General features: G+C 69.6%; 107 protein-coding genes, 3 tRNA genes, 1 other RNA gene and 3 pseudogenes (1 of these 114 running past the window's edge). 51 read left to right on the plus strand and 63 right to left on the minus strand.

Annotation, left to right across the window (positions count from 1 at the left end):
- Both eccCb and mycP read left to right on the plus strand, forming a co-directional pair.
- Positions 1-1,095, plus strand: a 1,095-nt coding sequence (eccCb, locus tag ACIA5C_RS42720) for a type VII secretion protein EccCb (protein ID WP_396065887.1), incomplete at its 5' end; no start/stop codon positions are given.
- Between the two features lie 184 nt (positions 1,096-1,279).
- Positions 1,280-2,530, plus strand: coding sequence for a type VII secretion-associated serine protease mycosin (gene mycP / locus ACIA5C_RS42725; RefSeq protein ID WP_396065889.1), 1,251 nt, complete (start codon positions 1,280-1,282; stop codon positions 2,528-2,530).
- Positions 2,531-2,543: 13 nt separating this feature from the next.
- Here the strand turns inward: mycP and ACIA5C_RS42730 are convergent, their stop codons facing one another.
- Genes ACIA5C_RS42730 through nth form a run of 4 tightly spaced genes read right to left on the minus strand, consistent with a single transcriptional unit; the run spans position 2,544 to position 5,881 of the window.
- On the minus strand, positions 2,544-3,722 hold the full coding sequence (locus tag ACIA5C_RS42730) for a MarP family serine protease (RefSeq protein ID WP_396065891.1): 1,179 nt from the start codon (positions 3,720-3,722) through the stop codon (positions 2,544-2,546).
- Positions 3,723-3,756: 34 nt separating this feature from the next.
- Positions 3,757-4,446: an NUDIX hydrolase gene (locus tag ACIA5C_RS42735; protein ID WP_396066165.1), complete on the minus strand. Its 690-nt coding sequence runs from the start codon at positions 4,444-4,446 to the stop codon at positions 3,757-3,759.
- 11 nt (positions 4,447-4,457) lie between these two features.
- Positions 4,458-5,072: a TlpA family protein disulfide reductase gene (locus tag ACIA5C_RS42740; RefSeq protein WP_396065893.1), complete on the minus strand. Its 615-nt coding sequence runs from the start codon at positions 5,070-5,072 to the stop codon at positions 4,458-4,460.
- Positions 5,069-5,881 carry an endonuclease III gene (gene nth / locus ACIA5C_RS42745; RefSeq protein WP_396066167.1) on the minus strand — a complete coding sequence of 271 codons (813 nt, stop codon included), beginning with the start codon at positions 5,879-5,881 and terminating at the stop codon, positions 5,069-5,071. Before nth ends, ACIA5C_RS42740 begins: the two co-directional genes overlap by 4 nt.
- Before the next feature lie 372 nt (positions 5,882-6,253).
- On the opposite strand from nth, the gene ACIA5C_RS42750 reads away from it, so the two are divergent.
- The 3 genes from ACIA5C_RS42750 to ACIA5C_RS42760 all read left to right on the plus strand — a co-directional run bounded on the left by ACIA5C_RS42750 (position 6,254) and on the right by ACIA5C_RS42760 (position 10,494).
- Entirely contained in the window at positions 6,254-6,931 is a 678-nt protein-coding gene (locus tag ACIA5C_RS42750; RefSeq protein WP_203078383.1) for a Crp/Fnr family transcriptional regulator, read from the plus strand.
- A 207-nt stretch (positions 6,932-7,138) separates the two neighbouring features.
- Positions 7,139-8,494, plus strand: coding sequence for a carboxyl transferase domain-containing protein (locus tag ACIA5C_RS42755; RefSeq protein WP_396065895.1), 1,356 nt, complete (start codon positions 7,139-7,141; stop codon positions 8,492-8,494).
- The gene (locus ACIA5C_RS42760) at positions 8,491-10,494 is read left to right on the plus strand and encodes an acetyl/propionyl/methylcrotonyl-CoA carboxylase subunit alpha (protein WP_396065897.1); all 2,004 of its coding nucleotides are present in this window, start codon (positions 8,491-8,493) and stop codon (positions 10,492-10,494) included. The genes ACIA5C_RS42755 and ACIA5C_RS42760 overlap by 4 nt, the downstream gene beginning before the upstream one ends.
- On the opposite strand, the gene ACIA5C_RS42765 is transcribed toward ACIA5C_RS42760, so the two are convergent.
- The 5 genes from ACIA5C_RS42765 to ACIA5C_RS42785 form a co-directional block, all read right to left on the minus strand.
- On the minus strand, positions 10,471-11,457 hold the full coding sequence (locus ACIA5C_RS42765; RefSeq protein WP_396065899.1) for a serine/threonine-protein kinase: 987 nt from the start codon (positions 11,455-11,457) through the stop codon (positions 10,471-10,473). The two genes, ACIA5C_RS42760 and ACIA5C_RS42765, sit on opposite strands and share 24 nt — an antisense overlap.
- A gap of 31 nt (positions 11,458-11,488) precedes the next feature.
- The gene (locus ACIA5C_RS42770; RefSeq protein WP_396065901.1) at positions 11,489-15,136 is read right to left on the minus strand and encodes an adenylate/guanylate cyclase domain-containing protein; all 3,648 of its coding nucleotides are present in this window, start codon (positions 15,134-15,136) and stop codon (positions 11,489-11,491) included.
- On the minus strand, positions 15,133-15,906 hold the full coding sequence (locus tag ACIA5C_RS42775) for an MBL fold metallo-hydrolase (RefSeq protein WP_396065903.1): 774 nt from the start codon (positions 15,904-15,906) through the stop codon (positions 15,133-15,135). Before ACIA5C_RS42775 ends, ACIA5C_RS42770 begins: the two co-directional genes overlap by 4 nt.
- 110 nt (positions 15,907-16,016) lie before the next feature.
- The gene (locus tag ACIA5C_RS42780; RefSeq protein ID WP_396065905.1) at positions 16,017-16,502 is read right to left on the minus strand and encodes a RidA family protein; all 486 of its coding nucleotides are present in this window, start codon (positions 16,500-16,502) and stop codon (positions 16,017-16,019) included.
- A 46-nt stretch (positions 16,503-16,548) separates the two neighbouring features.
- Positions 16,549-16,704 (minus strand): DUF4177 domain-containing protein, encoded by a 156-nt coding sequence (locus ACIA5C_RS42785; RefSeq protein WP_396065907.1) that lies wholly within the window; start codon positions 16,702-16,704, stop codon positions 16,549-16,551.
- Positions 16,705-16,822: 118 nt separating this feature from the next.
- On the opposite strand from ACIA5C_RS42785, the gene ACIA5C_RS42790 reads away from it, so the two are divergent.
- Genes ACIA5C_RS42790 through ACIA5C_RS42800 form a run of 3 tightly spaced genes read left to right on the plus strand, consistent with a single transcriptional unit; the run spans position 16,823 to position 20,019 of the window.
- Positions 16,823-17,857, plus strand: coding sequence for a hypothetical protein (locus ACIA5C_RS42790; RefSeq protein ID WP_396065909.1), 1,035 nt, complete (start codon positions 16,823-16,825; stop codon positions 17,855-17,857).
- Between the two features lie 22 nt (positions 17,858-17,879).
- On the plus strand, positions 17,880-18,833 hold the full coding sequence (locus ACIA5C_RS42795; RefSeq protein WP_396065911.1) for an ArsA-related P-loop ATPase: 954 nt from the start codon (positions 17,880-17,882) through the stop codon (positions 18,831-18,833).
- A gap of 58 nt (positions 18,834-18,891) precedes the next feature.
- Positions 18,892-20,019 carry an ArsA family ATPase gene (locus tag ACIA5C_RS42800; RefSeq protein WP_396066169.1) on the plus strand — a complete coding sequence of 376 codons (1,128 nt, stop codon included), beginning with the start codon at positions 18,892-18,894 and terminating at the stop codon, positions 20,017-20,019.
- 8 nt (positions 20,020-20,027) lie between these two features.
- Here ACIA5C_RS42800 and ACIA5C_RS42805 read toward each other — a convergent pair whose 3' ends face one another.
- Positions 20,028-20,330 (minus strand): WhiB family transcriptional regulator, encoded by a 303-nt coding sequence (locus tag ACIA5C_RS42805; protein WP_203377149.1) that lies wholly within the window; start codon positions 20,328-20,330, stop codon positions 20,028-20,030.
- 329 nt (positions 20,331-20,659) lie between these two features.
- On the opposite strand from ACIA5C_RS42805, the gene ACIA5C_RS42810 reads away from it, so the two are divergent.
- On the plus strand, positions 20,660-23,125 hold the full coding sequence (locus ACIA5C_RS42810; RefSeq protein ID WP_396066171.1) for a transglycosylase domain-containing protein: 2,466 nt from the start codon (positions 20,660-20,662) through the stop codon (positions 23,123-23,125).
- Between the two features lie 132 nt (positions 23,126-23,257).
- Positions 23,258-24,355: a hypothetical protein gene (locus ACIA5C_RS42815; protein WP_396065913.1), complete on the plus strand. Its 1,098-nt coding sequence runs from the start codon at positions 23,258-23,260 to the stop codon at positions 24,353-24,355.
- A 227-nt stretch (positions 24,356-24,582) separates the two neighbouring features.
- Here the strand turns inward: ACIA5C_RS42815 and ACIA5C_RS42820 are convergent.
- Positions 24,583-24,659 (minus strand) — tRNA-Pro (locus tag ACIA5C_RS42820).
- Between the two features lie 73 nt (positions 24,660-24,732).
- The gene (locus ACIA5C_RS42825; RefSeq protein WP_396065915.1) at positions 24,733-25,632 is read right to left on the minus strand and encodes a metallophosphoesterase; all 900 of its coding nucleotides are present in this window, start codon (positions 25,630-25,632) and stop codon (positions 24,733-24,735) included.
- 25 nt (positions 25,633-25,657) lie between these two features.
- On the opposite strand from ACIA5C_RS42825, the gene ACIA5C_RS42830 reads away from it, so the two are divergent.
- Both ACIA5C_RS42830 and ACIA5C_RS42835 read left to right on the plus strand, forming a co-directional pair.
- On the plus strand, positions 25,658-26,110 hold the full coding sequence (locus ACIA5C_RS42830; protein ID WP_396065917.1) for a GatB/YqeY domain-containing protein: 453 nt from the start codon (positions 25,658-25,660) through the stop codon (positions 26,108-26,110).
- Between the two features lie 109 nt (positions 26,111-26,219).
- On the plus strand, positions 26,220-27,008 hold the full coding sequence (locus ACIA5C_RS42835) for a hypothetical protein (protein WP_396065919.1): 789 nt from the start codon (positions 26,220-26,222) through the stop codon (positions 27,006-27,008).
- Between the two features lie 572 nt (positions 27,009-27,580).
- Here ACIA5C_RS42835 and ACIA5C_RS42840 read toward each other — a convergent pair.
- From ACIA5C_RS42840 to ACIA5C_RS42850, 3 genes are all read right to left on the minus strand, one after another.
- Complete coding sequence (locus ACIA5C_RS42840) at positions 27,581-27,877, minus strand: hypothetical protein (protein ID WP_364102675.1); 297 nt, start codon at positions 27,875-27,877, stop codon at positions 27,581-27,583.
- A gap of 78 nt (positions 27,878-27,955) precedes the next feature.
- Entirely contained in the window at positions 27,956-30,142 is a 2,187-nt protein-coding gene (locus tag ACIA5C_RS42845; RefSeq protein ID WP_396065921.1) for a putative bifunctional diguanylate cyclase/phosphodiesterase, read from the minus strand.
- 3 nt (positions 30,143-30,145) lie between these two features.
- Positions 30,146-31,306 carry an FIST signal transduction protein gene (locus ACIA5C_RS42850; RefSeq protein ID WP_396065923.1) on the minus strand — a complete coding sequence of 387 codons (1,161 nt, stop codon included), beginning with the start codon at positions 31,304-31,306 and terminating at the stop codon, positions 30,146-30,148.
- A gap of 91 nt (positions 31,307-31,397) precedes the next feature.
- On the opposite strand from ACIA5C_RS42850, the gene pyrE reads away from it, so the two are divergent.
- The gene (pyrE, locus tag ACIA5C_RS42855) at positions 31,398-31,925 is read left to right on the plus strand and encodes an orotate phosphoribosyltransferase (RefSeq protein WP_396065925.1); all 528 of its coding nucleotides are present in this window, start codon (positions 31,398-31,400) and stop codon (positions 31,923-31,925) included.
- Here the strand turns inward: pyrE and cutA are convergent.
- From cutA to ACIA5C_RS42870, 3 genes are read right to left on the minus strand one after another with little or no spacing between them, the layout of a single operon-like run.
- Positions 31,922-32,248, minus strand: coding sequence for a divalent-cation tolerance protein CutA (gene cutA, locus ACIA5C_RS42860; RefSeq protein ID WP_396065927.1), 327 nt, complete (start codon positions 32,246-32,248; stop codon positions 31,922-31,924). The genes pyrE and cutA overlap by 4 nt on opposite strands.
- Positions 32,245-33,300, minus strand: coding sequence for an aspartate-semialdehyde dehydrogenase (locus ACIA5C_RS42865; protein ID WP_396065929.1), 1,056 nt, complete (start codon positions 33,298-33,300; stop codon positions 32,245-32,247). Before ACIA5C_RS42865 ends, cutA begins: the two co-directional genes overlap by 4 nt.
- Before the next feature lie 8 nt (positions 33,301-33,308).
- Entirely contained in the window at positions 33,309-34,574 is a 1,266-nt protein-coding gene (locus tag ACIA5C_RS42870; protein WP_396065931.1) for an aspartate kinase, read from the minus strand.
- Positions 34,575-34,740: 166 nt separating this feature from the next.
- Between ACIA5C_RS42870 and ACIA5C_RS42875 the strand changes: the two genes are divergently transcribed.
- The 4 genes and pseudogenes from ACIA5C_RS42875 to ACIA5C_RS42890 form a co-directional block, all read left to right on the plus strand.
- A complete protein-coding gene (locus ACIA5C_RS42875) occupies positions 34,741-35,517 on the plus strand; it encodes a hypothetical protein (RefSeq protein WP_396065933.1) in 777 nt (258 codons plus the stop codon).
- Positions 35,518-35,699: 182 nt separating this feature from the next.
- Positions 35,700-37,424, plus strand: a complete 1,725-nt coding sequence (gene leuA, locus ACIA5C_RS42880) for a 2-isopropylmalate synthase (protein WP_396065935.1) — start codon at positions 35,700-35,702, stop codon at positions 37,422-37,424.
- A gap of 94 nt (positions 37,425-37,518) precedes the next feature.
- Positions 37,519-38,181 carry an HNH endonuclease family protein gene (locus tag ACIA5C_RS42885; RefSeq protein ID WP_396065937.1) on the plus strand — a complete coding sequence of 221 codons (663 nt, stop codon included), beginning with the start codon at positions 37,519-37,521 and terminating at the stop codon, positions 38,179-38,181.
- A 5-nt stretch (positions 38,182-38,186) separates the two neighbouring features.
- Positions 38,187-38,429 (plus strand): annotated as a pseudogene (locus ACIA5C_RS42890) (hypothetical protein); the annotation flags it as partial.
- 187 nt (positions 38,430-38,616) lie between these two features.
- Here ACIA5C_RS42890 and ACIA5C_RS42895 read toward each other — a convergent pair.
- The 9 genes and pseudogenes from ACIA5C_RS42895 to ffs form a co-directional block, all read right to left on the minus strand.
- Complete coding sequence (locus tag ACIA5C_RS42895) at positions 38,617-39,654, minus strand: ABC transporter ATP-binding protein (RefSeq protein ID WP_396065939.1); 1,038 nt, start codon at positions 39,652-39,654, stop codon at positions 38,617-38,619.
- Between the two features lie 16 nt (positions 39,655-39,670).
- A complete protein-coding gene (locus tag ACIA5C_RS42900; RefSeq protein WP_396065941.1) occupies positions 39,671-40,738 on the minus strand; it encodes an ABC transporter ATP-binding protein in 1,068 nt (355 codons plus the stop codon).
- A 27-nt stretch (positions 40,739-40,765) separates the two neighbouring features.
- On the minus strand, positions 40,766-41,767 hold the full coding sequence (locus ACIA5C_RS42905) for an ABC transporter permease (RefSeq protein ID WP_396065943.1): 1,002 nt from the start codon (positions 41,765-41,767) through the stop codon (positions 40,766-40,768).
- 117 nt (positions 41,768-41,884) lie between these two features.
- Positions 41,885-43,663 carry an ABC transporter substrate-binding protein gene (locus ACIA5C_RS42910; RefSeq protein ID WP_396065945.1) on the minus strand — a complete coding sequence of 593 codons (1,779 nt, stop codon included), beginning with the start codon at positions 43,661-43,663 and terminating at the stop codon, positions 41,885-41,887.
- A gap of 87 nt (positions 43,664-43,750) precedes the next feature.
- Positions 43,751-44,758, minus strand: a complete 1,008-nt coding sequence (locus ACIA5C_RS42915) for an ABC transporter permease (protein ID WP_396065947.1) — start codon at positions 44,756-44,758, stop codon at positions 43,751-43,753.
- A gap of 407 nt (positions 44,759-45,165) precedes the next feature.
- A complete protein-coding gene (gene recR, locus ACIA5C_RS42920; protein WP_396065949.1) occupies positions 45,166-45,759 on the minus strand; it encodes a recombination mediator RecR in 594 nt (197 codons plus the stop codon).
- Between the two features lie 4 nt (positions 45,760-45,763).
- Complete coding sequence (locus tag ACIA5C_RS42925; RefSeq protein WP_396066173.1) at positions 45,764-46,063, minus strand: YbaB/EbfC family nucleoid-associated protein; 300 nt, start codon at positions 46,061-46,063, stop codon at positions 45,764-45,766.
- A 1,656-nt stretch (positions 46,064-47,719) separates the two neighbouring features.
- Positions 47,720-49,990 (minus strand): annotated as a pseudogene (locus ACIA5C_RS42930) (DNA polymerase III subunit gamma and tau); the annotation flags it as partial.
- 82 nt (positions 49,991-50,072) lie between these two features.
- Positions 50,073-50,169, minus strand: an RNA gene (gene ffs, locus ACIA5C_RS42935) — signal recognition particle sRNA small type.
- Positions 50,170-50,251: 82 nt separating this feature from the next.
- Between ffs and ACIA5C_RS42940 the strand changes: the two genes are divergently transcribed.
- Positions 50,252-50,339, plus strand: a tRNA-Ser gene (locus tag ACIA5C_RS42940).
- 58 nt (positions 50,340-50,397) lie between these two features.
- Here ACIA5C_RS42940 and ACIA5C_RS42945 read toward each other — a convergent pair.
- From ACIA5C_RS42945 to ACIA5C_RS42955, 3 genes are all read right to left on the minus strand, one after another.
- A complete protein-coding gene (locus ACIA5C_RS42945) occupies positions 50,398-50,739 on the minus strand; it encodes an STAS domain-containing protein (protein ID WP_396065951.1) in 342 nt (113 codons plus the stop codon).
- Between the two features lie 165 nt (positions 50,740-50,904).
- Positions 50,905-51,114, minus strand: a complete 210-nt coding sequence (locus ACIA5C_RS42950; protein WP_396065953.1) for a hypothetical protein — start codon at positions 51,112-51,114, stop codon at positions 50,905-50,907.
- A gap of 393 nt (positions 51,115-51,507) precedes the next feature.
- A tRNA-Ser gene (locus ACIA5C_RS42955) sits at positions 51,508-51,594 on the minus strand.
- Positions 51,595-51,743: 149 nt separating this feature from the next.
- Here ACIA5C_RS42955 and deoD point away from each other — a divergent pair.
- Positions 51,744-52,451 carry a purine-nucleoside phosphorylase gene (gene deoD / locus ACIA5C_RS42960; protein WP_396065955.1) on the plus strand — a complete coding sequence of 236 codons (708 nt, stop codon included), beginning with the start codon at positions 51,744-51,746 and terminating at the stop codon, positions 52,449-52,451.
- A gap of 107 nt (positions 52,452-52,558) precedes the next feature.
- Here the strand turns inward: deoD and ACIA5C_RS42965 are convergent, their stop codons facing one another.
- The 4 genes from ACIA5C_RS42965 to ACIA5C_RS42980 all read right to left on the minus strand — a co-directional run bounded on the left by ACIA5C_RS42965 (position 52,559) and on the right by ACIA5C_RS42980 (position 54,253).
- Positions 52,559-53,011 (minus strand): nucleoside deaminase, encoded by a 453-nt coding sequence (locus ACIA5C_RS42965; protein WP_396065957.1) that lies wholly within the window; start codon positions 53,009-53,011, stop codon positions 52,559-52,561.
- Positions 53,008-53,532, minus strand: a complete 525-nt coding sequence (locus ACIA5C_RS42970; RefSeq protein WP_396065959.1) for a tRNA adenosine deaminase-associated protein — start codon at positions 53,530-53,532, stop codon at positions 53,008-53,010. Before ACIA5C_RS42970 ends, ACIA5C_RS42965 begins: the two co-directional genes overlap by 4 nt.
- Positions 53,533-53,623: 91 nt before the next feature.
- A complete protein-coding gene (locus tag ACIA5C_RS42975) occupies positions 53,624-53,797 on the minus strand; it encodes a hypothetical protein (RefSeq protein WP_396065961.1) in 174 nt (57 codons plus the stop codon).
- Positions 53,798-53,899: 102 nt separating this feature from the next.
- Complete coding sequence (locus ACIA5C_RS42980) at positions 53,900-54,253, minus strand: hypothetical protein (protein WP_396065963.1); 354 nt, start codon at positions 54,251-54,253, stop codon at positions 53,900-53,902.
- A 248-nt stretch (positions 54,254-54,501) separates the two neighbouring features.
- Here ACIA5C_RS42980 and ACIA5C_RS42985 point away from each other — a divergent pair, with 248 nt between their 5' ends.
- Both ACIA5C_RS42985 and ACIA5C_RS42990 read left to right on the plus strand, forming a co-directional pair.
- Positions 54,502-55,449, plus strand: coding sequence for a prephenate dehydrogenase (locus ACIA5C_RS42985; protein ID WP_396065965.1), 948 nt, complete (start codon positions 54,502-54,504; stop codon positions 55,447-55,449).
- Positions 55,450-55,489: 40 nt separating this feature from the next.
- Positions 55,490-56,059 carry a DinB family protein gene (locus ACIA5C_RS42990; RefSeq protein ID WP_396065967.1) on the plus strand — a complete coding sequence of 190 codons (570 nt, stop codon included), beginning with the start codon at positions 55,490-55,492 and terminating at the stop codon, positions 56,057-56,059.
- Here the strand turns inward: ACIA5C_RS42990 and mtnA are convergent.
- Positions 56,056-57,018 (minus strand): S-methyl-5-thioribose-1-phosphate isomerase, encoded by a 963-nt coding sequence (gene mtnA, locus ACIA5C_RS42995; protein WP_396065969.1) that lies wholly within the window; start codon positions 57,016-57,018, stop codon positions 56,056-56,058. The two genes, ACIA5C_RS42990 and mtnA, sit on opposite strands and share 4 nt — an antisense overlap.
- Positions 57,019-57,058: 40 nt before the next feature.
- Between mtnA and ACIA5C_RS43000 the strand changes: the two genes are divergently transcribed.
- The 8 genes from ACIA5C_RS43000 to ACIA5C_RS43035 all read left to right on the plus strand — a co-directional run bounded on the left by ACIA5C_RS43000 (position 57,059) and on the right by ACIA5C_RS43035 (position 66,903).
- Positions 57,059-58,123, plus strand: a complete 1,065-nt coding sequence (locus ACIA5C_RS43000) for a PHP domain-containing protein (RefSeq protein WP_396065971.1) — start codon at positions 57,059-57,061, stop codon at positions 58,121-58,123.
- Between the two features lie 39 nt (positions 58,124-58,162).
- On the plus strand, positions 58,163-59,830 hold the full coding sequence (locus ACIA5C_RS43005) for a DUF885 domain-containing protein (RefSeq protein WP_396065973.1): 1,668 nt from the start codon (positions 58,163-58,165) through the stop codon (positions 59,828-59,830).
- Between the two features lie 468 nt (positions 59,831-60,298).
- Positions 60,299-61,426 carry a hypothetical protein gene (locus tag ACIA5C_RS43010; RefSeq protein ID WP_396065975.1) on the plus strand — a complete coding sequence of 376 codons (1,128 nt, stop codon included), beginning with the start codon at positions 60,299-60,301 and terminating at the stop codon, positions 61,424-61,426.
- Complete coding sequence (locus ACIA5C_RS43015) at positions 61,413-64,412, plus strand: nitrate- and nitrite sensing domain-containing protein (RefSeq protein ID WP_396065977.1); 3,000 nt, start codon at positions 61,413-61,415, stop codon at positions 64,410-64,412. Before ACIA5C_RS43010 ends, ACIA5C_RS43015 begins: the two co-directional genes overlap by 14 nt.
- On the plus strand, positions 64,409-64,876 hold the full coding sequence (locus ACIA5C_RS43020) for a roadblock/LC7 domain-containing protein (RefSeq protein ID WP_396065979.1): 468 nt from the start codon (positions 64,409-64,411) through the stop codon (positions 64,874-64,876). Before ACIA5C_RS43015 ends, ACIA5C_RS43020 begins: the two co-directional genes overlap by 4 nt.
- On the plus strand, positions 64,873-65,337 hold the full coding sequence (locus ACIA5C_RS43025) for a DUF742 domain-containing protein (RefSeq protein WP_396065981.1): 465 nt from the start codon (positions 64,873-64,875) through the stop codon (positions 65,335-65,337). Before ACIA5C_RS43020 ends, ACIA5C_RS43025 begins: the two co-directional genes overlap by 4 nt.
- 70 nt (positions 65,338-65,407) lie before the next feature.
- Positions 65,408-65,941 (plus strand): GTP-binding protein, encoded by a 534-nt coding sequence (locus ACIA5C_RS43030; RefSeq protein ID WP_396066175.1) that lies wholly within the window; start codon positions 65,408-65,410, stop codon positions 65,939-65,941.
- A 92-nt stretch (positions 65,942-66,033) separates the two neighbouring features.
- Complete coding sequence (locus tag ACIA5C_RS43035; protein ID WP_396065983.1) at positions 66,034-66,903, plus strand: hypothetical protein; 870 nt, start codon at positions 66,034-66,036, stop codon at positions 66,901-66,903.
- A 65-nt stretch (positions 66,904-66,968) separates the two neighbouring features.
- Here ACIA5C_RS43035 and ACIA5C_RS43040 read toward each other — a convergent pair whose 3' ends face one another.
- A complete protein-coding gene (locus ACIA5C_RS43040; protein ID WP_396065985.1) occupies positions 66,969-67,907 on the minus strand; it encodes an endonuclease/exonuclease/phosphatase family protein in 939 nt (312 codons plus the stop codon).
- A 359-nt stretch (positions 67,908-68,266) separates the two neighbouring features.
- On the opposite strand from ACIA5C_RS43040, the gene ACIA5C_RS43045 reads away from it, so the two are divergent.
- Genes ACIA5C_RS43045 through ACIA5C_RS43055 form a run of 3 tightly spaced genes read left to right on the plus strand, consistent with a single transcriptional unit; the run spans position 68,267 to position 70,213 of the window.
- The gene (locus ACIA5C_RS43045) at positions 68,267-69,385 is read left to right on the plus strand and encodes a UDP-N-acetylglucosamine 2-epimerase (protein WP_396065987.1); all 1,119 of its coding nucleotides are present in this window, start codon (positions 68,267-68,269) and stop codon (positions 69,383-69,385) included.
- A gap of 8 nt (positions 69,386-69,393) precedes the next feature.
- Positions 69,394-69,744 (plus strand): hypothetical protein, encoded by a 351-nt coding sequence (locus ACIA5C_RS43050; protein WP_396065989.1) that lies wholly within the window; start codon positions 69,394-69,396, stop codon positions 69,742-69,744.
- A 31-nt stretch (positions 69,745-69,775) separates the two neighbouring features.
- Positions 69,776-70,213, plus strand: a complete 438-nt coding sequence (locus ACIA5C_RS43055) for a VOC family protein (RefSeq protein WP_396065991.1) — start codon at positions 69,776-69,778, stop codon at positions 70,211-70,213.
- A 35-nt stretch (positions 70,214-70,248) separates the two neighbouring features.
- Here ACIA5C_RS43055 and ACIA5C_RS43060 read toward each other — a convergent pair whose 3' ends face one another.
- A complete protein-coding gene (locus ACIA5C_RS43060) occupies positions 70,249-70,989 on the minus strand; it encodes a dienelactone hydrolase family protein (protein WP_396066177.1) in 741 nt (246 codons plus the stop codon).
- A gap of 101 nt (positions 70,990-71,090) precedes the next feature.
- Between ACIA5C_RS43060 and ACIA5C_RS43065 the strand changes: the two genes are divergently transcribed.
- Both ACIA5C_RS43065 and ACIA5C_RS43070 read left to right on the plus strand, forming a co-directional pair.
- Positions 71,091-71,651 carry a TetR/AcrR family transcriptional regulator gene (locus tag ACIA5C_RS43065; RefSeq protein ID WP_396065993.1) on the plus strand — a complete coding sequence of 187 codons (561 nt, stop codon included), beginning with the start codon at positions 71,091-71,093 and terminating at the stop codon, positions 71,649-71,651.
- 113 nt (positions 71,652-71,764) lie between these two features.
- Positions 71,765-73,213, plus strand: coding sequence for a cellulose binding domain-containing protein (locus tag ACIA5C_RS43070; RefSeq protein ID WP_396065995.1), 1,449 nt, complete (start codon positions 71,765-71,767; stop codon positions 73,211-73,213).
- Between the two features lie 144 nt (positions 73,214-73,357).
- Here the strand turns inward: ACIA5C_RS43070 and ACIA5C_RS43075 are convergent, their stop codons facing one another.
- Positions 73,358-73,957, minus strand: a complete 600-nt coding sequence (locus tag ACIA5C_RS43075) for a TetR/AcrR family transcriptional regulator (protein ID WP_396065997.1) — start codon at positions 73,955-73,957, stop codon at positions 73,358-73,360.
- Positions 73,958-74,267: 310 nt separating this feature from the next.
- Between ACIA5C_RS43075 and ACIA5C_RS43080 the strand changes: the two genes are divergently transcribed.
- Together ACIA5C_RS43080 and ACIA5C_RS43085 are read left to right on the plus strand one after the other, a co-directional pair.
- Positions 74,268-75,872 carry a diguanylate cyclase gene (locus ACIA5C_RS43080; RefSeq protein ID WP_396065999.1) on the plus strand — a complete coding sequence of 535 codons (1,605 nt, stop codon included), beginning with the start codon at positions 74,268-74,270 and terminating at the stop codon, positions 75,870-75,872.
- A 43-nt stretch (positions 75,873-75,915) separates the two neighbouring features.
- Positions 75,916-76,734 carry an SAM-dependent methyltransferase gene (locus ACIA5C_RS43085; RefSeq protein WP_396066001.1) on the plus strand — a complete coding sequence of 273 codons (819 nt, stop codon included), beginning with the start codon at positions 75,916-75,918 and terminating at the stop codon, positions 76,732-76,734.
- Between the two features lie 317 nt (positions 76,735-77,051).
- Here ACIA5C_RS43085 and ACIA5C_RS43090 read toward each other — a convergent pair whose 3' ends face one another.
- The gene (locus ACIA5C_RS43090) at positions 77,052-77,429 is read right to left on the minus strand and encodes a hypothetical protein (protein WP_396066003.1); all 378 of its coding nucleotides are present in this window, start codon (positions 77,427-77,429) and stop codon (positions 77,052-77,054) included.
- Between the two features lie 490 nt (positions 77,430-77,919).
- Here ACIA5C_RS43090 and ACIA5C_RS43095 point away from each other — a divergent pair, with 490 nt between their 5' ends.
- Positions 77,920-78,156, plus strand: coding sequence for a DUF397 domain-containing protein (locus tag ACIA5C_RS43095; RefSeq protein ID WP_396066005.1), 237 nt, complete (start codon positions 77,920-77,922; stop codon positions 78,154-78,156).
- Positions 78,157-78,304: 148 nt separating this feature from the next.
- On the opposite strand, the gene ACIA5C_RS43100 is transcribed toward ACIA5C_RS43095, so the two are convergent.
- Positions 78,305-79,195 (minus strand): helix-turn-helix domain-containing protein, encoded by an 891-nt coding sequence (locus ACIA5C_RS43100; protein ID WP_396066007.1) that lies wholly within the window; start codon positions 79,193-79,195, stop codon positions 78,305-78,307.
- A gap of 297 nt (positions 79,196-79,492) precedes the next feature.
- Between ACIA5C_RS43100 and ACIA5C_RS43105 the strand changes: the two genes are divergently transcribed.
- From ACIA5C_RS43105 to ACIA5C_RS43115, 3 genes are all read left to right on the plus strand, one after another.
- Complete coding sequence (locus tag ACIA5C_RS43105) at positions 79,493-79,822, plus strand: hypothetical protein (protein WP_396066009.1); 330 nt, start codon at positions 79,493-79,495, stop codon at positions 79,820-79,822.
- On the plus strand, positions 79,819-80,007 hold the full coding sequence (locus ACIA5C_RS43110; RefSeq protein WP_396066011.1) for a hypothetical protein: 189 nt from the start codon (positions 79,819-79,821) through the stop codon (positions 80,005-80,007). The genes ACIA5C_RS43105 and ACIA5C_RS43110 overlap by 4 nt, the downstream gene beginning before the upstream one ends.
- A 410-nt stretch (positions 80,008-80,417) precedes the next feature.
- Positions 80,418-81,035, plus strand: coding sequence for a DUF6518 family protein (locus ACIA5C_RS43115; protein ID WP_396066013.1), 618 nt, complete (start codon positions 80,418-80,420; stop codon positions 81,033-81,035).
- On the opposite strand, the gene ACIA5C_RS43120 is transcribed toward ACIA5C_RS43115, so the two are convergent.
- Positions 80,982-81,788 carry a potassium channel family protein gene (locus ACIA5C_RS43120; RefSeq protein WP_396066015.1) on the minus strand — a complete coding sequence of 269 codons (807 nt, stop codon included), beginning with the start codon at positions 81,786-81,788 and terminating at the stop codon, positions 80,982-80,984. The two genes, ACIA5C_RS43115 and ACIA5C_RS43120, sit on opposite strands and share 54 nt — an antisense overlap.
- Positions 81,789-81,988: 200 nt before the next feature.
- On the opposite strand from ACIA5C_RS43120, the gene ACIA5C_RS43125 reads away from it, so the two are divergent.
- Positions 81,989-82,291 carry a DUF3040 domain-containing protein gene (locus ACIA5C_RS43125; protein WP_396066017.1) on the plus strand — a complete coding sequence of 101 codons (303 nt, stop codon included), beginning with the start codon at positions 81,989-81,991 and terminating at the stop codon, positions 82,289-82,291.
- A gap of 4 nt (positions 82,292-82,295) precedes the next feature.
- Here the strand turns inward: ACIA5C_RS43125 and ACIA5C_RS43130 are convergent, their stop codons facing one another.
- Complete coding sequence (locus ACIA5C_RS43130) at positions 82,296-83,174, minus strand: phosphoribosylaminoimidazolesuccinocarboxamide synthase (protein ID WP_396066019.1); 879 nt, start codon at positions 83,172-83,174, stop codon at positions 82,296-82,298.
- A 136-nt stretch (positions 83,175-83,310) separates the two neighbouring features.
- On the opposite strand from ACIA5C_RS43130, the gene ACIA5C_RS43135 reads away from it, so the two are divergent.
- The gene (locus ACIA5C_RS43135; protein WP_396066021.1) at positions 83,311-84,393 is read left to right on the plus strand and encodes a DNA cytosine methyltransferase; all 1,083 of its coding nucleotides are present in this window, start codon (positions 83,311-83,313) and stop codon (positions 84,391-84,393) included.
- Here the strand turns inward: ACIA5C_RS43135 and ACIA5C_RS43140 are convergent.
- The 9 genes from ACIA5C_RS43140 to ACIA5C_RS43180 form a co-directional block, all read right to left on the minus strand.
- Positions 84,390-84,830, minus strand: coding sequence for a very short patch repair endonuclease (locus ACIA5C_RS43140; RefSeq protein WP_396066023.1), 441 nt, complete (start codon positions 84,828-84,830; stop codon positions 84,390-84,392). The two genes, ACIA5C_RS43135 and ACIA5C_RS43140, sit on opposite strands and share 4 nt — an antisense overlap.
- Positions 84,831-84,859: 29 nt before the next feature.
- Positions 84,860-85,585: a hypothetical protein gene (locus tag ACIA5C_RS43145; RefSeq protein WP_396066025.1), complete on the minus strand. Its 726-nt coding sequence runs from the start codon at positions 85,583-85,585 to the stop codon at positions 84,860-84,862.
- Entirely contained in the window at positions 85,582-86,409 is an 828-nt protein-coding gene (locus ACIA5C_RS43150) for a hypothetical protein (protein WP_396066027.1), read from the minus strand. The genes ACIA5C_RS43145 and ACIA5C_RS43150 overlap by 4 nt, the downstream gene beginning before the upstream one ends.
- Before the next feature lie 52 nt (positions 86,410-86,461).
- Complete coding sequence (locus tag ACIA5C_RS43155) at positions 86,462-88,306, minus strand: hypothetical protein (RefSeq protein WP_396066029.1); 1,845 nt, start codon at positions 88,304-88,306, stop codon at positions 86,462-86,464.
- Positions 88,303-89,286, minus strand: coding sequence for a PD-(D/E)XK motif protein (locus tag ACIA5C_RS43160; protein WP_396066031.1), 984 nt, complete (start codon positions 89,284-89,286; stop codon positions 88,303-88,305). The genes ACIA5C_RS43155 and ACIA5C_RS43160 overlap by 4 nt, the downstream gene beginning before the upstream one ends.
- Complete coding sequence (locus ACIA5C_RS43165; protein WP_396066033.1) at positions 89,283-91,850, minus strand: Z1 domain-containing protein; 2,568 nt, start codon at positions 91,848-91,850, stop codon at positions 89,283-89,285. Before ACIA5C_RS43165 ends, ACIA5C_RS43160 begins: the two co-directional genes overlap by 4 nt.
- Positions 91,851-91,977: 127 nt before the next feature.
- Entirely contained in the window at positions 91,978-93,057 is a 1,080-nt protein-coding gene (locus ACIA5C_RS43170; protein ID WP_396066035.1) for a PQQ-binding-like beta-propeller repeat protein, read from the minus strand.
- Between the two features lie 41 nt (positions 93,058-93,098).
- Positions 93,099-94,397 carry a sensor histidine kinase gene (locus tag ACIA5C_RS43175; RefSeq protein ID WP_396066037.1) on the minus strand — a complete coding sequence of 433 codons (1,299 nt, stop codon included), beginning with the start codon at positions 94,395-94,397 and terminating at the stop codon, positions 93,099-93,101.
- Complete coding sequence (locus tag ACIA5C_RS43180; RefSeq protein WP_396066039.1) at positions 94,394-95,080, minus strand: response regulator transcription factor; 687 nt, start codon at positions 95,078-95,080, stop codon at positions 94,394-94,396. Before ACIA5C_RS43180 ends, ACIA5C_RS43175 begins: the two co-directional genes overlap by 4 nt.
- Positions 95,081-95,116: 36 nt before the next feature.
- Between ACIA5C_RS43180 and ACIA5C_RS43185 the strand changes: the two genes are divergently transcribed.
- Positions 95,117-95,686 (plus strand): DNA mismatch repair protein MutL, encoded by a 570-nt coding sequence (locus ACIA5C_RS43185; RefSeq protein ID WP_396066041.1) that lies wholly within the window; start codon positions 95,117-95,119, stop codon positions 95,684-95,686.
- 34 nt (positions 95,687-95,720) lie between these two features.
- On the plus strand, positions 95,721-96,128 hold the full coding sequence (locus ACIA5C_RS43190) for a phage holin family protein (RefSeq protein WP_396066043.1): 408 nt from the start codon (positions 95,721-95,723) through the stop codon (positions 96,126-96,128).
- Positions 96,129-96,432: 304 nt separating this feature from the next.
- Here ACIA5C_RS43190 and ACIA5C_RS43195 read toward each other — a convergent pair whose 3' ends face one another.
- The 4 genes from ACIA5C_RS43195 to ACIA5C_RS43210 form a co-directional block, all read right to left on the minus strand.
- Positions 96,433-97,383, minus strand: a complete 951-nt coding sequence (locus ACIA5C_RS43195) for an SGNH hydrolase domain-containing protein (RefSeq protein ID WP_396066045.1) — start codon at positions 97,381-97,383, stop codon at positions 96,433-96,435.
- Between the two features lie 10 nt (positions 97,384-97,393).
- Positions 97,394-98,248 carry an acyltransferase family protein gene (locus tag ACIA5C_RS43200; protein ID WP_396066047.1) on the minus strand — a complete coding sequence of 285 codons (855 nt, stop codon included), beginning with the start codon at positions 98,246-98,248 and terminating at the stop codon, positions 97,394-97,396.
- A gap of 98 nt (positions 98,249-98,346) precedes the next feature.
- Entirely contained in the window at positions 98,347-100,248 is a 1,902-nt protein-coding gene (locus tag ACIA5C_RS43205; RefSeq protein WP_396066049.1) for a discoidin domain-containing protein, read from the minus strand.
- 8 nt (positions 100,249-100,256) lie between these two features.
- Positions 100,257-102,140 carry an RICIN domain-containing protein gene (locus ACIA5C_RS43210; protein ID WP_396066051.1) on the minus strand — a complete coding sequence of 628 codons (1,884 nt, stop codon included), beginning with the start codon at positions 102,138-102,140 and terminating at the stop codon, positions 100,257-100,259.
- A 107-nt stretch (positions 102,141-102,247) separates the two neighbouring features.
- Here ACIA5C_RS43210 and ACIA5C_RS43215 point away from each other — a divergent pair, with 107 nt between their 5' ends.
- The gene (locus ACIA5C_RS43215; RefSeq protein ID WP_396066053.1) at positions 102,248-103,282 is read left to right on the plus strand and encodes a LacI family DNA-binding transcriptional regulator; all 1,035 of its coding nucleotides are present in this window, start codon (positions 102,248-102,250) and stop codon (positions 103,280-103,282) included.
- Here ACIA5C_RS43215 and ACIA5C_RS43220 read toward each other — a convergent pair.
- The 3 genes from ACIA5C_RS43220 to ACIA5C_RS43230 form a co-directional block, all read right to left on the minus strand.
- A complete protein-coding gene (locus ACIA5C_RS43220) occupies positions 103,267-103,665 on the minus strand; it encodes a PLD nuclease N-terminal domain-containing protein (protein WP_396066055.1) in 399 nt (132 codons plus the stop codon). The genes ACIA5C_RS43215 and ACIA5C_RS43220 overlap by 16 nt on opposite strands.
- Before the next feature lie 45 nt (positions 103,666-103,710).
- Complete coding sequence (gene lysS, locus ACIA5C_RS43225; RefSeq protein ID WP_396066057.1) at positions 103,711-105,414, minus strand: lysine--tRNA ligase; 1,704 nt, start codon at positions 105,412-105,414, stop codon at positions 103,711-103,713.
- A gap of 133 nt (positions 105,415-105,547) precedes the next feature.
- On the minus strand, positions 105,548-106,225 hold the full coding sequence (locus tag ACIA5C_RS43230; RefSeq protein ID WP_396066059.1) for a sensor histidine kinase: 678 nt from the start codon (positions 106,223-106,225) through the stop codon (positions 105,548-105,550).
- A gap of 102 nt (positions 106,226-106,327) precedes the next feature.
- Between ACIA5C_RS43230 and ACIA5C_RS43235 the strand changes: the two genes are divergently transcribed.
- The gene (locus ACIA5C_RS43235; RefSeq protein WP_396066061.1) at positions 106,328-106,867 is read left to right on the plus strand and encodes a hypothetical protein; all 540 of its coding nucleotides are present in this window, start codon (positions 106,328-106,330) and stop codon (positions 106,865-106,867) included.
- 21 nt (positions 106,868-106,888) lie between these two features.
- A pseudogene (locus ACIA5C_RS43240) lies at positions 106,889-107,602 on the plus strand (ABC transporter permease); the annotation flags it as partial.
- A 172-nt stretch (positions 107,603-107,774) separates the two neighbouring features.
- Here the strand turns inward: ACIA5C_RS43240 and ACIA5C_RS43245 are convergent.
- Positions 107,775-108,311, minus strand: coding sequence for a hypothetical protein (locus tag ACIA5C_RS43245; RefSeq protein WP_396066063.1), 537 nt, complete (start codon positions 108,309-108,311; stop codon positions 107,775-107,777).
- Between the two features lie 99 nt (positions 108,312-108,410).
- Here ACIA5C_RS43245 and ACIA5C_RS43250 point away from each other — a divergent pair, with 99 nt between their 5' ends.
- Positions 108,411-109,682 (plus strand): PP2C family protein-serine/threonine phosphatase, encoded by a 1,272-nt coding sequence (locus tag ACIA5C_RS43250; protein WP_396066065.1) that lies wholly within the window; start codon positions 108,411-108,413, stop codon positions 109,680-109,682.
- Here ACIA5C_RS43250 and ACIA5C_RS43255 read toward each other — a convergent pair.
- Positions 109,668-110,021, minus strand: coding sequence for an STAS domain-containing protein (locus tag ACIA5C_RS43255; RefSeq protein WP_396066067.1), 354 nt, complete (start codon positions 110,019-110,021; stop codon positions 109,668-109,670). The two genes, ACIA5C_RS43250 and ACIA5C_RS43255, sit on opposite strands and share 15 nt — an antisense overlap.
- Before the next feature lie 189 nt (positions 110,022-110,210).
- On the opposite strand from ACIA5C_RS43255, the gene ACIA5C_RS43260 reads away from it, so the two are divergent.
- Together ACIA5C_RS43260 and ACIA5C_RS43265 are read left to right on the plus strand one after the other, a co-directional pair.
- Positions 110,211-110,669: an ATP-binding protein gene (locus ACIA5C_RS43260; RefSeq protein ID WP_396066069.1), complete on the plus strand. Its 459-nt coding sequence runs from the start codon at positions 110,211-110,213 to the stop codon at positions 110,667-110,669.
- Positions 110,670-110,673: 4 nt separating this feature from the next.
- Complete coding sequence (locus tag ACIA5C_RS43265) at positions 110,674-111,231, plus strand: AAA family ATPase (RefSeq protein WP_396066071.1); 558 nt, start codon at positions 110,674-110,676, stop codon at positions 111,229-111,231.
- Here the strand turns inward: ACIA5C_RS43265 and ACIA5C_RS43270 are convergent.
- Positions 111,224-111,436 carry a hypothetical protein gene (locus ACIA5C_RS43270; protein ID WP_396066073.1) on the minus strand — a complete coding sequence of 71 codons (213 nt, stop codon included), beginning with the start codon at positions 111,434-111,436 and terminating at the stop codon, positions 111,224-111,226. The two genes, ACIA5C_RS43265 and ACIA5C_RS43270, sit on opposite strands and share 8 nt — an antisense overlap.
- Before the next feature lie 97 nt (positions 111,437-111,533).
- Here ACIA5C_RS43270 and ACIA5C_RS43275 point away from each other — a divergent pair, with 97 nt between their 5' ends.
- The gene (locus ACIA5C_RS43275; protein ID WP_396066075.1) at positions 111,534-111,974 is read left to right on the plus strand and encodes a MarR family winged helix-turn-helix transcriptional regulator; all 441 of its coding nucleotides are present in this window, start codon (positions 111,534-111,536) and stop codon (positions 111,972-111,974) included.
- On the opposite strand, the gene ACIA5C_RS43280 is transcribed toward ACIA5C_RS43275, so the two are convergent.
- Both ACIA5C_RS43280 and ACIA5C_RS43285 read right to left on the minus strand, forming a co-directional pair.
- Positions 111,971-112,405, minus strand: a complete 435-nt coding sequence (locus ACIA5C_RS43280) for an RDD family protein (RefSeq protein WP_396066077.1) — start codon at positions 112,403-112,405, stop codon at positions 111,971-111,973. The genes ACIA5C_RS43275 and ACIA5C_RS43280 overlap by 4 nt on opposite strands.
- Before the next feature lie 9 nt (positions 112,406-112,414).
- On the minus strand, positions 112,415-112,874 hold the 3' portion of the coding sequence (locus ACIA5C_RS43285) for a hypothetical protein (protein ID WP_396066079.1). 380 nt of this gene lie beyond the right edge of the window; only the last 460 of its 840 coding nucleotides appear in the window; its start codon lies off the right edge, out of view — the gene reads right to left on this strand; the stop codon is at positions 112,415-112,417.

Below are 112,874 nucleotides of genomic sequence, written 5' to 3' on the forward strand. Positions count from 1 at the left end.
GAACTCGAGCCGGTCATCACCGACATCGCCACCCGCGGCCTGTCGTACGGCATTCACGTGGTCGCCTCGACCTCGCGCTGGATGGACTTCCGCCCCGCGATCCGCGATCTGTTCGGCTCCCGGCTCGAGCTGCGGCTCGGCGACCCGACCGACTCGCTGATCAACCGGCGGGCCGCGATGACCGTGCCCGAGAAGCCGGGCCGCGGCATCATCGAGCACCCCGCGGACAAGAACAAGAGCCTGCACCTGCTGACCGTGCGACCCGAGCTGAGCACGATGGACGACACCGCGGCGCTGGTCAAGGCCATCGCGACCAGCTGGCACGGCCCGGTCGCGCCGCGGGTGCGGATGCTGCCGTCCCTGGTGCCCTACACCGAGCTCGACGTCGAGCACACGACCGGCCTGCGGCTGCCGATCGGCATCGCCGAGGCCGACCTGAAGCAGGTCGAGATCGACTTCGCTTCCGACCCGCACTTCCTGCTGTTCGGCGACTCCGAGTCGGGCAAGTCGTCGTTCCTGCGCTCGCTGGCCACCACGATCATCCGGAAGTACGCACCGGAGGAGGCCCGGATCATCCTGGTCGACTACCGGCGCAGCCTCATGGACATGCCCGAATCGGAGCACCGCATCGGGTACGGCATCCAGGCCCAGAAGTCGCTCGAGTTGATGGAGTCGGTGGCCGGCTACATGGAACGCCGCCTGCCCGGCCCGGACGTGACCGCCCAGCAGCTGCGCGACCGTTCCTGGTGGACCGGACCCGAACTGTTCGTCCTGGTCGACGACTACGACCTGGTCGTGGCCGGCCCGACCAACCCGCTCACCCCGCTGCTCGAATATCTGCCGCAGGCCCGCGACGTCGGCCTGCACCTGGTGCTGACCCGGCGCTCGGGCGGCGCCGGCCGGGCCCTGTTCGAGCCGGTGATCCAGCGGCTGCGCGAGCTCTCCGCGCCCGGTCTGGTGATGTCGGGGTCCCCCGACGAGGGCGCGCTGATCGGCAACGTCCGGCCGACGCCGATGCCGCCCGGCCGCGGACGACTGATCACCCGCCGCGAGGGTGTCCGATTGGTACAGCTTGCCCATCTACCACCGTTCTAGGACCGCGGAAACCGACGCACTGGCTGTGCGATAACCATCGACCGATAAGGGCGCCGCGGCGCGATTTCGGAGTAATCTGCATCGACCATCCAGGATCAGGATTGGCGATGCGACCCGTGAGTGCTGCGCATTTGACTTGCCGGCCCGGCAGGGCGCGCCGTGTCATACCCGGCGGCGGTGAGCGTTGCTGATCTCCCGTCGATGGGGTTCCGCCGTCACGGCCGGGTTCCTCGCACTCGGCCTCACCGCCGGCCCGGCCAAGGCCGTCCCGTCGCCCGACGTCGACCCCAACCCGCTGGTCGGCGACTCGGTCCGCGAGGAGCAGTGGCACCTCAAGACGCTGAATGTGCCGGGCGCCTGGGTCTATGCCGAAGGCGCGGGCATCACCGTGGCGGTCATCGACTCGGGGGTGGACGCCGACCACCCCGACCTCAAGGGCCAGGTGCTGCCCGGCCTCGACCTGGTCGACCCGAAGGACGACGGCGACACCGACCTGGTCGGCCACGGCACCACGGTCTCGGCGATCATCGCGGGCCGGGGCGACGACAACGCCGGGGTCATCGGCATCGCCCCCAAGGCCAAGATCCTGCCGATCCGCGTGCTCAACGAGGAAAACCGCTACAACGACGCGATCATCGTGGCCAAGGGCGTCCGCTGGGCGGTCGACCACGGCGCCAAGGTCATCAATCTCTCGCTCGGCGGCAACGGCAGCAGTCCGGCGCTGGCCGCGGCCCTCGACTACGCGTTCGCCAAGGACGTCGTGGTGGTCGCCTGCACCGGCAACACGAGCGCCTCCACGAACGACCAGGTGTGGTACCCGGCCCGCGAGCCGGGCGTGATCGCGGTGGCCGGCACCGACCGGGCCGGCAACACCCTCTGGCCGGGCTCGATCACCGGCCCGGAGACGGTGGTGGCGGCGCCCGCGACCGACCTGGTCGGCGCCCGCCCGGGCGGCTACTGGAAGGTGCAGGGCACCAGCTTCGCCGCCCCGATGGTGACCGGCACCGCGGCGCTGATCCGCTCCCGGTGGCCGACGATGCCGGCCGGCGAGGTCATCAACCGCATCACCCGCACGGCGAAGGACCTGGGTCCGGCGGGCCGCGACCCGGTGTACGGCTTCGGCCTGGTCAACCCGACCGGCGCGCTGACCGCCGACGTCCCGGCGGTCATCGACAACCCGCTCGACACGTCACCCCCGCCGGGCATCGCCCGCTTCGGCGCGGCCCCGGTCTCGGGCCAGGCCCAGTCGGCGCCCGACGACGCGGTCGGCAACGTGCGGCGCCCGCCCGCTCTGGCCGACGCCGGCAGCGGCAGCGCCCCGACGATCCGGGCGGCCGGCCCGATCCGGCACGGCTGGTGGGCCGCCGCGATCCTCTTCCTGCTCTCCGCGCTGGCCGCGCTGCTGACGATCCGCCGTTTCTCCAGCGCGACCTGAACTCCGACCCTGGCTAGGCGCAGCCGCCGGTCTGTACGCCCCGGGTGCGCGTGGCGCCCTGCTGGGCGATCGGCGCCGCCTCCCGCGCGGTCAGTGCGAAGCCGGTGTTGCGGTCGTCGGCTGCCGCCGCGAAGATCACGCCCAGCACCTGGCCGCCCGGCGTGATCAGCGGGCCGCCCGAGTTGCCGCTGCGCACCAGCGACCGGATCGTGTAGATGTCGCGGGTGATGTCGTTCTGGTCGTAGATGTCGCGGCCGGGCAGTTCGTTGGCGTCGCGGACCCGGGCCGACTGCGCGTCGTACGGCCCGTCCTGCGGATAGCCGAGCACGATCGCGTTGGCCCCGCTGGCCGCCGCCTTGGGCGCGAACGGCATCACCGGCGCCTTGAGGCCGGGCACGTAGATCACCGCGAGGTCGCGCTCGGGGTCGTACACCACGACCGTGCCGTCGAGCCGGTCGCCGTTGTCCTCGACCACCAGTTCACGCGTGCCGGCGACCACGTGCGCGTTGGTCATGATGCGCTCCGGCGCGTACACGAAGCCGGAACCCTCGATGCGCCGCGAGCAACTCGGTGCCGTGCCCAGCACCTTGAGCACCGACTTCTTGGCCTTCTGCACGACCTCGGAGCCGGCCAGCTTGGGGTCGGGCGCCGCGACCTCCTTGGCGTTGGTCGGGGCGAGGCCGCCGAGCACGTTGGGGAAGCCGCTGGTGTCGAGGGTGTCGCGCAGGGCCGACGAGAGGGCCTGGGCCTGCTCGGGCATCACGCTGTTGATGCCGCCGAGGATCGCGCTGCTGCGCACCGCCTTGTTGAGCCCGGGGAACGGCGTCGACGCGAGCGGCACCGCGATCAGCCAGGCCACCAGCAGCACCGCGACCAGCGAGATGAACGCCCCGCCGAGGTCGTCGACCTTTTGCAGTGGCGGGCTGGAGATGGCACGCCGCAGGTGGGTGCCGAGCCAGCCCGCCAGGGTCTGGCCGAGCACCGCCAGCGCGAAGATCGCCACGAGCGAGACCACCAGGCGGGCGGTGCTGTCGCTGAACCGGTCGGCGAGCAGCGGGCCGACCTGCAGGCCGATGAGCACGCCGCTGAAGAAACCGCCGAACGACAGGGCGCCGATGACGAACCCCTGCCGGTAGCCGCTGATCGCGAAGATCAGCATGAGCAGGATCAGGATGCCATCGACCACGGACACTCACTCAGCGTAGAGACGCGGGACCACCCCGAGATCATGGCAGCACCTCGTCGGGCGCGCCGCCCCGCGTGGCCGGAACCGGGGCGTCCGGCAATTCCACCAAGCGCCCCGGCTGCCAGGGCCGGGACCAGCCACCGATGTCGAGCAATGTCGAGATCACCCCTGCCGTGAAGCCCCAGACGAGCATGCCGCGAACCTGGAACGCCGGTCCGATCCAACCACTGCGGTGCCGCACCCGGATACGGTTCTCCGGGTCGACGAGTTCACTGATCGGCAGCCGGGCGACGTGCGCGACCTCGGCCGGCTGACACGGGTGGACCGGGTGCGGGCGGCGCCACCAGGCCAGCACCGGCGTCACCACGAACGAGCTGACCGGGATGTAGAGCTCGGGCAGCCGGGCGAGCACCTCGACGCTGGCCGGGTCGAGTCCGACCTCTTCGCGGGCCTCGCGCAGCGCGGTGGCGACCGCGTCGGCATCGTCCGGGTCGGTGCCGCCGCCTGGGAACGCGGGCTGGCCGGCGTGGTTGCGCATGGTCGCCGCCCGCTGCAGCACGAGCAGATCGGGGCCGGCCTCGTCGCTTTCGCCGAACAGGACAAGGACCGCGCTGGGCCGGCCGGCGCCGGCCGGCGCCTGCAGGGCGGAGAAGTCTTCGGTACGCAACGACGCGACCCGCCCGAGCAGCGGGTCGAGCCAGTCCGGCAGATCGGCCGGCCGCTCGACCACCTGACCGCCGCTCACCGGGCCACCGTCACTCCGGTGTGGGCGTGCACCTGGTCGGGCAGCGTCTTGTCGGTGAGGGGCGCCCGGTAGATCGTGCGGCGGCCGCTCCGGTCGACGAAGACGGTCATCGGCAGCCCCTGCCCGGCCAGCGCGGCGAACAGCGTCTGGTCGGGGTCGAACAGGTTGGGCATCGTGACCTGCTTGGCGGCGGCGAACGACGCACCGGCCTCGCGCCGGTCGCCGGTGTCGACCCCGAGCACGGTCAGCTTCCCGGCGTTGGAGGTGGCGAGCGCCTGGATGACCGGCAGTTCGGTGCGGCACGGCCCGCACCAGGAGGCCCAGAAGTTGATCACGGCGGGCCCTTTGATCTCGGTGAGCGCGACCTGCTTGCCTCCGGTGAAGCAGGGCAGCCGCAGATCGGGTAGGTCGGTCGGTGCCGCGGCGGGCGCCGCGGACGGCGCGGCCGTGATCGCCGAGCAGTCGGCGAACGGCGAGGGCGTGTCGTCGTCGCCCTTGCCCGAGCAGGCGCCCCCGGCGAGGGCGAGCACCAGGGCGGCCGGCCCGGCGACCCACCGCCGTACGGCAGGTGGCCGCCCCGAGGGCGGCCGGGCCGGGCCCGCTGGCCTCACGGGGCTTCCGGGGCCAGCACGGCCGCGGTCGGCACGAGCTCGGGGTCGACGCCGGCGGCCACCGCCAGTTCGCGCGCCCGCGGGCCCTTGAGCAGCTTGGCCGCGGCGGCCGCCTCGGTCGGGCCGGTGCCGTACGACGGGCAGAGCGCGGCCAGCGTGCACGCGCCGCAGGCGGGCTTGCGGGCGTGGCAGACCCGGCGGCCATGGAAGATCACCCGGTGCGACAGCATCGTCCAGTCGCGCTTCTCGATCAGGTCGGCGACCTGGAACTCGATCTTGACCGGGTCTTCCTCGTGCACCCAGCCGAAGCGGTTGGTGAGCCGGCGGAAGTGGGTGTCGACGGTGATGCCGGGAACGCCGAACGCGTTGCCGAGGATCACGTTGGCCGTCTTGCGGCCGATGCCGGGCAGCTCGACCAGCCGGTCGAGCCGGTCGGGCAGCACCCCGTCGTACTTCTCGACGAGCGCCTGGCCGAGCTTCATCACCGAGTCGGTCTTGGCCCGGAAGAACCCGGTCGGCCGCAGCAGTTCCTCGAGCGCGGTGCGGTCGGCCGCCGCGTAGTCGGCCGCGGTCGGGTAGAGCTTGAACAGCGTCGGGGTGACCTGGTTGACCCGCACGTCGGTGGTCTGCGCGGAGAGGACCGTCGCGACCGCCAGCTCGAGCGGCGTCGTGAAGTCGAGCTCGCAGTGTGCGTCGGGGTGGGTGTCGGTGAGGATGCGCGCCATCTTGCGCGCGCGTCGCTTGCGCCCGATCGGTGTCTCCCCCGCGAATCTCCGGGCCGATTTCTCCAGCGCCGATCGCCCCACCACAGTCACCGGTAAAGAGTACGTCGGACCTACGACAGGAACGATCACCGACCGGGTGCGTCGGTAATCGGACTGAACGCCTTTCACATATCGACGTCGATGCGATGCCCGACCGGAAGCCCGACAGTCGGGACGGCGCGCCCGAAATGGGGCCGGGGCTGGGAATTCATCGACGGTGACGATACCGTCGGGTAGCGATCGCGGACGACCGTCGAATGGCTTGTACGACCCCGCCGAGGGGCCCGATTAATACTGGCCGTCACGACCGAAGCGGTTACCCTCCGGTATCTGGATCAAGGGGTGGCCGCCCGATTCTCGCCCGCGTGCGCCTAGACTGATCGAGCGCAAGCGTTGCGCGTGTTCGGAGGTGCGGGCATGGATGAGGTACTGGCGCGCAGCGGAATCTTCCAGGGTGTCGACCCGGAGGCCGCCGAGGCGCTCGCCAAGGAGATGGACACGGTCGAAGTCCGTAAGGGCGACGTCCTGTTCAACGAGGGCGAGGCCGGAGACAGTCTCTACATCGTCCTCTCAGGCAAGATCAAGCTGGGCCGCCGGGCGGCCGACGGCCGGCAGAACCTCGTTTCGATCATGGGTCCGTCGGACATGGTCGGCGAGCTCTCCCTGTTCGACCCGGGTCCGCGCACGGCGACCGCGACCGCGGTGACCGATGCCCGGATGGCCCGGCTCAAGAAGACGTCGCTCCGGCCCTGGCTCAACAACCGCCCGGAGATCGCCGAGCAGCTGCTGCGGGTGCTGGCCCGCCGGCTTCGGCGCACCAACGACGCGCTGGCCGACCTGATCTTCACCGACGTGCCGGGGCGGGTCGCTAAAAACCTGCTGCAGATGGCGGGCCGGTTCGGCACCCGCGACGGCGGTGTGTTGCGCGTCACCCACGACCTCACCCAGGAGGAGTTGGCCCAGCTGGTGGGCGCCTCCCGCGAGACGGTCAACAAGGCGCTGGCCGACTTCGCCTCGCGCGCCTGGCTCCGACTCGACGGCAAGAGCGTGATCATCCTGGACCCGGAGCGGCTCGCCCGCCGGGCTCGCGTCTGACGTCAGAAGGACCTTCTAGGGGCTGCCCACATGGGCAGCCCCTAGAAGGCGTTCATTACCCCTGAAAAGGCGACAAAGCGCGCGCAACTGAATCCGTGTCGCACCTACTCAGCCGCTCGTTACGGAGGTGGTCGAGAGGCACCGGCGGACACGAGAGGTTGCGGCTTTGAACATGCAGGGGGGCGTACTCCGCATCGGGGTGCCGACGTGACCGTGCTCGACACCGCCCTGGACCCGCGCAACCCCGGTTACCTTCACCGGCGCGGCGCCACGCTCGAGCGGCTGGTCCGGCTCGAGGCGGCCCTCGACCAGGCCCGCGCGGGCGGCGGCGAGAAGGCCGTGACCCGGCACCACGCGCGAGGCAAGCTGCTGCCCCGCGAGCGCGTCGAGATGCTGCTCGACCAGGACAGCCCGTTCCTCGAGCTGTCGCCGGTCGCGGCCTGGGGCACCGAGGTGCCGGCCGGCGCGGGCGTGGTCACCGGCCTCGGCGTGGTCGAGGGCGTCGAGTGCGTGCTGGTCGCCAACGACCCGACGGTCGCCGGGGGCGCGGTCAACGCGTACGCCCTGACCAAGATCCGCCGGGCTGCCCGGATCTCCTCGATCAACCGCCTGCCACTGGTGACCCTGGTCGAATCGGCGGCCGAGGACGCGCCCGAGGCGGCACCCGGCGGCGGCATCGCCCGCGACCTGAGCCGGCTGGCCGCCGAGCGGGTTCCCACCATCTGCGTAGTCTTCGGCGCGACCACCGGTGACGCGGCGTATCTGCCCGCGCTCTCCGACTACACGATCATGGTGCGTGGGCCGGTCCGCACGGTCACCATCGCGCCGCAGCCGACGGGCGAGGAAGCCGACGGTCCGGCCGACCAGCTGGCCGAGGACGAACGGGACGCCCTGCGGCTGGCCCGCCAGTGCGTACGCCGCCTCAACTGGCGCAAGCGCGGACCCGGCCCGCGGAACTTCCCGCCGCCCCGGCCCAAGTACGCCCCCGACGACCTGCTGACCATGGCCGACGTCGACCCGGGAACCCTGTTCGACCCGCGCGAGGTCCTCGCCCGGATCCTCGACGACAGCGACTTCGACGAGTTCAAACCGGCCCAGGGCACCGCGCTGGTGACCGGCTGGGGCGAACTGCACGGCTACCCGGTGGCCGTGCTCGCCAACGTGGGCGCCGAATTCACCCCGGCCGAGACCCAGAAGGCCGTGCATTTCATCCAGCTCGCCAACGCCGCCGACACGTCGCTGCTGTTCCTGCGCCACCCCGGGCCACCGGGCCGCGAGGAGCAGGCCGCCCCGCTGGTGCACGCGCTGGCCAAGTCGACCGTCCCGCACCTGGTGCTGCTCGTCGGCGGCGCCGCGGTGCCGGACGGCGTCGACGAGCCACGCTTCGTCTTCAGCTGGCCGGTCGAGAACGACAACGGCGCCGGCGAGAAGGACGACGACGGCGTCATCGACCCTCGCGACACCCGCACAGTGCTCGGCATCTGCCTGTCCGCCGTGCACAGCGCGGTGGTCGAGGGTGCTCGGCACGTCGGCGTATTCCGACCCGGAAAGGTTGACCAGTGATCCGACGTCTCTTGGTAGCGGACCGAGGCGAGATAGCCCGCCGGGTGTTCGCCACCTGCCGCCTGGTCGGCATCGAGACCGTCGCCGTCTACTCCGACGCCGACGCGGACGCCCCGCACGTTGCCGAGGCCGACTACGCGGTCCGCCTGGACGGTTCGGCGCGCAGCGCGTACGTACGCGGCGATCTGCTGATCGTGGCGGCGCAGCGTTCCGGGGCGAACGCCATCCACCCCGGCATCGGGATGCTGGCCGAGGACCCGGAGTTCGCGGCCGCGGTCGCCGACGCCGGGATGATCTGGGTCGGCGCGCCCGCCAAGACGCTCGGCACGTTGCGCAGCAAGACCGAGACCAAGGACATCGTGGCTGAGGCGCACGTGCCGGTGCTGCCGACGTTCACCGACCCGTCCGAGGTGACCTCGTTCCCGGTGCTGATCAAGCCGGAGGGCGGCACCGGCGGGACCGGCATGCGGGTGGTCCGGGACGCCTCGACGCTGGCCGAGGCGATCGCGCAGACCCGGCGCGAGGTCGGCGACGACGTCTACTGCGAGCCGTACGTCGAGAACGTGCGGCACATCGAGATCCCGATCATCGCCGACGAGCACGGCGCGGTGATCCCGTTCGGCGAACGCGAGTGCTCGATCCAGCGCCGCTACCAGAAGATCATCGAGGAGACGCCGTCCCCGGCCGTCGACCCGATCCTGCGCGAGCAGCTGTGCCGGGCCGCCGTGGTGGCCGTACGGGCGATCGGCTACGTCGGCGCCGGCGCGGTCGAGTTCCTGCTCGACGCGGACGGCGACTTCTGGTTCCTCGAGCTCACGCCGACCCTGCAGGCCGAGCACGCGGTCACCGAGTGCGTCTCCGGCTACGACATGGTCCGTCTCCAGCTGTTGGTGGCGGAGGGCGGCAGCCTGCCGATGCCGGGGCCGCCGCCGATCCGCGGGCACGCCATCGAGGTGCGGATCTGCGCCGAGGATCCGGCGTACGCCTGGCTCCCCGCCACCGGCACCCTGCACCGCTTCCAGGTGCCCGACGTGGCTGGGGCGTTCCGCCCGCTGGCCCAGCCCGGGCTGCGGCTGGACGCCGGGGTGGTGGACGGTTCGACGGTCGGCGTGCACCGCGACTCGACGCTGGCCAAGCTGGTCGCCTGGGCGCCCACGCGGCAGGAAGCGGCCCGGATGCTGGCGTCGGCGCTCACGCGTACCCAATTGCACGGCGTGGTCGCTAACCGCGACCTGCTCGTCCGGGTCCTCCGGCATCACATCTTCCGGACCGGTGACGTGGACACCGGTTTTCTCGACAAGCATCCCGAGGTGTTCGCGCCGCTGCTGAGCACCGTCGACGCCGTACGCATCTCGTGCCTGGCCGCGGCGCTGGCCGGCGCCGCCGGACGGCGCGCGACCGCCCCGGTGCTCGGATCTCTGCCCTCCGGCTGGCGCAACGTGCCGTCGGGCTGGCAGACCGCGGTCTACGACGGCCCGGTCGGGCCGGTCGAGGTCGGCTACCGGATGAACCGGCACGGCGAGCTGTCGGGCTGGTGGATGCGCGCGGTCGACCCGGAGGAGCTCGACCTCGCCGGCCTCGGGCAGGCGCCGGTGGTCGACGACCATCCACGGACCGTGGTCGTGCTCGCCAGCGACGAGAAGGTGGTGCTGGACGTCAACGGCATCCGGCTGACGTTCAACGTGCACCGGGTCGGTGAGGTCTCCTACGTGGACAGCCCGGAGGGTTCGGTCGGGCTGCGCGAGGTGTCCCGTTTCCCGCTGCCCGCCCCCGAGGCGGCCGAGGGTTCGCTGATCGCCCCGCTGCCCGGCGCGGTCCGGCGGGTGCTGGTTGTGCCCGGCCAGCGGGTGCGCGCCGGCGAACTGCTGCTCACGCTGGAGGCGATGAAGCTGGAGCACCCGGTGCACGCGCCGAGCGCCGGAGTGGTGGCGTCGCTGCCCGTGCGTCCGGGCGCCGAGGTCGACACCGGCGAGCTGCTAGCGGTCCTGGACCCCGAATAGGCCGAAGAGCCGCTTGCGGCGCGGCTGCTTGATCGGGGCGTGCACGGTCGGAGTGTTGTCGCCCGTGTCGTACAGCCGCGGCGGCGGGACAAAGGACGATCCCGGGAAGGAACTCGAAGGTCCGGCCGACCGGCCGGGCCCCAGCTGTACGCCGGTGAGCAGTTCCCGCAGCTGCTCGGCCGTCGGCCGGGACCGCGCGTCGTTGGCCATCCCCCACCGCAGCACGTCGAGCAGCGCGCCCGGCACCCCGGGCAGGTCGGGGATCGGCTGGTTGAACAGGTCCATCAGCGTGATCAGGCTGGGGCTGCGGTCGGTGTCCCAGCGGGGCGGCCGCCCGCGCATGACCGCGTAGAGCGTGGCGCACAGCGCGTAGACGTCGGCGGCGCCGGACGGCTCGTCGTGCCGGAACATCTCGGGCGGCGCGTAGGCCGGGGTGAGCACCTCGAGGGTCACCGACGAGTCGCGCATCTCGGCCAGCACGGCCAGCCCGAAGTCGGCCAGCACGGCCGTGTTGAAGTGCGAATAGAGGATGTTGGCCGGTTTCACGTCGCGGTGCAGCACGCCGTTGGCATGCGAGTGGACCAGCGCGTCGGCCAGCTTGATGCCGATGTCGCGGGTCTCGACGGCGTCGAGCGGCTTCACCCTCATCCGATCGAGGTACGACCCGTCGCACAGCTCCATGATCAGGTAGGGGTGCTGGTCGACCGTGACCCCGACGTCGAACAGGTCGACGACGTGCGGGTGCGACGACATGCGCCCGGCCGCCCGCGCCTCACGCAGAAACCGGGCCTGGTCGCGATTGGTCTCCAGGCGGCGGTTTTCCACCTTGATGGCGACCTCGCGGCCGACCGAATCCTGCGTGGCCCGGAAGACGGTGGCGTATCCCCCGCGGGCCATGACCGACAGGCCGGACATGCCCGGCACGTACGGCACGGGCAAGGCTCCGGGCGTGGTCTCCGTCATGAGACAAAAAATACGCCAGGAGAGCGGCTGATCATCCGGGCCGGTCAGACGCGTAGGCGACAGTTTCCGCCGGGCTGGGGTCGATCGCGGCCACCGCCAGGGTGTCGCGCAGTTCCTCCGCCCCGGCCCGTTCGCTCACCTGTTCGGTCCCGTACGCCAGGTGGACCGCCTCCTCGGCCGCCGCGCGGGCCTGGTCGCACATGCCGGCCGCGGCCAGCACCCGCGCCTGGACCATCGCGGCCAGCACCTCACTGCGTACGTCCTCGGCCGGCACCTCACGGGCCCGGCTGATCCAGGTCAGCGCCGACTCGATCCGGTCGTCGGCGAGCAGGGCCGACGCGTACGACGCGAGCGCCTGCCGCCGCGAGAACAGCAGCGAGGGCGCCGTGTCGCCGGCGATCGGCGCGAGCAGCCCGATCGCGGTCGTCGCGTCACCGGCCCGCAGCCGCGCCTCGGCCAGCAGCACCCGGGGCCCGACCTGGGCCGGGGCCAGCGGGTTGTGCGGCTCGACCGAGGTCATCACCCGGCGCGCGTCGGCCTCGGCCCCGGCGAAGTCACCCCGCTGCAGCGCCACGAAGCCGCGCATCGTGCCCGCCATGCCCAGCAGCAGCGGGTGCCCGGTGCGATCGGCGTAGCCGAGCGCGTCGGTGAGCAGGTCATAGGCGTGGTCGAGCTCGCCGAGACCGCGCGCGATCGCACCCCGCACGACCAGCGCGAGCCCGCGGCCCCAGTCGTCGCCGACCGCGTTGAAGTCGCGGTAGGCCCGCCGGGCCTGGCTGTCGGCCTCGCCCAGTTCGCCCAGCTCGGCCGCCGCGTACGCCTCGACCGCGCGCAGCGTGCCGACCGCCCACGCCTCACCGACCCGGTCGCCGAACGGCAAGAACACCCGGGCCAGCCGGCGCGCCTCGGCCAGCCGCCCGGCGAGCAGCCGCGCGAACGCGGTCGTGCCGCGCAGCCACGAGCGCCCGACCGGGTCACCCAGCTCGGCGAAGAGCCGGGCCGCCCGCCCGAGCACCGCGTCGGTGCCGGCGAAGTCGCCTCGGGTGGTGGTCACCCAGGCCAGGTTTTGCAGCGCCCAGGCCTGGCCGTGCCGGTCACCGGCGGCCAGCGTCACCTGGTAGGCCGCGGCGAACCGGCTGCTCGCCTGGCTCAGCCGCCCGCCGAGGAAGTCGGCCATGCCGAGCCGGCGCATCGCGTTGGCCCGCTCCGGCAGCAGTTCGGCCTCGGTCGCCACCTCGAGAGCCTCCTGCCAGGCGGCGGCCGCCTGACCGGGATCGCCGAGCGCCTCCTGGGCCCGCCCGATCACCAGCAGGGCTTCCGCCTTGGCCACCGGATCGTCGTCGGCGTGCAGCGAGATCTTTTCGCCGTAGGCCAGCGCCTCCTCGGTGCGGCCGAGGCGCAGCAGGGCACGCGCGTGCACCAGCTGGTCGGCCAGCGGCAGAGCGTCCTTGGCCAACGCCGAAGCCCGCTCGGCATATTCGATCGAGGCGGTCGGCTCGATGTTGGCCAGTGCCCGCCGGGCCAGGCGGCCCAGCGCGGCGACACCCAGCGGGGCGACATCGCGGACGGCCGCTTCCGGCCTCAGGCGTACGGCGTCGGCCAGCTCGACCGCACATTCGGCATGGGTCGCGACGAAGTTGTCCCGTTCGCTCTCGGTCAGGCTCAGGCGGCTGGCGCCGTCGTAGCCGAGCCGGTCGACGGTTTCCGGGGCGGCCCAGGTCGCCAGGTAGGCGTGCCGGTCGGCCAGGTCGGCCTTGCCGATGCCCGAGTACGCCGCCTCGCGCATGAGAGGTGTCGTGAAGGCATAGCCGCCGCGCATCCGGTGCAGCATGCGGCGCTGGAGCAGCTCGTCGATCGCGCGCTCGAGCTCGACCGCGGCGACCGCACCCGGCCGGGCGTCGCTGGCCGCGCGCCGCTCCCGCAGCGCCTCGATCACCCCGGTCGGCACGGCGTCGCCGACCACGGCCGCGTCCCGCAGCACCGACCGCGGCTCGGCCGGCAGCGCGTCGATGCGCGCGGCGAGCACCGCGGCCAGGTCACGGGAGAGCAGCTGGCTGCCGAGCGATCCGGCGGCGAGCTGCCATTTGCCGGCCGCGTTGGCGCCGACGGCCGGGGTCAGCGCGCCCCGCTCCATCAGCAGCGTGACCATCTCGGCCAGGTAGAACGGGTTGCCCTGGGCGGTCGCCAGCAGCCGGTCGTTGTCCGGCTGCGGCAGTTTGCCGCCGTTGAGATAGGAGGTGAGCAGGCGGGACGCGTCGGCACCCCGCAGCGGGGGCAGCGTGTGCACCTCGGCGTCGGCGAGCCGGGTCAGCGCCCCGGCCGTACGCACCAGCTCGGGGCGTCCGAGCAGCAGCACCACGACCGGTCCTTCGAGGCGTGACAGCGTGCGGCCGAGCGCGTCCACCGTCGACGCGGTCGCATCGTGCAGGTCGTCCACGATGACCACCAGCGGCGCTTCGGCGGCCAGCGCGGTGAGCAGTTCGGCGACCGCGTTGGAGATCGCGTCGGCGTCGGCCCGCTTGGCGGCGGGCTGCCAGTCGGCGGCCGCGGCCGGCCCGACCGGGTTGGCCGGGGCGTCACCGTAGCCGAGCAGTCCGAGCAGGCGGTCGATGTCGATGTGCGGGGTCTCGCCGTCCCGGGACAGCCGGTTGGCCAGCTTGCGCAGCCGCTCCTCGACGACCGTGCGGCCGACCGTGGAGACGACGTCCTTGGGCAGGCCGACCGACTTGCGCACCAGGTCGGCCAGGGGCGCGAACCTTCGCCGCTCACCGAAGGCGCGGCAGCGTACGCGCAGAACCCGGGCACCGGTGTGGTTGGCGTACCGTCCGTTGCCGACGTCGTAGCCGGCGGCGAGCCGCTTGACCTCGCCCGCGAAGCGCGATTTGCCGATGCCGGCCTCCGCGGTCATCACCATGACCCGCGACGTGCCGGCGTCGATCGCCTCGGCGAGCCGCCCGGCGACCCGGCCGAGTTCGGTCTCGCGCCCGACGAACGGCGCCTCGTCGCCCAGGCCCGAGCGGGTGCCCGGGGCGTCGTGCAGCCCGAGCAGTTCGTAGGCCGGCACCGGCTCGCGCTTGCCCTTGAGGCGCAGCGGCCGCAGTTGCCGCCAGGAAGCCACATGCCGGGTGCCGCCGCTGGTGCGCGCACCGGCGTAGACCGCACCGACCGCGGCCGCATCCGCGAACCGCGCGGCCGTGTTGACCGTGTCGCCGATGACCGTGTATTCGATGCCGGCCTGGATGCCGGCCACCACCTCGCCGGTGTTGACGCCGATGCGCAGGCCGAGCGGGGCACCGCCGCCGCGTTCGTCGTCGAGCACCCGGCGCACCGCGCGCTGCATGCTCAGGGCGGCGCGAACCGCGCGCTCGGCATCGTCCTCATGGGCCACCGGGGCGCCGAAGACGGCCATGATGCCGTCGCCGGTCAGCTTGTCGACATGGCCACCGAAGGTCTTCACCGCTCCGGCCAGCGCGGCCAGCACGCGGTCGGTCACCGCGCCGACCCGCTCCGGGTCGAGATCTTCCGACCAGGAGGTGAAATCGGACAGGTCACCGAAGAGCACGGTCACAATTCGTCGCTCGGCCGCCGGCAGAGTGGCAGCGGCCGGCAGGGCGGCACCGCAGTTGTGGCAGAAGCGGGCGCCGGGCACGGCGACGGTTCCACACACGGGACAGGTCACAGCCGATCCAACCCGTCGGGCGGTGTTCCTGATTCCCGATTTTTGTGACGCAGATAATCCAGTTGGGCGGCGGCCGACCACTCGGCCGCGAAACGCAGCCGCGGTTCGATCCCGGGATAGACGAGATCAACCACTTTCTCCGGAGTGTCCGCCCCGGCGGCCATCGCGGCCTCGACCTGCGCCAACCGCTCCCGGCGATGTTCCCGGTATTCGTCGGCGACGGCGGCGACGTCGGTGCGGACCGGGCCATGGCCCGGCAACATCAAAACCTTCCCGTACGCGGCGAGCACGTCGAGGCTACGCAGGTAGTCACCCAGGTCGCCGTCGGGCTTCGCCACGACCGTGGTGCCGCGGCCGAGGAGCGTGTCGCCGGTCAGCATCACCTGCTCGTTCCCGCATTCGACCAGAAAACACACCGAATCGGCGGTATGGCCGGGTGTGTCCAGAACTCGAATGTCGAGCCCGTTCGTCGTCAGCCGGGCCTCGCCGGACCGAACCGGCGTGCCACCCAGCAGCTCGGACAGGCGGGCAACGCCCTCGACGTGGTCGTGGTGACCGTGAGTGACAAGAATGAACTCAAACGGCCCGAGTTCGACGATCCGGGCGAGATGTCCCTCGTCCAGCGGACCCGGATCGACCACCACCGCCCGCTCGTGGCCGGGCGCGCGCAGCACCCAAGTATTTGTGCCGTCCAGGGTCATCGGCCCCGGGTTCGGGGCGCGCACCAGCGTCGCCCAGCCCGATAGGCCGTCCAGCCCAGCACCCCCCATGCGCGAATCGTACGTCGCGCATGGGGTGTGAGCCGAGGACCGGATGTGCGATCTCAGGCCCCACTCAGGTCACGCTGAGCTATCTGTTCGGCCGTTTTCCTATCATTCAGTCACACGATCTCGGCGATGATCTCGACTTCCACCGGGGCGCCCAGCGGGAGTTCGGCCACGCCGACCGCGCTGCGGGCGTGCCGGCCCAGCTCGCCGAGCACGTCACCGAGCAGGTTGGAGGCGCCGTTGATCACCGCGGGCTGCCCGGTGAAACCCGGCGCGGACGCCACGAACCCGGTCACCTTGACGATCTTGGCGATGCGGCCGATGCCGACCAGCGACTCGACCGCGCCGAGGGCGTTCAGCGCGCAGATGCGGGCCAGGTCGGTCGCCTGCTCCGGCGTGACCTCGGCGCCCACCTTGCCGGTCAGTTGCAGCTTGCCCTCGACCATCGGGAGCTGCCCGGACACATAGACATAGTTGCCCGACTGCACCGCCGGCACGTACGCCGCCAGCGGCGGCACCACGTCGGGCAGCGTCAGGCCCAGCTCGGCCAGCCGCTCGTATGCGTCCGCGGACCCCTCGCCCGCCACCGGCGTCGTCATGCTGTGCCCTCCGTCGGCAAGCTCGGCCGGCCCTCGGTCCGGGCGATCATGCCTTGGGCCGCTTCATATAGGCGATCAGCTGCTCCGAGTTGGGTCCCGGCACGACCTGCACGAGCTCCCAGCCGTCCTCGCCCCAGTTGTCGAGGATCTGCTTGGTCGCGTGGACCAGCAGGGGCACGGTCACGTACTCCCACTTCTGCATCGCTCGGTTACTCCCTATCAGTCGGCTACCGCGCCAGCTTAGGGCCCCCGGCCGCCCGGTTTGGCCTAGGCTGAGCGGGTCAACCGACCGACTCGCCGACGCCGTCACGGAGGGCTACATGACGCACCCGCAGGGCGGTCAGCCGGGCCATCCGGAGCCTGTCCCCGGGCCGTCACCCGAGCCCGAGCCGACGCCCCCGTTCCCACCACGCGAGCCGATCCCGCCGCCCGAGCCGCCGCACACCTGGCCTCCTTACGCAGACCCCCACTCGGGCGGCCCGTACTCCCAGCCCGGCCCGCACTCCCAGACCGGCCCGCATTTCCCGGCCGGGGCGGATTTCATCGACGCTCCGCCGGACCAGACCGCCGAGGTTTTTCCGCCGCCCGGCTCTTTTCCCGGTGAAGCCGTCTCGCCCGAGGCTCCTTCCAGCGTCATCCCCAGCGAGACCGCCGAGCAACCCCTCGTCGCGCCGGACCCGACGCAGGTCATCCCGGCGATCGGCGCGAGCGGCGGGCATCAGCCGCCGCCGGCGCCGCCCTGGCACGCCCAGCACGAGGCGCCCGGCCAGTGGCAGACCCAGCCGCCCGAGCATCTGGCCTGGCAGCACAGCCCGCCCGCCGACACGTCCGGCCGTCCCGCGCCGATCTGGTCGGACGCCCAGCAGCAGCCGCAGCCCTGGCAGGTGCCGTTCGCCCCGTCCGCGCCGCCGCGCCGGCGCCGGGGCACGCTCTGGATCTCGCTCGCTCTCGCCGCCACCCTGCTGCTCTGCGGTGGGGGCGCGGTATCGGCGTACTTCCTGTTGCGCGACGCCGACAGCCCGGGTTCGCCCGACCCGGCGACCGCGGTCAACCGCTTCCTGACCGCCGTCTACTCCCAGCAGGACGCCAACTCGGCCGAGCAGTTCGTGTGCCGCGAGTCGCGCGACAAGACGAAGCTTGCCGAGCGGGTCGACCAGATCCGGACGTACGCCGACGGTTACACCGACCCCGTCTTCCGCTGGGCCGACCCGGCCGTCTCCGACCAGACCGGCGACCGTGCGACCGTGGCAGTCCAGCTCACCATGTCGACCAGTGACGAGAAGACGGCCGAGCAGAACCTCCGCTTCACGGTGATCCACAAGACTGGCTGGCTGGTCTGCGAGGTTTCGGGTTAGCTCGGCGCCGTACCGTTGTGGCATGGGTGAGCACGTCAACAGGTGGCCGGCACGACTGCACGTGGTGACCGGCAAGGGTGGCACGGGCAAGACGACCGTGGCCGCCGCCCTGGCTCTGGGTCTGGCTGCGGGCGGCAAACGCACGCTGCTGGTCGAGGTCGAGGGCCGCCAGGGCATCGCCCAGCTGTTCGAGCTCCAGCCGCTCCCCTACAAGGAACTGCGCATCGCCCAGGTGGCGGGCGGCGGCGACGTGCGCGCGCTCGCCGTCGACCCCGAAGAGGCCCTGCTCGAATACCTCGATATGTTCTACAAACTCGGCGCGGCCGGCCGGGCGCTGCGCAAGATCGGCGCCATCGACTTCGCCACCACCATCGCCCCCGGCCTGCGTGACGTGCTCCTCACCGGCAAGGTCAAGGAGGCCACGACCCGGTCCCATGAGGGCCGGCGGGTGTACGACGCGGTCGTGCTCGATGCACCGCCGACCGGCCGGATCGGCCGCTTCCTCAACGTCACCGCCGAGACCGCGCGGCTGGCCAAGATGGGTCCGATCAAGACACAGAGCGAGGGCGTGGCGTCGCTGCTGCGTTCGCCGATCTCCTCCGTGCACGTGGTCACCCTGCTCGAGGAGATGCCGGTGCAGGAGACGCTGGACGCGATCGGCGAGCTGACCAAGCTGCACATCCCGGTCGGGCGGATCATCGTCAACGGCGCCCGTCCGGCACTGCTGACCGGGGGCAAGGTGACCAAGGCCCAGCTCAAGCGAGGACTCGGCGAGGCCGGCCTGCCGGGTGACACAGCCACGGTGACCGGGCTGGCCGCCGAGGCCAAGGCCTACCTGACCCGGCACGACCTGGAGGAGTCGCTGCGCACCGAGCTGGCCGACGCCGGCCATCCGGTGGTCGAGCTGCCGCTGCTGCCCGGCGGGATCGACCGGGCGGCGCTCGACGAGATGGCGTCGATACTCATGCGGGCGTGACCCGTCACAGTCGGCCAGCCTCCGATCAACTACCGATTACTCTGGAGTAGTGGCTGATGTGACCGCGGAGCGCCTCGATGTCGACGGCCTGCTCGCAAATCCGGCCACCCGCATCGTGGTGTGCTGCGGTGCGGGCGGCGTCGGTAAGACGACCACGGCTGCGGCGCTCGGCGTCCGGGCGGCCGAGGTGCACGGGCGGCGCACGGTCGTGCTGACCATCGACCCGGCCCGCCGGCTGGCCCAGTCGATGGGGCTGAGCGAACTCGACAACACCCCGCGCCAGGTCAAGGGCATAGACGGCGGGAACGGCGGCGAGCTGCACGCCATGATGCTCGACATGAAGCGCACGTTCGACGAGGTGGTGCAGCAGCACACCACGCCGCAGCGGGCCGCCGAGATCTTCGCGAACCCCTTCTACCAGGCCATGAGCTCGACCTTCGCCGGCACGCAGGAATACATGGCGATGGAGAAGCTGGGCCAGCTGCGGTCGGCCGACGAGTGGGACCTGATCGTGGTCGACACCCCGCCGTCCCGTTCGGCGCTCGACTTCCTGGACGCACCGGCCCGGCTCTCGCGCTTCCTCGACGGGCGCATGCTGCGGCTGCTGCTCGCGCCCGCCCGGGCCGGCGGTAAGAGCATGTTCAGCCTGGTCACCGCCTCGTTCGGCCTGTTCTCGCGGGCGGTGCAGAAGGTCCTCGGCGCGCAGTTGCTGACCGACCTGTCCGGTTTCGTGGCCGCCCTCGACTCGATGTTCGGCGGCTTCCGGCAGCGGGCCGACGACACGTACCGGATCCTGCAGGACCCCCAGACCGCGTTCCTCCTCGTTGCGGCTCCGGAGCGGGACGCCGTACGGGAAGCGGCCTATTTCGCCGAGCGGCTCGTCGCCGAGCGGATGCCGCTCGCGGGTCTGGTCCTCAACCGGATGCACCACTCGGACGTGGCCGGGCTCTCGGCCGAGCAGAGCGAGGAGGCGGCCGCCGCGCTCGAGGCGACGGGTGACCAGCCGATGACCGCGGATGTGCTGCGCGTGCACGCGGCCCTGATGCGCCAGACCGAGCGTGAGATCGGCGTCGCGGCCACCTTCACCGACGCGTTCCCGCAGGTCCCGTCGGCGGTGGTCACGGCGCAGCCCGCCGACGTGCATGACGTCGACGGGCTGCGGACGATCGGCGCGCTTCTCGCGTGAGCCCCGCCTCAGCGGGTCGGGACGAGCACCTTGTCGGCGCCCTTCTCCTTCATCGCGGCTTCGAACATCTTCCGCCAGCTCGCCACGTGCGGGTGGCGGCGCAGAAGAGCCCGCCTCTCCCGTTCCGTCATGCCTCCCCAGACGCCGAACTCGATCCGGTTGTCCAGGGCATCGGCGAGGCATTCGTAGCGGACCGGGCAGCTGCGGCAGATCCTCTTAGCCACGTTCTGCTCGGCGCCCTGCACGAAAAGCGCGTCAGGGTCGCCACTCTGACACGCCGCCATGCTGGGCCAATCGCTGATCATCCCCATCGGTTTACGTCCCCCCTTGCTTCCCCCTGACGTCTGCGCCCTCATGACCCTCGAGCAGGTTCTGTCCCCAAGCAGCGCAGACGTCGTGCGATGGCTCGCCGGACCATCATGCTCTGTAGTCGGGCGATTACGCAACGTTGTCCCTCAAATACGTATAGCCCGGGAGTTCTGGGCATAGGACACAAACCGCCGGGATCAGCTTTGGTGCAGTTCGGGGAAAACGGACGCGGGTTGGCCCCGAAGAGGCACAATCAGTCCGAGGGAGGGTTGACCTTCTCGACGGGCCGTCGTGTGCGTGCTTCGCGTACGCTGCTTCGGTGACCTCCTGGATGCGCAGACGTGATCACAACATTTTCGCCAACGCGAGTTCGTTGCTGATCTGCGGTTTACTGGCCGGCGTTGTCGTCGCCGCGGCCGCCTTCCCCGCCGCGGCCATGTCCGGTCTGGCCGCCAAGGCCGGTGGCGAAACCTTCGCCAAGCTGCCCAGTGAGCTCAAGGCCTACAGTTCGCCGCAGATCTCCCGGCTCTACGCGTCGGACGGCAAGACCCAGATCTCGCAGTTCTACGACGAGTTCCGCAGCGATGTCCCGCTCAAGGACATCTCGCCCTACATGCAGGGCGCGATCGTCGCCGCCGAGGACCGCGAGTTCTACCACCACAACGGTGTCGACCTGAAAGGCGTCGCCCGCGCCTTCGTCAGCAACAACAACGGCAACTCGAAGCAGGGCGCCTCGACCATCACCATGCAGCTGGTGCGGTTATCGCTGGCCTACTCGGCCACCAACCCGCAGGAGGTCGTGGCCTCGACCGAGGACACGCCCAAGCGCAAGGTCACCGAGATGAAGTACGCGCTGCAGATCGAGAAGGAACTCGGCAAGGCCGCGATCCTCGAGCGCTACCTCAACATCGCGCCCTTCGGCAACCAGGCGTACGGCATCTTCGCCGCCAGCCAGGTCTACTTCAACAAGAAGCCGAAGGACCTGACCGTCGGCCAGGCCTCGATGCTGGCCGGCATGGTCAAGGCCCCGAGCGGCTTCGACCCGACCACCCCGGTGGGCTACAAGCAGATCAAGGACCGCCGCAACAACTACGTCATCCCCGGCATGGTGCAGATGGGCGCCATCACCCAGGCCCAGGCCGACAAGGCGCTCAAGGAGCCGATCCCCACCAAGGTCACGCCGGTCGGCAACGGCTGCGTCTCGGTCGCCAAGAACAGCTGGGGCTTCTTCTGCGACTACTTCTACCGCTGGTGGATGAGTCAGCCACAGTTCGGCGCCACGGCGTACGACCGGGAGCGCCGCCTGAAGAGCGGAGGCTACCGCATCGTGACCTCGCTCGACGTCACCGCGCAGGACTCGGCCCGCAAGGAAATCACCGACGAGATCAAGGACACGAACAAGAACGCGATCCTGCTCGCCGGCATCGAGCCCGGCACGGGCAAGGTACGGGCGCTGGCGGCCAACCGGAAATACAAGCTCGACGACCCGTCGCACCCGGCGAACAAGATCTCGTCCGACCCGGCCAAGGCACGCCACAACCAGCGCGGCTCCTACCCCAACACGACCAACCCGCTGATCACCGGTGGCGGCGACATCGACGGCTACCAGGCCGGCTCGGTGTTCAAGATGTTCACCATGGTGGCCGCGCTCGAACACGGCATACCGCTCAGCCACACGATCAACGCACCGGTCCAGGCCAAGACGCACTACATCGTCGAGCCGAGCAGCCCCTCCGCCTGCGCGGGCACCCACTTCTGGTGCCCACAGAACTCCGACCCCAGCGAGGCCGGCGTCTACGACATGTGGGGCGCCTTCGGTAAGTCGGTGAACACGTACTTCGTGCCCCTGGAGGAACAGGTCGGCGCGCAGAACGCGGTGGCGGTCGCCAAGCGGTTCGGCATCCAGTTCCGCTCCTCGCAGGACGCGCAGTACGCCAACACCACGCAGGCGGCCAGCCAGTGGGGTGCGTTCACCCTCGGCGTCTCGGCGTCGACCCCGCTCGACATCGCCAACGCGTACGCGACCCTGGCCGGCGACGGCATGTACTGCTCGCCGACCCCGATCACGCAGATCACCACCCAGGACAACGAGAAAATCGACATCGGCAAGCCGTCCTGCATCCGGGCGACCAGCTCCGACGTGGCCCGGGCGGCGCTCGACGCGGCCCGCTGCCCGGTCGGCGACTCGGCCCAGCTGGGTCACTGCAGCGGCCGAACCGCGGGCGACGTGCGCGGCGTGGTCGGCCACCCGGTCTTCGGCAAGACCGGCACCACCGACAAGGACAAGACGGCCGCGCTGATCGTCGGCACCACCTCCCTGGTCGTGGCCGGCTACATGGTCAACCCCGACTACCAGAACCACTCCGACCACATGTCCCACCCCATGGTCAACACAGCGGTGATGGACACGCTGCGCGACTACATGAAGGGCAAGCCGAAGACCCAGTTCAAGGTCCCCGGCGACAAGAAGATCAGCGAGGGCGACCAGCGCTCCATCCCCGACGTAACGTGCCAGTCGATGGACGCGGCCAAGTCGGAGATCGAGGGCGCCGGCTTCGACGCCACGGTCGGCAACCCGGTCGACTCCAGCTGCCCGGCCGGCACGGCCGCCGACACCAACCCGAGCGGCCGCACCGAGAAGGGCGGCGTTGTCGTCATCGATCCGAGCAAGGGCGGCGGCGGCAACCAGCCCGGCAACGGCGGCCAGGGCAATGGCGGCCAGGGGAACGGCGGCCCAGGCAACACAGGCCCAGGCAACGGCGGCCCAGGCAACGGCGGCGGCAAGCCAAGGCGCTGACCAACGCAGCTCAACGGGCGGGACACCTCTGGTGTCCCGCCCTTCTGCGTTTCAGACGACCACGGACTACAGGCACAGCGGGCAGGAGCGGTGCAGCCAGGCATTGCTCATTGGACAGAAAAGCATACTGAGATGATCATCGAGCGCCTGAAAGGGCTGCGTAAAAGCCGCCATATTTACCGAGCAGCATCGCTATTTCTGCTGGTCCTGTCAGCAGCATCGCTCGCGCTTCTGGCCGGAGACCGTTGGCTGTTCCAGTCCGATGCACCCAGTCGACTTCCGGATGAAAAATCAAGTGTGGGGTTCGGGCTGCAGGGCGTGGACCGTCTAGAACCGTATAACGCGGTAAATCGACCCTACTTCAACTTCTGCCCGGTGGAAAACGGAAAGTGGCGCATACGGTTCAACTGGCAAATCGATGCGAGCGCGGACCCGCAGAAGTTCATCGAGACAGCCCCCACCGTTGTGCTCACCGTTCCAGACGACGCCACCGGAATAACCCCCGAGAAGACCGTCGCTTCGGACCCAGAGACCGGCGTGGTCCAGCGTGGAGGACACGCTCTGACTTCAGTCACCGAGTCCACGTCTCCACCTGGTGAAAGAAGGCTCAGTCTACGGCCCATAGCTCTGGCTCGCGCGACTGACGGTTCGCCGAGGTCCAACGTCGCCTATTACGGTGCCTATTTCGAGACTTCCTCGATGGATCGAGGTCGCGACGGTCTCGCGAAACGCCATTTCAAACTGTCTCTGGCCCAGCGCCCGACCGGCACGGACGCGGTACCTTCCTCGTACATCCCGAAATACACGGAGCCAGGAACACTGGAGTTCATACTCTGCTCGTCCGACGACGGCCGAAAGGGCGCGGTGGACACGGATTCCCTCTATCCCGCACCAGACCAGACACTTGAGCGCGGGAAACTCACATGGGGAACACTAGACTCCAGCGCATTCTCGATATCGGGGAACGTAAGCGGAGGCATCCTGCCCAAGATTGTCTCGAACGCCGGCTGGTTCGCTGCCAATTCATTTGCAGCCGCCCTCGGAGCCGTTTACGGCGCCGGGCTCGAAAAGCCCTTGCCAGATCCGCCGACTCCAAATACAACCAAAGGTCCGTCGAACCAGGCCGCCAAAGGTCGAACGCCGCCCGGCCGAGCGACCAGCCCGGAAAGATCCGCGGCAGCCCCGGCGCCCGAAACGAAGCGGCGCCGAAAGAAGAGCCGAAGAAAGTGATCACACAGGATCGTGCGATCTATTTTCGGCGACCCGGCGTAGGCCAGCGCCAGCCGGCGGCTCTGCTCGGCTTGACACGGCCCGAGGGAGCAACGCCCTGCCAGCACTCCGGTGGCTGAGGTCCCGCCGGAGACGCGGGCCCGACAAGATCCTCTTCCGATCGGCCTGGAGAAGCAGTCAGGCCCGGCCTCCCTGAGCGGAAGACCGGGCCTGACCTGCACTGCTCTTGGTCGGGGTGGCCGGATTTGAACCGACGGCCTCTTCGTCCCGAACGAAGCGCGCTACCAAGCTGCGCCACACCCCGAGCTGCTCCGAAATACTATCCGACGCCCGGGCCCAAGCGAAATCGGTATCCCCCCAAACCCAAAAACCCCAGGTCAGCGCGGTATCAACGTCAACACCGAAGCCTCCGGCCGGCAGCTGAAGCGGATCGGGGCGGTCGGATGAGTCCCTAACCCTGCCGACACGTGGAGCCACGAGTCGGAGCCGGGCCAGCGGTGCAGGCCCTTCGCCATCGACCTGGGCAGGTCGCAGTTGGTCGTCAGAGCCCCGTACCCCGGCACGCACACCTGCCCACCGTGGGTGTGGCCGGCCAGGAGGAGCTCGAACCCGTCCGCCGCCATCGCGTTCAGGACGCGCGAGGCCGGCGTGTGGGTGACGCCGAGGTGCAGGTCGACGCCGGCCGAGGCCGGGCCGGCCACGGACGCGTAGTCGTCCTTTTCGACGTGCGGGTCGTCGACGCCGACCAGTTCGAGGGTGCGGCCGCCCGCCTTGAGGACCGTGCGCGCGTTGTTGAGGTCGGCCCAGCCGGCGTTGACGAACGCGGCCCGGAGGTCTTCGAACGGCAGCTCGACGCCCTGCACGTACTCGTCTTCGCCGGGCAGCACGTACCGCAGCGGGTTGCGCCACACCGGGCCCTTGTAGTCGTTCGACCCGAAGACGAAGGCGCCGGGCACCGACGACAGGAACGGGTCGAGGGCCCGGAGCACGCCGGGAACGGACAGCGGGGAGGCCATGTTGTCGCCGGTCACGATGACCAGGTCGGGGTCGGTGCCGTACAGCCCGGCCACCCAGTCCTGCTTGCGCTGCTGGTCGGGCATCATGTGCAGGTCCGAGATGTGCAGGATGCGCAGCGGCTCGGCGTCCGGTTCGAGGACCGGCACCTCGAATCGGCGCAGGGTGAAAAGGTTGCGTTCGATCAGCGACGCATAGGCAAGGGTCGCGCCGCCGGCCGCCGTGAGACCGGCAGCCAGCGTGATTAGGGAGCGCTTACGCATGTCGGCAAGAGTAGTTTCTCCTGCCATGGGAACGCTGAAGGACCGCCTGAACGAGGACCTCCGCACCGCGATGAAGGGCCGCGACGAGCTGACCACGTCGACGCTGCGCATGGCGCTGGCCGCCGTCCGTAATGCCGAGGTCGCCGGCAAGGAGGCCCACGAGCTCTCCGACGACCAGGTCATCGACGTGCTGAAGAAGGAGGCGAAGAAGCGCCGCGAGGCGTCGACCGCGTTCGCCGACAACAACCGGCCCGAGCAGGCGGCCCGCGAGACGGCCGAGGGCGAGGTCATCGATCAGTACCTTCCGCGTCAGCTTTCCGACGAGGACCTGACGGCGCTGGTCACGACGGCGCTCGGCGACGGCGGTTTCACCGCCAAGTCGCAGATGGGTCCCGCGATGAAGGCGGCCCAGGCCGCCGTCGCGGGCCGGGCCGAGGGCGGAAGGGTTGCGGCTGAGGTGCGACGCCAGCTTTCCTGATGTACGCACGTCGGCTCCCCCAGATGCACCGACCCGGTCGCGTCCATAAACCTGTCCACGTCGCCTCCGCCCCGGCCGACGCCGACCACCCTTAACCCCGGGAGTGTCAATGAACTGCCCACACTGCGGTTCGCCCGCCGTACAGCCGAACGGCACCTGCTCCGCCTGTGGCCGTTCAGCCGGCACACCGAGCGACACGACAGCCCTGCACTACCCACCGCCGGTAGACCCGTTCGCCACATCGGCCCCGCTGACAGGCATCGACCCGCTGGCCCCCTACACCCCGCCGGCCCCCACGCAGGCGTCCCCGAGCGACCCGACGTCAGCCCAGCCAACCTCGGGCACGCCCGGCACCTACCCAACCTCAGCCGCGCCCTACCCGACGCCAACCCCACCCAACGGCGCCGAGCCAGCGCCCGCCCCAGGCCAGCCCACGCCCGGCCAGCCGACGTCAGCGCAGCCCTACCTCGGCCAGCCCGCGTCAGCACAGCCCTATCCGGGCCAGCCGACGTCGGCACAGCAGCCTTACCCGGGCCAGCCCTACCCAGGCCAGCCGACGTCCGGGCAGCCAGGGCAACCCCTCCCGCCGTACACGGCCCAGCCCTACCCAGCCCCCAACCAGCCCTATCCCGGGCAGCCCTATTCCCCTCAGGCCTACGGCCAGCAGCCGTACCCCTACGCACCCCCGCAGTCGACCAGCCAGGCTTTCAGCATCACCGCGTACGTCCTGGCCGCCATCGCCGTCTTCATCGTCCCCATCGTCTTCGGCCTGGCCGCGATCATCTTCGCCGCGATCGCCCGCCGCCGAGGCGAACGAAATGCCCAGCTCGCCATGCGCCTCGCCGTCGCCGGCATGCTCCTGGGCTTCTTCTTCGGCTACCTGGTCCGCATGCTCTGACCCTCGCCGGGTCGGTAAAGCTCCTGATCAAGCGACTAGCACCTGACGACGGACACCGTGGAACCGCCGCGTTGCCGAAATCAGGCCGACTGGTCGAACAGGCTCGCGCAGGGGGCCGGCAAGGGCGGGCTGTTTCAGCTGACCCAAACCTGTGGTCGAGGCTGGCCCTGGACGACGAGCTCAGCGGCCGTCAGGCAAGAACGGCGGCAACTGGCATAACGGCCGCCGGTCCAAGACGGCGTTGACCCAGGTCGGCCCGGTCGAGCTCGCGAGGCCGCGGCATCACGACCCCAGTCGCCATCGGATGAAGCAAGGTGCCGAAACCGCCGAACTCGCCTGAGCGGGGCGGGAGCTTCGAGCTTCAGGCCCATTCGAAGGAAGAGGCCGTCCGTTCAAATCCGGGCGGTGCGCCGGCCTCTTGTCGTGCCAAGGGCTGTCCAAGCAATGCGCCCCGAAAATCGACATTCCCTGTCCGCCAAGCATTGACCCGCGATAAGCGTCCTTCGGCGACGGGTAGGCGGAAACGAAAAGGGGGTACGGCCTAAATCGCCGTACCCCGGAAGGATTTGGTTTTAGAGCGCAAGCTGCGGCCGAACCGGAACCGCTGTCACCGCCGGCCCGGCGCAGCGGGGCGGCAGTTGCTGGGGCACCGAGTATGGCCCGCTCATCGATTCGACCGCCGGGGCGATGGCTGCGCGGTCGTTGAGCTGGATGAGTCGGGCGGCCCGGGCGAGGGAGCCGGTTTCGCCGTCGCGGAAGCCCTCGCGGTAGCCCTTCTCGTAGCGTTCGCCGCGGCCGAGCGCGCGGCCGAGTGCGAAGCAGGTGGAGCCGGCGAGGGCTAGGAGGAAGAACAGTGCGAAGGGTGTCACGGAACGTTCCTTCCGAGGAAAAGCCACTAATTAGGCGAAAAGTACCCCAAAAGGATCTCGCATGTTGGGGAGCGACGATCAAGTACGCAAACGGGTGACTGCGGCCATGGAGTCGAGCTTCGCCGGAATGTCGGAGGGGTCGGCCGGGCGGCACAGGTGATATCCCTGGCCATAAGCGCAGCCCAGGTTGCGCAGCGACGCCAGCTGGGTCACGTTCTCGATGCCCTCGGCCACCGTGCGCAGCCCGAGGATCTGGGCCAGCTCCACGATCGTGCGGACCAGCGCCAGATCCTCCGCGGTCAGTTCGGCCCGGGCGATGAAGGCGCGGTCGATCTTCAGCTCGTCGACCGGCAGTTCGCGCAGGTAGGCGAGCGACGAATAGCCGGTGCCGAAGTCGTCGATCGAGAGCTGTACACCCAGCGAGCGCAACGAGTGCAACGCCGCCTTGCCCAGGTCGGGCTCGCTCATCAGCACCGACTCGGTCAGCTCGAGGGTGACCGCGCTGGACGGCAACCCGGCGAGCGCCAGGGCCCGCATGACGTTGTCGGCGAACCGCGGATGCACCAGCTGGTGGCCGGACACGTTGACGTTGAGCCCCAGGTCCGGGAAGGTCCGCCGCCACTGCGCGACCTGGGTCGCGCTCGTCTCGAGCACCCACTGGCCGATGTCGATGATCAGCCCGAACTCCTCGGCGATCGGGATGAAGTCGACAGGCGAGACGAAGCCGCGGGCCGGGCTGTGCCAGCGGATCAGAGCTTCCACGCCGGCCGGCGTCCCGTCGGCCAGCCGGATCAGCGGCTGGTACTGCAGGCGGAACTCGCCCTCGCGCAGCGCCCGCTGCAGGTCACCGCGCAGGCTCAGGTGGTCGAGCACCTCGGCGTGCATGTACGACTCGTAGATCAGCACTCGGCCCGGTCCGTCCTTCTTGGCCCGGTACATCGCCAGGTCGGCGTTGTGGAGCAGGGTTTCCGAGCGTTCGGCGACCTCGCGCGAGGTGGCGATCCCGACGCTCGCGCCGATGAAGACCTCGCGGCCCGCCACCCGGAACGGCTCCTTGATCGACGCGACGATCCGTTCCCCGACCACGATCGCCGACTCGACCGGGGAGTCGTGCAGGAGGGCGGCGAACTCGTCACCTCCGAGGCGGGCGGTGGTGTCGCTCGCGCGTACGCAACTTCGCAGGCGCCGCGCGACCAGCGCAAGCAGCTGATCGCCCGCGTCGTGACCGAGGCTGTCGTTGACCACCTTGAACCGGTCCAGGTCGATGAACAGCACGCTGGTCGGATCGGTCTCGGTGCCGCGCGAGGCGAGCACCCGGTTGAGGATCTGCAGAAAAAGGGCCCGGTTGGGCAGTCCGGTGACCGGGTCGTGGTGGGCCTCCCGGACCGCTTCGACCGTGCGGGCGTCGGTCAGCGCCAGGCTCACCTGCTGGGCGAACGCGGCCAGCTGATCACGTTCCTCGGCGTGCGTCTCCACCGTGCCCGGCAGGTGGGCGACCAGACTGCCCGCCATCTCGCCGGTCACCCGCACCGGCGCGGCGATCGTCGTGCCGCTGTCGTCCGGCCGGATCAGCACCGTGGCCTGGCTCATCGCGGCCCGGGCCAGGCCGTCCGGGGGCACGATCTCGTCGCCGTACGTCGAGGCCACGGTCAGCCGGCGGTCCGGACCGCCCTCGGCCAGCATCAGCACCACCGTCGACCCGTCCAGCAGGTCGGCCGCGCCGCTGGTCACCGCGTCGAGGATCTCGGGCAGCGGCCGCCGCCCGGAGATCGCCCGCTGGATGGTCAGCAGCGTCTCGACCAGCCGTTGCCGGGTCTGTGCGCTGGTCGCCTGGCGTTCCTTCTCGGCCCGCAGGTGGCGTTCCGCGGTCAGCACCCGCATGCTGCGCAGGTTGAGCCCGAGCACCTGGGCCATGCCCTGGAGCATCTGCCGCTCCTCGGGCTCGAACGACTCGTCGAGCCGGCCGACGATCAGCGCGTCGCCGGCGGCATCCCCGAGCGGGCAGGCCACCGCGTACAGGTCACCGATGCCGGGTGCGATCAGGCGGCCTTCGCCGGTGGCCACGCCATGGAGCGCCCCTTCCGGGGCCGCACCACCGAAGCCGTACGCGCCGTGCACCCGACCGTCCCGCACGACGGCGCCGACCTCGGCCTCCACCATTTCGACCGCGCGCTCGACCGCGTCGCGGATCGCCTGGTCCTCGTTCTCGGCCGCGTTGACCGCCGCGAAGTATTCGGTGAGCAGGCGGGTTGACCAGTTGAGCATGGGCTACGCCAGGGCGAGGGTGACCAGGGTCAGATGGTGCATGCCGCTGGCGCCGCGCACGCGGGCGATCTCCCCGGTCGTGTAGAAGCCGGCGAACGGCGCGTCTCGCAGACCCTTCCGCAGAATTGCCAGTTCCTCGTCGAGCCCACCCTCGATCAGACCGGCCCGGCGCCCGGCGCAGTTGAACGCCAGCGCACCCAGCGGGGTCAGCCCGTCGAGGTGCGAGAGCGCGTCGGCGCACGACTGGGCGGCGCCGTTGAGCAGGTCGTGCCGGTCCGCCTGCATGATCCAGACGAGTGCGCCCTGGGTCATCTCGGCCGTGCCCCACACCGAACGCTCGTCGTCGTCGCCGGCGTGGATCACCCGGATGTCCTCGCCGTTGCGCCGGGACAGCCCGAGCGGCTGCAACTGGCCGCGCTGCTTGAAGAACTCCTCGGCCGTGCCCTTGAAGTTGTTGCGGTGCAGCAGCACGTCGAGGGCGGGCTTGTCGTCGAGCTTGAAGATGTGCGGGCCCTGACTCTTGCTGACGATCATCGGTTCGCCGACCTTGTGCCAGCCGTGGGCGATCCCGATGCCGATGGGTGCGTCCGAGCCGAGCGCGAGACCGACCACCGAGCCGGTGAGGATGCGGTCGTCGAGGAACTGGAAGTCGCCCTCGAACTGGTTGTCGTCGCCGCCGAAGCCCCCGACCAGCGGGACCGTCGCACCGATCTCCGTGTACGCGCCGCGGACGATCTCGTGCGGGACCGCCGCCAAGCCTTCGACCAGCATGATGAGGACCTTGTAGTCGTCCTTCATGCCCCGCACCGTCTCGGCGATCAGCGCGCCGGTCGCCCGCTGCCCATGCTCCTTGATCTTGGCCGCACGCGTCCGGACGTTGAAACCGTCGCCGCCGAGCGCGGCGATCGCCACACCGCCCAGGGTTGCCGCGTCGCTGCTCAACTCGCCGTGGGTGGTGCTGCCGACGATCGCGGCGTCCGGGCCCGCCTCGGCTCGCACGCCGGCCAGCAGGGCCGGCAGATCGTGGGCGATCGAGCAGAAGACGAAGACGGCTTTGGGCGTACGGCCGCCGATCGCCTCGGCCGCGGCCTGAGCGCCCGCCGTACCGGAGTCGGACACGCTGCTGTGCCCGACGCCGAACCACCGGTGCGGGTTAGTCTGCATGATCTTCTGATCGGCACGGTTTGTCGGTTGCTGAGTGGTTGTCAGTGGGGTGCTGTCTGACGTTCCGGACCGGCCTGCGAGGCTTGCCTGCGTGACTGACTCTGACCTTGCGCGGCAGGTCCGCGCCGTGAGCCGGCTGACCGGTGACTTCGTCCTGCGCTCGGGACGCGTCGCGAACGAATACTTCGACAAATACCAGTTCGAGGCCGACCCGGAGCTGCTCGACCGGCTCGCCGCCGACATGGCTGTGCTCGTCCCCGAGGGCACCGAGGTGCTGGCCGGCCTCGAGATGGGCGGCATCGCGGTGGTGACCGCGGTGGCCCGGCACGCGAAGCTGCCGACCGCATTCGTCCGCAAGGAAGCCAAGAAGTACGGCACCGCCCGTCTCGCCGAGGGCGCCGAGGTGGCCGGCCGCCGGGTGCTGGTCGTCGAGGACGTGGTGACGTCGGGCGGTCAGGTCGTCATCTCGACCAACGAGCTGCGAAAGCTGGGCGCGCACGTCGACCACGCCATCTGCGTGATCGACCGCCAGGAGGGCGGCGCCCAGGCCCTGGCCGCCGACGGCATCAAGCTGCGGGCCTTGCTGACCCGCGCCGACCTCGAAGCGTCAGCCGCCTAGTCGTCCCGCGTTTCCCGGCGTACCCACTCGAGGTATGCCGGGTTGCCGGCCACGATCGGCAGTGCCAGCACGCACGGCACCTCATAAGGGTGTTCGGCGTCGGCCCGCGCGACGATGCGGTCGACCAATGACTGCCGCGTGTGCAGCGCCACCCGCGCCTCCGGGTCGTCGTGCACCGCGCCGTCCCACCGATAGATCGAGCGGATCGCCGCCACCTCCTGCCCGCACGCGGCCAGCCGGTCCTCGACCAGGCGGCGGGTGAACGCGGCCAGCCAGGAAGAGTCGGCCGCGGTGATCACGACCTCGCAGATGTCGTCCGTCATTTCTTGATCTCGGCGCCGAGCAGCTCCGCGATCTGCACCGTGTTGAGCGCGGCTCCCTTGCGCATGTTGTCGCCGGTGACGAAGAGGTCGAGGGCCCGCGGGTCGTCCATCGCCCGCCGGATGCGGCCGACCCAGGACGGATCGGTGCCGACCGCGTCGATCGGCATCGGGAATTCGCCCGAATCGGGGTCGTCGACCAGGATCACCCCGGGGGCGTTGCGCAGCACCTGGCGGGCGCCTTCGGCGTCGACCTCGGAGCCGAAGACGGCGTGCACGGCGATCGAGTGCCCGGTCACGACCGGCACGCGTACGCACGTGGCCGACACCTTGAGAGCCGGGATGCCCAGGATCTTGCGAGACTCGTTGCGCAGCTTGAGTTCCTCGGACGACCAGCCGAGCGCCTCCGGCGCGCCCGACCAGGGCACCACGTTGAGTGCGAGCGGCGCCGGGAACGGACCGAGATCGTCGCCGACCGCCTGGCGCACGTTGCCCGGCCGGGAGCCGAGCAGCCGGTCGCCGGCCACCTTGCTCAGCTGGTCGTGCAGCGTGTCGACGCCGACCTGACCGGCCCCCGACGCGGCCTGGTAGGAGGCGAGCACCAGCTCGCGCAGGCCGTACTCGTTGTGCAGCGGGCCGATCGCCATGATCATGGCCATCACCGTGCAGTTGGCGTTGGACACGATGCGGCGCGGCCGATGGCGCAGTGCCTCCCGGTTGACCTCGGGGACGACCAGCGGCACGTCGGGCTCCATGCGGAACGCGGCCGAGTTGTCGACCACGATCGCGCCGTGCTCGGTGGCGATCGGTGCCCACTCGAGCGAGACCTCGTCGGGCACGTCGAACATCGCCACGTCGACGCCGTCGAACGCCTCCGGCGTCAGCTCGCGGACCGTGAGTTGTTCGCCGCGGCACGCCAGTTGCCGACCGGCCGACCGCGCGGACGCGATCAGCCGGACCTCACCCCAGACGTTGCGCCTCGACGTCAGCAATTCGAGCATGACTGTCCCGACGGAGCCGGTGGCTCCGACGACGGCGAGCGTGGGCTGCGCCACGGCCGCTCTTAGCGCCCGCTGCCCGCGTAGACGACCGCGGTCTCGCCGCCGCCCAGCTCGAACTGCTCGTGCACGGCGCGCACCGCGGTCTCGAGGTCGGTGTCGCGGCAGACCACCGAGACCCGGATCTCCGAGGTCGAGATCATCTCGATGTTGACCCCGGCCTCGCCGATGACCGCGAAGAACGTGGCCGCGACGCCCGGGTGCGACCGCATGCCGGCGCCGATCAGCGACACCTTGCCGATGTGGTCGTCGAACAGCAGGCTCTTGAACTTGATCTCTTCCTTGATCTTGTCGAGAGCCGCCATCGCGGTCGGGCCGTCGGCCTTGGGGAGCGTGAACGAGATGTCGGTGCGGCCGGTGCCCTCGGTCGACACGTTCTGCACGATCATGTCGATGTTGATCTCGGCCTGGGCCACCGTGTTGAAGATGCGACCCGCCGCGCCCGGCTCGTCGGGCACCCCGACCACCGTGATCTTCGCCTCGCTCGGGTCGTGGGCGACCCCGGTGATCAGCGCTTGCTCCACGTCAGGGTCCTCCATCGAGCCGGTGACGAGCGTGCCTTCTTTGTTCGAGTACGAAGAGCGTACGTGGATCGGCACCTTGAAGCGGCGCGCGTATTCCACGCATCGCAACATCAGCACCTTCGCCCCGCCGGCCGCGAGCTCGAGCATCTCCTCGTAGGTGATGCGCTTGATGTGCCGGGCGTCGCCGACGATGCGCGGGTCGGCGGTGAAGACGCCGTCCACGTCGGTATAGATCTCGCACACGTCGGCGTGCAGGGCCGCGGCCAGCGCCACCGCCGTGGTGTCGGAGCCGCCGCGCCCGAGGGTCGTGATGTCCTTGGTGTCCTGCGAGACGCCCTGGAAGCCGGCCACGATCGCGATCGCGCCCTCGTCGAGCGCGGTGCGCAGGCGGCCCGGCGTCACATCGATGATGCGCGCCTTGCCGTGGGTCGAGGTGGTCAGGACGCCGGCCTGCGAGCCGGTGTAGGACCGGGCCTCGTAACCCAGGTTGTGGATCGCCATGGCGAGCAGCGCCATCGAGATGCGCTCGCCCGCGGTGAGCAGCATGTCGAGCTCACGGCCGGGCGGCAGCGGACTGACCTGGTTGGCCAGGTCGACCAGCTCGTCAGTGGTATCGCCCATCGCCGACACGACGACCACGACGTCGTCTCCGGCTTTGCGGGCCGCCACGATGCGCTCCGCCACACGTTTGATCCGCTCCGCGGTCGCGACGGACGAGCCGCCGTACTTCTGCACCACCAGGGCCACGGGAACCAATTCCTTCAGGTCAGGTCAGTCGCAACCACATTAGTCGCGGGGGTCGCACCGGCCGACAGGCGATCCCAGATTCCGGCGTGTGCACCGCAACACGCCGGGCCTCGGAGGCGAGAATGTCTCGGTGAGCCCACCCTCGATGTCTCGACGCGGTTTGTCCGTGTCGTTTACCGCCCTGCTGATCCTGGGCCTAGCGGCGTGCGGCCACGACGATCCGGCCCCCGCGCCGACCACGCCGCCGCCCTCGCCGGCCGACGACGCCCCGGACGCCCGCGCCGACCTGGCCGGGCTGGCGACGCTGGCCCAGGACCACGCCTATGCCGCGCTCTACTCGATCGACGACGGTAAGGGCATCGCCCGCAACGTGGTCGCCACGGCCGCGGCCGACGGCACCTGGCGGGTGGACGTCGCGGGCGGCGTGCTCGGCGGCGCGGCCGATGTCACGATCGTCTCGACCAAGGCCGGCGTCTACCAGTGCTCGGTGAGCTCGCCGCAGCAGCCGATCACGCCGGCCTGCGTTCGGGTGGCCAACCCGGGCAAGAAGGTGCCGGCCGCCTACGACCCCGAGGTCGAGCGGTTGTTCCGGCCCGCGCTGAACGTCTTCACCGACCGGCAGGCGCCGCTCTCGGTCGGCGCGGTGCAGCCGCTGACCGGGGCCAAGGGCAGCTGCTTCTCGGTCGACACGATCGCGGCCGCGCTGAGCGCACCGGTCGACGTCGGCATCTACTGCTACCAGCCCGACGGCCTGCTCACCGCTGCCCGGGTCGGCTTCGGCACGCTGACCCTGGTCAGCACCGGCGCCGGTCCGGCCACCGTCACGCTGCCCGGGCCCGAGGTGCAGGGACAGCCGATGAGTACGGACAGCCCGTCGCCGCCACCGGTACCGACCGGCGGACCGTCCCTGCCGCTGCAACCGAGCATCCCGCCGGCGCAGTAGGGCTGTTCTCACGATCCGGGCGTACAGTTAGCCACGCTAAAGATGATCACGTAGGGTGATGGCGATATGTGGCACGGACTCCTTCTTCGCTGCCGCGACGAGGCCCCATTCCAGGCCGGCACCTCGTCGCGGAGTTGACGCGCGCCGCCTGACCAGGTCTCGCCCTTTCAGGAGCACCCGCCATGTCCGATCCTTTTAAAACTCAGCGTCCTAGCGCCATGCCGTTCGAGCGCTACCAGCCCTACCAGGAACAGTTCTCCATCTCGCTGCCCGACCGGCAGTGGCCCGCCCAGGTCGTCGAGAAAGCCCCGCGCTGGTGCGCGGTCGACCTGCGCGACGGCAACCAGGCACTGATCGACCCGATGTCCCCCGAGCGCAAGCGCCGCATGTTCATGCTGCTGGTGGGGATGGGCTACAAGGAGATCGAGGTCGGCTTCCCGGCCGCGTCGCAGACCGACTTCGACTTCATCCGCCAGCTGATCGAGCAGGATCTGATCCCGGACGACGTCACCATCCAGGTCCTGACCCAGTGCCGCGAGCACCTGATCGACCGCACCTTCGAGTCGCTGCGCGGAGCCAGGCGCGCGATCGTCCACATCTACAACTCGACCTCGGTGCTGCAGCGTCGCGTGGTCTTCGGCCTGGAGAAGGACGGGATCACCGACATCGCGACCAGCGCGGCCCGGCTGTGCAAGAAATACCAGGAGATCCACACCCCGGACACCGACATCTTCTATGAATACTCGCCGGAGTCCTACACGGGCACCGAACTGGAGTACGCGCTGGAGATCTGTTCGGCGGTGATCGAGGTGATCGACCCCACTCCCGACCGGCCGCTGATCATCAACCTGCCGGCCACGGTCGAGATGGCCACCCCGAACGTCTACGCCGACTCCATCGAATGGATGCACCGGCACCTGCCCCGGCGCGAGTCGGTGATCCTGAGCCTGCACCCGCACAACGACCGCGGCACCGCGGTGGCGGCCGCCGAGCTGGGCCTGCTGGCCGGCGCCGACCGCATCGAGGGATGCCTGTTCGGCAACGGCGAGCGCACCGGCAACGTCGACCTGGTCACGCTGGGGCTCAACCTGTTCTCCCAGGGCATCGACCCGATGATCGACTTCTCGGACATCGACGAGGTCAAGCGCACGGTCGAATACTGCAACCAGCTGCCGGTGCACGAGCGCCACCCGTACGTCGGTGACCTGGTCTACACCGCGTTCTCCGGCTCCCACCAGGATGCGATCAAGAAGGGCTTCGCGTTCCTGCAGGCCGACGCGGACGCCGCCGGGGTCGACATCGAAAAGTTCACCTGGGGCGTGCCCTACCTGCCGATCGACCCGAAGGACGTGGGCCGCAGCTACGAGGCGGTCATCCGGGTCAACTCGCAGTCCGGCAAGGGCGGCGTGGCGTACATCATGAAGGAGGAGCACAAGCTCGACCTGCCGCGGCGGCTGCAGATCGAGTTCTCCGGCGTGGTGCAGCAGCACACCGACGAAGAGGGCGGCGAGGTCGGCCCGCAGGAGATGTGGGACATCTTCGCGGCCGAATACCTGATCGACCACCAGATCGGCGCCGCCTTCAAGATGGAGCGTTACAGCACCGCGACGGTGGACGGTAAGGTGGAGATCGACGTCGAGGTGATCCACCGCGGGGCGCGGCGGCCGCTGGTCGGCGTCGGCAACGGCCCGATCGACGCGTTCGTGCAGGCCGTGGTGCCGCTGGGCATCCAGGCCCGGGTCCTCGACTATGCCGAGCACGCGCTCACCTCGGGCGGCGACGCGCAGGCCGCGGCGTACGTCGAGGTCGAGGTCGGCGACCGCACGGTGTGGGGTGTCGGCATCGACGCCAACATCGTCAGCGCCTCGATCAAGGCGGTAAACAGCGCGATCAACCGCGCGAGGTAGTAAGTCACTCCCGCGAGCCCTCGGGCTCGCGGGAGAATCCGCGCGGGGATGACGAGTCGGGCAGATCGGACGCCTCGCCCTTAGGCTGGCGTACGTGGCAACGCGTACTCCTCAATGGACTTTGGCCCTTCTGACCGCCGCGACCCTCATGCTGACCAGCGCCGGTTGCAAAGTGCAGGCGGAGCCCGGAGGCTCCGCCACGGTCAACCCGCACGTGACCGCGACCGGCAACACCAAGACCGCCGCGCAGCAGCTCGACAAGCTCGTGGTCGGCAAGCCCGCCTCGATGAAGGGCTACAGCCGCGAGAAGTTCCCGCACTGGAGGAGCACGGGCAAGAACTGCGACGTGCGCGACTCGGTCCTCAAACGCGACGGCACCAAGGTCAAGCTGTCCGGCTGCAACGTGGTCGCGGGCACCTGGAAGAGCGCCTACGACGACAAGACGCTGAGCTCGCCGACCCAGGTCGACATCGATCACGTGGTGCCGCTGGCCAACGCGTGGCGCTCGGGCGCCGCGTCGTGGACGACCGACAAGCGCGAGGATTTCGCCAACGACCTCGACGACCCGCAGCTGGTCGCGGTGTCGGCCGGCTCCAACCGGTCCAAGGGCGACCAGGATCCGTCGACCTGGAAACCGCCGTCGACCGGCAACTGGTGCCACTATGCGGAAAGCTGGATCGCGGTGAAGACCCACTGGAAACTCACGGTCACCACCGCGGAGAAGTCCGCGCTGGCCGACATGTTGGAGAAGTGCTGATGGATTCGAAGACGAGCGACCTGGTCCCCGGACCGGGCGGGGTGATGACCGACGAGGTCGGCGTGATCACCGGCGAGCTCACGCTGCGCAGCGAGCTGGACGGCGGCAAGCTCACGCTCCGCGTGCAATACAAGGAAGCCGACGAGTGGTACGTGGTGACCGGAGGCAAGGCGACCCTCAAGGACCCGGCCGACCTCGACGCGGTTCATCAGGTCGTCGTCGGCGTCCTCAACCGACCCGAGAGCTGAGCCTCAAAGATCAAGACCAAGGGACGGCCGCCCACGATTCCGCGAGCGGCCGTTCCCGTACGCCGTAAGCCCGTGACCGCCGAGCGGCCCGTACCTCTCGAGCCGGACCGCCAAGCGACGGCCGACCCGCTTCCCGTACCTCCCGAGCCGGACCGCCAAGCGGCGGCCGACCCGCTTCCCGTGCCGGTCAGGCCGGTGCCGCCGCGGGCCGGCGACCGGCGACCGCCTCGTCCTCGACCACCGGGAAGTGGCAGGCGGTGCGGTGGCTCTCCGGGTCGTCGAGCCGGGTGACCAGCGGTGGCTCCTCGGTCGCGCAGATGTCCTGCGCCTTCCAGCAGCGCGTGCGGAACCGGCAGCCGGAGGGCGGGTTGATCGGGCTCGGCACGTCGCCGGTGAGCAGTACCCGTTCCCGCTGGGCCTTGTCGCGACGGGTCGGGTCGGGCACCGGCACGGCCGACATCAGCGCCACCGTGTAGGGGTGCCGGGGATTCTTGTAGAGATCTTCGCGCTCGGCGATCTCCACGATCTTGCCGAGGTACATGACCGCGACCCGGTTGGAGATGTGCCGCACCACCGACAGGTCGTGGGCGATGAAGACGTAGGTCAGGTCGAACTCGTGCTGCAGGTCGTCGAGCAGGTTGACGACCTGGGCCTGAATCGACACGTCGAGCGCCGAGACCGGCTCGTCGGCCACGATCAGCTTGGGCCGCAGGGCCAGCGCCCGGGCGATACCGATGCGCTGCCGCTGACCACCGGAGAACTCGTGCGGGTAGCGGTTGTAGTGCTCGGGGTTGAGCCCGACCAGTTCCAGCAGTTCCTGGACGGCCTTCTTGAGGCCGTTGGGGGTCGGGATCCCCTGGATCTGCAGCGGCGCCGCGATGATCGTGCCGACCGTGTGCCGCGGGTTCAGCGACGAGTACGGGTCCTGGAAGATCATTTGCACGTCGCGTCGCAGCGGCCGCATCTGTCCGACCGACTTGTGACTGACGTCCTGCCCCTCGAAAACAATCTTGCCGCCGGTCGGCTCGAGGATGCGGGTGAACAGCCGGCCGGCGGTCGACTTGCCGCAACCGGACTCGCCGACCAGGCCCAGCGTCTCGCCCAGGCGCACCTCGAGGTCGATGCCGTCGACCGCCCGCACCGCACCGACCTGCCTTTTGAACAGGCCCTTCGTGATGGGGAAGTGCTTCTCCAGCCCGGTCACCTCGAGCAGGTTCTCGCTCATCGTCAACTCACTCCGCTCAGAGGTTCGGCAGGATTTCCTGCTGGAAGATCTTGGTGCGGTCCTCCTGCGGCAGGTGACACGCCACCGAGTGGGTCCCGCCCCGCAGCACCGGCACCTCGGTGAACGAGCGGTTACCGTTGCGGCCCGCGTACGGGCAGCGAGGGTGGAAGGCACAGCCCGACGGCAGATTGATCAGGCTCGGCGGGGTGCCCTTGACCGGCGTCAGCCGGTCACGGACGTCGCGGTCCATGCGCGGCATCGAACCCAGCAGACCCCAGGTGTACGGGTGCTGCGGGCTCCGGAACACGTCGACGGCCGGGCCCTTCTCGATGATCTTCCCGCCGTACATGACCAGGACGTCGTCGGCCAGTTCGGCCACCACCCCCAGGTCGTGGGTGATCATGATGACCGCCGATCCGAACTCTTGCTGAAGATCCCGGATCAGGTCGAGGATCTGCGCCTGCACGGTCACGTCCAGGGCGGTGGTCGGCTCGTCGGCGATCAGCAGCGCCGGGTCGTTGACCAGCGCCATCGCGATCATCGCGCGCTGCCGCATGCCGCCCGAGAACTGGTGGGCGTAGTCGTTGAAACGGCGGGCCGGCTGCGGGATGCCGACCCGCTCGAGCATCTCGATCGCACGCTCGCGCGCGACCTTCTTGTTTGCGCCCGGGTGGTGCACCCGGTACGCCTCGACGATCTGCGACCCGACCGTGAAGTACGGGTGCATGGCGCTCAGCGGGTCCTGGAAGATCATCGCCATCTTGCCGCCACGCAGCTGCCGGACCTGCTCGTTGGTCGCGGTGACCAGTTCGTCGTCGTCGAGCCAGATCTCCCCGCTCACCTTGGCGTTGCTGCGGGTGCGGTGCAGGCCGAGCACGGCCAGCGAGGTGACGCTCTTGCCGGAGCCCGATTCGCCCACGATGCCGAGCGTCCGGCCGCGTTCCACGGCGAACGATGAGCTGGTGACCGCCTGCACGATGCCGTCGTCCGTCTCGAACCGTACGGTGAGGTCCTTGACGTCGAGGAACGGACGTTGCGCGGTCCCGCCCGGCGTGGCCAGGCCGGCCAGCGAATCAGTTGACATGGTGGTTCCCTTCTCGGTCCGGCCTGTTCAGCCCAGTCGCACGCGGGGGTCGATCACGCCATAGAGGAGGTCGACGACCAGATTCATGACGACGATGAAGAACGCGGCGAACAGGGTGACTCCCAGGATGATCGGCAGATCGTTCTGCCGGATCGCCGTGAGCGCCTGATAGCCCAGGCCACGCAGGTTGAACACCGCCTCGGTGAGCACCGCGCCGCCGAGCAACGTGCCCAGGTCCAGGCCGAACACCGTTACCAGCGGCGTGAGGCCGGAACGCAGCCCGTGCTTGCCGATCACCATGCGCTCGCGCAGGCCCTTCGCTCGGGCCGTCCGGATGTAGTCCTCACCCAGCGTCTCCAACATGTTGGCGCGGGTGAGCCGGGCGTAGGTGGCGGCGAACAGCAGAGCCAGCGTCACCCAGGGCAGGACGAGCCCCTGGAACCACTCGAGCGGGTTCTGCAGGATCGGTGTGTAACCGGCTTCCGGGAACCAGCCCAGCTGGTACACGAAGATCAGCAGAGCCAGCTGGCCGGTGAAGTAGATCGGCAACGAGACGCCACCGAGCGCGATGGTCATCACGGTTCGGTCCAATATCGTGCCGCGTCGTAGCGCGGAGATCACCCCGAAGACGACGCCCATCAGGACCCAGACCACGGCCGCGCCGGCCGCCAGCGAAAGCGTCACCGGAAGGTCGCTGACCAGCAGCGGCCAGACCTCCTGGTTGGTCTTGAAGGAGTAGCCGAGGCAAGGCGCCGGGCAGTGCTGCACGTCCGGACCGTTGGCGTAGTCGCGGCCGGCCACCAAACCCTTAACGAACTTGCCGTACTGCACCAGGATCGGGTCGTTCAAGCCGAGCTTGATGCGGATGCCCTGGACCGCTTTCGCGTCCGCCTGCTTGCCGATGTAGAGCAGGGCGGGATCGTTGCCGGTGATCTTCGGGACCATGAAGAACACGAAGAACGTCACCAACGTCACCGCTAGTAGCGTGAGGATGGCGTTGACGATCCGCCGGATGAGATATGCCAACACGGAACTCGGCCGAACGCTGGGCGGGCGCCGATTCCTCGCGGAACCGGCGCCCGCCCAGCGGGGGCGGCCTTCACCTGCCCTTCGAATGACCCATTGGTGCGTTGGGTGAGTGAACGGCTATTTACCGTCGTCCACGCCGAGTGCCTGGAAATCAATCATGGCAAGACCCTGGTGCTCGTACACGTTGGTCAGACGCGGGTTGCGGTAGTTGAGCGCCCGGTCGAACACGAACGGAAGGTAGTACGCGCCTTCCATGATCTTCTGGTTGATCTGCGCGTAGATCGCGCCCGCCTTCGTCGGGTCCGCCTCGGCCAGCGCCTGGTCGAAGAGGCCGTTGATGGTGGGGTCGTTGATCTCCGGCAGGTTGTAGTTGCCGTTCTTGGCAATGAACTTGCCGTCGGCCAGGGCAGCGAGGAATCCGAAACCGGTGGGGAAGTCGGCGCCCCAACCGGCGATCATGATGCCGTAGCCCTTCTTGTGCACGTTGTCCGGCGAGCCCACCACCGAGGCGATCTGCGAGCCGTCGTACTGCTCGATGGTCGCGTTGATGCCGACCGCCTTGAGCGCGGCCTGCAGCGCGGTCGCGGTCGCGATCTCGGCCGGCTTGTTGTTCCGCACCGCGATCTTGGTGTCGAAGCCGGCCGGCTTGCCGCACTTGGCCAGCTCCTGCTTCGCCAGGTCGATCTGCGCCTTGCCCTGCTTACGGTTGTACGGGTCGTAGTTCGGGTCCGAACCGAGGATGTTCGGCGGCAGCATGTTCGTACCGATGTCACCACCGGCGATCGGGCCACCGCGGGCCGCCTGCAGCGAGGTCGGGTCCGACGCGTAGATGACGGCCTTGCGGCAGTCGACATTGTTGAACGGCGCGACGGCCTGCGACATCGCCGCGTACCGGACGAAGCCGGTGTTCGGGTCGTCCGAGTTCGCCTTCAGCTTCGGGTCCTGCAGGATCTGCGTACGGGCCTGAGCCTGCACGCCGCTCTGACCGGAGTCGAGGTCGGCCGTGCCGGCGATCAGGCGCGAGTCCATGTCGTTGGCGTTGGTCGTGATCGTCAGCGCGACCTTGTCCGGCAGCGCCTTGCGAACCGGGTCGACCGCACTGCTCCAGTTCGGGTTGCGAACCAGCGAGTAGCTCTTGCCCGGCTGGACACCGCCCGGCGCGAACATGTACGGACCGGACGACGCCGGGGAGAGCGAGTACTTCGCGCCGGTGTCCCGCTTCTGCGGCACCGGGGCGCCGATCGGCATCGAGATCATGTACGGGAAGTTCGCGTCCGCCTGGGTCAGGTTGAAGACGATCGTCGTGTCGTCCGGCGTCTGGACGGCCTTCAGACCCAGCTTGTCCGGCGACTTGTCCTTGTACGGGCCGGGGTAGTTCTGGCCCTGGTCGAGCTCCTGGATCGCGTACAGCGGGCCACCCGGCACAACGTCCTGAGCGAACGTGCGCTCGATGCCGTACTTGATGTCCTTGGACGTGATCGGGGTGCCGTCGTCCCACTTCAAACCGCTACGCAGCTTGTACGTGTAGGTCTTGTTGCTGTTGGTGATCGTCGGCGCGGCCTCGGCCAGGTCGGGCACCAGCTGCAGACCGTCCTTGCCGGGCTTCGGCGCGTACGTCATCAGCGTCCGCGCGAACAGCCGGTCGAAGTTGATGGTCCAGGCGTAGTACGAGATCGCGGTGTCGAAGGAGTCGGCGTCCTGTGAGCTCCACAGGTTGAGCGTGCCGCCCTTCTTGTCGCTGGGGTTCACGACGCCGGTCACCGCGGCGTTATAGGCCGAGCCCCCTCCGGAGGAACTGTTGTTGCTCTTCGAGCCGCCGCTGCCACCGCATGCGGCGGTCAGCCCCATAGCGACGAGGGCCGTGCCGGCCATCATCACTTTCGTCTTGCCTGCCACCTGTTCTCCTACCTCCTGATGCGGCGGCCACCTGGCGCGGTGTCCGCAGAAATCGCACGTCTTGCTGGCCACCCGAGGGTGGCCGGGTCACCGCGCCTTCGGATCGAGGGCGTCGCGCAGACCATCACCGAAGAGGTTGAAGGCCAGCACGGTAATGAAGATCGTTCCACCGGGAATGATCATGAAGAGTGGGTCGTAGCGGTAGAACTGGAGCGAGTCCGACAACATGCCGCCCCAGGACGGGTTGGGCGGCGGGATACCGACACCGAGGAAGCTCAACGCCGCCTCGGTGAGGATGTTGGTCGGGATGATCAGCGTCGTGTAGACGAGAATCGGGGCCGCCAGGTTGGGCAGCAGCTCCCGGAAGAGGATGCGCGGCGCGCGGGCGCCCAGGCTCCGGGACGCTTCAACGAATTCGCGTTCGCGCAGCGACAGGGTCTGCCCGCGGACGATGCGGCCGATGTAGGGCCATCCGAAGAACCCGATGACGACGACCAGCACCAGGACTCGCGACCAGCGCCCGCCGAGACCCAGGATGGTTCCCGGAAGAACCGACACCAGGGCGATCGCGAAAAGAAGCTGCGGGAAGGCGAGCAGGAAGTCCATCACGCGGCTGATGATCGAGTCGACCCAGCCGCCCACAAAGCCGGCCGTCAGCCCGAAGAACACACCGATGATGGTGGACAGGAACGCGGAGAGGAACGCGACCGTGAGCGATGTCTGCGCGCCGTAGACGATCCGGCTGAAGACGTCCCGGCCGGAAGTCGGCTCGACGCCCAGAAGGAAGTCCTTGCTGATGCCCCCGAAACGGCCTATCGGCGTGCTCAGCGTCGGGTCCACCTGATCGTTGTGGTATTCGTCGATCGGGTGCCCGAACCAGCGCGTCAACAGCGGCGCGGCAATCGCCACCAGGATCAGCAGGATGACCACGATTCCGCCGGCGATCGCCACGCGATCCCGCTTCAGGCGGCGCCAGGCGATCTGTCTCAGCGACCGACCAGCGATCGCGTTCTCACCGACGTTCCGCTCGGCGGCCGCGTCGTCGGTCGGCGTCGTCGACTCGTCAGTGATCGACGCCTCTGGGCCAAGCGACATCTATTCGCCGGTCCTCTCCCGGCGGCCGGAACGCACGGGAGTCCACGGTCACCGGCGCGAGGGGCAGCGAAGACCCTCCAGACCGGAGACGATGGCCCACGCAGCGAACGGCAACCGATCGGTTATCGCATGCCTCGAGTGCCGACCCTCGTCACGCTCGGTCAGATCAGACCGATGCCACGAAGGCACTCGACGGCGGGTGTGGCCGCCATCGGAAGGAACATTCACCTAATGGGCGCCTCTGGTCAAGTTCGCCGACGGTACGCGGGCAGTTCCGTGTCTCCCTCGTGATGCGACCGTGACCTGGGGCCCCGACCAAACGGAAACTACCCCTTAGATAGCCTGCAAACAGTGAATCCGGACTAAAACGCTGCCGGACTGTGATGATCACGTTACGGAAAGTGGATCTAGACTGCTCGGCGTCCCTCGAACGCCCGACCGAGCGTGATCTCGTCGGCGTACTCGAGGTCACCGCCCACCGGCAGGCCACTGGCCAGACGGGTGACCGCGATCCCCATCGGCTTAACCATCAACGCCAGATAAGTCGCCGTGGCCTCACCCTCCGTGTTGGGATCTGTGGCCAGGATCAACTCCTTGACCTCGCCCGTACCCAACCGGAGCAGCAGCTCACGGATGCGGAGGTTGTCCGGCCCGATGCCCTCGAGCGGATTGATGGCACCACCCAGGACGTGGTAGCGCCCGCGGAACTCACCGGTCCGCTCGACCGCCACGATGTCCTTGGGCTCCTCGACCACACACAACACCTCGTTGGTGCGGCGGGTGTCACGGCAGACCCGGCACTGCTCCTCCTCGGACACGTTGAAGCAGACCGTGCAGAAGCGCACCTGCTCCTTGACCCGGCGCAGCGCGGTGGCGAGCCGGTTGACGTCGACCGAATCGGCGGACAGCACGTGGAAGGCGATGCGCTGGGCGCTTTTCGGGCCGACGCCCGGCAGCCGCCCCAGCTCATCGATCAGGTCCTGGATGGCGCCTTCGTACACGAGATCAGAACCCCGGCAGAGACAGGCCGCCGGTCGCCGGGCCCATCTTTTCCTCGGTGAGCTCCCGCTGCGCCTCGGCCGCGTTGTGGATCGCCGCCAGCACCAGGTCCTCGAGGGTCTCGACATCTTCCGGGTCGATCGCCTTGGGGTCGATCTTCACCGACTTGTATTCACCCAGCCCGGTCACCACCACGGTCACCAGCCCGCCGCCGGCGGTGCCGGTCAGCTCCGCCTCGGCGAGCTCGGCCTGCGCCTGGGCGACCTGCGCCTGCATCTTCTGCGCCTGCTTCATGATCTGCTGCATGTTCGGCTGTCCACCGGGGCGCATCGCACCGCTCCTCAAAGTCGTTTAGGTCATGCCAGGTGACGGCCGTCAATGTCACGGCGGCCGTTCACCGCGCCCAGCGTAGCCGCCAGGCCCCGCCCGCCCGCAGAAGCCACGACCGCCTCGACCGGCTCAGCTTTCCCCGATCTTCTCGGCGCCGAACGCCTCCTGAAGCAGCCGCATCGCCTGCTGCTCACTGCTCTCCCGCGCGGTCTTCTCGTCGATCACGTCGTCGAGCGGCTCGTCCCCCGGGGCAAAGCCCTCCAAACTCGGCCCGTCAAACTCCGGGTCGTAGGGCGCCTCCTCAGTCGGAGACCCGTCGGACCACGCAGCGTTAGCCCCGCCGCCCGCCCGACCGCCCGCGCCACGCGCATTGGCCGCGGCAGCAGCCGCCGCCCGCGCGGCGGCCAACCCACTGCCCGGCCCACCGTTACGCCCATTTCCCGTACGCGCGGAGCCCGCCCCGGTCGATCCCGCACCGTCCCCGGCACCGGCCCGCTGCCCACCGCCGCCGGCCGCCTTGGCCGCGGCCCGAGCGGCAGCCATCGCCCCAGCAGACCCACCAACACCCGACCCTGCCGCAGCCTGACCCGCGCCCTGGCCAGCCACGCCCTGGCCAGCCACGCCCTGGCCAGCCGCGCCTTGACCCGCCGCGGCTTGGGGCGCCACGTTTTGGCCTGCCACGCCTTGGCTGGCTCCACCGCCTGCACCCTGACCGGTCGCGTCAGCCATTCCCGACCCGGCCGAGCCCGCTGCAAGGTCGCCGGTGACGGCCGCGCCGAAGTCGGCACCGCCTCCCGACGAGCCGATGGCTCCGCTACGCAGCCCGCCACCCTCTGGTGAAGGTCCAGCCTGATCTGCGCCGCCGTCGCCGCTCTCGGTTCCGGTCGCGGTCGGGCCGGCGGCGGTGCCGGACTGGGCTGAGCCCTGACCAGGCGCACCCGCCCCCGGCCCACTGCCGTGTCCAAACGCAACACCGGTCGACGCATCGCCGACAGCCGAGGCCGACGGTTCACCCTCGCCGCCCGGCGTCGGCGACTCCGAGCCGTCCAACCCCGTCGTGCCGTCGCCGGCCATCCCTGCTCGCGCCGAGCCGTCGCTGCCCTGCGCCCGCCCGGCCGCGCCGATCCCCGCGCCACCGGCGAAGCCACCACCCGCCGCGCGGCCCGCAACGCCGCCATCCGTCGCGCCACCGGCGACGCGGCCATCGCCGGCGTGGCCCGCAAAGCCGCCGTGCACCCCGCCGCCAGCCAAACCACCATTCGCCGTCTGGCCCGCAATACCGCCGTCCGCCGCGCCACCGGCCAAGCCACCGTCCGCCGCCTGGCCCGCAAAGCCGCCATCCGCAGCGCGACTGGCGGACCCAGTAACCGAGCCGGGCCCGTGGGACCGGGCACTGTCCGGCGGTGCGCTGCCGGAGTCAGCCGCCGCGCCGCCGACCGGGCGTACTTCCGGCCAGCCGTCCTCCTCGTCGGCCGGCTGGTCGGCCGGGGCCGCGACCGGGGCGCTGGGCGCCGACGGACCGCCGGGCCGGGCCGGTTCCGGCCAATCGTCGTCGCTCGGGGGTGGGACGTCCTCGGTGCGGCGCCGGCTCTGCGGGGCTCGTTCGGAGGCGCGGACCGCCTGCTGAGCGCCGGCCGGTGTCGCCTGGGCGCGCGGGGCCGCCGGGCCGCCCCCGGATCCGTTCCGCGTGGGGCCGCCGCCATTGCCGGACGCTGAGCCGCGGCTGGGGCCACCTGACGTCGGCGCGGTCGCGCCGCCGTCGCCGGCTACCTCGCAGCGGACCTGCCAGCGGCCACCGAGCGCCTCGTAGAGCGCGTTGGAGATCACGGACGCCTCGGGCGCGACCATCCGCGCGTGGGCCGGGAACCGGAACGTCAACACCACCGTGTCACCGTCGAGGTCACGCACCGTGGCCCCGGATGCGAGCGCCGCTACCTTTTTACTCTGCCGGCCGAGGGCGGTGACGATTTCCGGCCACACTTCGCGTACGGCCGTCACGTCGAGTGCACCCGGCACGCCCGCGTTGACCGCGGCCGCCCCCGACTCCTCCGGCGCGTCGGGCAGCACCCCGGCCGGCTCAGCCCGCCGGGTTGCCTGCGGCGGCACCGACGGCCCGGAACCCCGCCCGGCCACCTCGCCTGGCTCCGGCGCCTCACTGCCCGGCAGAGCGTCGCGACGCGCCGACAAATCGGCGGGACCCGCACCCTCGGCCCGCGGCGCCGGCTCGGCGTGCTCGAAGTCAGGCTCCGGCTCGTCGTCCCACGGTGGCTCGGCGTCGTAGTCGGGCTCAGCCGACGGCCCTGCTCCGGCGGAGACTGCCGCCTGGGCGGAGACCGCCGGTTGACCAGCGTCGGCCGACGCGGCCTGCCGGTCTGGACCCGCCGCCCCGGACCGTCCTTGACCTGCGGCATCCGAGCCGCCGGACGGGGCCTGATCGACTGCGCCCCGGTCTGCTTGTTCGCCCTGCTCCGAGCCATCCGCGCTGGTTTCCTCACCGCGGGCGGCGTCCGGGGCAGCACTCGCCGCCGCGGGAGCAGACGCGGGCTGGGCTGCCCGTGCGCCGGAACCGGCCGCCGGACCACGCCGACCGGCCGCCGCCGCAGCGGCCGCCCGGGCCGCCGACAGGCCACCCCCGGACGACGCGATGCCACCCGACCCCGCGGGCTCGCCGACCGGCGGAACGGCCACTCCGGCCTCAGTAGCGGGAGGCGGGGGGAGCTCACCGCGTACGGAATCGGCGCCGAGCGTGAGGCGCCGCTCCATGCGCTCCAACCGCTGGAGCAGCGCGCCCGACGAATCGTCGGCGCCCGGCAGCAGCATGCGCGCCATGATCAGCTCGAGCAGGAGGCGGGGGGCCGTCGTGCCGCGCATGTCGACCAGGCCGTTGTGCACGATGTCGGCGCAGCGGGAGAGGGTCGCCGGGCCGAGGCGGGTCGCCTGGGCGGCCATCACGTCGAGCTGGTCGGCCGGGCCGTCGATCAGGCCCTTGGTGACCGCGTCGGGTACCTGCTGCATGACGATCAGGTCGCGGAAACGCTCGAGCAGGTCGGAGGCGAAGCGCCGCGGGTCGTGGCCGGCCTCGGCGACCCGGTCGATCGTGGCGAACGCGGACGCGCCGTCGCCGGCCGCCAGGGCGTCGCACATGTCGTCGAGCAGTGTGACGTCGGTGACGCCGAGCAGGGCGACCGCCCGGGCGTAGCTCACGCCGTCGGGGCCGGCCCCCGCAATCAGCTGGTCGAGCACCGACAGCGAGTCGCGCGCGCTGCCACCGCCGGCCCGCACGACCAGCGGGAAGACCGCCGGCTCGATCGGGATGCCCTCGGCCTCGGCGAGCTGCTGCAGGTAGGGCCGGAGGGTCGCCGGCGGGATCAGCCGGAACGGGTAGTGGTGGGTGCGGGAGCGGATGGTGCCGAGCACCTTTTCCGGCTCGGTGGTCGCGAAGATGAACTTCACGTACTCCGGCGGCTCCTCGACGAGCTTCAGCAGCGCGTTGAAGCCGGCCGACGAGACCATGTGGGCCTCGTCGATCACGTAGATCTTGTAGCGGCTGCCGGCCGGGGCGAAGAACGCCTTTTCGCGCAGGTCACGGGCGTCGTCGACCCCACCGTGGCTGGCCGCGTCGATCTCGATGACGTCGATCGACCCGGCGCCGTCGTTGGCCAGCGACCGGCACGAGGCACAGACGCCGCACGGCTCGGGGGTCGGGCCCTGCTCGCAGTTGAGCGAGCGGGCCAGAATGCGGGCGCTGGACGTCTTGCCGCAGCCGCGCGGGCCCGAGAAGAGATAGGCGTGGTGCAGCCGACCGCTCCGCAGCGCCTGCGACAGCGGCTCGGTGACGTGTTCCTGGCCGATGACCTCAGCGAACGTGCGTGGACGGTACTTGCGATAGAGCGCGAGTGCCACTACCCCTCCTCAACGACCGCGCCATTGTCCGTCGGGGGTACGACAAGAACCAAGCCGGTGCGGCGACGCAAAGGAGTGGAAACAGAAGGACCCCCCGTGCACCCGCCAGAGCCCGTTTATCCTTGCTGCCTTCCGGCCCTGGGGAGGTTCACGAGATGCACGCCGCACGAGGGGCTGACTGAAGCCTACCGGGTCCCCCAACCGGTGCGGGGCGCGACCCGGGCGTGGGCCCGAAGTCCGGCCTCTTGTAGGCTGTCCGACGGAGGATTCGCCTAGTGGCCTAGGGCGCACGCTTGGAAAGCGTGTTGGGTTAACACCCTCACGAGTTCGAATCTCGTATCCTCCGCCAGCCCGAAACACCGAAGGCCGGACCTGATGGTCCGGCCTTCGTTGGCGTACGGGGTAAGTCAGAGCTGAGCGGCCGCAATGGCGTCGTCCACCTCAGGGAAGATCGCGAAGTAGCGGCTGAGACCGACCGTCTCCATGAGCTGGCTCAAGAACGGGTTGGCGCCGGCGAAGCTGAGCCATCCGCCCCGCGCCGCGATGACCTGCTTGCTGGTGATGAAGGCGCTGAGGCCGACCGAGTCGCAGAACTTCAGGTCGGTCAGGTCGACGACGATCCGCGGCACCGGGCGTTCGAGCAGGCCAGCCAGCGTCTCGTGCAGCTGGTTCGCGGTGTCCGCATCCAGTTCGCCCTGCAGGTGCAGCACGGCGACGTCCGGGCGGTGATCGGTGACTTTGGCCTGCATGGCTGGTCACGCTAGATCCAGAGAGGCCATTGCCGCCGGACAATTAGTCCGGCATCAGACACAAAACGGACCGGATCCCAGGGGCAGTAGGGATCCGGTCCGTTCGGGAAAATTCGGCTGGCCGATGATGTCAAGCGATGCGGCACAGCCCGGCTCCTGGCGCTCCTAAAGCTTGCGCCACTGCCAGCGTGAACCACGCCACGCGTCCGCCAGGATCATGGCCGAGGCCTTACCCGGACAGTTTTGCACCTTCGACTTGCCTTGCGGCCCACCCATCTGAGCCTCGACTTCCCAGGATTCGCCGTCGGTGCGGACGTAGACATCCCGGCGGGCGAGCCGGGAGTCACCATTCCACCAGTGATGCTCAACTCTCACATGACAAATCTAGGACACATCACGGGGATCGGCGCCATGCGATCTTGTGAATCTTTCTCACCACCCGGCCGAGTACGCATTGTCTGATCCGGTGGATTTGGTCCCCGTGACTTGCGCAACACCCACCATATTAGGGCGGTTCACAGACTACTACACGCGGTAATCGGCCCAGCTAGCCTGAGCTGCCCCCGGAGGCCGAAACGCCTCCGTTACGCGGAGGACATCTGATCATGGACGACAACCGAACGGCGGAGGTCCCACTAGGGCGGACGGGGGACCGCAGGGCGGGCACACAGCGTGATCAGAGACGAAGTCGATTCGCCGCCATGTGCACCAAAACGCGAATCGCCCGGTCGGCTCCGAAGAGCCATCCGGGCGATTTTCCGTGCGCTGCGGTGGTGAAGGGATTTGAACCCTTGGAGGGCTTGCACCCTCACACGCTTTCGAGGCGTGCTCCTTAGGCCGCTCGGACACACCACCGCGAAGTAGGTTACCGGACGCCTGCGGCGGCCTGCCGCCGGGTCACCGTTTCGCCGCCCGCGGCCGACCGCGAGCCTGTGACCTGGCAGGATCGGCCCGGCAGCAAGAGGACCGCGACGACGCGGCACGGCATAGAGAGAAGACGACGCATGAGCGTGCACATCGGCGCGAAGCCGGGCGAGATCGCCGAGCGGGTCCTGCTGCCCGGTGACCCGATGCGGGCCAAGTGGATCGCCGAGACCTTCCTTCAGGACGCGGTCTGCTACACCGAGGTTCGGGGCATGCTCGGCTTCACCGGCACCTACCAGGGCGAACGCGTGTCGGTGCAGGGTTCCGGCATGGGCATGCCGTCGGCCTCGATCTACACCCACGAGCTGATCAACGAATACGGTGTGCAGTCGGTCATCCGGATCGGCTCGTGCGGAGCGCTCGCCATGGACCTTCAGCTGGGCGACGTCATCGCGGCGATCGGCTCGGCCACCGACTCCAACATGAACCGGGCCCGCTTCGACGGCCTGATCGACTACGCCCCGGTGGCCGATTTCGGTCTGCTGCGCACCGCGGTCGAGGTTGCCGAGGGCCAGGGCGTCTCGATGCGCGTGGGTCCGATCCTGGCCGCCGACGCCTTCTACACCGACCGGCCCGACCTCTACGACTCGCTGGCCGACTACGGCGTGCTCGCGGTCGAGATGGAGTCCGCCGCGATCTACACCATCGCGGCCCGCTACCGGGCCCGTGCGCTGACCATCCTCACGGTCAGCGACCACATCAAGACCGGCGACAAGATGGACTCGGCCCAGCGCGAGAAGGGCTTCGGCGACATGGTCCGGATCGGCTTGGCGACCGCGATCGCCTGAGCGGCCGACTCACGGCCGCGGCGACCACGGCTTTTCCCGTACGCGAAGGGACCGCGACCCAACCGCAAGCGCGACCGAACCCGGCCTTGCAAGCCCGGGCCGCCCCGCTAGCGGAAAAAGTCGCGCACCAGAGCGGCGCACTCCCGCTCGAGCACCCCGGAATAGACCTCTGGCCGGTGGTTGAGCCGGCGGTCGCGTACGACGTCCCAGAGTGACCCGACCGCGCCCGTCTTGGGCTCCCAGGCGCCGAAGACCAGCGTCGCGACCCGGGCCAGCACCAGCGCCCCGGCGCACATCGTGCACGGCTCCAGCGTCACCACCAATGTGCAGCCGGTCAGCCGCCAGCTACCGGCGATGACGGCGGCCCGGCGCAGGGCCAGGATCTCGGCGTGCGCGGTCGGGTCGCCGATGGCCTCGCGCTCGTTGCCGGCGGCCGCCAGTTCCCGGCCGTCGGGGTCGAGGACCAGGGCGCCCACCGGCACGTCCTCGGGGAACGCCGACGCCACCTCGATGGCGCGGCGCATCCACGTCTCGTGTTGTGGCAGGGCGGCCAGGCTCACGCCTCGCGCAACTCTTCGACCTCGTCGCCGCAGCCGATCTGCTGGCAGATCTCGGCGGTGACGTCGGCCGGCATCATGCCCTCGCGTCCGCACAGTGTGAGCAGCCGGTTGGCGCTGACCCCGAGGTCGTTGAGCAGTTCCGCGTCGCCGACCGGGTCGGCGTCGGGGTCGGGCGCAGGCGTGTCCTCTTCCTCCTCCTCGGCGTCCTCGTGGGCCGCGGTCAGCTCGTCGATCTCGAGCGCCGGGGCCTCGATCTCACCCAGCAGCATCGAGCCGACCCGCGACTCGTCGGCGAACGCCGAGTCGGAGCCGAAGACCCGCAGATCTTCGCCCTCGTCCAGGCGCAGGATCGCCAGGTACAGGTCGTCGCTCTCGACGAACAGCAGGGTCAGGCCGGCGTCCGGATCGACCTCGCGCAGTGCGTCCACCACTTCGTCGATGTCGCCCAGTCCGGACAGGTCCAGCTCGGACGCGGTCCACCCGTTCTTGCCCCGGGCGACGGCGGCAGCGAATGTCGACAAGATTCCCCCCACGCGACTGTTGTCCTTCAGCGAGTGACGGTAGCGGGAACTCCGGCGGGCGCGACGCGCCACGCCTTGAGAAGCAAGGAAGTCAGTTCACCAGGCGACGACGGATGGCGATGAGCTCACGAAGACGGGCGCCGCGCAGGCGGCGCGGCTGGTTGGACTCGCGTGCCGTTTTGGCGTCGGCGAGGGCGGCCAGCAACTCCAAGCGGCGGCGGCGACGATCGGGGTCGGGATCGAGCCGTTGCGATGCGGGGGGCATGACCCCGAGATTGACGGAGTCGCGAACCCTCGTCAAGGGCCAGTGCGGACGGCGATGAGGACGGCACATCGGGTCGCCGAGGACCTGTTCAGACCGGCGTCGTCACCACAGCGGCCAATTGTCGGTCATGATCCATCGGGCGGCCACCAGAGCGAGGGCGATCGATAGGCCGAGGCCGCTCGCGATGGCCACTCCGGTGGCGGCTCCCCGGTCGCCGAGGAAGCCCAGGACCAGCGCGACCACCCAGGCCGTGACTCCCGCCACGATCGTCCACCACGCGTAGGTCGCGAGGTCGTGCCCGAGTGTTCCGAAGAGGATGAACCAGACCACAGCGGCGCCGAGCCCGGCGAAGAGCGGGCCGGAGCGGATCGGGTGTGCTTCGCGGTAGACCGGCCGGGGCGGCAGACCGGGGAAGAGCCCGGAGGGAGGCCGCATCTGCGGTTGTGGTTCCGCCATCCCGCAAAGATAGAGCACGGGACCGCATCCTCGCCCAAAGATGCGGCCCCGTGCAGCCGGGAGAAAAGCCTGTGCAGCCGGAGAAAAGGGGCCGGTGTCCGGCGCCTGAGGGTGGAAGGCGCCGGCCTGTTGACGGTAAACCGGAGGATCACCACTTTCTAGTCGTAAAACGGACGAAACACCCGCGGTAACGGGGGATGGCGACCTGTCCGAACGGCTGATCTTGGACGGTGTGCGAGAGTTCCCGGGTGAACGTGGCCGTCATCGGACTGGGACTGATCGGCGGCTCGCTGCTGCGCGCGTTCGCCGCCACCGGGCACGAGGTGACCGGCTTCGACGCCGACCCGGCGACCCGCGAGCTGGCGGCCGAAGCCGGCTTCGCGGTGACCGACACGATCGGCGGCGCCGAAGTGGTGGCCCTCGCGGTGCCGCTGACCGTGCTGCCTGAGGTGCTCGCCGACCTGACCGGGCACCCCGGGCTGATCACCGACGTCACCTCGGTCAAGGGCCCGGCTCTCGACCTCGCCCGCAAGCACGGCCTGGCCCGGTTCGTCGGCGGTCACCCGATGGCGGGCAGGGAGACCTCCGGCTTCGAGGCCGCCGACCCGGCACTGTTCGCCGGTTGCACGTGGGTGCTCGGCCTCGAGCGCGAGACCCGCCTCGACGACTGGCTGACCCTGGCCGCGCTCTGCACCGCGCTGGGCGCCCGCGTCGTTCCCACCACCGCGACCGAGCACGACCGCGCGGTCGCCCAGGTCAGCCACGTGCCTCATCTGCTGGCCGCCGCCCTGGCCCGCCAACTGGCCGACAATCCCCTGGCCGGCGCCCTGGCGGCGGGCTCGTTCCGCGACGGCACCCGGGTCGCCGCGACCCGGGCCGAACTGACCGCGGCGATGTGCGGCGGCAACGCGGCCGAGGTGGAACACACCCTGCAGGCCGTCCTCGGCGACCTGCACCACCTGCACGACCTGCTGGAGACGCCCGACCCGATCAGAGCCCTCCTCCCGCCCCTGACCGCGGCGAGCGACCTGCGCCGGGCCTGGCCGCCACGCCCGGCCGAAGGCGTGACCGAGATGCCGGCCGAGGCCGAACGGCTGCTCGCGCTCGGCCGGGCCGGGGGCTGGGTCACCGAGGTGGCGGACGATCGCCGGACGGTAAAAACAAAGCGGCCGGAAACTGACCGCAATCACTCCTAGCGTGGAGTTCGTCAACACGACGGACTCCCAAGGAGACAACATGCCCGGTCAGGTCGGCCTCGTCGGCAACGAGCAGGAGGGCCTCCTCGCCTTCCTCGCCCAGGCGCGTTACACGCTCAAGCTCACGGCGTACGGGCTGAGCGACGAACAGTTGCGGGCGGCGCCCAGCGCCAGCGCCCTCAGCGTCGGCGGGCTCATCAAGCACTGTGCCTCGACCGAGGAAAACTGGCTCGGCACGATCAAAAACGAGCCGCAGACCGCCGACTACGACGCGTACGGCAGGAATTTCGCCCTCGCCGAGGGCGAGTCGATCGATGAGGTCTTCGCGCGCTATGACCGCGTCGCCGCGGAAACCGAGAAGACGGTCGCGGAGATCGGCGACCTCGGGCACCGGATCCCGGTCGATCACTCGGTGCCGTGGAACCGCAAGGACCTCACGCACTTCACGGTTCGCTACATCCTGCTCCACCTGATCCAGGAGACCGCACGGCACACCGGCCACGCCGACATCGTGCGCGAGACGATCGACGGCGCGACCGCGTTCCCGCTGCTCGCGGCCGCCGAAGGCTGGCCCGAGACGCCGTGGCTCAAGCCCTGGCAGCCCAGCTAGGGGCGTTCTCCGCGGTCGAGGCGAATCACCCGGCGGTCGGTGACGATCGCGGTGACCAGGTCGTGCGGGGTCACGTCGAAGGCCGGGTTGAACGCCTCGGCCCACGGCGTGACCTCGGCTGAGCCGCGGTCCTCGATCTCCACCGCGGCACCGTCGGGCGTGCCCACGTCCACTGTCGACTCGGGTGCGACGACCACGAACGGCAGACCGGCCCGGCGCGCCCCGAGCGCGTGCGAGTACGTGCCGATCTTGTTGATCACATCGCCGTTGGCGCAGATGCGGTCGGCGCCCAGCACCACGCCGTCGACCTCGCGGCGCGCCATCAGGAACGGGCCGGCCGAGTCGACCGCGACCCGGTGCTCGATGCCCCAGCGCGACAGCTCCCACGAGGTGAGGCGGGCACCCTGGAGCAGCGGCCGGGTCTCGCTCGCCACCACCCCGGCCAGCGCGCCGCGCCGATGTAGTTCGTGCACCACGCCGAGCGCCGTGCCGAGCACGACCGCGGCGAGGCCACCGGTGTTGCAGTGGGTCAGCAGCCGCGGCCGGTCACCGCACAGTTCGAGCAGCAGGTCGGCGCCGCGGGCCGCCATCGCCTGGGACGCGACGATCTCCTCGTCGCGGATCGCGTACGCCTCGGCCAGCACCGCGTCGGGGCCGAGCCCGATCCGGGCGGCCGCGCGCCGGACGCCCCGGGCCAGGTTGACCGCGGTCGGCCGGGAGGTCTCCACCTTCTTGACCGCCACGGCGCGCGCGGCCGGATCGTCGGCGTGCACCCGGGCGGCGAGGGCGACACCGAAGGCACCGGCCACGCCGAGCGCCGGCGCTCCGCGTACGGCCAGGGACTGGATCGCGGCGATCAGCTCGGGCACCGTGTGCAACCGGAGGATCCGCAGCTCGCCCGGCAGGGCGGTCTGGTCGATGATCTCGATGGCGCCGTCTACCCAATCGATCGTCCGCATGTCCGCGAGCTTATGAGGTGCCGTCACTAGGGTGGGCAGCATGGCATCTCGTGACCCGGTCGCCGATCTTCGCCGCATCGCCTTCCATCTGGAGCGGGCCAACGAGGCGACCTATCGGGTGCGGGCCTTCCGCTCGGCCGCGGCCGCGGTGTCCACGCTCGACGAGCAGGAGCTGACGGCTCGGGCGGCGGCCGGCACGCTGGCCGAGCTCTCCGGAATCGGCGACGTGACCGCCCGCTGCATCACCGAGTCGCTGGCCGGCGACGAGCCGGTCTATCTGCGCCGCCTGCTCTCGACCGCCGGCTCCGACCTGCAGGGTGCCGCGGCCACGTTGCGCGACGCCCTGCGCGGCGACTGTCACTCGCACTCCGACTGGTCGGACGGCGGCTCGCCGATCGAGGAGATGGCGCTCGCCGCGGTCGAGCTGGGCCACGAATACCTGGTGCTCACCGACCACTCGCCGACGCTGAAGGTGGCGAACGGGCTGACGCCGGCCCGGCTCCGCCGACAACTCGACCATGTGGCCCGGCTCAACGACGCGCTGCCCGACGGCTTCCGCGTCCTGACCGGCATCGAGGTCGACATCCTCGACGACGGCTCGCTCGATCAGGAGGACGCGCTGCTGGCCCGGCTGGACGTGGTGGTCGGCTCGGTGCACAGCAAGCTGCGCGACGAATCACCGCGGATGACCAGGCGGATGCTGAACGCGATCGCCAACCCGCACCTCGATGTGCTCGGGCACATGACCGGGCGAAAGGTCCTGGCGAAGGGCGACGGCGACAAGGGTCACCGCGGCGGGCGTACGCGTCCGCCGAGCACTTTCGACCTCGACAAGGTGATCGCCGCGTGCATCGAGCACGACAAGGCGATCGAGATCAATTCCCGGCCGGACCGGCTGGACCCGCCCAAGCGGATGCTGACCGTGGCGGTCGAGGCGGGCTGCAAGTTCACGATCGACACCGACGCGCACGCCCCCGGCCAGCTCGACTGGCTGGACAACGGCTGCAAGCGGGCGGCGCTCTGCGCGGTGCCGGTGGAGGACGTGGTCAACACCTGGCCGCTCGACAAGCTGCTCGCCTGGACCAGCACTCACAGTGCAAATTAAGGGGGGCGCCCGGCCGGGCCCCGTCGGTAGGGTCTGCGCGTGGGACGAATTGATGACCTCGCAAACCGTTACGTCGATGAGTGGGCCGAGCTCAGCCCGCTCGGCGCCACCTACACCGGCATCGCCGGCCACGACGGCCAGACCGACGACCTCTCGCCGGCCGGCTACGAGGCTCAAGCCGAGCTGATCCGCCGCACCCTCAACGACCTCGACGTGATGGAGCCCGAGCACGAGTCGGACCAGGTCGCCAAGGAGGCCATGCAGGAGCGGCTCGGCCTCGAACTGTCCCGGCACGACGCCGGCTCGGCGGCCGAGCTCAGCGTGATCAGCAGCGGGCTGCACGCGCTGCGTGGCGTCTTCGACATGATGCCCACCGAGGGCGAAGAGGCGGTGTCCAACATCGCCGCCCGGCTCAACGACATGCCCCGCGCTCTCGAGCAGTACAAGACGACCCTGCGGACCGAGGCCGAGGCGGGCCGGGTCAGCCCGCGCGCCCAGATGCTGGCTGTCGCCGAGCAGTGCGACGCGTGGACCGATCCGGACCGCGACGACTTCTATCGCGGGCTGGCCGGCCGGTTGACCGCGGACGGCGCGCTGACCGCCGAGCTGACGCGGGGCGCCGACGCGGCCACCGCGGCGACCGCCGACTTCGCCGAGTTCCTCCGCCTCGAGCTCGCGCCGCAGGGTCGCGAGAAGGAAGCGGCCGGCCTCGAACGCTACGAGCTGGCCTCGCAATACTTCCTGGGCGCCAAGGTCGACCTCCACGAGACCTATCTCTGGGGCTTCGCCGAGCTGCACCGCCTCGAGCGCGAGATGGAGGCGGTCTCGGCAGTCGTCGCCGGCTCCGGTGCCTCGGTGGCCGAGGCGGTCGCGACCCTGGATGCCGACCCGGCCCGCAACATCGCGGGCAAGGAGGCGTTCCGCGACTGGATGCAGGCGCTGGCCGACAAGGCGATCAGCGAGCTGAACGGCACCCACTTCGACATCGAGGCGCCGGCCCGGCGCATCGAGTGCTGCCTGACCCCGACCAGCGACGGCGGCATCTATTACACGGCCCCGAGCGAGGACTTCTCGCGCCCGGGCCGCATGTGGTGGGCGGTGCCGGAGGGTGTCACCGAGTTCTCCACCTGGCGCGAGGTCACCACCGTCTATCACGAGGGCGTCCCCGGCCATCACCTCCAGGTCAGTCAGGCCCTCCTGCGCGCCGACTCGCTCAACCGCTGGCAGCGGCTGCTCTGCTGGTGTTCCGGGCACGGTGAGGGCTGGGCGCTCTACGCCGAGCGGCTGATGGATGACCTGGGCTACCTTCAGGACCCGGGCGACCGGCTGGGCATGCTCGACGGGCAGGCGCTGCGGGCCTGCCGCGTGATCGTCGACATCGGCATGCATCTCGAGCTTCAGATCCCGCGCGACAACCCGTTCGGCTTCCACCCCGGCGAACGCTGGACGCCGGAGCTGGGCTGGGAGTTCCTGCGGGCGCACACCCGGGCCGAGGAGAAACTGCTCCGGTTCGAGTGGAAGCGCTACCTGGGCTGGCCCGGCCAGGCGCCGTCCTACAAGATCGGCGAGCGGATCTGGCTGCAGGCTCGCGAGGAGACGAAGCAGCGCAAGGGCGCCGATTTCGACCTGAAGACCTTCCACCGGGACGCTCTCAATCTCGGTTCGCTCGGTCTCGATCCGCTGCGTAAGGCGCTCGCTCGCCTGTGATTTGTCCCGGACAGAACGGGCCTTTCCATCGGAAAGGCCCGTTTACCTTTCTCAGCGCAATAACGTGATTACTCTGCGTATAGATTTGGCCCGGTCACAATTACCATCCAACTGGGATCATGCGGGTTTCGGCACGGCCGGGTGACGGCTACCATCCTCGCGGTAACCCCCGACGCTGCGGAACCGCTTTGGGCTGCGGTTTCGCATATCGGCTTCCCGCACCTGAACGCTCGTTACAACCCTGACGGCGGCCCCCTGTATCCCCCGATCAGACGAGAGAACTCTGACCCTTGGAAAGGGGTTACTTGAGGTTTTCTCGGATAGATTGGCCCGGATCCGTGCGCCCGCCCGGCTACGGACAGTAGCCGAAATAGCGGTCCATCACCTGTGGATGGCGGAGGACAAACAGTAATGAACAGCCGACGATCCCGTTTACGCTCCGCCTTCGCGGTGATTATGACGGTTTTGGTGCTTGTGCCGACAGCGATCCTGTTCGGCAGGGTTTGGCAGGACAACTCGAGCCGCCATTCCAGCACCGCACTCGAGCAGAAGGGCGTCGAATACCTCACCGCCCTGGCTCCGCTGATCAACTCGCTCGTGGAATACGAGTCGTCGGCCGTACAGGGCATCGGTGACGCTCCCGATTCCCTCAAGCCCGCGATCGCCAAGGTCTCGGACGTCGACAACCGCCTCGGTGACGACCTCAAGACCAAGGACCGCTGGACCGGGCTGCAAGACAAGATCGGCAAGCTGGCCAAGGTGCCGGGCGGTCAGCTCGCGGTCTTCCAGGCCCACTCCGAAGTCCTCGACCTGGTCGTGGCGCTCTACGACTCGGTCCGCCGCAACTCCGAGCTCAACCGCGACCCGGACAACGACCTGTCCAACCTCCAGCAGGCGGTCGCCGTCGACATGCCGGCGGCGGTGCAGCACACCAACCAGATGGGCACGCTGGCCAACCTCCAGCAGACGCGCAAGGGCCCGATCACCGTTCAGTTCGGCGAAGAGGTCCTCGCCGTACAGAACGCGGTCGCCAACCTCACCGACGACCTGCAGGCCGCGGTCGAGGACACCAAGAGCCAGACCCTCAGCGGCAGCCTGGTGACCACGCTCGACCAGTTCCGCCGCGGCATCGAGTCGATGAACCGCGGTGCCAACCTGGGCGGCGACCCCAACATCGCGACCATCGCCGTCGCGCAGAGCTCGCTGCAGACCGCGCTCAACAGCCTGGCCGGCGTGACCCTCCGCGAGATGGACAAGCTGCTCGACGAGCGGACGAGCACGATCAACTACCGGCGTACGGAGGCGGTCGTCCTCGGCCTGCTGGCGATCGTTCTGGTGCTCGGCGCCCTGATCTGGCCGGCGGCCGCCCGCCGTCGGGAAACCCCGGCCGAGCCGGTCGCCCGCCCGGTCGGCGAGACCACCCGCGACATCGTCGCCAGCTCGAGGTCCGCGGGCTACGGCCCCGGGGCCCGGCTCCCGTCCGCGGGGAACGTGCCCGGTGCGCCGGCGGCGTCCGCCCCCGGGCCGTACGACCAACTGCCCGCCTACGGCGAGGTCAACCCGACACGGCAGGAGCGATCCGGTGCTGTTCGGTAAGTTCCGCATCCTGGGCAAACTCGCCCTCCTGGTGCTCGTTCCGCTGCTCGGTGTCGTGGCGCTGACCGTCCCGATCATCGTCAACCGTGCGTCCGCCGCCCAGGACGCGCAGAACATCTCCAACCAGGTTCAGCTGGCCACCCGCGTCAGCACCGCGCTGCAGCAGCTCGAGCTGGAGCGCCTGCTGTCGGTCGGTTTCCGGCTCGGCCTGGTCGACGAGCCGACCCTGGTCGTGCAGACCGCCAAGTCGGTCGACGCGGTCGCCCGGGTCGACGACGGCGGCCTGCAGGTCTCCAAGGAACTCAAGCGGGCCCTGCGTAACACCGACCGGCTCGACAACACCCGGCAGAACGTGATCAACCGGGCGATCACCCCCGACGTGATCGTCACCGAGTTCACCAACACGATCAACCCGATCATCGGCGGCCTGGCGCTTTCCTCGAACGCCGACCTCAAGACCGGCGTCGGCCGGCAGGTGTTCGCGCTCGAGCAGGCACTGCGCTCCGACGACCTGATCAGCCAGGCGTCCGGCTACCTGACCGCCGCGACGATCAGCAAGGCACCGGGCTTCATCAGCCTGTTCTACTCGACGCTGGTGCAGATCCAGCAGGTGATCGCGAACGCGCAGGCGTTCTTCACCGACTCCCAGTACAAGCTCTACATCGGCGCCCAGGACGCGTTCTCGTCCCGGGTCGGCGACCAGTTCCTCACCCAGGCCGCGGTCGACCCGACCGGGGCGGTGACGCTGCTCAACATCAAGACGCTGTTCCCGTCCCTGCAGTCGGTGCTCGTCCTCGGTGGCTTCGTCGAGAAGCGTGTCGCCGCCGACGTGGACGCCACGGTCACGACCAGCCGCAACAACGCCATCCGGGACGCGTCGCTGATCGGTGGCGGCGCCCTGCTGCTGCTGATCATCGTGGTCGCGCTCTCACTGTTCATGGCCCGCGCGGTCGCCCGGCCGCTGCGACGCCTCACCGGCTCGGCCGACCGGATCGCCCGCGCCGCCGAGGCCGAGCTCGAACGCGTCGCCGACGACGAGGCCGAGCACGTACGCCCGATCCGACTCGACCCGGTCGACGTCGAGGCCCGAGACGAGATCGGCGACCTGGCCCGAGCGTTCGACCGGGTCCAGACCACCGCCGTACGCCTGGTGGAACGCCAGGTTCTCGGCCGCCGCAACGTCGCCCAGATGTTCGGGCACGTCGGACGGCGTACGCAGAACCTGGTCGGCCGCCAGCTGGCCCTGATCGACAACCTGGAACGCCGCGAGACCGACAGTGACCGCCTCGGCGACCTCTACCGTCTCGACCACATGTCCAGCCGTCTTCGCCGGAACGCGAGCTCGCTGGTCGTCCTCTCCGGTGGCGCCGGCGCGAACGAGCACATGGCACCGCTGCCGTTGGTCGACGTGGTCCGGCTGGCCCTCGGTGAGATCGAGGACTACACCCGTGTCGATCTGGACGTCCCGGACGAGATCGTGGTCGTTCCGGCGATCATCGCCGACCTCACCCTGCTGATGGCCGAGCTGATGGAGAACGCCACCACGTTCTCCCCGCCGCACACCCGCGTCGTGATCTCGGCCGGTGAGCTGCGCGGCGGCGCCCGCCTCGCGGTCATCGACAACGGCCTCGGCCTGGCGCCCGAGCGCATGGTCGAGGAGAACGCCCGTCTGACCCGCCGTGAGCGCCTCGACCTGGCGCCCACCGAGGTGCTCGGCCTCTTCGTGGTCGGCCGCCTCGCCCGGCGACACGGCATCGAGGTCACCCTGACCGAGACACCGGGCGGCGGCGTGACCGCCTGGGTCGACCTGACCCCGGCCCACCTGATCTCCAGCTCCGGCATGGGCTCCCTGCCGGCGGCGCCGTTCGCCTCGCAGGCGGTGCCGGCCATGGCGTCGGGCTCGACCGCGCCGATGTACCACACTGCCGAGTTCGCGCAGGTGGTCACCGGTTCGTCGACCGTCCGGTCGGCGCCCGGCAGCCAGCAGCCCTTCGACCCGGTAATCCTCGACCGCGCCACCCGCACGATCGAGGCGAGCGGCTCGTGGAACGCGTTCGCCACCGAGGGCAAGGAGGCGATCGACGCGGAGTACGCCGGCCAGCCGGTCTACGACGCCGAGCCGGTCTACCAGCCTCCGGCATATCAGGAGCCGGTCTACCAGCAGCCCGCGTACCAGCAGCCGGCCGCCTATCAGCATCCGGCCCAGCAGCCCGCCTATCAGCTGCCGGCCCAGCAGCCCGCGTACCAGCAGCCGGCCCAGCAGCCCGCGTACCAACAGCCGGCCCAGCAGCCCGCGTACCAACAGCCGGCCTATCAGCAGCCGGCGGCGTACGACCCGGGCGTTCCGGTGGCCGGCCATGGGATGCCGCAGCTGCCGATGCCCGAGCTGCCCGCGGCCGGCGGTTCCTCGTGGGGCCAGCCCACCCCGGAGCAGACCGCCTGGAGCACCGTTCCGGCGGCCCAGCCCCCCGCCTTCCCGCACCAGCGGGTCGACGAGGACTACCGCTATCCGACGCCGACGCCGACGCCGACGCCGGCTGTCGCGCCGGAGCCCGCGCCGGCCAATGAACCTGCCACCAATGGATCCGCCACCAATGGATCCAACGGCACCCCGCTGCGCCGCCGGGTGCCCGGCAGCCAGCTTCCCACTGAGACCAGCACCTCGCTGCCGACCGCTCCGCCGTCGCAGGACGACGCGGTCGCGGCCCGGGCGGCATTCGACGCCTTCGAGGCCGGCGTGAGCCGCGCCGAGTGGGACGTCGCCGAGACCGACATGTCCTCGCCGCCCTCGGCTGGACATGCGCCTCTCGCCCGTCGAGTGCCAGGTGCGACTTTGCCACGGGACGAGCCGAACAGCCCGCCCCCGCCGGTTGCGGCGCCTCCGCTTGATCCGGACGCCGCACGCGCATTGATGGAACAGTTCGAGTACGGAGTCGCACTCGCACTGAGCGAAACTCAGCCACAACCCGAGGGACAACCGCGATGACTTCCCCTTACAGCACCGACACCGGTAACGGCCGTGACTACGCCCCCCAGCTGAGCGCCGAGGCCAAGACGTTCAACTGGTTGCTGGACTCGTTCACCTCGGGAACCGCGGGAGTGATCGAAGCGATCGCCGTCTCCTCGGACGGCCTGCTGATGGCCATGTCAGCGATCAAGGACCGGCCCAACGCCGAGCGTCTCGCCGCCGTGGTCTCGGGTCTGACGAGCCTGTCCGGCGGCGCCGCGAGCTGGTACCGGCTGGGAGCCCTCAACCGCGTCATCATCGACATGGCCGAGGGTTACCTGCTGGTCACGGCGATCAGCGCCGGCTCGGTGCTGGGTGTCATCGCCGACCGGTCGGCCAACCTCGGCACCCTCGCGTACGAGATGACGCTGTTCGCGACCCGCGCCGGTGGTGCGCTCAGCCCGCGCCTGATCGCTGAGCTGAAGAACGCCGTTCAGCAATGACCTATCCGGACCCCGACGACCCGGCGCATCCGGCTCGGCCGAGCGTCCGACCTTTCCTTTCGTCCGGCCCCCAGCATTCGGCCGGTGGTTACCGTCCTCCCGCCCGAGGGGCCGAACCGCCGGCCGATGATCAGGGCTCGACGCTGCGCCCGTTCGTCATCACGTCCGGGCGCACCAACGGTGCCGATCCCGAGATCGGGATGGAAACCCAGGTGACCATCATTCCCGGTGCCCCTCCGGTCCGGCTCTCGCCGGAGATGCGCGCCATAGTGGGTCTCTGCAATGAACCGCATTCGGTGGCGGAGATCTCCGCCCGGTTGCGCCTGCATCTAGGAGTCACCCGCATTCTGGTCGGCGACCTTCGTGCCGCCGGCCAGCTGGACGTCCACGTGCTGGACAACGAAACCCCTGACCCTGAGACCATCATGCGAGTGATCCGTGGACTTCGAGCAATCACCTGACCGCATCGTCGGCTACGCCCCCGTGGGGCAACAACGCCGGCAGAAGAAGGCCCCGGTCCCCGTCAAGATCATCGTCGCGGGCGGCTTCGGTGTCGGAAAGACGACTACCGTCGGCGCCATCTCCGAGATCTCGCCGCTGACCACCGAGGCCGAGATGACCTCCGCGTCGGTCGGCATCGACGACCCCGGCCAGGCCGTGATGAAGACCACGACGACCATCGCGATGGACTTCGGCGTCCTCACCATCGACCAGACGCTGAAGCTCTACATTTTCGGCACTCCGGGGCAGTCCCGCTTCGCGTTCATGTGGGACGACCTGATCAAGGGAGCCCTAGGTGCCCTGGTAGTGGTCGACACCAACCGCATCGACGACTGTTATCCAGCGGTCGACTACTTCGAGCGGGCCGGCCTTCCGTTCGTCGTCGGCGTCAACACCTTCAACGGACATATGGCCCACAGCCTGGACGAAGTGCGCTGGGCTCTGGCCATCCGCGACGACGTGCCCGTGCTCTCCTATGACGCCCGTTTCCGGGCCTCGGTGCGCGACGCCCTGCTAGTTGTTCTCGACCGCGCGCTCGACAAGGCATTGCGGGCAAAGTCGTAGGGTGACGGCCGGGTCGCAGAGATCGAGGTTCCCAAATCGGCCTTCGAACAGGCACAGTGGGTACCGTCGAAGCTGACGGGAAGGACTGTGACGTGCGAGGCGGACTTGACGACGCGCTGGAGAAACTGGCGCGCCGCGACGAGCTGCGTCGCCGGGCGGCACATGAGGCCACCGGCACACCGGCGGCGGTGAACGAGCTCGTCGAGGCGATTGCCGCGGTCGTGGGACGGCATCCCCGGCTCGGCGTGACCGTCGGTGTCGAGGGTGAAGGCGACCCGATGGTGCTGCGGTTCTATTACGAAGACGGCCAGGTGCAGGTCACGGCGGAAAACAGCGTGGCCACCCAGCCCCGCGCCGACTTCGACGTCGAGGTGGGCGAGCCGGTCGAGGAGTTCCCACCGGCCTACCCGGGCACCGAGACACCACGGATGAGCCAGGACGATCAGGATCGCTTCGGACCTGCGTACGGCTACGAGCAGCCCGCGTACGAGCAGCGCTCCTACCATCAGCCGGCCTACTACGCCGAGCCGGAGACCACCGAGGGCCACTTCGGCGGCTTCGAGCAGCCCGCGGCCGACTACGGCACCGCCGATTCCGCTGAGCCGACCGACCTGGGCGCCCGCATGCGCGACCTGGGCATGGCGTCGTCCCACGACTCCGGGGCCGAATTCCCGCCCCACCCGCTGGCTCCGACGCCCCCGCCCACCATCCCGCCGCAGACCACCCGGCGCATCGACCCCGAGCAGTACCGGGCACCGTTCGAGCCGGCGGCCGACCAGCGAGCGGGCGTAACGGAGCGTCTGGTCCCGCCCCCGCCGGTCGAGCCGCGTGGCATGCCGACACCCTTGCCCGAGCCGATCCCGCTGCAGGTGGAACGCCCGGAGGAGACCGAGATGGCAGCCCGGCGCCTGGCCGCCCTGCTGCGCGACGACCCGACCCTGCTCAGCCAACGCCCCGATTAGGTCCGGCGCCCGAACAAGGCCACTTGGTCCAAGCAGGACGGGCGCTCCGGGTAGGACGAATGCGCTCAGCCGGGTCGGCGGTCCCATGCGACGGAGGCGACGCCGATGCCGGGAGTCGAGTCGGCGGCTGCTGTGGCTGCGGTTGCGGTTGCGGTGCCGAGCAGCACGCGGTGGTCCGACATGGCGGTGGCCACGGTGGACGCTTGCGGCTCGACGAAGCGCGACAGGAACACGTAATCGATCTTCTTCGCGGCAAACGTCGGCAAATCGCCCATTTCCGAATTCCTGGCTCGCGTTTCGTCCAATTCGGTAAAGCGGGCGAACATCGGCTCGAGCGCCGGATCACCGGGCACCGTGTTGAAGTCTCCGCCGACGATCGCCGGGTGACCGGACCGCGACCGCACAAATCGCTCGACCGCCCCCAGTTGCTCCCGCAATGTCTCCCTCGGCGACGGCGACAGATGCACCCCGGCCACAAAAGTCGGCCGACCGGCGATCGTGGTGGTCACCCCGAGCAGCACCCGATGCTCCACGCCGGGTGACGTCGGCAGATGATCGACCACGCTGTGTGTGATGTGGCCTCGCACCAGAACCGCGACGCCGAATCCCGTGCCGTGCCGGGTGTCGTCGTTTGCGCAGGCCGGGCTCCGGGTCTGGGCCTCGAAGCGCCCGCTGAATCCACGCCGGGCGAGCAGGCTGCGCACCTGCCGGAACTGGCTGTAGCAGAGTTCCTGCAGCAGCACGACCCCCACGCCCCGCTCCGTCGCCACTCGCGCGACGAATCGGGCGGTCGACGCGACTTCCCCGTGCCGACAGATGCCGCCGCAGACATTGAACGACATAACACCCAATTTCCCGTACGCGTCCCCGCGCGCCCCCACCGCAGAACCGGAGCGGGGCGGCCCCCCGGCCCATCCCACGCTGGAAAATCCGAGCGCCAGCAGCACCCCGCCGACGGCGACAGCCAGTAGCGGCCAGTGGCGCTCCCCCGAGCCGTCGTTCACCGCAACCCCAACCGTCCGTCATTGCTCGCAGGCCTCATCCGTTCTCCTTCACCTTCACCGATCCGTGGTTCCGCCTGTGAACCCGAACCGGACGTTAGGTCGGTAACCGCCACCGCGACCATCCGCCGATAAGCCGACAAATGACTTTCACTCTCCCGAGAACATCACGCCGCGTGTTGGTAGGCGAGCAATCAGAGAGCAAACAAACGTGCCCGATTTGCCCGGTAATCGCGATGCTGGGTCGTCTGGGTTCGGCTTTTCGGCCACAGTCCGTGATCGTGAGGCGCGAGGCCTTGAATCACGCTCAGTGACTGCATAACGTTCGGCTCGCCGCGCAAACCCCGAGCCGGAGTCTGAACATGCCACTCCCCGAAGTCCACCTCGTCGGTGGGACCAGCGCCGAGGCCGCCCGCCTCGCGCCGGTCGCTACGGCCATGCGCGAGCAGGCCCGGGTCGAGCCGGTCCTGCTCGCCGCCGGCCCGGAGCCGCTCAGCTTCGTCCAGACGCTGGACGTCTTCGACCTCACCGCCGCGCTGGCCCTACCGGCGAGCGCCGACGACGCCGAGACGATCTTCCGGCTCGACCAGCTCTGGTCGACCCGTACCCCGTCGGCGGTGGTCGTGCAGGGCGATGCGGGGGCGAGCCTGCCGGCCGCCGTCGCGGCCTACTGGCGGCGGATTCCGGTCGTGCATCTGGACGCCGGAAGGCGCTCCGGCGATCTCGGCGCCGCCGAACCCCACCGGAGACTGCTCACCCAGTTCAGCGCCCTGCACCTGGCGGCCGCGCCGCTCGCCGCGATGAACCTGCTCGACGAGCGGGTGCCGGGCGGCGACGTGCTGCTGACCGGCAACACGGCGGTCGACGCGGCGCTGGCGATCCGCGACCGCCGGCCGCCGTACGCCGACCCCGCCCTGTCCGCTCTGCGCGACGCCGACCCGGCCGCCCCGCACCGGCTGCTGGTCGCCGGTCTCGCGCACACCGGCGGCGTCCGGCTCGAACAGGTCCGCGCGACCGTACGCCGCCTGACCGCCCGCTACCGCGACCTGGACGTCGTCATGCTGGGCGCCGAACCGTCCGGCCGCTCCCGCCGCGTGGTCGGTGCCGGCCCCCTCGCGTACGCCGACCGCGCCCGCCTGATCGCGGAGGCCTACCTGGTGCTGACCGACGACGGTGACTTCCAGGAGGAGGCACTCGCCTTCGGCGTTCCGGTGCTGGTGCTGCACGAGATCACCGACCGCATGGAGCCCCTCTACGCCGGTTGCGCGCGCCTGCTCGGCGCCGAGCCGGAGACGATCTTCAACGACATCGCCGAGTTGCTGGACAGCCGGGTCCGCCGTGACTCGATGACCGCGACCGGCAACCCGTACGGCGACGGCCTGGCCGCGCAGCGGGCCGCGCAGGCCACCGCCGCCCTTCTCGGGCATGGTCAGTTCCCGGAACCGATGCCCGCCCGGCCGACCGCCGGCGTGTCCCGTTAGGAGTGGTCATGGACGTCGCCGGCTTCTGGACCAAGTCGTGGATCAACGACGACCGGCTCGCCGTTCGCAAGCTGCTCGCGCCGGACGTCGAGGTGGAGTGGAACCTCGACGCGGCGGTCGACGACGAGGAACTGCTGCGGATCCTGCACAAGATCGCGGTCTTCGCGGACTCGGTCTCGGTCGTCGCCCGGACGCCGGCCGAGGACGGCGCGGCGCTGGTCTACGACCTCGCGGCGCCTTTCGGCACCGCTCGGATGATCGAGTTTCTTGCGGTCGCCGACGGGCGGATCACCGAGGTACGCCAGGTGTACGACGTGACCGCGACCGACCGCTTCTTCCCGGGTCTCTACGAGCAGTAAAACTGTCGTACCCGTGGGCTACCGTGCCGGCATGCCATACGACTTTCAGATCGTGGTCGACTGTGCCGACCCGCATGCGATGGCCGACTGGTGGGCCGAGACTCTCGACTGGCGGGTCGAGCCGCAGGATGCGGCCTTCATCCGGCAGATGGTCGACCAGGGCTACGCGACCGAGGCCGAGACAACCACTCACCGGGGTGCGCCGGTGTGGCGCACCGGCGCGGCGATCAACCATCCCGATCCGCTGCCGAGCGGCGCCAAGCGCCGGGTCCTCTTCCAGACCGTGCCCGAGCCCAAGACGGTGAAGGACCGTCTTCACCTCGATGTCTGGGTCGGCGAGGCCGATCGCGACGCGGTGCGCGACAAGCTGCTCGCCCGCGGCGCGACGTTCCTGTGGGAGGGCCGTCAGGGGCCGCACTCGTGGTACACGATGGCCGACATCGAGGGCAACGAGTTCTGCATCACCTGAGGAGCCCGGCGACCCGAGCCCCCTCAGGCAGATGCTCAGCGCGTGCGGTCGAGCAGGGCGAACAGCGCTGCCCAGTGCCGTTCCTCGCCCGGCTGGTGGTACATCGCCGTGTCGGTCATGGTGTAGCCGTGCGGCGAGCCCTCGTAGAGCTCCGAGGTGTAGGTGACGCCGGCCTCGGACAGGGCGGTCTCGAGCGCTTTGATCTGGTCGGGTGTCATCGAGCCGTCGTTGTCGGCGTGGCCGAAATAGACCTCGCCGGTGATCGAGCCGACCCCGAGGTGCGGGCTGTCGGCCTCGTCGGTGACGACACGGCCGGCGTGGAAGCTGCCCAGCGCCTTGATCCGGTCCGGGAAGGCCTCCATCGCGATCAGCGCGTTCCGGCCGCCCATGCAGTAGCCGACGATCACGACCGGCCCGGCCGCCACACCGTCCTGCGCGGCGAAGAAGTCGAGGTACGTCGCGGTGTCGGCGGTCAGTCGCTCCTGGGTGAGCGCCTGCATCATCGGCATCAGGCGGCCGAAGGTGGCGCCCCGCTTCTCCGGGTCCTGAAGGTCGGCCGGGTCGACCAGCGGCGAGCGGCCGCCGCGGTAGAGGATGTTGGGGGCGAGCACGGCGTACCCGCGCTCGGCGATCCGCGCCGCCATCTCGGCGATCCGCGGGCGGAGCCCGAAGGCGTCCATGAACAGCAGCACGCCCGGGTACTGTCCGTCACCTTCCGGGCGAACCAGGTAGGCATCCGCCGTGCCGTCCGCAGTGGGGATGTCTACCGTCGTCATCGTTGTCGACACGCGCGCCTCCTGCGCAAAATGCGGTTCTTGAGCATCGCGACCGTACACCAACCGGGGATACGTCCCCGCAAACGTCGTACTCTTTGTCCATGGCCACCCGATTGCGCGCGGATGCGGAGCGCAACCGTGCCGCCCTGCTCCACGCGGCCCGGGAGATCTTCGGCGAGCACGGGCTCGACGCCTCGCTCGACGAGATCGCCCGGCGGGCCGGGGTCGGCAACGCGACGCTCTACCGGCGGTTCCCGAGCCGCCGCGATCTGATCGCCGAGGTCTTCGCCGACCAGATGACCGAGTGGGTGGACCTCGCCGACCGGTCTCTCGCCGACTCCGACGCCTGGCACGGCTTCGTCGCCTACGTGACCCGCGTCTGCGAGATGCAGGCGACCGACCGCGGTCTTTCCGATCTGCTGGTCAGCGCCAGCTTCGACGACGACGAGCGACTGGCCCGGTTGCGCGCGACCGCCCAGCGCGGCGCCGTCGAGGTGATCGAGCGGGCGCAGCGGGCGGGCGTGCTGCGGGCGGACTTCACCCGGCTCGACATCCGGATGTTGATGATGGCGAACGCCGGTGTCGCCGTCCGCTCACCCGTCCCGGAGGACTGGCGCCGCCACCTCACGCTCTTCCTCGAGGGCGTGACTACCGGTCGGTAACGCGACTGCTACGTCAGGTCATTTAAGGATGTTTAAGGTCCGTACAAGGTCCTGTAAGGGCTGACCGGACCAGGATTAGCTCCCGTCGTCACCCCTTGCGATCGGAGTCATCCATGCAACGCAGCCGCCTGCGTCTGGCCATCTACACCTCCGCGGCCGCCCTCGCGGTCGGCGGCGGGGCCGTCGCGGCGTTCGCGGCCACGTCCCCGAGCACCAAGGCCGCGGCCGGTCTCAGCGCCGTCTTCAGCACGGACAGCAATTGGGGGTCGGGCTACCAGGCCAGGTACACGATCACCAATAACACCGGTGCGACGGTGAACGGCTGGACGCTCGGCTTCGGTCTCCCGTCGAGCGCGAAGCTGGGCAGCTTCTGGGACGCGACGATCACCACCGCGGGCTCGACCGAGACGGCGAAGAATCCGGGCTACGCCCCGACGATCGCACCGGGCGCGTCCGCGACGTTCGGCTTCATCGTGGCCGGCAGCGGCGCCCCGACGAGCTGCACGATCAACGGCGCCTCGTGCGCCGGGGGTGGCGGCACCGTGACGACCGCACCCACGACGGCCCCGACCAAGGCGCCGACAACCACGCCGACGACCGCCCCGACCACGAAGCCGACCACGGCCCCGCCGACCAAGCCGACGACGGCCCCCCCGACCACCTCGGCGCCGAGCGGCGGTGGCAACGTGCTGGTCGCCCCGTACGTCGACATGGGGCTGCTCTCCAACGGCTCGACCACGCTGGCCCAGCTCGGTACCAGCGGCAACCTGAAGTCGTACAGCCTCGCCTTCGTCACCAGCGTCGGCTGCAAGGCCAGTTGGTTCAACGCCTTCGACCCGCGCTCCAAGCAGTTCGCCGACCAGTTTTCAGCGGTCCGCTCGGCCGGTGGTGACGTGAAGGTGTCGTTCGGCGGCGCGACCGGCATCGAGCTGGCCCAGGCCTGCACCTCGACCAGCGCCCTGCAGGCCGAGTACCAGGCGGTCGTCAGCGCCTACAACCTCAAGTACGTCGACTTCGACATCGAGGGCGCGGCCGTGGCCGACCCGACCACGATCGCCCGCCGTTCGACCGCGATCGCCGCGCTGCAGAAGGCCAACCCGGGCCTCAAGGTCTCGCTGACCCTGCCGGTGCTGCCGGAGGGCCTCACCGCGGACGGCGTCAACGTGGTCAAGTCGGCCAAGAGCGCCGGCGTCGACCTCGACCTGGTCAACATCATGGCGATGGACTACGGCCGCTCCGGCCAGGACTACGGCGACCTCGCGATCCAGGCCGTCAAGTCGACCAAGGACCAGATCAAGGCGGTCTACGGCAACAGCGACGCGGCCGCCTTCAAGATGGTCGGCGTGACCCCGATGCTCGGCCAGAACGACGACGGCGGCAAGTTCACCCAGGGCGACGCCAAGGACCTGGTCGCCTTCGCCAACAGCAACCACCTCGGCTTCATGTCTTTCTGGGAGCTCAACCGCGACAAGAACGCCTGCAGCGGCGCGCTGTTCCAGTGCACCAACGTCACCCAGTCGCCGTTCGAGTTCTCCAAGATTTTCGCGGCCTTCAAGGGCTAGCCGGCAGTACGGGCTGAAGGCTCGCGGAAGGGGGCCGGCCTGGCGGGGCCGGTCCCCCACAGGAACCACATCGAAATACATCCCCGAAGAAATGGCGATGCCCCGGGCCCCCACCCGGGGCATCGCAATTTCTCCGGCCGAGATCTAGGCGAAGCCTCGGCCCGCCTCGGCGAGCGCTTCCCGTACGACGTCCCACAGGCTGCGTCCCGGCGGCCCCTCCTGCCAGAGGTGGACCGAGACCCGCAGCCCCAGGAGAAAGGCCGCCGACGTCATTCGCACGCGTACGGAAAGAGGGTCTTGATCTTTTGATCGGGACGCCACCTCGGCCGAGAGTTCGCGCTCGAGGGCGGCGAACGTCTGCACCTGGGCCGCGATGAGTGACGGGTGGGCCCGGATCAACCGGCTCTGCGCCACCCACTGCGGGTCGAGATCGCCCAGTTGGCCGACGAAGCGCTCGGCCGCCGCGGTCAGCGCGGTCCACGCCGATTCCGCGGCCGGGCGCTCCCGCACCATCTCGATCAGCGTCTGTATGCGCTGGAAGTCGCCGTACATCAGCGCTTCCTCTTTGCTCCCGAAATAGTTCGAGAACGTACGCCGGGAGACGCCGGCGTCGTCGGCGATCGCCTCGACCGTCACCCGCTCGGCACCGTGCTCGATGGCCAGGCGCACCGCCGCGTCGTGCAGTGACTGCCGGGTCGCGGCCTTCTTGCGTTCGCGGAGACCCGGCTCAGCCGTCGTGCTCATGCTTCGAGCCTACCGACGCCGGCCCCGCCGCCCCGTCACTGAAGTTGCACACCGGGAAGGGAAGCTTCTGTGAGCAATCTGGCACCGTCGGGATCCCGATAGCGCACGCCACGTCCGATCCACGCAACACCACGGAGCGCACGGTGTCAGTGAGCAGATCGTGACAAGCGAGAAGGATCACCACGCATAGCGTGGGACCAGTGTTGACCCAGAGCTAACCTTCGGGAACGGAGAGCTGATCTTCCGCGGTTTCTCTCATCCGGGGCCCGATGGTGTCGATGCTTCGCGGTGTGTGGGGAGGGGTGAACCTGTGGACTGGTCCGTAATCGACGCCGGCGCGCTGTCCGCTGCCCTCCTCGAGCTCGAGGACACCATCAGCTGGGACCCCGAGGACGACTTCCGGCGTTCCCGCGAACTGGAGCAGCAGGCGCTCGCCATCGGCGACGAGCTGCTGGCCGCCCGCGCCCGGCTCTGCCAGGCCAACATGCGCCTGCGGGCCGGCGACGTGGCCGCCGCGGCCCGCCGCATCTGGAAAGTGCACCAGTGGGCGGTCGAACACGACGCCCGGCAGCTGCGTGCCCGCACCCACCTCGTGTGGGCGACGATCCACCGCTACCTCGGCGACGCCGCACAATGCCTCGAGCACTCGGTGCAGGCCGTCGAGCTGCTCGACGACAGCGCCACCGTGCACATGCAGATCTGGCACCGGGTCAAGCTGGCCGACGCGCTCGCGCTGGCCGGGTCGTACGAGGCCGCCCGCGGCCGCTACCAGCAGGCCGAGGACCTGGCTTGGGCGCATGGCAACCTCGAGCTGGCCCTGGCCGTGCTCAACAACTATGCCTACAACGAGCTCGGCAGCGGCAACGCGGCCGGCGCGCAGCAGATCATCGACCGGATGCGCCGCGAGTCGGAGCTGGCCGGCCGCCGCATCGATCCGTCCAAGCTGGACACCATCGGCGCGATCGAGATCGGCAACGGGCGCTACGCCGAGGCCGAACACACCCTCGAGCTGGCGATTCAGCGCTACCGGCTGGGTGAGTTCAACGACAACGCCGACTCGCTGTCCGTCTTCTATCTCAACCTCGCCCGCGCGCAACGCGGGCTCGGGGCGTACGACCGGGCGCAGCGCAGCCTCGACGAATGTCGCGTGCTGAGCACCGAGCGCGAACTGGCCGACAGCCTCGTCCGCATCGAGCAGGAACAGGCCGAGCTGCACGCGGCCCGCGGTGAGTTCGCGGACGCGTTCGCCGTACACAAGAAGTTCTTCACCGCCTTCAACCAGCTGCACTCCCAGCAGCGGGAGGCACAGGCCCGCACGCGACAGGCGATGTTTGAGACCACCGAGGCCCGGCAGGAAGCCGAACGCTTCCGCGAGCAGGCCCGCCGGGACCCGCTGACCGGCCTGCACAACCGGCGGTACGTCGACGAGGAACTGCCGGCCCTGCTCGACGCCGACCCGGCGCTCACCGTGGCGATCGTCGACCTCGACCACTTCAAGCAGATCAACGACCGGCTCTCGCACGACGTCGGCGACCAGGTGCTGATCATGGCGGCCAAGCTGATGGAGACCGAACTGGCCGCGGTCACGCCGGACGGGTTCGTCGCTCGCCTGGGCGGTGAGGAGTTCCTGATGGTGCTGCCGGCGACCCCGGTCGGCCGCGCGGTAGCCCTGCTCGACGGCATCCGCCAGACCATCGGCGACTACGACTGGCAGGAGATCGCGCGAGGCCTCCCGGTCACGGTCAGCATCGGTGTGGCGGGAGTGGCCGAGGCCGAAACCCACACCCAGGCCGGGCTGCTGTCCACTGCGGACAGAAATTTGTACGCCGCCAAGCACTGCGGACGTGACCGCGTCATGTCGGGAGTGCCCTACGACGACCACGTTCGGTCCTTTCGCGACGCCTCTGCCGCTTGAACATTCCGTTACTCTTTACCGCACTGATGGACTTGGTGGGGAGGTGCCGGTGCAGCACGGTAACGACGAGGTCGCTCCGCCCGGAGTCAACATCAACGTGCCCCACTCCGCCCGCATATACGACTACTGGCTGGGCGGCAAGGACAACTTCGCCGTCGACCGGGCGGTCGGCGAGGCCATGATCCAGGCGATCCCCGGCATGCGTTACATGGCCGGCGAAAACCGCAAGTTCGTCCACCGGGCGGCCCGCGATCTGGTGGCCCAGGAGGGCATCCGCCAGTTCCTCGACATCGGCACCGGCATTCCGACCCGGCCCAACCTGCACGAGATCGCCCAGGAGCTCGAACCCGAGGCCCGGGTGGTCTACGTCGACAACGACCCGATCGTGCTGGTCCACGCCCGCGCCCTGATGATCAGCAAGCCGGAGGGCCGGTCGGAATACATTTCGGCCGACATCCGCGACCCCGAGTCCATTCTGAGCGACAAGACGCTGCGCGACACCCTCGACTTCGGCAAGCCGGTCGGCCTGACGCTGATCGCGATCCTGATGCTGCTGGCCGACGAGGACGACCCGTGGGGCAAGGTGGCCGAACTGCGCGACGCGTTGCCGTCCGGCAGCTGCCTGGCCATCACCCACCCGACGGCCGATTTCAACCCGGTCGAGGTCGGGGAGGCGGTGGCCGCGGCGACCGGAGCGGGGATGACGCTGGTCGCTCGTGACCGCTCGGCAGTGGCCCGCTTCTTCGGCGACTGGGAACTGCTCGAACCGGGCATCGTCCCGGTCTCCGGCTGGCGCCCCGACGAGGCGGTGGCTTCACCCGAGGCGGCCTATTACTGGGCCGGAGTGGCCCGCAAACCCTGATTCGCCGCTGCCCTGAGCGCGCTCTGCCGGGGCCGATCCAAGCCCGGCCTGCTGGTCTGAAACCGGCCTGCTGGTCTGAGCCCGGCCTGCTGGTCTGAGCCCGGCCTGCTGGTCTGAGCCCGGCCTGCTGGGCGGCTGATCTGAGTCGGCTCGCTGGGCGGCTGATCTGAGCCGGCTCGCTGGGCGGCTGATCTGAGCCGGCTCGCTGGGCGGCTGATCTGACCCACGAGCCGCGGCTTGCGGGGCGGCTGAGCCGCCTGGGGTTGGAGGCCGGTCGGGCGGCCTGGCACGGGGGAACCGGACCGCCCGACCGGGGTCTAGGGGGTGTTGCTCAAGCCCGCAAGCCGCGTGCGCTTGCGGGCCGGTGGCGGCGCCGGGAGGCGCTCCGCTCGGATCAGGACCTGGCGTCGGTCGCCCTCGCGACCGGACGAATCGACCACGACGCCCTCGGCCTCGACCCAAGTGTCACCCTCCTGGGCGACTTGACGTGACCACTCGACGTGCACGAGGCGTAACCGAAGTGGCCCGTTGCCGTGGCGATAGTCGGCCTCGGCGAACTCGTGCTCGAGCCAGCGCTCGCCCAGCCGGAGACGCCCATCACGGATGATGGGCGCCGAAAGCGCACGAACAGGGATATCACCGGCGCGGCGGCCCCGCATGCAGCGGACGAGGTCAATGGCGCGCGTCGGAATCATCCTCCTCAGCCGGCGGTCGATGGTCGGCGGTCCTCACGTCGGGGCGGGCCAGGGCGTATCGGACGCCGCCAAATCGGTGCGTAACGGTGGTGGCACGGGCCGACGCCGCGGTCACGTCGTCGGTCCGGGGCTCGTCGCGGAGGACGGGCGCAGGGTTTCCCCGACGCGGTACGTCCACCGCATCGGGGTCACCCGAATCAGCATGCTCTGGCCCGATATTGGGTATGGACATTCTCGTCACCTCTCGCTCGGGCGCCCCCGCCAAGGAGCCTTACGCCGAGGCCGCGAACGCCATTCCGCGACCGGACCGTCACCCAAAGATGTCACCCTCAGTGACCCCCATTGGGTACCGCATGTGCGTTATCATGCTCACAATCCCGTGAGTTCGCAAGGCCAAATGCACGTGCATTTGCACGTTGTGGCGGAGGGTGTTCGCGGGACTACCCGACTCCGGGCGATCCCCGACCGGAGAAGACATAGGGAGCTTCAAATGACGCACGCGGTTAACGGCATCCCCGCCGGCCAGTTGGTGGGTGTCGCCTGGCAGAAGAGCCGCCGGAGCAACCCCAGCGGCAACTGCGTCGAATGCGCGTTGCTGCCCGACGGCTCGGTCGCCGTGCGCAACTCTCGGGACCCCGAGGGTCCGGCGCTGATCTACACGCCGGCGGAGATCGAGGCTTTCCTCGGCGGCGTGCGCGACGGCGACTTCGACAACCTGCTCGCCTGAACGGCGCGCTAAAACACCGAAGGTGTACGAGTCACCCGGCTCGTATCAACCCGCTCGCCTGAACGGCGTGCTGAGACACCGAAGGCGTACGAGCCGCCTGGCTCGTACGCCTTCTTAGACTTTGCCCGCTTTGCGGTCTCGGCCGGCCTCAGGCCGGTCGACCGACCTCGTGCAGAAGCTTGCCGAGGATTTCCGGCGTGTGGTTGGGCGGCTCGGCGTCGATGCAGACCCGCTCCATGGCCATCGCGTACTGATCGACGTCCTCGCGCTTGTCGAGGTAGATGGCGCTGGTCAGCTGCTCGACGTAGACCACGTCGGGCAGCTCCGGCTCCGGGAACCGCAGGATCGCGAACGGCCCGCCCGCGGCGGCGTGGCCGCCCGCGTTGAACGGAATGATCTGCAGCCGTACGTTCGGCCGCTTGGCCGCCTCGATCAGGTATTCGATCTGTGCCTTCATCACGTCGACGCCACCGATCGGGCGCCGCAGCACGGCCTCGTCGATGACCGCCCACAACTGCGGCGAGTCGGAGCGCTCGAGGACCTGCTGCCGCTGGCGGCGCAGCTCGACCCGACGGTCCATCTCGTCGACCGTGACGCCGGCGTGGCCGAGCATGATCACGGCACGGGCGTAGTCGGGCGTCTGGAGAAGGCCCGGCACGAACTGGATCTCATAGGTGCGAATCAGCGTGGCCGCCGCCTCGAGCCCCAGATAGGACTGGAACCATCCCGGCAGGATGTCGCTGAACTGCTGCCACCAGCCGGGGTTGTTGGCCTGGCGGGCGAGGCCGAGCAGCGCCTCGCGCTCGTCGGAGTTGGCCACCCCGTAGAGGGTCAGGAGATCGGCGACGTCACGCTCCTTGAAGCTGACCCGCCCGAGCTCCATGCGACTGATCTTGGAACCGGAGGCCCGGATCTCCCACCCGGCGTCCTCACGGGTGATGGCCTTGCCCTCCCGCAGCCGGCGCAGCTGCGCGCCCAGCAGGATGCGCAGCACGGTGGGGCCGCTGCCCGGCGCCTCCTCCTGCGTACCCGCGCTCACCTTGCTCCTTGTCGCCGCTGTGAAATGGCCTGCCGGCCGCAGTCCCCAAGCATCTTAGGGGGGAGATCGTTCATGACGGAACTGCTCAAGCTTAACGCCCACGGCATTCGCCCGTAGCGGATGCACGTGCATCCGGCCTTGCGATTGCACTTGTTCGCGAGCATGATAGCTGACAGACACGTACCACCTGCTGACAGAGCGTGTCTAAAAGTTCGGCTTCTCGGCCGACGCGTCCAGCCGGGCGGCGAACGCCGCCGACCTGACGACCGAGTCCCGAGACCTGGGAGGCCCCCCGCGATGTCCATGGCACCGACGTCCACCCCGACTCTCGCACCACCTCAGCGCGATCCGGCCGACGTCGCACCGGCCGACAGCTACCACCCGGCTGACCCGGTCTGGGTTTACCGCGACGGCTGGCGGGCCGGCATCATCGAGGCCGCCTCCCCGCGCGCGGTGACCGTGACCTACCGGCCGGGCGCCCATCGCGGCACCGGGGTCGACACGTTCACGGCGCCTTATGTGACCGCTCGCTCGAGCGAAGACCCGGCTCTCGACCGTCGTGGCCGCAACCAGTTCGGTCGCCCGGCCACCCTGCACGGTCTGCCGCTGCGGCACTCGGCCGCATGACCGGCGCGGTGGCGGTCGCCGCCTTCGTCGGTCTGCTCAGCCTGCTCGGCGGCGTCGCCCTGGGGTGGTACCTGCGGCGGACCAACGAGTGGTGCCCCGGCTGCGGTGACCAGCTGGGCTGCGAGCGCTGCCGGCAAGCCGCCGACCTCCCCCGCTCGACGATGACGTCGCAGATCCGGCCGTAGCTCTCCTCGCGGTCTCAGCCTGGCTTCCCGGGGCTGAGGCCGCTTTTTCGCGTCCTGGACTCTCCGTGACGATCTCGCCGGGGAGGGCGCCCGAACGGGCTACGTGAGTGTTACCCGAAGGAAGTAGTCGGCTTCCCCCGAACGGACGACGTCGCTCCGTACCTTTCGGCCGACAACCGACCGGACCGAGGCGATTTGTGCGCCGGAATTTGCGTCTGGCGATAAGTCCGAACTCGGGAAAAATGCGAGGGACAATTCGATCTAGGGCCGCTGAGCTGCGAAGACTCTTCCCGTCAGCGTTTCCGTTCGCTTCGGAATCACTCGAACGAGTTGCCCGCCGTCGCCAGAAAAGGTCGGCGCCGCCGCCGTATCAATCATGCGTTTGGCGCCGACTTGGCACACTTCGTCGGGTGCGGGATGATCATCGATCGGGAGTAGCGGTCGCCACGGTCGTCGGTGCCGTCGTTCTGGGCGCCGTCGACCTGCTGCTCCAACGCGTGCTGCCCTACCCGTGGGCCAACCTGGCCAACTCGAGCGCGATCTGGGCGCTCGCCGCGTACGGGCTCGGGCTCTGGGTGCGTACGCCCTGGTGGCGGGCCGCAACCGCGGGCGCCGTGCTGCTCGTGATCGCCGTACCGGCCTACTACCTGGCCGCGGCGATCTTCCTGCACGACGAGATCTCGTTGGCGTGGGACCGGACGGCGCTGCTGTGGATGGCGTTCGGCGTGCTGGCCGGCCTGGTGTTCGGGTTCGGGGCCACCCTGGTGCGGTCGTCCGGCTGGCAGCAACTGGCCGCGGTGGCGCTGCCGGGCGCGGTGCTCTTCGCGGAGGCCCTGGTCGCGGCTCTGCGGGGCGGCGACGCGGCCTACCGGCGCGACCAGATCCACACGGCGTTCATCGAGGTCACGCTCGGTCTGGCGGTGATCCTCGTGGTCGGGCGCACCGGGCGGCAGCGGATCGGCGGGCTGATCGCCTCAGTGCCGCTGGCGGTGATCGGGTTCGCGGGATTCAAGCTCGGGGGGTTCTGACGGGTGCCCCTTGAGCTCGGCCACCTCGGCGCGGAGCTTGCGCACCTCGTGCAACAGCAGGGCGACGTCGGCGCGTGTCGCGGCACCGTTCGGACGCTCGGAGTCGGAGAGCTGATCGATGATCCAACTGGCCAGCGAGCCGGTGGTGAAACCGATCAGACCCAGGCCGCCGACCATCAGCGCCAGCGCGACCAGACGGCCCTCGAGCGTTTCCGGATAGAGGTCGCCGTAGCCGACCGTGGTGATCGTGCAGACCGCCCACCACAGCGCCTGCGGATAGCTGGTGATGTTGCTGCGCGGGTGGCCGCGCTCGGCCTCCAGCACGGCGAGCCCGGCCATCAGCACGATCAGCCCGGTGGTGGCGACGACGTAGAGGGCCAGGCGGCCACGCGTCCACGACACGGCGTGCCGATTCAGCACGCGCAGGGCGTTCAGCAGGCGGAGCGCCCGCAACGGCCGCAAAACCGGCAAGATCAAAACCGAGAGATCAAACCAATGCGTACGCACGAAGCGAACCTTGTTGTGGGACAGCAGGAGCCGAGCGACGTACTCGACGCAGAAAACACCCCAGATGAGCAGGTCGCCGACCTCGCAGACGTTCCGCCAGTGGTCATCCATGCCCGGCTCGAGAATCGGCCACGCGTAGACCGCGATGAAGAAAATCGACAGCAAGGTCAACGGGTACGCGGTCAGGTGCTCCCAGCGGTGCAGGCGTTGCTCGGGATCCCTGGCCCGCACGCGTTCCTTGCCCATGAGCGCAGCTTGCCTGATTTTCGTGGCCGCCAGGTTTCCTTCCGCACCAGTTCCTTCGCGCGCATGCCGAGGCGTACACCGGAAAGGCTCAACCCCGACGGCGCCGGCCCGGATCGGCAGATCGTGCACGCGGGCGTTTTGGCGCCCGCGGCGCGGGTAGGCCTCTGCCGTTGCCCTTCCGGCCGTGGAGGTGGTCCCCGGTGCTCGACCCCAACGAGAAGGTCGTCTTCGACGGCATGGTCAACCGCTTGCGCGACGACGACCCGACCTTCCTGCGCAAAATCGAACGAATCGGCCGCCCCCGCCGCAACCTGCGGGTCGCGGTGGCCGTTCTGCTGTGGACGCTGACGCCGGTGTGCATCGTCTTCGGCGGCGCGACCGGCGTGCTCATGGCAGTCATCGCCGCCGGTTACGGGGCATTCCTGGTCACCAAGCGGGATGGCCGCGACAGCCAGCCCGCCTGGGGAGCGTCACCACACCGGCGCCCGGGAGCGCCGCTGTAAGTCTTTACCGCCAGGTGTCGCCGGTCAGCCGCTCGTAGACCTCGACGTACCGGTTGCGGGTGGCCTCGACGACCTCCTCCGGCACCTCCGGCCCTGGCTCAGTGCGGTTCCAGTCGGTCTCGTTGGTCGCCCAGTCGCGCAGGAACTGCTTGTCCAGGTAGCGCTGGGTGCCGCCCGGCTTCCACTCGTCGGCCGACCAGAACCGCGACGAGTCCGGCGTCAACAGTTCGTCCGCCAGCAGCAGACTCCCGTCCGCCGCCACCCCCAGCTCGATCTTGGTGTCGGCGATGATGATGCCGTTGGCCCGGGCGATCTCCGACCCCCGCCGGTAAACCTCGAGCGTGATCCGCCGCAACTCCTCGGCCCGCTCATCCCCCACGGCCGCCCCCACCTCGGCGAACGTCATGAACTCGTCATGCCCCTCGCCCGGCGGCACCTTGGTGGTCGGGGTAAAAATCGGCTCGGGCAGGTCGGAGCCCTCGATCAGCCCCGGCGGCAGCGCCACACCGGACACGGCGCCGTCCCGCTCGTACTCCTTGAGACCGGAACCGGCCAGATAGCCGCGGGCGATGCACTCCACCATGACCATCTCGAGCCGCCGGCACCTAACCGCCCGGCCGGCCCACTGGGCGGGCACGTCGGTCGCGGAGACGATGTGGTTGGGAACGACGCTGCTGAGCTGGTCGAACCACCAGAGAGAGAGCTGGGTGAGGATCTTGCCCTTGTCGGGGATCGGCGTAGGCAGCACCACGTCATAGATCGACACCCGATCCGACGCGACCAGGAGGATGTCATCGCCGTCGGCGTAGACCTCACGGACCTTTCCCGAGTGCAGCAGCTCCACTTGTTCCCCTTTGCGGCGTGTCCGGGCGTGCCGGTTCACGCTATCTGACGCCCGGAAGGAGCCGCCGAGGACCGGTATGCCCGCTCACCACTACCGTAGAGATCGAGAGCGGTGCTGGATGACACGCCGGCAGGGTCTGACAAGGCGGGTGCCGCGCCGGCTAAAGTACTGGACCATGGCACAAACGTTCCAAGTTGTCGACCTATTCGCCGGGTGTGGCGGTTTAACTGCCGGTTTGCACCGGACGGGTCGCTATCAGACCGTTGGTGCCGTTGAGATCGATCTAGCCGCCGCAACGACGTACGCCGAGAACTACGGCAAGGAGCTGATCAAGCCGGGCAGCATCGTCGACTGGCACCCGGCGGGCCTAGCCGCCACCGCGGACGTCATCGTGGGTGGCCCACCCTGCCAGGGCTTCTCCAACCTCGGCGCCAAGCGTCTGGACGACCCTCGTAACCAGCTCTGGCGCGAATACGTCCGGGTGTTGACCGAAGTCAAGCCGAAGGCGTTCCTGATCGAGAACGTCGACCGGTTCGCCCGGAGCGAGGAGTTCCTTGCGCTCCAGGACGAGACACAACCCGGTGGCCGGCTGGAGAACTACGAGCTCGACTGGACCGTGGTGAACGCCGCCGAGTTCGGCGCGGCCCAGATCCGGAAGCGCACGATCGTGATCGGCACACGACGCGACCTCGCGCCGATCAGGATCCCTCAGGGAACGATTCCCAAGGAGAAATGGCGCACGGTCGGCGATTGTCTGGCCAATCTTCCGGCGTACGTACCGGAAACAGATCAGCTTCTGCCGGAGGTAACCGTCGCACCGCACGGACCACGAGTGCCAGGAGCGTTCCGCGGGCTCACTCTTCATCTGACGCGGGAATACCGGGACATCTCGAAGGAGCGGTTTCGTTGGATACCTGCGGGTGGCAATCGATTCGATTTACCCGATGAGCTGAAAAGTCCATGTTGGATCAAGCACACTTCCGGCTCGGGTGACGTCATGGGCCGGCTGCGATGGGATCGTCCATCGGTAACCATCCGCACCGAGTTCTTCAAACCCGAGAAGGGGCGTTATCTGCATCCGACGCAGGATCGGGCGATCACGCACCTGGAAGCGGCGCGGATTCAGGGCTTCGAAGATTCGTTCAGGTGGTGTGGATCGAAGGTCCAGATCGCTCGGCAGATCGGCAATGCGGTCCCGGTCGAGCTCGCCGAGGCCATGGGCAAGCACATCGCTGAGAGTCTGGACACCCGGCTCTAGATCGGTTGCCCGGCGCGCTTGGCCAGAACCTCGTCCCGGATGCGGGCGGCCGCTTCCGCCGGATCCTCGTGCTCCCAGATCCGAACGACCTTCCAGCCGAGCTCGTGCAGGTGTTCGTTCGTGGCCGCATCACGCGCCTGATTCTTGGCCAGCTTCGTGGCCCACCAGTCCGAGTTAGCAGCCGGGCTGGTCCGGTGCTCGGGGCACTGGTGCCAGAAGCAACCGTCCACAAAGACGGCGACATGAGCCTTGGTGAAGGCGATGTCCACCGACCGCCTCGGAATGCCGGGGATGGGCCAGGTCACACGGAACCGAAGACCCCAAGCATGCAGGACTCTTCGGATCGCCACCTCAGGCTTGGTGTCCCGTCGCCGCTGACGGCTCATCCGGCCCGAGACACCGGCCGAGCTGGGAACCGGGGAGCCATTGGCCGACATGTCGGTCACAGTACTGCCGGGCGAGCCCGTCACTGATCACCAGGGCGCACGTATTGCAGCGTCTGGGCGCAGATGCCACGACACAGTTCCTCGACCTGATATGTAGCCAGCGCCCGGACGTCCACGAATGCCAGGTAGCGACGCAGCCGGCGGCTCGCGTCCCGGATGATCGCCCGGCGTCCCGCGTCCGGGGCCGCCTCCACCACGGCCTTGGCGAGCGCCGCGACCAGGCGGGGGTCACCGCCGATGCTTCGCCGCTCCAGCAACTGGTTGAGATCGCTTTCGGTCAGCGCGTCGAGCAGTTTCTCCTGTCCCTCGAAGACGACCGCCTGCCACCACAATCTTGCCCACGCGTGTCGCGTCAGATCAGTGGCCACCCACCGCTCACGGTTGTCGAGACCGAATCGCCAGTTCGTGAGGTGAGGCAGCACGACGAGGGACAGGAACGACCACGAACCCCGGTTACCTGCGTCGGACCACGAGAGCGCCATCCGGTCACGGATCAACGGGGCGACCGCGCGGTCGAACGCGACCCGCTTGTCCGGCCCGGCCGGCTGCGGATAGCCGAACGACTGCGCAACGTCGGTCGCCGCATCGAGAAGTGATCGGATCTGCCGGCTCGAGACGCGACTGCCGATGGGCGCCCAGAGCTGCGCCGCGTGCGAGGTCGCCGGGGTAGGTTCCGCGCCCTCGAGCAGGTCGGCGTACATGGAGAGCGCAACAGGCTGCGGGAGTTGCGGCCAGAGCTCGATCACTGAAAGGTCCGCCCTCTTCCTGCGTTCCGCACGGCACCGGCGAGCTGCGTGCGGAAGGTTGACAACTCACCCGGCGACGAAGGCCGGTTGATCTTCAACGACGCCTGATCGAGCAGTCGGCCCAGGATGTCCCCGACGGTTTCGGCGGGCCAGGTCTCGCGCTCGGAGAGGTCGTGCTGCAGCGACACGGCGATCTCCAGGAGAAGCATCGCGACACCGGCCTCGAGCTCGTCGAGCAGCGCCTGCTGGCGCTTGTCCTTGGCGCCTCGTGCGACCGCCGCGCTCAGTTCGGTGTCCTGAGTGTTGATCAGAACGCGGAACGCCCCGTAGAACGGTGCAAGCAGGTCGGTGCCGGTTTCCAGGTGCCAACTTGCTGTCGGCGACAGCCTTGTGGCCCCGAAATCGATCTCGTGCACCGGAAACATCGGCGCTTGGCTGTCCAGGGCCAGCAGTCGGACCTCCTCGCCGAGCACAGAACCCGCGATCGAAGCGACCCCGACCGTCGTGCGAGGTTGGGGCGCAACCAGACAGATCGTGGTCCGCAGCGAAAGGACACCGGACAGGCGCTCACCGACCAGAACGGCCTCGACCGTCGCCGTGCCCTGATCACCGAACGACACCGGAGGCACGGCCTCGGTCATTCCAGTGGTGGAACTGGTCCAGGAAACGGCCAGCGCGACCTCCGCGAGAGCGACTCCGGTCTCCTGAGCGAACCGGATCGGGTCGACCTGCACGCGCCGCGCCACACGCAGGTCGACGCTGGGGTCCCAACCGTCCACACCGGACGGGAGTGGTACCCAGCCCTGCTCGCCGGTGTGCAACAACCAGGGGTCCCAGACAACGGTGCCGGCCGACGGGATCAGAAAGGGCTTGACGTCAGTGGGCACTGTCCGCCGCCTGGCTCACTTTGAACCGCACCAGCGCATCCGGCACGTAGGTGGCGTACACGTACCACTGGGAGGCGTCCCCGGCCGAGAGCCAGACGCTGGGACCACGGACCACATCACCGGTCGCGGCCGCCTGCCACTGAATGACCTCGGGTATCGCAGCTCCCATCGGCGGTTGCGCTTCCCGGCCTCCGCCCTCGATCACGACCTCGACCTCTGCCGTCACGGTGCGCGGGGCGTCCGACGGTGGAACCAGAACGGTCGCGACCAGGTATGGACTGCCGTTGTGCACTCGGAACACCGGGGAGCCGGTCAGCTTCGGGGTCCCGCCGCGACGGGTCCTGACGCTCGATCCGCGTGATGGACCATCTCCGCCACCCCGCTCGCTGCCCGCTCCTCCACCGTCCTCGGAGGTTCGGGCCGGCACCACGCTCGCCAGCCGAGCAGCGAATTGACCCAGCCCCTGACTGCTTCGACCGCCCGCGTGCGTCCCGAGGCCCAGGAAGTCGTCGAGCTGGCGGGCGATGAACGACCGCGCACCCTGGACTACGCCCCTGGACGTTCCGGTGAGCCCCTTCGACACCCAGTCGTCGTGGGTGGGCGGCTCGGCGGAGGCGAAGTGCTCGTCGGCCTGCTCGGATGCGCGGAATACTCCGGCATACGCGAGTCGACCGTCCGGGTGCGCGGGCCCGGGCACGTAATCCACGACCAGCTCGGCCACACGCATCCGAGCGATGTGATGGCTGGGTCCGTCGAACGGTCGAGCCGACCTCACGAAGCTGCGGCTGCTCGCGTCGTCGGCGGCGCACAACGAGACGGCCAGTCGGCCGGCGTCCTTCGGTCGAACCGTCCTGGTGTAAGGCGTTCCGCCGCCAGCCCTGACCGCGCGGAGTGCGGCCACGAAAGGCTTGAGATCATCGACCGTTTCCGGGGAAGGCACCGCGACCTTGCTGCCGTCGACCCCGACGAAGAAGCGCATGTGCAGCCCGCGCTCGTCTGAGATCATCTTCGGCCACAGGTTCCACAGGATCGCCGAGCTGAGGTATGTCGCCGCCTCGTGGGGGCTGCGCTCCCGGATGTCGGGCTCGAAGCCTGTGACGCCGAGGTCGGCTCCGAGGATGACGATGTCGGTTCCGCTACGTCCGTCGCCGAATCCCGGCAGCCCCAAGGCCTGGGAGACCTTGTCGGCGTCCTCCCCGATGACCGGGTCGGGGATGTCATCGGCGGCGACCGAACCCCACCAGTGGCGTCCCGTGAATCGGCGGTCACCGAGGTACCAACTGTGTCCGAGCGCCGCCCCCATGAGCCGACGCTGAGCGACGTCCGCCGCCTCGGTCTTGGTGTCGACGAGGATCGCCCCGGCCCGGCTCAGGCGATAGAAGATCCCCTTGCCGAAGCCGTAGGTCCCGCCGCCGAACTGATGGTCGCTCGGCTCTCCGACGTTACGAAGGAACTGAACGAAGTCCGCCATCTCGTCGACTCCCGCCTTGACGCCGGCCCGAAGGGGCCCACCCAGGCCGACCGTGTTGCGGTCCGAAACGATCAAAACGACCGACCCGGGCTGCAACGAACTCTCCAGATCGAGGTCAGCCTGGGGCGACGGTCCGGGTAGCAGGAGTCGGCGCCACCGTTCGCTCGCATCGCCGATCACCCGTACGTCGATTCCGAAGTCGACCGACATCCCGTCGCGTCGAGCGTCCCAGCTGTTCTGAGCCGCCTCACGAGCCAGCACAGCCAGCGGGTCCAGAGCCGGCCTACCGAGCTGCTTGACGATGCCTTCGGCCGCGGCGGATCCCTCCGGGGCGAAGGGCTGCGACCACCATTCGGTCGTCATCGCAGGCACTCCGCGGCGATCTCGACGAGCGAGGCAAGGCGGCTGTGCGGAAGGAGCGCCCCGACTTCGACCTCGTACCGCAGAGCACCGATGCCCGGTGGAAGCGCCGGCGCGGTGAGTGACGCCGCGACGAGGCGGGGCGTGGCAGCGCCAACGGTGATGCGGTGCACCCCCTCGACGGAGAACACTTCGGCGTCGGCAGTTCCTCGTTCCGGGTGCCAGCCGGTGGCTGCGAGGCGGGACCGGAGGTCGCCGGGCGAGGCGACCTTACCCTCGAGTTCACGGACGAGTTCGCTGATCGTCGTGCCATCGGGGTCCTCGACGACCCGCAGCAGCAGGAGGTCGAGCGGCCTGGCGTCGTGGGTGTCGAGCTGCGCGAGTCCGTGTATCACTATCTCCCTGCTCGACGTCCCCAAGGATTTGACCTCGATACAGCGTGCGGACGTCTCGAAGTCGTGCGGTTCGCCGAGCGGTCCTCGCCAGTCGGTGACCGGAAAGGTGGGGTCGGCCCTGACCAACTCGACAAGCATGGCCAACTCACCGAAGAGGCCGACCTTGGCCTGGTGCGAGAGTCCACGCATGAGAAGGCTGCGGAACAGTTTCCGCCAGCGCGCGACGACCCGGACCGTGGTGGCCGCCGGGCGTTCGCCGCCGCGGATCTCCGAGAGGACGTCGGTCAGCACATCGTCGAACTCACGGAACAGGTCGGGCTCACCGCAGGACAGGTCCAGGAACAGCCCGGCCGCGCCGGCGAAGACCAGCTTCCGGACGGCAAGATCGAGCACAGCCGGCCGATCGTCGATCATGACCTGGTCGACGGCGGGCACGAGGAGATGCCGACCTCCCGCCCGGTCGACGGCGGCCCGGCAGGGGTGGCCGTTGAACGACGGCTCCAGCGGGAACGACTCGAACTCGTCGAACCGAGGACGGCCGAGGACCGCCCAGGCACGCTCGAGTTCCGAAGACCGAAAGTCCGTCATGCCGGTTCCTCGGTGTCGACGTCGAGAACCTCATCGAGGTTGACGCTCTCGACGTCGGAGAGGTCGACGGCGACATGGCTCGCCTGGATCTTCTTGGTTCGTACGTCACCGGGGAACACGATTCCCATGCCGACCACCGGGCTCACCGCGTCGAGCGCCTTTCGTTTCGAGTTCGCTTTTCCGGCGGCATCGGCGTTGACCGGCTCGCTCATCTTGTCGATCAGGTAGAGAACGAGCAGTCCCCGGTCCTTGTTCGTCGGGTCGTCGTTGCGGACCTTGATCAGCTGCTCCTCGCTTTTGGCGCGAGCCTCCGCGGCTGTCAGGTCCAGATCAAGAGCACGGTCCTGCTTGCTCATGAGGGTCTTGATGTCGGCTCGTCGGGTATTGCTGTCGTTGAGTCGCGATCGGACGGAATAACGGACGTCGAGACCGCCCAGCTGTGCCGGAACGCCGTCGCCGTTCACGATCGCGACGGACCAGTTGGACAGGCTCATTTCGACATCCGAGAGGCGGCTGTCGATGTATTTGAGCATCATCCGACGATCGAGGTCGGGCGAGTCCTCGTGCACCTGGTAACGCCCGAGGAAGTCCTTGATGAGGGTGACCGGGACGTTCCTGATCAGTCTGGCCGGCCCGGACGCCGCGTCGGGTTCGAGCTCGCCGTAACGAAGAGCATCCTGCACAAGGCTCTCGGCCGCCTGGCGGTTCTGGTCGAGCCAGTCGGCGTCTTCGTGAAGGAAGTAGCGGGTCTGCAGCCGCCGTCCCGCGTAACTCACGTAGGCGGGTTGGGCCGCACCCATCTTGGCCGTGATCCGCAGAGCGGGATGCGTCCGGATGCGGACCGAGACCTGAGTCGGCGTCAGGTTTTCCCGCTGGTAGCGGTCGATGTCGTCACGCATCTCGTGCTCCACCGTGGCGAGGTGGCGGAACGCGTCGGCCAGGCTGGGTGTCATCCAGATACGCGGCAGATCCTCGTATCCGGTCCGGTAGCCGAACCACCGGCCCATCTGCAACAACGTGTCGTACGCCGTGGCACCACGAATGAAGAAGCTGACGACGAGGCCCTCCAGTGTCAGACCACGGGACAGCGTGTTTCCGCCCACCGCGATCGCGACTACAGAGGACTCCGAGTAGTCAAGACGGTCCTCGCTCCGATAGTTGTCGAGCACCACACGGGTCTGTGCGATCACGTCGAGGAGGTGGACGACCACCTCGTCGAACGAGTTCTGCCTGCGGTCGAAGTCCTCGGCCGGTACCCGACCGGACTCGTCTTCCCACAGTTCGCGCCACGGTTCCAGGTCTTCGAGACTGCCGGAGGCCAGGCTCGCCAGCGCCCGTCCCCGGAGGAACTCCAGCGGCCGACGAAAACTCTCGTGTACGGCGATCTTGACGGAGGTGTGGATGAGCATGGTGCTGTGGCCGATGTCATGCCGGGCACGACGCGCGGCTGTGGCGAGCCAGAACCAGTCCACCGCGGCCTTCAGTTCGTCGGTGATGGTCGGGGTGAAGTCGTCCGCCGGCTCCTTGCTCCCGGGACGCAGCAGTTGTACGTCGTCCTCAGGAACGACCCGGACCATGTCGTAGCCGTCGGGCGGCCCCGTCTCGTCGTCGTCCTCCGATTCCACCGAGTATCGGCCGAAGATCTTCTCCGGACCGAAGTAGCCGTCCGGCCTCGGGAGGTTGAGGATGAACGACTTCGGATAGAGGTCGTTCTCGTCGCTCGGATCGATGAAGACGTTCGCGAACGGCGTCGCCGTATATCCGACGTAGGTGCACTTCGGCATCAACCCGAGGAGCCGTCGGATGAGCGGGTTGATGCGGCCGGTGGCGACCGAAGCCTGGTCCGCCTCGTCGTCGATGACCAGCACCGGCGACGATTCCAGGGCTCTCCGTCCGTTGGCCGTGTCGAGCCACCGGATGAGCTTTCCGAGGACGGCACCGTTCTTCTTGACCACCAGCAGCACCGGCTTGTCCGGGCCGAGCAGGGCCTCAGGATTCTCGGGCGGGATCGTGAAGTCGCGGTCCAAAGTCGTCTTCGTCACCCATCGATCAGGATTCAGATGCTTCAGGTAGTCGTCGAGCCGAGCCTGAGTCTGTCGCCGCAGCCCGTTGTGGATGCCGGAGAGGACGATGATCATCCGATATTCGACGTCCGCCAGTTTCGCGATCACCGCAGTGAAGTTCGTCGTCTTACCGCTCTGCACGTAGCCGACGACCAGGCCGCGAGAATCCCATCTCGGACCGGTCGGACGCGGCGTGTGGGCAACCACGGCGTTGGACGAGTTGTTGACCGACTGGACGCGCTCCTCCGGCCAGCCCTCGTCGGCGAACTCGGCCCGGAGCGCGGGCCAATAGAGATCCTTCTCTCCCGGCCCGCTGTACCAGTCGTCGGAGCCGGCCGCGATGATCGGCGGGCCGCCCGCCCGAACCTTCTCCATGTCCTCGAGGAACTGGCCGGAGAACTCCTTGACCATTTCCTCGGGCAGCGAGTCGCCGAAGCTCGAGATCGCCGAATCAACGCCGAAGCGCCTGGCCCAGTCCGCGAAAACTACGTAGAGGCCCACCCTCGTCACTCCTCATGCCGGCTAGGAGTGCAACTTAGTCCACCCGGGCCGCGACAACGTTGAGAATCGGCGGGTCTAACGGCTGATGAGACCACCCGAACGTCTGAGCCCGCCGGAGACCTACCGATCAGGGCGCGTACGACGACAGGGTCGTGTCGGTGACGGTGTATAGGTGGCCGCCGACTGCGAGTTGGTGGCCGGGGTAGGCGGTGGCCGGGCTTGTCACCGTGCCGGTCGCTGCGTTGAGGATCGGGCCGCCGGTGTAGATGAGTTCGCCCGCCCGCAACGGCTGGGTGGCTTCCGCGGGCAGCTCGCGGGACCACGCCACGTGTCCGTTGCGGCTGTCCAGGGCCTCGATGGTGCGGTCGTCACCTCGGTAGATGCGGCGGCCGTCGGTGGCGATCAGCGTGCTCGCCTTGCCGGGGGCCGACCACGTCACCGTGCCGTTCGTGGCGCTGAGGAAAGCGAGCGTCGTGCCGGCCGTTGCCACGAAGTGGTTGCCCCCCGGGGTTGCCGCCTGGGCTGTCCACGCCGTCGGGTGGGTCCAGCGGACTGCGCCGGTCGTGATGTCGGCCGCGGATGTCGTGTTGGCCTGGGTCAGCAGCAGGCGGCCGTTGGCGGAGACTCCCGACGACGAGAACAACGGCTTGTTCCACAGGGGTTTGCCGTCGGCGGCTCGGAAGGCGAGCGTGGTCAGCTCGTCCGACGGCGACGAACCGGAGATGACGGCTGCGCCCTTGTCGACGGCCAAGGTGAAGACCGGGGTGTCGGTGGCCACGTGCCACGCCGGTTTGCCGGTGGCGACGTTCACCGCGGTGAGCAACCCGTCCGGGTCGCTGTTGGAGTGGCAGTCGTTGTTGGCGGCGATCAGCAGGCTGCCGGAGAGGGCCAGCACCGGTGTGCTCGAGTCGTCCGGAGCTTCCCACGTGAAGTGCCACAAGCGGCGACCGTCCGATGCCTGGTAGGCCGAGATGCCCATCGCGTCGGTGACGAAGACGCGGCCGTCGGCGATCAGCGGGGCGGACGGGGCCGCGCACGCCGGTTGGGTCCCGCGCAGGCGGACCGACCATGTACGGGTCAGGTGGTTGATCGAGTCGGCGTTGATGGCCGACTCGTGCGGGTTGTAGTAGCTGTTTTCGGCGTCATACCCCGGGTGATCCCAGGCGGGTAGAACCGTGAGGACCAGTGCCAACAGAGTCTTGATCACTCACGTAACGTACGCCCGCAAAAGGGACGATTACGCAGAAATCAGCGCTTGCGGCGTGGGGGTGGTGACGGAACGGGGGCATTGAGGAAGATGCCGACCCGGGCGCCGCCGAGCGGGCTCCGCGAGATGACCATGCGGCCGCCCGACGCCTCGGCCGCTCGCCGCACGATGTCGAGGCCGAGCCCCGTCGAGCCGGCCCCCGACACGCCCCGCTGCACTGCCGAGGCCGGGTCCGCGATGCCGGGGCCGGCGTCGTCGACCAGGAGACCATCCGGTGAGACGCTGACCCGGAACGCCGTTCCGTCCGGCGTGTGGGAGAAGACGTTGCCGAGCATGGCGTCGACCACGCCGATCAGTTCGCTGCGGGGCACCGGCAGCATCACCGGCACGTCGCCGCCGACGACCTCCCACGGCCGCTCCTGGTCCTCGGCCAGGACCGACCAGAAGGCCAGCCGGTCGGCCAGCACCTCGACCAGGTCGGTGCGTTCCTGCCCGCGGGCCTCGGTGCCGAGCCGGGCGCCGGTGATGATGGCCTCGAGTTCCTCGTCGAGCAGGTCGCATGCCTGCCGCATCCGTTCCGCGATCGGGCCGGGCGGCATGGCCTCCGCGTCCAGCCGGAGCGCGGTCAGGGGCGTGCGCAGTCGGTGCGAGAGGTCCGCGGCGAGCTCTCGTTCCTTGTCCAGGAGGCTGCGCAGGTCGTCGGCCATCGAGTTGAAGGCGTTGGCCGCGTCGCGCAGTTCGCGCGGGCCGAGCGGGGTCACCCGGGTGGTGAGTTCGCCGCCGCCGAGCCGCCGGGTCGACTGGGCCAGCTGCCGGGTGGCCCGCACCAGGACGCTGCCGAGCCGGTCGGCGAGCAGCACCGAGCCGCCGACCAGCGCGATCGCCAGGCCGCCGAGGACGAACCACGCGGTCCACACCCCGCGGTGCATCTCGGCGTCCGGCACGTAGACCTCGACCACGACCGTCCGGCCGTCGGTGAGCACGGTGGGTTGCAGGTAGGCGACGCCGCCGGGCGCCGGCACGACCGCCGAGCGCCGATCCTGCGAAACGACCGAGATGTCACCCGCCGACGCGTGCGACGTCCCGATCGTCCCGACCGACGGCAGATGTACGGCAAGCCGGCCGGTGCTGCCCGCAGTGGTGGAAGCGACGGCGTTGGTGAGGAGGGACGGATCGGCGTCGACCCCGAGCACGGTCACCAGCGACGTCGCCTGCTGACGGGCGTCGCCGAGCGCCCGGTCGTGAGCGATCTGCCGGGTGGCGACGGCCAGCGGCACCAGGAACGCCAGCGCCACCATCGACGTGATCGCGAGGGCCAGCCGGTTGAGCGCCCACCTCACCGCGGATCGACCATCATCACGCCGACACCGCGTACGGTATGCAGGAACCGCGGCTGCGCGGCCGTCTCGCCCAGCTTGCGCCGCAGCCAGCTGATATGGACGTCGATCGTCTGCTCCTCGCCGATCCGGGCCTGGTTCCAGACCTCGTTCATCAGCTCGCGCCGGCTGATCACCTGGCCGACCCGCTCGGCCAGGTAGGCCAGCACGTCGAACTCGCGCCGGGTCAGCTGGAGCGGCTGCCCACCCAGCTCGGCACGCCGCTGGCGTGGGTTGATCATCAGCTCGCCGACGGTGATCACCGGGGGCAGTTCGGCCTGGGTGGTGCGGGCGCGACGCAGCACCGCGTTGATGCGGGCCAGGATGTGGCCGCCCGAGAACGGCTTGGTCACGTAGTCGTCGGCGCCGGCGCTGAGCAGGGCGATGATGTCGGCCTCCGACCGCCGGGCGGTCGCGACGATCACCGGTACGTCGGACACCGACCGCATCATCCGCAGCGCGTCGGTGCCGTCGATGTCGGGCAGCCCGAGGTCGAGGATGACCAGGTCGGGACGCTCCTCGGTGACGATCCGCAGTGCGTCGGCGGCCAGACCGACCGGCCGCACCACGTGCCCGGCCTCGGTGAGGGCCCGGGACAGGGCGGCCGTGATGATGCGGTCGTCCTCGACCAGCAGGATCAACGCCATGGCGTACACCATAGGGGGGAGTGAGACGATGGCTTCGTGCGATCTTTCCGGTGGACGCCGATCGCCGGCTGGCTGGCCGCGACGGCGGCGAGCATCGTGCTGGCGTCGGTGGCGTTGACGCCGGTGCTGCGCACGGCCGCGCCCGAGGACACCGCGCTGTCCAGCCTTCAGCAGTTGCCGGCCGCGCAGACGAGCTTCCCGACGCCGCTGCCGGCGATCACCGAGTCGCCCGCGACGAAGAAGCCGACACCACCCCCGACACCGAAGCGGACCAAGAGGACGACACCGCCGCCGACCACGAAGAGCACCACCACCCCGGCGACCACCACCGAAGACGGTTGGACGGTCACCACCGGCGACGACGGCGTGCGCACCTACGTACGCTCGTTCCGGGTCGAGGGCGGCCAGGCGGTCATCAAGATGACCTCCGACGCCGTGGTCGAACTGGTCACGGCCACGCCCGCCGACGGGTACGCCGTACAGAAGGTCCAGGACTCCCCCGACAACATGGCCGTCTACTTCAACAAGACCGGCAAGAGCTTCATCATCCACGCGACGTGGTGGGACGATAAGCCATTCACCGAGGTCAGCCAGGTGGGACAGTAGGTATGACCGCCGCCCGGCCGGGTATCCCGAGCGTATGGCGAGTCAAACGGAACTGGTCGAGCGGCTGGCCGCCGACGTGCGGACCCTGGTCCGCGACGAACTTGACCTGGCCAAGCGCGAGCTGACGACCAAGGCCAAGCGCGCCGGGGCCGGAGCAGGTCTGTTCGGCGGGGCCGCCGTGTTCGCGCTCTACGGGGTCGGCGCGCTGATCTTCACGATCGGGGCGCTGCTGGCGGTGGCGCTTCCGGCCTGGGCCGCCGCACTGATCACCACCGCCGCGGTCCTGCTGGTCGCCGGTGTGGCCGCGCTGATCGGCCGGGCCCAGGTGAAGCGGGCGGTGCCGCCGGAGCCGCTCGAGGCGATGGCCAGCGGCCGCCGCGACGTCGAGGCGGTGAAGGATGCGATCCGAGGGGGCGGAAGGCATGAGCATCGGAACGACTGACCGGCCGGAGGTCGAGGAGCCTAGATCGAGGCTGGCGGCGCTGGCGGCGAGGCCGCACGTGCGTCAGACGACGGCCGAGATCACGGCCCGCATCTGCGAGGCACTGCCGCTGGCAGCGATCACGACAGCAGCGACGGGCCTGGCCACGGGCGTGCTCATCCTCGCGCGCCGCCACCGCCGCCGATAAGCGGCCGCCGGAAGACGCCCGCGGAAGAGGGCCGCGGAAAAGGGCCGCGGAAGAGGGCCGCGGAAGAGGGCCGGCCACAGAGAGACCGGCCGCGGGTAAACCGGAGAACACCGCGCACTACGGCGCATTCTCCTGCGGAAACTGTTGCACCAGCGCCGCTTCCAGCACCCCGTTCAACATCCGCGCGTAGGTCGCGGTGAGATCGAACTGGTTGCGGTAGACGAGCACGTTCCCCACGACGGGGGTGCACACCGCGCCGCACAACCACGGCAGCACCGAGACATAGCCGGAGCCGCTCGCCCGGGCCGCCGCCATGTCGGCACCGCTGAGGAGTCGCGCGGTGGCCCTCGCCTCGGTGGTGAAGCAGGTGACGGTGTTGCGAGCGTGCACCGCCAGGCATTCCGGGGCGCTCGCGGCGAGCACCGGGCTGTCGCCGATGACGACCACTCGCGCCCCGGATCGGCGCAGGCCTGCGAGCGTACGCGTAAGCCCGTCCTGCCATTCCGCGGCCGTGACCGACTCGCCCGGCCCGGCCTTCGCGGCATAGCTGGAGTCCGCGACCAGCACCAGATCGGGCCGTGCGGCCCGGATTTTCTCCGCGGCGAACGCCCGGAACTCGTCGCACTCGGTGAACGCTCGGCCGAGCTGCTGATTGAAGAACGTGAGGTCCGGTGCCGGGCAGCCCGGCTTGCCGTAGAACGTCAGTTGCCAGTGCCGCCGGTCCGCTATCTCGGCCAGCGCCGGCAGCCACATGCCGGCGTGGGAGTCGCCGAGGAGCACGACCCGCGTCGAGCTGGCCGGGTCGCCGAAGACGCACGCGTCGATCCGCGTCGCCGACGGCCCGGCCTCACACCGGTCGCTGTCGAAGCCGAGGTCCTGCCCGGCGTCGGTCAGCGGCGGCGTGAGGCCGGGCGGGAGCGTGCGGATCGCCGGGGCCCGCCGGACCGCGGCGAGCACCTTGGTCGGGGCCAGCCGGGCGACGGGGGCAGGCTGGGCCGACGGGTGCGGGCGGGGGCTCTCCGAGGCGCTGCAGCCGGTCACCAGTCCGGTCAGCATCGCCAGCAGCACGACAAGGTTTCTAGAGCGGCACATGCGCGACCGAGGCTCCGAATCGGGGAAGGGTCCACCACACCGCCGCCAGCGGCGCCACGATCATCAGCAGAGAACCCGCGAGCGTCAGCGTCGGCGAGGTCCGCAGGCGCGCGTTGCGCTTGATCGGTTGCTCCACCAGGACGTACGTCGTGAGCGCGAGCCCCACGCTCAGCAGCACCACCACGCCGCCGCCCGGCGTCTTCCCGGCCGCGATCAGCACCGGGACGTGCCACAGCAGAAGCGGGCACCAGATCCGGCCGAGCCACTGCACCGGCGGCAGTCCGAGCAGACCGTCGCCCCGGCCGCACAGCACCAGCACCGCCCCGAGCGCCGGGACCGCCTGGGCGAATCCGGGGAGTGCCGGGTCGGGCCGGAAGACCAGCGCCCCCGCCGCGATCAGCACGAGTCCGAGCCAGGAGAGGCCGCCGGCCAGCCGGTGCGGGATGCGGTGCCGGTCGTTGCCGGCCAGCGCGACCAGCGCGCCCGCCCCGAGTTCCCAGGCCCGGGTGGCCGGCGAGAAGTCCGACCACGCGGTGGCGTGCAGAACCGACCAGGCCAGCGCCCCGCCGACGATCGAGCCGACCAGGAACGGCATCGTCCGTTGCGTGCCGATCCGCCGGGACAGCAGCAGCACCGCGATCAGGTAGCCGGAGATCACGAAGAAGACGTCGGCGCCGAGGTAACCGCCACCGAGGCCGGGCACGCCGGCGTCGGAGAGGACGATCAGCGCGACCGCAACGCCCCGGAGCCCGTCCACGTCCCGCCGGAACGTGTCTTGCGACGTTCCGGCGGGTCCGCGGCGTGCCGTCGGGATGCGTACGGCGGTTGCTGTCTTCGTCATTGCGGCTCACGCTAGGGCGCCGAACCGGACTTTCGTTATGAAACAGGCACAGAACCTGCTTTCAGGCACACTTTGTCGGAACGGCCGCGGTGCGTCCGCTAATTGTTGTACGCGCGTACGTCGGCGACCGACCACCAGTTGTCCGGCGCCGCCGTGGTGAGTGTGATCCGGACGTACCGCACCCACCGGCCGTGCAGGTCAGCGGTCGTGAACTGTCCACTCCCGACACCGTGGCCGACCGCGGTCGTCCAGTGCTTGCCGTCGGTCGAGACCGTTACGGCATAGCCACGCGGATAGTCGCCGGTCGACACCCCGGTGTCGAAGACGACGTCACCGACCGAACGCACCCGGCCCAGATCGACCTGCAGGTACTGCCCCGGCTGCTGACCGGTCCCGGTGCTGAACCGGGTGCTCGCGTCGTCGTCGGCCGCGTTCGCCGGCACGTCCCCGGTCGCCGGCGCCGGGTCGGCGGTCGCGGTCCACCCGGCCGGGTCGACCGGCCGCGGCGTAGCGAACCGCCCCTTCCAGACGAAGGTGGCCAGCGCCCCGCCGGGCAGCGTGTAGGTGAACGCCCGGTCGCCCTCCCGCACGGCGAACGTCTGCGGGTTGTCGTTCTCGTTGTGCGCGACCAGCACCGTGCTGCCGTCCGGGTTGACGAACGCCACGTCCATCACCTGACCATTCCAGCCGGTGGTGCCGAACGAGGTGCTGGCGACGCGCCGCGCCCCCGGCTGCAGGAAGCGGGCCACGTGGCCGAGCGTGTAGTACTCGGCGTTGCGGGTCACCGTGCCGTCCGGAGCCACGGTCAGCACGCCCGTGCAACCGGTGCACCCGTTGGTGTGCGGGCCGCCGGCCGGGTCGAGCGCGATGTTCCAGTTGACGACGCTCTTCGCCCAGTTCCGGGTGTTGCCGATGATCAGGTTGCGGGCGTGCCACTTGAGCGTGTCCGAGAACGTGTTGGCTGGATCGCCGGACTGGCTGCCCGAGCATTCGGTGAAATAGATGTCCTTGGCCGGGAACTGGTTGTGCAGCGCGGTCATCGCGCTCGGGTCACCGGAGTAGCAGTGGTAGGCCGTACCGGAAATCCACTTCGCGGCCGGCGACGCGAGCAGGTTCTGCGGGTAGTGGTTGATGTCGGCGGTCTCGTCCGGCGGCGTGTTGCCGACGTCGCCCGGGTGCTCGGTCCAGTTGTGGTCGTAGCCGAGGATCCTGGTGTGCAGGCCGGCCGCACGCAGCATCGGGCCGAGCTGCTCGATGACCTTCGCCTCCTGCACCGAGCCCATGTCGGTGCCGGGAATCGACGGCGTGACGTTCTGCGGCTCGTTCTGCACCGACAGGAGGTCGATCGGTACGCCCTCGGCCCGGTACGCCTGCACGAACTTGACGAGGTAGGCGGCGTACGCCCGGTAGATCTCGGGCTTGTCGATCAGCCGTCCGCCGATCGTCGAATCGCCGGTCTTCATCCAGGCGGGCGGGCTCCACGGGGTGGCCATCACGGTCAGGTGCGGGTTGAGCCGTTCGGCCTGGCGCAGGAGCGGCAGGATCTGGCTCCTGTCGTGGGCGACGCTGAAGTGCCGCAGGCCGTAGTCGGTCTGACCGGCCGGCACGTCGTCGTAGGTGTAGGGCGGCTCGTCGGTGAAGTCGGAGGCGCCGATCGGCTGGCGCAGGAAGTCGATCCCGTCGGCTTTGAAGAGCGAGCTCATCGCCGCGTCGCGGGCCTGCTGATCCAGGCCGTAGAGAACCGCGGCCGACGAGTCGGTGATCGACGCGCCGAAGCCGGTCATGCTCTGGAAGCCGCGTCCGGGGTCGACCACGACGGTGGGCACGGTCGTTGTGGGACCCCCGAATGCCACGGTTCCCTTGTCAGCCAGCAACTGGCTGCCGTCGGGCGTGGTGATCCAGACGCGGGCGGTGGGAGTGGGTGCTGGGTGGCCGAAGGCCGGCACCGGGGCGATCAGGGCGATCACTCCGGCACCGGCCGCGGCTGCGGAACGGAACAACGCGACTCCTAACTCTGTGCCGTGATTCGGAAGCTCTGCGCGTTACCGCCGGAGCAGGCCCATTGCTGGAGCAGAGCACCGTCGGCTATGGACACATCCGTCACATCGAGGCAGTTACCGGTGTTGTTGCGGGGCGAGAAGCTGTACGTGCCGTCCGGGTGCGCGACGGCCTGCCACTGCTCGTTGGTGCCACCGCCGTACGCCCAGACCTGGACCTTGACCCCGTTGCCGGTGGCCCCGGCACCGCCGGTCACGTTCCAGGCCTGGGTGGCGGCGTTGCGCGCGACGATCTTGTAGAAGCCGCTGTCGGTCGGCTGGAACTGCCACTGCTGGCTGGTATCGCCGGCCGTGCAGGCCGATTGCTGGAGGGCGGTGCCGTTGGCGGTCGAGCCGTTGGCCGCGTCGACGCATTTGCTGCTGTTGGCGTTGGCCACCGTGTACCACTTGGTCGGGTCAAGGCCGCCACTCGAAGAAGTCCCGGGCGTCCAGACAAACGTCGCGACCGAGCGCGCGGGCAGGGTGTAGGTGAACGACTGCCCGTTCTCGCTGACGTTGAAGGTGTTGCTGCCGCCGCCGGCGTTCTGCACGAGGAGGACGTGGCTGCCGTCCGGGTTCTTGAAGGCGACGTCTTCCAGACCGCCGGCGCCGAACGAATTGGAGTCGATGCGCACCGCGCCGGGCTTCACGAACTTGCTGGCCTGGCCGAGCATGTAGTACTCGGCGTTGTAGCTGACGTTCGATCCGTTGACCGTGACCACACCGGTGCAGTTGGTGCAGTTCATCGACGGGCCGCCGTTCGCATCGAGCGCCATGTTCCAGGTCAGCACCGACTTGGCCCAGTTGCGGGTCGTGTTGATCATCAGGTGCTCGGTCTGCCACATCAGCGTGTCGCCGAAGGTGCTGTCGTCGTTCGCCGACCTGGTGCCCGAGCACTCGGTGAAGTAGGTGTCCTTGTTCGGGTACGCGTTGTGCACCTGGGTCTGCGCGCTCACGCCGTTGGCGTCGCTGTAGCAGTGCCAGGCCGTACCCGCGGTGTAGTTGCCCGCGTTGGCCAGCACCGTGGTCGGATAGCCGGGGTCGTCCCAGTTGTGGTCGTACCCGAGGATCTTCGTGCTCAGGCCGGCGTTCTGGATCGCCGGGCCGAGGTAACTGTTGATGAACGTCGCCTCGTCGCCGGCCGGCCATTTCATGCCCGGGTAGTTGCCGGGGTCGTTGTCCGGTTCGTTCTGCGGGGTCACCAGCGAGATCGGGATGCCGGCCGCGGCGTACGCCTGAATGAACTTCACGAAGTAGTTGGCGTAGGCCGTCCGGTTGGCCGCGGTCAGCACGCCGCCGACCATCGAGTTGCTGGTCTTCATCCAACCGGGCGGGCTCCACGGCGTGCCCATCACGGTCGTCGCCGGGTTGAGCTGCTTCGCCTGCTGGAGGATCGGCAGGATGTAGGCGTTGTCGTGCGCGACCGAGAAGTGCGACAGCGACGTGTCACCGGCGGTGTCGTCGTAGCTGTATGTCGACCGCGAGTAGTCGGACGCGGCGATCGGCTGGCGCAGGAAGTTGAGCCCGGCGCCCGAGTTGGGGTCGAACAGCTGGCTCATGATCGCGTTGCGCTGCGGCGAGTTGTAGACCAGCCAGGCCGAGGAGTCGGTGAACGAGGCACCGAAGCCGACCATCGACTGGTACGTGGTGTTCGGGTTGATCGTGATCGTCTGGCCGCCCGAGCCGCCACCGGCGTTGAAGGTGGCTCCGGGTTGGGGGGAGAGCTTGAGGGTCTTGTCGGCCGTGGTTTCCACGACCGACACCGCGGGGCCGGCGGCTTGCGCGGGCGTTTGGACGGCGACGAGCGCGGTGCCGGCCAAGGCGACCGCGCCGACCGAAGCGAGGATGGATCTCATGGGGACTCCTCGTCGTGTAACAACTGAAACATTTGGGGGATGTTTCTGTTACACCGAGGAAACCAAGGCGAAGTCAGACCTGTCAATGACCAGCTACGCTGCAATTCATGAAACAAGGGCCTGTAACAAATCGCCGTGTCACGGTCCGCGATCTCGCCACCCACACCGGCATGTCGATCGCGACCGTCTCCCGCGCGCTCAACGATCAGGCCCACGTCGCCCCGGAAACCCGCGACCTGATCCAGCGCGCCCTCTCCGAACTCGGCGGACCCGGACCGCGGCGGCGCTCGGCACCGGCCCGCGCGACCGGCGCAATCTATCTGCGCTGCCCGTACCTTCTGACCGACTACTTCGGACTGATCGTGTCGTCGATCGCCGAGACCCTCGACCTGCACGGACGACCGGTCGTGCTCAACGCCGGCGAGTCGGCCCAGCACGCCTCGGTGCTGCCGACGCTGCCGACCAGGGCCGGCATCGCCGGGGCGATCATCGTGCTGCCGCCCGAGCCCGGGACGGAACTGGTCGCTCTGCAGTCGGCCGGCTTCCCGTTCGTGATCGTCGACCCGCGGGAAGAGGTCCCGCGCGACATCGCCGCCGTCTCGGCCTCCCACTTCGCCGGCGCCCGCAGCCTCACCGGTCACCTGGTCGAACTGGGGCACCGGCGGATCGGGCTGATCGCCGGACCGGACAACTGGCAGGCCAGCAACGCGCGCCGGGCCGGCCACAACTCGGCGCTGGCCGACGCGGGCGTGCTGCCCGACTCGGCACTGGCCCTGCCCGGCGAACCGACCGTCCACTTCGGGCACTTCGCGGCCCGGCAGTTGCTCGCGCTGCCCGACCGGCCGACGGCGCTGGTCTGCTTCAACGACAAGGCGGCGTCCGGGGCGCTGGCCGCGGCGGCCGAACTCGGGCTGCGGGTGCCGGACGACCTGTCAGTGGCCGGTTTCGACGACATCGACCTCGCCCAGGCGACCAGCCCGCGGCTGACCACCGTGCGGCAGCCGCTGCAGGAAATGGGCCGCATAGCGGTCAGCCTGCTGATCCGGCTCCTGGAACGGCACCGGCTCGACGCGTTGCACGTCGAGCTGGCCACCGAGTTGATCGTGCGAGGCTCGACCGGGCCCTGCTATGCGCCGTCCTGACGCCGCCGCAGCTCTTCCTCGCGACGTCGCAGGTCGGCCTCCCAGTCCTTGAGCAGGGTCTCGTCCTGCTTGCGGGAGGCCGCGAGACCGCGCAGAAACTCCGGGTCATCGTCCGGGGCGACCGACCGCCGAGGACGCTGCGACTCGGGGAAACCGCTCCCCGGACGCCACACCTCGCCGCTCGACAGCCGAACCGGACGGGCCGGTCGTCCGGCGATGAACCAGGCGATTCCGCCGATCGGTGAGAACAGGAGGATCAAGAACACCCACGCGACCCGGGGCAGCGCCCGAATCGCGTACTCCTCGACCGAAAGGCAGTCGATCAGCGCCACCACCATCAGCGCGAGATCGATCAGAAAGAACATCGAATAGAGCCGAATCATGGCGAAGATGCTCCCAAAAAACCCGGCCCCCCGCGGACCCGCTTTTCAGCTGCCGCTGAGCAGCACCCGCACCCGGTCGGCGCCGGTCGCCAGCAGCAGCGTGGGCAGCCGGGGGCCGGTCTCCTTGCCGACCAGCAGGCGATAGAGCAGCACGAAGAACGTCCGCTGCACGGCCTTGAGCTCGGCCGTCGGCTTCACGTCCATGGGCAGGCCCAGCATCTGCTTGGGCACGCCGTAGACCAGCGTGGTCAGCCCCTCGAGCGACCAGTGCTCGCCGAGGCCGGCCAGCAGCAGGTCGAGCGAACGCCGCTGATCGGCGCCGAGTGAGTCGAGCAGTTCCAGGTCGGGCTTGTCGAGCACCCGGGTGCGCTGGTCGACCGGCAGCTGCCCGGTCGCCCACGCGGTCGCCTTGTCGAGCCGCGGCCGCACCTCGTCGAGCGACTCGATCGGCCGCGCCGGGTCGATCTCGTGCAGGATGCGCAGCATCTGGGTCGGCTCGCCGGTGGTGATGTCGGCGACCGAGGCCAGCATGCGGTAGGGCAGCGGGCGCGGCGTCACCGGCAGCTCGATCTCGGCGGTACGCCGGGCCCGGTCGTAGGCGATCGCGTCGGCCGGCGGCGCGGTGCCCGCGGCGGCCTTGGCGGCCAGCGAGTCCCACTCGTCGTAGAGCCGCTGTATCTCCTGGTCGAACGCGACCTTGAACGACTGATTGGGCCGGCGACGGGCGTACAGCCAGCGCAGCAGCGGCGCCTCCATGATCCGCATGGCGTCGGCCGGGGTCGGCACGCCGCCCTTGGACGAGCTCATCTTGGCCATGCCGACGATGCCGACGAACGCGTACATCGGGCCGATCGGCTGCTCGCCGTCGAAGACCTCCTTGACGATCTGGCCACCGACCACGAAGGACGAACCGGGGGAACTGTGGTCGACGCCGGACGGCTCGAACACCACGCCCTCGTAGGACCAGCGCATCGGCCAGTCGACCTTCCAGACCAGCTTGCCGTGGTTGAAGTCCTTCAGCAGAACGGTCTCGGAGTGGCCGCAGGCGCCGCAGGTGAACGACATCTCGGTCGTCTCGTCGTCGTATGCCGTGACGGTCGTGAGGTCCTTGTTACACGCGGTGCAGTAGGGCTTGTAAGGGTAGTAGCCGGTGGCCGACCCGCCGTCGTCCTCGCTCGCCGCGCCCGAGCCCTCGGCCGCCTCCGCCGCTGCCTCGTCGGTTTCCCGCTTCGAAACCGGGGCCTTGGTCCGGTAGCGCCCGAGGATCTCGTCGATCTTCGCGCGCTGCCTCATCGCCAGCAGAATCTGGTCGCGGTAGGCACCGCTCGTGTACATCGAAGTCTGGCTGATGCCCCGGAAGACCACCCCGAGCTCGGCCAGCGAGTCGATCATGGCGGCCTTGTAGTGCTCGGCCCAGTTGGGGAAGGCGCTGCCGGGCGGCGCCGGGACCGCGGTCAGCGGCTTGCCGATGTGCTCGGCCCAGGCCTCGTCGATGCCGGCCGGTACCTTGCGGTAACGGTCGTAGTCGTCCCACGAGATGATGTGCACGCACTCGCGCCCGCGCCGCCGGATCTCGTCGGCGACCAGATGGGGGGTCATCACCTCGCGCAGGTTGCCTAGGTGGATCGGCCCGGACGGGCTCAGCCCCGAGGCGCAGACAATCGGTTTTCCGGGCGCCCGGCGATCGGCCTCGGCGATCACCTCATCGGCGAAACGGCTAACCCAGTCGGACTCGACGCTGCTGGTCATCGGACGGTCAATCCCTTCGGCATGTAAACACCGGGCCGGGCCGCACAGCCGCTCGGCCCGGTGTTTATGAACTCCGGTCCCATTCTGGCAGGTGCCGCACGCGGGTTTTCAGCGTGTGCAAACCACCGGGAGATCAGCGCGGCAACCGCAGGCTGAACGTCGAGCCCGCGCCGGGGTCGCTGGTCACCGTGGCCGTGCCGCCGTGCGCCTCGATCAGCTTCCGCACGATCGACAGGCCGAGCCCGCTGCCACCGGTCTGCCGGCTGCGCGACTTCTCGGCCCGCCAGAAGCGCTCGAAAACCAACGCCCGCTCCGCGGCCGACAACCCCGGTCCGGTGTCAGCGACGTCGATCACGTGCGCGTCTGATTCCGTACGCGCGGAAACCGCGACCGATCCACCGGCCGGTGTGTGCCGGATGGCGTTCGTGACGAGGTTGCCGACCGCCTGGCGCAGGCGGATCGGATCGGCCGTGACCAGAGCCGGCGGCGCGTGGACCGTCAGCGTGACCCCGGCCCGGTCGGCCGACGCGGCAAAGGCGTCGGCGACCGCCGGCAGCAGATCGGCGAGATCGATCGGCTGCGGATGCAGCCGTAGCTCGCCCGCGTCGGCCGCGGACAGGTCCTGCAGGTCGTCGACCCGGGGCATCATCACGTCGAGCACCATGAGGTCGGGCGGGTTGCGCCGCGCCTCCTCGAGCGCCGCCCGGCCGTCGCCGACCACCACCACCGCGTGCCCCTCATGCTCCAAATAGCGCCGGGCCAGCTCGGCCTGCTTCGGGTCGTCCTCCGCGACCAGCACATATGCGCACACGGCGGCGAGTCTAGGCGCCCTTCACGGCCGCAAACCCACTCAGCACGGGACCACTACCGGATGACAACGGGATCCTGACAAGTCCTGGCCAGTGTGCTGGCCATGCGTCATCTCCGGCTCCTGTCGCTCGCCCCGTTGTTTCTGGCCGCCGCCTGCAGCTCACCGGCGGCGGCTCCCCAGGTGGCCTCGCTGGCCAGCGCGGCACCTTCCGCCTCCGCCCCGGCCTCGGCGCCGGCCCGTCCTCAGCTTCGGCTCGACACCAGCGATACCGAGTCCAGCCGTCTGTTCACCGCCTATGACGATTGTCTGGTCGCACACGGCGTGAAGGTGAACCCGGTCGACCAGGCCGGGCCGGCCGGGCCGGGACGCCGGCTCGACCAGAGTGGCGAGCCGAAGTCGGCCTACGTGGCCTGCCAGTACAAGTTGCCGCTGCAGCCGCCGGAACTCGACGAGGACAAGAACCCGAACTACGCCGCGCAGTGGAACGACAACGTCAAATGCCTGCGCGCGCACGGCATGATGGTGCGAGTCACCAAGCCGGGCGAGTGGACGTGGGACTCGTCGGACACCGTGGTCCCCGACAACGAGTCCGAGCTCGAGCACACCTGCACGCTCGAGGCGTTCGGTCATGGCTCGAAGTAGCGTGATCGCTTCCGCAAACCCGGCCAGCAGATCAGCATCGGCAACCGCTGGTTCACCGTGATCGGCATCCTGGCGCCGGTGCCGCTCGCCACCGACCTCGACCAGTCGGTGCTGGTCGGCTGGGACGTCGCCACCTACCTGCTCGGCTTCGACGGCCACCCGACCGTCCTCTATGTACGCTGCCTCGAACCGGCCCTCGAGCAGGTCCGGGCGGTGCTCCCGGCCACGGTCAACCCGCAGCTGCCCGGCCTGGTGCAGGTGAGCCGCCCGTCCGACGCGCTGATCGCCAAGCGGGCCACCGAGTCGGCCTTCGGCGCCCTGCTGCTCGGCCTGGCCGGAGTGTCACTGCTGGTCGGCGGCATCGGCGTAGCCAACACGATGGTCATCTCGGTGCTGGAACGCCGCCGCGAGATCGGCCTGCGGCGGGCCCTGGGAGCCCACCGCGGCCAGATCAGAATCCAGTTCCTGGCCGAGTCGATCGCGCTGGCCGCGATGGGCGGCGCGGCGGGCACGCTGCTCGGCGTGGCGGGCACGCTGCTCGGCGTGGCGGGCACGCTGCTCGGCGTGGCGGCCACCACCGGGTACGCCACGTGGCAGAACTGGCCGGCCGTCATCCCGGTCTGGGCGGTGGGCGGCGGCATCGGCGGCGCCCTGGTGGTCGGCGTGGTCGCCGGCGTCTACCCGGCGATGCGTGCGGCCCGCCTGGCGCCGACCGAGGCGCTGGCCGCCACCTGACGCCTCTCCGCAACGTCGCCGTCCGCGCGGCGCCGGCCGCGCGGCACCGTCCGCACGGCGCCGATCCCGCGGCACCGATCCCGCGGCACCGCTGGTGGGGCACCGATTCCGCGGCACCGCTGGTGGGGCGTCCATTTTCCGGCGCCGTTGCTGGGGCGCCGTTGCGCGGCAGTCAGTCGCAGGGCGCTCCGATCGGCAGGCGGACGTGCTGGCTTCGGCCGCCGGCCCGGATCAGCAGCGGCACGCAGGCCGGCTCGTTCAGCCAGGTGCCTCCGGCAAATGCCGTCCAGGGCCGGCTGCCTTCCCGGCAGGCGGTTATCCGTACGCTCGCCGCCGGCACCGCCGAACTTCCCCAGCCGATCAGGGCCGGCCCGGACTCCGCCGAGACCTCGGCCGTCTCCCCGGTGCGCACCAGGAGCCCCCACTTGGCGAACAGTTCGGCCGCCGGCTCCCCGGACGTCGCCACCCCCAGAACCCGATCGGTCGGCACCGCGACCACGGCGGCGACCACTCGATAGCCGTCACCCGGCGCATCCACCTGCCCGGCCGGCTCGGTGCACGGCGACGCTGAGGCACTGGCCGCGGCTGAGGCACTGGGCGGCGAGGATATGGCCGGCGCTGAGGCACTCGGCCTGGGGGCCGGCTCGCCGCCGCAGGCCGCCACCGCGAGGAGAAGACCCGCTCCGACCGCCGCACCCCGGTTGCCCATCTCCCGATCCTGGACGCAATTCGCGGCGCGGGGAAGGGCGGTCCGGTGATCGGCCGGTGATGGCGCGGCCGACCACCGCTACTCTCGTACGCTGCAGGGGTGGAGAGCAATCCGGGGCGGATATTGGCCGGCATCCTGGACGCAGCGGAGAACGCCGCGCCGGTGGACGCAGTGGAGGCGGTCACGCGTGACCTGGCAACGGCACTCGACGCGCGTACGGTCTCTTTCCTGATCGCCGATCTCAGCGGGCGGGCGCTGGTCCGGCTGGCGCAAGCCCCGGCCGTCGAGGGCGGCGGCAGCCGGCGGGCGGGTGACGAGGTCGCGACGGTTCTGCCCTTCGACGGCGGCCCGGCCGAGCAGGCCCTGCGCACTCAGACGCTGCAGGTGCTGTCGGGAACCGACGGATGGACGGTGCTGGCGCCGGTGACCGACCGCGGCGAGGTGATCGGCCTGCTGGAGATGGTCCTGCCGCACGAGCCGGCGGCGGACGTGCTGCGGGAGATAACGCGCACGGCGCACGCGCTGGCATTCGTCGTGATCGCCAACCGGCGGCACACCGACCTGTTCGAGTGGGGGCAACGCACGGCGCCGTTCAGCCTGTCGGCCGAGATTCAACGCCGTCTGCTGCCGGGCGCTTTCACCTGCGAAGCCAGCGCCTTCACACTGTCCGGTTGGCTGGAGCCCGCGGCCAGCATCGGCGGCGACACCTTCGACTACAGCCTCGCCCGCGACGTGCTGCATTTCAGTGTCACCGACGCGATGGGGCACGGGGTGGCCAGCGCGCTGACGGCCACTCTCGGTGTGGGCAGCCTGCGTAACTGCCGCCGCCGCGGGGCCGGTCTGGTCGAGCAGGCCGACGCCACGAACGCCGCCATCGCGCAGCACTCCGCCGTGCCTGGCAGCTATCTCACTGCGGTCCTGGGCCGCCTCGATCTGCGCACCGGGAACTGCTCGCTGCTCAACGCCGGTCACGTGCCGCCGCTGCTCGTCCGCGACGGCAACGTCCGGGAACTGGCCCTAACCGGCAACTTTCCCCTGGGCATGTTCCCCGAGGCCACCTTTGGTGCCGAAGAAATCGCTCTGCGCCCGGGTGACCGCCTGGTCGTGATCACCGACGGCATGCGGGAGCGCAAGGCCGCCGGCGTCGACCTGTCGGCACGATTGCGCGAGATGGCGACGCTGCATCCGCGGGAGGCCGCGCGGTCGTTGGCGGACGCCGTGCTCGAGGTCGCCGGCCCCATGCTGGCCGACGATGCCACCCTGCTGATCTTGGATTGGCACGACGGGCACAACGAGAAAAGGCGCACCAGGGCCGGCGCCGAGCAGACGCGGACCAGCCCCGCCCTGCCGGATGCGCTACCCGCCGGTTGACATCATGACCGCCTCGGCCGCCTCGACGGTGTCGAATACGTCGATCACGCGATCGACCGAGGTGATGCTGAGGACGCTCCGCACGGCGGGCTGCACCCCGGCGAGGCGCAGGTTGCCGCCGACGTCCCGCAGCGCCCTGAACACGATGACCAGCGTGCCCAGGGCGCTGGAATCCATGAAGCCGAGCCCTTTCGCATCGACCACCACCTGGCGTTCCCCACCGTCGATCAGCCTTTGCAGGCTTTCCCGCAACTGCGGAGACGTTGCCATGTCCAGGTCACCGCGAACTTCCACCACCGCGCAGCCTCGGCCCGGCCTGGTCTCCACCAGCAGATCCACGAGGACCTCCCGCCTGATCGAATGCTCGGCCCAACCCTAGGCGGCCGGTAACCGGACTGCCGCGCAACCCACACCGATCGTTTGGCGTTCCCCGGCTTGGGTAGAGCCGTCCATGGCCGGCGCCACGTCCGCGTACTGCGCCCCAGGTGGACGTGGTCCGACAGGCCGGGCCGGGTGAGGAGGAGCGCAGTGCACCTCAGCATGACGCTGTCGTTACCGCGGCAGCCGACCTCCGTGACCTGCGCCCGCCAATTGCTCATCACGCTGCTGGGTCTCGCCGGCGCCGAATCGGACGTGCGTGACCACCTCGCCGTGGTCATCTCCGAGGCGTGCGCGAACGCCGTGATGCACTCCGATCCCGACAGCACGGTCGATGTCGCGGTCGTCATCGAGGACGACGACTGCCTGATCGAGATCGGCAACCGCGGCACCTCTCCCGACGGCCTCGGATTCAGTGCCGGCCTGCCCGATCCACTCACCGTCGGCGGGCGTGGACTGCCGCTGATCGCGGCTCTTGTCGACCACGCCGCCTTCGTCGCCGCATCGCCGGGCCACGTGCTGCTGCGCATCCGGAAGCATCTCGCCGGCACCGGGCACCGCGCCGACGTCCCGGCTTCCGACCGCGTCGGTCCCGGCACGGCATCATGAACGGATGCCACCGGCGCCGACGCTGATCGTGATCCGGGGAAACTCGGGCAGCGGCAAGACGACCGCCGCCCACGGGGTGCGCCGGCGCTACGGGCGGGGCTGCGCGCTGGTCGAGCAGGACTATCTGCGCCGGATCGTGCTCCGGGAGCACGACGTCACCGACATGGGTGCGGTGGCGCCGGAGTTCATCACGGGCACCGTACGCAACCTGCTCGACCTGGGCTATCACGTCGTGCTGGAGGGGATCCTGCACCGGGAGCGCTATGCCGGCGTGTTGAACCGGCTGATCGGCGGGCACCGCGGACCGAGCCACGTCTACTACTTCGACGTGCCGTTCGACGAGACGGTGCGACGGAACGCCGACCGGGGTTTCACCGTCGACGAGACCCGCGGGTGGTGGGCTCCGGACGACCGGCTCGGGGTGTCCGGCGAGCGGGTGCTGACCGCGCCGGGGGCCGAGGACGCGGTCAGCACGATCCTGCACACCAGCGGGCTGGCGTCGGCCGCCGCATTGACGCCGTGTCCGACCCGGTGCCCCCGGTGCGTCGGCCGGCTCAGCTAGCGCTGCGGGTGGCGCGGGCGCGTTCGCGCTGCTCGCGGGTGTAGCGCTTGCGGTTCTCCAGGTCGCGCTTCCACTGCTCGCGGGCATCCTCGTCGCAGCCCTGCACCGCGCCCTTGACCTGGGCGGGCCCGATCATGGAACGGAACGCCCAGTCGTCGAACGTGCGGTGCCACCAGTTCGAAAGCCGTCCAGGGGTCTCGGCCACCGGTTTCTCCTAACTGCCTGGCCATCAATGCTTGGTCTGCCAATGGTTGGTACACCAACTATCGGTACACTAACCGGTGAAGTGAGGAGACAACAAGGTGAGTGAGCTGACTGACACCGACCCGCTGGCCCTGGAGCAGCAGGTCTGCTTCGCGCTCTCGGTTGCCGCGCGCAGCGTCGTGGCGCTCTACCGTCCGCTGCTCGAACCGATGGGCCTCACCCACCCGCAATACCTGGTGATGCTCGCACTCTGGCAACACGCCCCGCTCTCGGTGCGCGACCTGAGCCGCCTCCTGCAACTCGACCCGGGCACCCTGTCGCCGCTGCTCAAGCGGCTCGAGGCGATCGGCTACCTGCGCCGCGAGCGCGACCGGGCCGACGAGCGCAGCCTGGCGATCACCCTGACCGAGAGCGGCCGGGCGCTGCGGGCCCGGGCCGAGCAGATCCCACCGGCCGTGGTGTCGAGGCTCGGGATGCCGATCGAGGACCTGCAGCGCCTGCACACGTCCCTGACCCAGGTGATCGCCGCCGCGCATTAACTCCGGATGACCAGCGTGTCGGCCGCCATGTCGCCGAGACGCCGGCGCCGGTCGCCGCAGATCACCACGATCCAGCCCAGCAGGTAGCCCCCGATACCGTCGATGATCCGCAGCAGGGTGCGAATCAACGCGGTGAACAGGCCCGGGGTGCGGCCGGTCTTGGCGTCGATCACCCGGATGCCGGTGATCAGCTTGCCGACCGTACGCCCGAAGAGTCCCTCGAGCAGCACGTAGTAGAGCAACGCCACGACCACCCAGCCCAGGCCGGCCTTCGAGGTCAGCCGGGTGAAGTCGAGATCCGAGTCGTAGTGGCCGCCGAACACCCCGGTCGACAGCCGGTAGAGCACCCCCAGCACGAAGCCGTCGATGATCGTCGCGACGATGCGCCGGCCGGTCACCCGCACCTCGACGCCGCCCTGCAAGTAAGCCATGTCCGCCCCCTAAACGCGCTCGAGGTCGGCGCAGCGCCGCCCCAGCGTCTCGACGCGTTTGATCAACGCGTCGGGGTCGACGGTATCGACCTCGCGCACGAGGTCGGCGTAGTCGGAGGCGAGACGGCGATACTTGCGCTCGGCCGCCGCCCGGAGGGGCTTGGCGTCGAGGTCGACGATCCGCTGGGCGAGCGCGGCGACCGCGGCGCTCGCCTGCCCGGTCTTGTCGGCCGCGGCCGATCGGCGTACGTCCCGGGCCGCGGCCGCCCGGCCGGCCCGGCGGCCGGCGACGTACAGGAAAGCGGTGCCCAGCAGCACCGCGGCCAGGGCCGCGACGGCCACCAGGTAGCGCGGCAGCGACGGGCTGATCGTGCGGGCGCCGTCGGGGACGCTGCCCGCCTTGACCAGCAGGTCATAGTTGACCGCGGCCACCTTGACCGCGCCGAGCGGCTCGTCCTCGAAGCCGTCC

Source organism: Actinoplanes sp. NPDC051343, from assembly GCF_044455125.1.
Lineage (GTDB): Bacteria > Actinomycetota > Actinomycetes > Mycobacteriales > Micromonosporaceae > Actinoplanes.

Excerpts from the sequence above, each read along its gene's own strand:
- ACIA5C_RS42750 (WP_203078383.1), top strand. The coding sequence starts at position 6,254 with ATGGATGAGGTACTGGCGCGCAGCGGAATCTTCCAGGGTGTCGACCCG.
- ACIA5C_RS42765 (WP_396065899.1), bottom strand. The coding sequence starts at position 11,457 with ATGACGGAGACCACGCCCGGAGCCTTGCCCGTGCCGTACGTGCCGGGC.
- ACIA5C_RS42775 (WP_396065903.1), bottom strand. The coding sequence starts at position 15,906 with ATGGGGGGTGCTGGGCTGGACGGCCTATCGGGCTGGGCGACGCTGGTG.
- ACIA5C_RS42780 (WP_396065905.1), bottom strand. The coding sequence starts at position 16,502 with ATGACGACGCCGGTGGCGGGCGAGGGGTCCGCGGACGCATACGAGCGG.
- ACIA5C_RS42785 (WP_396065907.1), bottom strand. The coding sequence starts at position 16,704 with ATGCAGAAGTGGGAGTACGTGACCGTGCCCCTGCTGGTCCACGCGACC.
- ACIA5C_RS42790 (WP_396065909.1), top strand. The coding sequence starts at position 16,823 with ATGACGCACCCGCAGGGCGGTCAGCCGGGCCATCCGGAGCCTGTCCCC.
- ACIA5C_RS42795 (WP_396065911.1), top strand. The coding sequence starts at position 17,880 with ATGGGTGAGCACGTCAACAGGTGGCCGGCACGACTGCACGTGGTGACC.
- ACIA5C_RS42805 (WP_203377149.1), bottom strand. The coding sequence starts at position 20,330 with ATGGGGATGATCAGCGATTGGCCCAGCATGGCGGCGTGTCAGAGTGGC.
- ACIA5C_RS42810 (WP_396066171.1), top strand. The coding sequence starts at position 20,660 with ATGCGCAGACGTGATCACAACATTTTCGCCAACGCGAGTTCGTTGCTG.
- ACIA5C_RS42815 (WP_396065913.1), top strand. The coding sequence starts at position 23,258 with ATGATCATCGAGCGCCTGAAAGGGCTGCGTAAAAGCCGCCATATTTAC.
- ACIA5C_RS42825 (WP_396065915.1), bottom strand. The coding sequence starts at position 25,632 with ATGCGTAAGCGCTCCCTAATCACGCTGGCTGCCGGTCTCACGGCGGCC.
- ACIA5C_RS42830 (WP_396065917.1), top strand. The coding sequence starts at position 25,658 with ATGGGAACGCTGAAGGACCGCCTGAACGAGGACCTCCGCACCGCGATG.
- ACIA5C_RS42835 (WP_396065919.1), top strand. The coding sequence starts at position 26,220 with ATGAACTGCCCACACTGCGGTTCGCCCGCCGTACAGCCGAACGGCACC.
- ACIA5C_RS42845 (WP_396065921.1), bottom strand. The coding sequence starts at position 30,142 with ATGCTCAACTGGTCAACCCGCCTGCTCACCGAATACTTCGCGGCGGTC.
- ACIA5C_RS42850 (WP_396065923.1), bottom strand. The coding sequence starts at position 31,306 with ATGCAGACTAACCCGCACCGGTGGTTCGGCGTCGGGCACAGCAGCGTG.
- cutA (WP_396065927.1), bottom strand. The coding sequence starts at position 32,248 with ATGACGGACGACATCTGCGAGGTCGTGATCACCGCGGCCGACTCTTCC.
- leuA (WP_396065935.1), top strand. The coding sequence starts at position 35,700 with ATGTCCGATCCTTTTAAAACTCAGCGTCCTAGCGCCATGCCGTTCGAG.
- ACIA5C_RS42895 (WP_396065939.1), bottom strand. The coding sequence starts at position 39,654 with ATGAGCGAGAACCTGCTCGAGGTGACCGGGCTGGAGAAGCACTTCCCC.
- ACIA5C_RS42900 (WP_396065941.1), bottom strand. The coding sequence starts at position 40,738 with ATGTCAACTGATTCGCTGGCCGGCCTGGCCACGCCGGGCGGGACCGCG.
- ACIA5C_RS42915 (WP_396065947.1), bottom strand. The coding sequence starts at position 44,758 with ATGTCGCTTGGCCCAGAGGCGTCGATCACTGACGAGTCGACGACGCCG.
- ACIA5C_RS42925 (WP_396066173.1), bottom strand. The coding sequence starts at position 46,063 with ATGCAGCAGATCATGAAGCAGGCGCAGAAGATGCAGGCGCAGGTCGCC.
- ACIA5C_RS42945 (WP_396065951.1), bottom strand. The coding sequence starts at position 50,739 with ATGCAGGCCAAAGTCACCGATCACCGCCCGGACGTCGCCGTGCTGCAC.
- deoD (WP_396065955.1), top strand. The coding sequence starts at position 51,744 with ATGAGCGTGCACATCGGCGCGAAGCCGGGCGAGATCGCCGAGCGGGTC.
- ACIA5C_RS42975 (WP_396065961.1), bottom strand. The coding sequence starts at position 53,797 with ATGCCCCCCGCATCGCAACGGCTCGATCCCGACCCCGATCGTCGCCGC.
- ACIA5C_RS42980 (WP_396065963.1), bottom strand. The coding sequence starts at position 54,253 with ATGGCGGAACCACAACCGCAGATGCGGCCTCCCTCCGGGCTCTTCCCC.
- ACIA5C_RS42990 (WP_396065967.1), top strand. The coding sequence starts at position 55,490 with ATGCCCGGTCAGGTCGGCCTCGTCGGCAACGAGCAGGAGGGCCTCCTC.
- mtnA (WP_396065969.1), bottom strand. The coding sequence starts at position 57,018 with ATGCGGACGATCGATTGGGTAGACGGCGCCATCGAGATCATCGACCAG.
- ACIA5C_RS43000 (WP_396065971.1), top strand. The coding sequence starts at position 57,059 with ATGGCATCTCGTGACCCGGTCGCCGATCTTCGCCGCATCGCCTTCCAT.
- ACIA5C_RS43020 (WP_396065979.1), top strand. The coding sequence starts at position 64,409 with ATGACTTCCCCTTACAGCACCGACACCGGTAACGGCCGTGACTACGCC.
- ACIA5C_RS43025 (WP_396065981.1), top strand. The coding sequence starts at position 64,873 with ATGACCTATCCGGACCCCGACGACCCGGCGCATCCGGCTCGGCCGAGC.
- ACIA5C_RS43045 (WP_396065987.1), top strand. The coding sequence starts at position 68,267 with ATGCCACTCCCCGAAGTCCACCTCGTCGGTGGGACCAGCGCCGAGGCC.
- ACIA5C_RS43050 (WP_396065989.1), top strand. The coding sequence starts at position 69,394 with ATGGACGTCGCCGGCTTCTGGACCAAGTCGTGGATCAACGACGACCGG.
- ACIA5C_RS43055 (WP_396065991.1), top strand. The coding sequence starts at position 69,776 with ATGCCATACGACTTTCAGATCGTGGTCGACTGTGCCGACCCGCATGCG.
- ACIA5C_RS43060 (WP_396066177.1), bottom strand. The coding sequence starts at position 70,989 with ATGACGACGGTAGACATCCCCACTGCGGACGGCACGGCGGATGCCTAC.
- ACIA5C_RS43065 (WP_396065993.1), top strand. The coding sequence starts at position 71,091 with ATGGCCACCCGATTGCGCGCGGATGCGGAGCGCAACCGTGCCGCCCTG.
- ACIA5C_RS43070 (WP_396065995.1), top strand. The coding sequence starts at position 71,765 with ATGCAACGCAGCCGCCTGCGTCTGGCCATCTACACCTCCGCGGCCGCC.
- ACIA5C_RS43075 (WP_396065997.1), bottom strand. The coding sequence starts at position 73,957 with ATGAGCACGACGGCTGAGCCGGGTCTCCGCGAACGCAAGAAGGCCGCG.
- ACIA5C_RS43090 (WP_396066003.1), bottom strand. The coding sequence starts at position 77,429 with ATGATTCCGACGCGCGCCATTGACCTCGTCCGCTGCATGCGGGGCCGC.
- ACIA5C_RS43095 (WP_396066005.1), top strand. The coding sequence starts at position 77,920 with ATGACGCACGCGGTTAACGGCATCCCCGCCGGCCAGTTGGTGGGTGTC.
- ACIA5C_RS43105 (WP_396066009.1), top strand. The coding sequence starts at position 79,493 with ATGTCCATGGCACCGACGTCCACCCCGACTCTCGCACCACCTCAGCGC.
- ACIA5C_RS43110 (WP_396066011.1), top strand. The coding sequence starts at position 79,819 with ATGACCGGCGCGGTGGCGGTCGCCGCCTTCGTCGGTCTGCTCAGCCTG.
- ACIA5C_RS43120 (WP_396066015.1), bottom strand. The coding sequence starts at position 81,788 with ATGGGCAAGGAACGCGTGCGGGCCAGGGATCCCGAGCAACGCCTGCAC.
- ACIA5C_RS43135 (WP_396066021.1), top strand. The coding sequence starts at position 83,311 with ATGGCACAAACGTTCCAAGTTGTCGACCTATTCGCCGGGTGTGGCGGT.
- ACIA5C_RS43140 (WP_396066023.1), bottom strand. The coding sequence starts at position 84,830 with ATGTCGGCCAATGGCTCCCCGGTTCCCAGCTCGGCCGGTGTCTCGGGC.
- ACIA5C_RS43155 (WP_396066029.1), bottom strand. The coding sequence starts at position 88,306 with ATGACGACCGAATGGTGGTCGCAGCCCTTCGCCCCGGAGGGATCCGCC.
- ACIA5C_RS43160 (WP_396066031.1), bottom strand. The coding sequence starts at position 89,286 with ATGACGGACTTTCGGTCTTCGGAACTCGAGCGTGCCTGGGCGGTCCTC.
- ACIA5C_RS43180 (WP_396066039.1), bottom strand. The coding sequence starts at position 95,080 with ATGGCGTTGATCCTGCTGGTCGAGGACGACCGCATCATCACGGCCGCC.
- ACIA5C_RS43190 (WP_396066043.1), top strand. The coding sequence starts at position 95,721 with ATGGCGAGTCAAACGGAACTGGTCGAGCGGCTGGCCGCCGACGTGCGG.
- ACIA5C_RS43200 (WP_396066047.1), bottom strand. The coding sequence starts at position 98,248 with ATGACGAAGACAGCAACCGCCGTACGCATCCCGACGGCACGCCGCGGA.
- ACIA5C_RS43210 (WP_396066051.1), bottom strand. The coding sequence starts at position 102,140 with ATGAGATCCATCCTCGCTTCGGTCGGCGCGGTCGCCTTGGCCGGCACC.
- ACIA5C_RS43215 (WP_396066053.1), top strand. The coding sequence starts at position 102,248 with ATGAAACAAGGGCCTGTAACAAATCGCCGTGTCACGGTCCGCGATCTC.
- ACIA5C_RS43220 (WP_396066055.1), bottom strand. The coding sequence starts at position 103,665 with ATGATTCGGCTCTATTCGATGTTCTTTCTGATCGATCTCGCGCTGATG.
- lysS (WP_396066057.1), bottom strand. The coding sequence starts at position 105,414 with ATGACCAGCAGCGTCGAGTCCGACTGGGTTAGCCGTTTCGCCGATGAG.
- ACIA5C_RS43235 (WP_396066061.1), top strand. The coding sequence starts at position 106,328 with ATGCGTCATCTCCGGCTCCTGTCGCTCGCCCCGTTGTTTCTGGCCGCC.
- ACIA5C_RS43245 (WP_396066063.1), bottom strand. The coding sequence starts at position 108,311 with ATGGGCAACCGGGGTGCGGCGGTCGGAGCGGGTCTTCTCCTCGCGGTG.
- ACIA5C_RS43265 (WP_396066071.1), top strand. The coding sequence starts at position 110,674 with ATGCCACCGGCGCCGACGCTGATCGTGATCCGGGGAAACTCGGGCAGC.
- ACIA5C_RS43280 (WP_396066077.1), bottom strand. The coding sequence starts at position 112,405 with ATGGCTTACTTGCAGGGCGGCGTCGAGGTGCGGGTGACCGGCCGGCGC.